This is a genomic window from Cohnella silvisoli (assembly GCF_021190915.1).
Classification (GTDB): domain Bacteria; phylum Bacillota; class Bacilli; order Paenibacillales; family Paenibacillaceae; genus Cohnella; species Cohnella silvisoli.
Map to the genome: position 1 here is coordinate 115,344 of NZ_JAIOAP010000006.1, position 115,343 is coordinate 230,686.

Sequence of the window (115,343 nt, forward strand, 5' to 3'; positions counted from 1 at the left end):
CGAAGCTGACGCTCGGGTATTTCATGGTCATTTGATCGTACACGTCTTTGGGAGACAAGTACCCGTCGGTGCTCGCGAAAATCTGAGCCAGCGTTCTGCGTTGATCGGTAATTCTCCAGCCGTTCCTAGTCATTGTTGCCAACATTTCCTGACCCAGATTATGATCTGACACCGTTATCCCAATCCTTTCCTAGTCGTCGTTCTTAACTTCATTTATTGGAATTTGATTTTGAAATCGAACAGGCCCGCTTTGCGCATAGCCATGAACACGATGACGACGATCGGCCCCAAGAACACTCCGATAACGCCGACCAACTCGTAGCCGACATATAAGCTGATCAATGCCGACAGCGCGCCGATTCCGACCGCGTCGCCAAGTATTTTCGGTTCGACGATCCGACGAACGACCGTAATGACGAGAAACAGAAGGAACAGGCCTACGCCTGTATAGAGATCGCCAATCGCCATCTGGTACACCGCCCACGGTACAAGGGCTGAACCAACTCCTAGAACCGGCAAGATGTCTACGACGACAATGACCAGCGCGATGGCAAGCGGATACCCTGTTCCGATAACGAGCAATCCGATAAAGGATAAAACATACGTAATGACGCTGAGCAGCAGCTGCGCGCGAAGAAATCCGAATACCGATTTGCGCAAGCTGGTTAATACTTCCTCTACCTGCAACCGAGATTTATCTTCGAACAAAGACAGGAACGAGCTTTTCATCATTGGCAAGCTTAAAGTGAACAAGTATACGGCAACTAAAAACACGATGAAAAAAATGAAGAAGTCGGGAATGCCTGACGCGTAACCAAACAGAACAGTAGATATCTTTGTTGACATGTTTTTCAGAGCTTCTGTCAAGCTGGACATCCAACTTTCCAATTGATCCGGCACCGGAGCTGCTCCGTTACTGGAATATTTCTGGGCTTGCTCAATCAAATCCCGTAAGTACGTGTTCGCACTCGTAAGAAAATCCGGCAATTTCTCGAAAAAACTGCCAAGCTCGCTTACAAGCTTCATCCCTATTAATCCGAGCAATCCTAGCAAAATGACCGTAAATAACGTACTTGAGATCGTGGACGCAGCCAATCGGTTCATTCGCGTCTTCTTCATCATCAGAACCGTTAAAGGTTCCAGGAAAATAGCCGCGACGAGCGCCAATAGGAAAGGAGCCCCTACCGTGAATAATAAATATAAAAAGGCTAACGAAACCACCATCAATAGCAACGTACGCATCGGCATGGCCTTTCCCCTCTCTGGTCACGAATCCCCCGTTATTTCTATTGATCCTTCAATTGTGAATCCAGCAAGGTTTTGTCCGTTGCAGCCTCTTTATTTTTATAAATATGCACGCGTTGAACGCGTAAACGTTCCGTCTGCGCGATCTCGAACACATAAGCCCCGTGAATGACCTTTTGGCTCTTGGAGATATTGCCTTCAAGATGGTTGAACATCCAACCGCCGATCGAATCCACTTCTTCGTCTTCAATCTCCAGCCCGAACAAATCGTTGACGTCTTCAATAAGCATACGCCCGTCCACCGAGGTTAATTCCCCTTTTACGACAACGGTTGGAAGCTCATCATCGAACTCATCGTGAATTTCTCCAACGATTTCCTCCAAGATCGTTTCGGCCGTTAGCATCCCCGCCGTTCCGCCGTACTCGTCGATAACGATTGCGACCTGGGATTTCTTGCGCTGCATGAGCTTCAAGATTTTGCTTACTTCCATGGATTCAGGAACGCTTAGAATCGGACGCAAAAACTCTTTCAGGTCATGCTCTTCATCCGGATCGGACGTCAATAAGTCCGTAATATGTATAAAGCCGATAATTTGATCCTTATCCTCTAATCCTACTGGATAACGCGTATGTTTGGTCGCATAAACCTGCTTCATGTTATCGGCATAGGTCAAGTTCGTGAACAAACAATCCATGTCCGTTCTGGGAAGCATAACCTCGCGGGCAACCCGATCGGCAAACTCGAACACGTTGTCGAACAGCGTCATTTCGTCTTTGTCGATGATGCCGCTTTTGGCGCTCTGACTCATGAGAATGCGAATTTCTTCCTCCGTATGTGCCGCTTCATGTTCGCCGGCCGGTTCAACGCCTACAAGCTTAAGCAGACGGTTAGCCGTTCCGTTCAAAAACCAGATGACGGGAAGAAATATCCGATAGAACATCAACAAAGGCCAAGAAAGCCAGAGCGATACGCCTACCGAACGCTGAATCGCGAGCGATTTAGGTGCCAGCTCCCCTAGAACGATATGCAGGAAAGTAATGACGCAGAAAGCAACGGCGAACGCGATAGTGTGAATAACCGTTGTATCCGTCATGCCGAAACCGTGCAGCACCGGTTGAATGATCAAATCGGCTATGGCAGGCTCACCTACCCAGCCTAAGCCGAGTGACGCTAATGTAATGCCCAGTTGCGTCGCAGAGAGATAAGAATCCAGTCTCTTATTAACCTTAAGCGCATACTTGGCCCTAACATTGCCTTCGTTATGTAATTGCGTCAGCCTCGTTTGGCGTACTTTCACCAATGCAAATTCCGAAGCGACGAAAAAACCGTTTAAAAAGACCAGAAACAACACGAGAATAATATTCCAGATAATCGAACCCCAATGTAGTTCCAAGATAAATCGTGCTCCTCCTTGTCTACCCCGTTCCGACAACCTGATTAACCGTTGTCTTAGGGGATTGCGCGCCTGCTTGTAAAGTCTATATCGCGATAAAACATGTCGGACACGAGTAAATTCGGGCCGCAGCAGCTGGCTGTCGGGCAATGGCAATTAACGGCCTGCTGCATCGGATGATTGCGCCATTTGGCAAATATTTGATCGAGATTCTCTTCATATACATTACCAAAAGAAGGAACCGCGGCAAAATCCGTGACGTAGACGTCTCCGGTAAACATATTTACATTTACCCGATTTCTACCATCCGGATCATTGCGGACCGTAACGTTATTTTCCGCTCTCAGCCTTCCGACTAACCGTCGCTCCTCCTCATTATCGCTGCAAGCAAAAAACGGCAAAGTACCGAACAGCATCCAAACGTCGGGATTTCGATTGTCGAGGAGCGCTTCCACCGCGTTAAACATTTGATCGCGCGTAACGGGCGGCAATCCGGAAGCGAAAGAGCTGGGATACATTGGATGCACTTCGTGACGCAGACAGCCCATTTCGACAATTAACCGATGAATATCCGTTATTTTGTTATACGTGCGAAAGTTGATCATGGATTCAGCGGATACGAATAATCCGCCCTTCGAGAGCCTTAGCGTATTATCGATCATCCGCTCGTACAACTTGGAGGTCGTTTCGATTTGTACGTTACGCCCTGTTCGGGCGAACCCGACTTGATGGAAATCCTCGGCTTTCGTATAGTTAAAAGATATGTGCATGACATCCAAAAAAGGCGCGATCAGCTCATATCTTTCGTAATCCATGGTCACATTCGAGTTTAATTGGGTCCGGATGCCGCGAGCTCTCGCATATTTCAATAATGGAAGCAAAATTTCTTGCACCGTCACCATGCTGAACGTCGGTTCTCCCCCGGTAAAGCTGAGCGTTTCAAGATGCTCCACTTCATCTAACCTGCGGAAAATCAAATCGAGCGGAATGTGAGGCGCATCCTTCATCGTTAGACTGTCGCCGACCGCGCAGTGCTCGCACCGCATATTGCACAGATGAGTCACCGTCAGTTCGACGCTGGTCAGCTCGTGACGACCGAACTGTTGCAATGAACGAATCGGATCCCACGGGTCGTTGGCGGGCGTTAATGCACTCCAGCCTGAAGGCGGTGCGAATGGAGCCGCCGCTGCCGGATGGGAAATTGCTTGCATAATCAATACTCCTGTCGTTTCTACATTACTTTTATTGTACTGGTCGGACGGAATAAAAACAAACATTAGCGGCCTAATAAATAAAACAGGCTGTCCCGAGGGGCAGCCATTCATGGAATTAGGCAGGCAAAGGATTGATTTCTTGCGCGCCCAATTCGATTTTGGATATAAGGATATTGTGATGCGTGGACAAATCCATGTCGAAGGGCGCTTTCAATTCAACGCCTTCTTCATCTGTAAGCACCCGAATGATCGGACGATGCGCGCACGTTGAATTAATGTCGCTCACTATGGCGCTTTGCCCCGTATTCAGTTTAACCGTTAAGCCGATCGGATAGATGGCCACCTTGTCGCGAAACAATTGCAACTTCGTTGTATCATACAGAATATCGCTGCCGGAATACAAAGCTTCTACCGCTTGGTGGGGAAGCATGGCGTCCTTGTACACTCTTTGGCTAGTCATCGCGTCGTACGAATCCACGATTCCGATCCATTTGGCGAACTCGTGTATTTCATTGCCTTTAATTCCTCGAGGATACCCTGAACCATTAATTCTCTCATGGTGCTGGTAGGCGCAGTGGGCTGCCAATAACGGGATATTAGGCTCGTCCTTCAGAAGATAATATCCGCGTTCCGTATGCCTCTTCATCTCGTCGAATTCGTATGCCGACAGCACCCCGGGCTTCAATAATACTTGCATGGAAATTTGGGTTTTGCCTATGTCATGCAGCATAGCCCCAAGTCCGAGCGTGACAAGCTGTTCATGATCATACCCGTTAGCCATGCCGAGCAAAGTGGAATAGACGCATACGTTCAGCGAATGCATGTACAAGTAGTGATCTACCGTATGCAAATTCATCAGCATGATCATCGCGTCACGGTTATTGCCCAGATCGTCCATAATCATTTGCATGACTTGACGCATATTGCGTCCCACATAAGGATAGTTGCCTGTTTTGCTTTTGTGGGGACGGTCGATAAACTCTTGGAACGCCGAGCGTATCGCTTGAATCGAACGACGCTGCGTTTCTTCGCTAAGCAGCTCCGGAACGATCAGGTCCTCCGTTCTAGCATCCTGAATATAGAGAAAACTAATTCCGCAATCTCCCAATCGGCGGATAAGGGATGAAGTCAATTCGACGCCTTCCGCCAGAAGCACGATGCCATCGTCGGAATAAATTTTCTTGGCCAGTTTCATGCCCGGCCGACTAAGAGAAATCGGCATCATGCGCATTTCGTAATAATCCCTCCCTCTATATCTCTATTTAGGGGCTAGAAGGCAAAATTTCCCTTATACTTAACATCGGATATCTCTTAATTAAATTTAAGGGATTTAAACAGGAATGCAAGTAATTTTCGCAAATTACGACATTTTTCGTCATTTACGGATCATTAGCTCATGACGAACAGATAGAATAAAGCGGCCAATGCGAAGCGATACCACGCGAAATACTTAAGTTTGATTTTCTTCAATATTCTCAAGAAAGCCACGACGACAATCCATGCGACGAAAAAGGAAATGATAAAGCCGGTCAGCAAAAACCCGATATCGATATTGCCGGAACGGAACTGATCCAGATTACTGACCAACTCATAACACGTGGCAGCCGTCATAATCGGTATAGCTATGAAAAAGGAGAAGTCCGCTGAAGCCCGATAACTGACTCCCCCAAGCATACCTGCGGCAATAGTTGAGCCTGATCGCGAGAACCCCGGCCAAATAGCGGATACGCATTGCAATACTCCGATAAGGAGTGCTTGTCTGTACGTGATGTCATCCATCGTCTCGGCAGTGCGCTTGATTTTCCCGGAATCGTACAAGATCTCGGTAATCCACATATAGATCCCGCCTACTACAAGCGCCCATAAAACAGGAGCGGTATGAAACCCGATTTCTTTAATGTAATGACGGAAAAGAAACGCAACGGCCATCGGCGGAACGATCCCTAGCATAACGTGGATGAGATTGAGTCTGCGTTTAGGGAACGATTCCACAGAGAGCCCTTTGACCGATTCCTTTTTCCCGAGGCCGAGCACTTGAAAGATCTTGTGGCGGTACACGATCGCAATAGCGAGTATCGCCGCGAATTGGATCACGATTTCGAACGTCTTGAGCTGTTCGGGCGCTTCCTCGTAACCTAAAAGCTTGTTCGTCAGAATCATGTGGCCTGTCGAGGATACGGGGAGAAATTCGGTCAAACCTTCAATAATGCCTAGAATAACAGAATCAAACCAATGCAGCATAGTCGTCATTCACTCCTAATTCTTTATAGTGGGGGTAAAGTGCCTTGGTGCTATTCTGGAGCCTGCAACAACCAACGCGGCCTGCTGCAATCGGCGATCCATTCCTTCTCGTTAAGCGCGTCGGATAACAAATCCCGGATGAATTCCGGCAAGATATAACGGATATCGCGCCCCTCTTTAAGGCCGACATATCCAACGCCGAACGTAAACATATCCAATGTTCCCACTGAATATTCCCGATTCTCGTCCAGATCAACTCCATTGACCTTAACGCTCTTAATGCGATGATATGGAGCTTGGGCATCATCGACCGTAACTTCCAAACCATCAAAGCACAGAATCCCGAGCACGCGTCCCCGAAAACCGAAACCGCGAATCTCAAGCTCTTGGAACTCATGCAGCAAGCTTTCTTCCAAAGCCCTGACGATGAGATTGCCCATTAGTGTAATCTCGCAGGCGTTAATAGGGGAAGGGCAAATCGCGTGAATCGTCTCTTCCGTTACTTCCCCTGCCGGCAATCCTTGCAGCAGTTGGCCTGCGTTCACAAGCCCGATTTCCGCGCCTGTCGCATGCCTAACCGCGCAAGCAAGCAACGTGGGCAGCGGGGATTCTACATCATGGAGCCATTCCAGAGGCTCGGACAAATACGCGATCGGCTTGTTCATTGTTTGCCTCGCCTGAACGCGATAAGCTTCCACAAGGCTATCCAACTCCGGTTGCTGTGGTAAATGTTCCGTAGGTTGGCACCCTCCGGTAACTTTCATAAGCTTGTAGTCTGCTCCGAACTCTAGCTCTAGATGACCGATATAACTCCCGAACTTCCCCGCCGCGCATATATGGGTTTGCCCTATGACGAGCGGAACCTCGAGCAGATGATGAGTATGTCCTCCTAGAATGAGATCGATACCTTCCACGGCTGCAGCAAGCCGTTCGTCATGCCGCAAGCCTAAATGGGATAATACGATAATGACGTCCGCTTCAGGGCGCAGCCGGTCCATTTCGGTTTTCAAAATATCGAGCGGGTCCGCCGCATTCCAGCCAAGCAGATGATAATAATCGGTAAATGGCGCGGTTAAGCCGATCAACCCGATGCGGACGCCCGACTTCACCATTGTCATAGCAGGGATCATCCAAGAAGGACAATGTCCGGTTGCGCTTAGCGTCATGTTCGCGCAAATGATCGGAATGGGCATATCCTTAAACAACTCGTCGAGCTGTTCAAGCGTGTAGCTAAGCCCTTCATTATTTCCGAGCATTACGGCATCATAACCGATAAACTCCATAACCGCACGATTCGCGGCGCCTTGCGTACCTTCCGTCTCGATCCTGACACGATCCAGAAAATCGCCGCAATCGACCAAGATCAGTTGTTCCGGGGACAGCCCCATTCTCACGCGCTCTATATAACCGGCTATCCGTGAGGTTTCTTCGAAATGGCTATGCAGGTCATTCGTATGCAAAAGGGTAAGCGTTACGTTAGGTTCGGTCATCGGGATTTCAACCCTTTAGCAAGTTGGTTAGGCGAAATTTCATTCACGAATCCGTATTCCGCTTCTTCTCCAAGCGCAGCGTCGCTAACGAAACGCAAATAAACAACGCTTTTGACATTAAGGCAAGCGCTAGTTCCATCCGGAACATAGAGACGAATAGGCCGACCTTTAACGAGCGGCAGTCCGTTAACGGCGAATTGCAGCAGAGCGTTATTTAGTTGTCCCCAAGGGATTGTCGCCTGAAACTCGTCGGAAGCCCGAACGACCAGATGGGTCGGTTCAGCGTAAGTTTCGTTCAAAGATTGAATAAACAGCGAAAACCAGGAGCGCAAGTCAAAACCTTCTCCTTCCGCTCCGGGCACACGATTAGCTACAGGGAAGACGTCATTCGAAAGAGAGGCCATGTCTAGCGGCGTGGTCACGAATGGATCCTGATTCGGCAATATAACGGTTACGGACAATACTCTTCTCTCCTAACCGCCGATTTGCGACATACGCCGCACCGTCGGCACGTGGCTTTGTTTATCTCCCGCCAGCAAAGCGGCCATCTCATGGTTTTCCGGCTTGATGTCCATCGCCTTGAAGAACAATTGCTCCATGGCGGCCGGCGATCCCAGCGCGGGTCTTACGTTTAACTCGTCAACCCAGTATAGGCAAGGTTTAATGTGGCCGTCGGCAGTCAGCCTAAGCCTGTTGCAGTTTTTACAGAAATGCTCGCTAATGGGATGGATAAGGCCGAACGTTCCCGCTCCGCCTTTAATCCGCCAATTTTCCGACGGTCCGCTCCCTCTAGGGCCTTCATCCTGCATAAGCTCATAGCCGAGCCTAGCCGCTTCCTCCAGCACTCTGTTGAGCGGAAGGTAGTGATCCCGCCAGCCCGCGTCGTCATGACCGATCGGCATATATTCAATGAATCGGATGTGCAGAGGCTGCTCTATGGACAGCTTGAGGAATCGTCCGATTTCGTCTTCGTTTACCCCTTTTAACAATACGCAATTCAGCTTGATCGGAGTTAATCCTGCCTCGGCGGCAGCTTCTACGCCTTCCCAAACTTTATTCAAATCGCCGCGACGAGCAATGAACTTAAATCTCGTTGCATCCATCGTATCCAGGCTAATGTTAACGCGCCTGAGCCCCGCTTGCTTCAATTTCGCCGCTTGGGACGCAAGCAACAAGCCGTTGGTCGTAAGCGATATGTCTTCCACGCCCGGAAGCGCCGATAAACCGGCGACCAATTCCTCAAGTCCAGGCCTGACGAGCGGTTCTCCGCCCGTAATTCTAAATTTACGTATGCCTAGATTCGCGGCCGATGCCGCAACTTCGAGAATATCGGAATAGGAAAGCAGCTTATCCTGCTCCATGAAAACCATGCCTTCTTCCGGCATGCAATACAGGCATCGCAAATTACAGCGGTCGGTAACAGATATGCGTAAATAGGTATGCTTTCTCCCGAATCGGTCGTTCAATTCCGGCATCTTCACCCACTCCTCTGGCACCGAATTAGTGTCTCTCTAGCATAACATTTTCACAGACGATATGGTATGCTTGCTGGAGGGAATGTTTGCTTTTCACGGGAGGAAGCTGAACACGAAGATGACAAATACTTGGACCATTTCTTTATTCGCCGGCCTTGCCGAGCGCTTAAATACGCGAACGCTGTTCCTCGAATGGGAACAAACGGAGTTAAAAGCCGGACAAGTCAAGCAGCGTTTGGCCAACCTATTTCCGGAGCATGCCGATCTATTATCCGTTTGTTTCATGGCGCAAAATCAAGTCTATGCCCACGACGAAGCTATCGTTAAATTTAGCGACGAGTTGGCTTTGCTTCCGCCTGTGTCCGGAGGCACTGATGAAGCGCAGGATGATACCAAGGAATTGCATGAAGGGAAACGTTATATGATTTCCGACGACCCGATTGATGTAAATAGCGTGCTCTCAAGGGTATACCACCCCGACCACGGAGCCGCCATTGCTTTCGTAGGGACGACACGGGAGTGGACGGCCGGCAAAAGAACGGTCACGTTGGAATATGAAGCGTACGTTCCGATGGCCGAATCCGCCCTCGCGCAAATCGGAGAGGAAATTTCCGCGCGTTGGCCTGGAACCTTATGCGCCATTACCCATAGGATAGGCACCGTTGGAATAGGAGAAATAAGCGTCGTCATCGCCATCTCTTCCTCCCATCGGTCGGAAGCTTACGAGGCAAGCCGTTATGCGATAGAACGATTGAAACAGACAGTGCCGATTTGGAAAAAAGAAATATACGAGGATGGCACGGAGTGGAAAGGACATCAGCTCGGACCATGGGATCCTATCGCTTCGCTTGACGGTTCTGGAGGGGAAAAGCGATGACTTCACTTAGCGAGGATAGCCGTTATGCCAGACAGGTTCGTTACTCGGCAATTGGCGAGACAGGACAAGCGCGGCTCCTGCAATCTCATGCCGTAGTCGTCGGAGTTGGGGCGCTCGGCTGCGTAAGCGCCAATCATCTGGCCCGTGCGGGTGTCGGAAAGCTGACGTTGATCGATCGGGACATCGTGGACCGGAGCAACCTGCAGCGTCAGTTGCTCTATGACGAAGCGGATGCCGCGAACGGAACTCCGAAAGCCATCGCAGCCGCCTCCCGTTTAAAGGGAATCAATAGCGGCATTACCATAGTACCCCATGTAGCCGACTTGACTTCCTTTAACGCGGAGAAGCTTCTGACCGATTCGAATATCATTATCGACGGAACCGATAATTTCAGCGTGAGATACTTAATCAACGAAGTGAGCATTAAACACGGAATTCCTTGGATTTACGGCGGAGCGGTCGGCGCGTCGGGCATGACTTTGACGATTGTACCCGGGGCGACGCCTTGCTTAAGCTGCCTGTTTCCCGAACCTCCGCCGGGAGGTTCGTTGGATACGTGCGAGACAGCCGGCGTCCTCTCCCCTATCGTGGATACGATCGCCTCCATGCAAGTGATGGAAGCCATCAAATTGATGACAGGTCAACCGGAAGCGCTTCGTGGATCGCTGCTTCAAATTGACCTGTGGCAGCATCAATGGCAATCGTTGTCGGTTAAAGGAGCTAGAAGAACGGCTTGTCCGGTATGCGGGCAGCGCTGGTTCGAAGCTCTTGACGGGGATAACGGGCACGAGACCATGACGGCTTCACTCTGCGGTAGAAATACGGTACAAGTGTCGCCCGCCCGTCCTTTATCGCTTGATCTCCAATCGCTGGACCAACGTTTTAATAAAGCCGGACGTACCGAGATTAACCCCTACTCCCTGAGGTTGCATTTGCAGGACGGCCTCACGTTCCTTCTATTTACGGATGGACGCGCGCTTGTGATGGGCACTGACGATCCTCTGCGAGCTCGCCGAACTTATGCTGAGCTAATGGGAGAATAAACAGTGGAACTTCTCCTAGCGATGCCATTCCTCAACTTGTACATCTCGCAATATCCGTTCATGATCGGATAAGCGCACATCGCCTGCCACCTGAGATAAAGCATTCGCGCATCCGGCCGCCGCCGCATAACTCAAACATCGCGGCGCCGGCCAACCTCTTATGAAGCCATAGGCGTATCCCGCCACGAAAGCATCGCCGGAGCCGACCGTATTCACGGGTCTAAGCTTCGGTATTCGTACGCGGTATAGCTTACCTTCTGCGCCTGCAACCGCTCCTTCGCCTCCTAAGGTAACGACCACGTTTGGAATTCCCTTCTCCATAAGCGAAATAACCCCGCCATAGAGATCTTGTCCCCCCGATTTCTCCGTCTCGGCAAGCAGAGGAAGGATTTCATCCTCGTTCGGCTTTATGAATGACGGCTTGGCTGCCAAACCCTGCACTAGCGGCTCGCCGCTCGCGTCTAGGAAAACTTCCGCTCCCGCTTGCCGCGCAATTTCGATAAGCTCCGCATACAGCCCGGAAGAGAGCCCCTTCGGAATGCTTCCAGAGAAAATAACAAGCCCCGACTCCTCGCTCAGTCGCTGAAGCTTGCTCTTGAAGTTAACCAAATGCTCCTCGCGGATTTCCGGGCCCGGCTCCAACACCTCCGTAGAGGATCCGTCAGTGCGATCGATGAAATTCAGGCAAAGCCTAGACTCGCCGGACGCACCGACGAATTCTGATTCAATGCCGATCTTCCTCACCTGATCGATGATGAACTGGCCGTTGTAACCGCTGGCGAAACCGGTTGCCGCCACGTTCGAGTGCCCTAACTGGCGGAGCACCCGGGCAACGTTAACGCCTTTGCCGCCTGCCATCGACAGGATTTTTTCGGCTCTGATCACTTTTCCTTTGGCAAGGACCGGTACGTAATACGTTTTATCGATTGCCGCGTTTAAGGTTACGGTCGTTATTTTTGTTTTCATCAAAGATGGCCGTCCTTCTCGCCTATGCTTTGCCGATAGAGCCGCAAAGGCGCATTTTTTCGATCGCCGCCGCTTTCAAAGCTTGTTTGGCAGGAACCATGTATTTACGCGGATCGTTTTCTTCCGGATTGCCGGCGAACACTTTCTTAATCGCATCGGAGAAGACTATGCGCAATTCGGTAGCGACGTTCATCTTGGACATCCCAAGGGAGACGGCCCTCTTTACTTGGTCTTCGGGAATTCCGGAGCCGCCGTGAAGCACGAGAGGAACGGAAACTTTGGAGGCGATGCGGCCAATCCGGTCGAAATCGATATTCGGATCTCCTTTATAGATGCCGTGCGCCGTTCCGATCGCCGGGGCCAGAGTGTGAACGCCGGTCAGCTCCACGAAACGCGCGCATTCGTCCGGATCCGCAAGCAGAGCATCCCTCTCGTCGACCACGATGTCATCCTCAACGCCGCCGACCCGGCCAAGCTCCGCCTCGACATTGATGCCGACCGCGGATGCCGCTTCAACGACTTTGCGCGTTGCCGCTACATTTAAGTCAAAAGGATCATGGGAGGCGTCGATCATGACGGATGTATATCCCGCTCTAATACATTGCATGATGATGCTGAAATCCGAACAATGGTCCAAGTGCAACGCGATCGGTACGGAGCTTCTATTGGCTGCGACCGTTGCCGCGGCAGCAATATAATCGGCTCCCAAGTGTTTCACCGTTCCGACAGTAGACTGAATAATTAAAGGAGAACGCGTTTCCTCCGCCGCCTCAACGACGGCTTGCAGCATTTCCAGCGTATGAACGTTAAAAGCCCCGATGCAATAACCTCCGTCGCGTGCCGTTTGAAGAAGCGGAGTCGATGATACCAATGCCATGATGGATTCCTCCTGAGTTTTGATTTCTTTATAATTGATGTCTAGCGTACAATGCGCTTCCTATAATACCTGCATCGTCGTTGTGCTCAGCCGTGACTACCTTCAAACCTTCGCGATATTCAGGCAAGATCAAGTCAAGTAATTGTTCGCGCAGCGGCGCCATTATTCTTTCACCGGCCAATGCGCCGCCTCCGCCGACAATAATAACCTCCGGGCTTAATACCATCGTGGCTGCCGCTAATGCCCGACCGTTCAAAGCACCGGCACGAGTCAATATTTCCGTCGCCAATTGATCCCCGTCATCCATTGCCTTGGAAATATCCGCTGCCGTCAGGTTTTCAAGCGTATCGCCCGGGAACGCTTTATTGAGCAGGCTTTCACGCCCTTCCCGAATGGCTTTCTTCGCTTGTCTCACCATACCCGATGCGGACGCGACGGTTTCCAGACAACCGCTTAACCCGCACGCGCATTGTTCGTCAACGCCTTCCATTCGAACATGTCCGATTTCTCCGGCCAACGCTTTATAGCCATAGAAAATTTGGCCTTCAAGAACAATCGCTGCGGCAATGCCGGTACCGATCGTAATGCCGAGCACATGACCGGAACCGCGTCCCGCCCCCGCTATCGCTTCTCCGTAAACGTACATTCTAACGTCGTTGTCGATAAAGGCAGGGAGGCCGATAAGGGCTTCCAGCTCGGACGCTACCGGGATGTTACGCCAATTCAAATTGCTCGAATTTAGGGAAATTCCCGCCTTCGGATCTACAAGCCCAGGAATGCCTAAACCGACTCCGATGACCTCGTGCTCGCTTCCGAGCGTTTCGCGTATTTCCCCCACCATATCCGCAATGCGTCTAAGCACCTCGGAATGTCCAAGATGGGCTTCCGTCTTGCGCTTCAGCTTCCGAAGCACTCGTCCGTCTGCGTCCACCGCTCCGCAAACGATATTCGTTCCTCCGACATCCACCCCAATAGATAGACTCATCGAACTACCTACCTTTCCGCATCTAATGTCGCTTTATTCGCCGTATACACCTTTACATCCCCTAGATTCAAGGCGCTTAAAATAGACTCGCTAGGACGTTCGTCGGTAATGCAAGCGTGCAGCTCCGATAACGACGCCACGTGAAAGAGCGACGCACGGCCGACTTTCGTACGGTCGAACACGGCAATCGTTTTGCCGGATCTTTGCATCAGCAAGGCAGCGATGTTGGCTTCGAGCTCAGAGTAGGTACTTACCCCCTGCTCGTTAATGCCATCGATGCCCAAGAACATCTTATGGATGTTCAGTGCTTTGACCGTTTGTTCCGCAAGTGGACCGCACAGCTCAAAGCTTCTGTTGCGAAGAACGCCGCCCGTCAACACCACTTGAAGCTCATCGCTGTCCGCAAGCTCCATCGCGATATTTACCGCGTTCGTAACGACTGTAATATTGCGCCTTTTCTTCAGCGCCTTCGCGATAAAGAAAGTCGTCGTGCCTCCGGTTAAGCCGATGACGTCGCCTTCCTGCACGAGCGATGCCGCTCTTTCCGCGATAGCTTCTTTTTCCCGAAACAATTCGCTTTGCTTCTCATGAAACGGAACTTCGCGGATGATGCCCAAGCTTTCATACTTAGCTCCGCCGCCCATCGTCCGGATGACTCGGCCGGATTTCTCCAATTCCTCGAGATCCCGCCTTGCCGTCGCTTCCGAGCAATCGAATTTTTCCGTCATTTCCGGCAAAGAGATATTTCCGTACCGTTCCAGATAAGCCAGCACCTGCTCTTGCCGGTCCGATTTGTTGCGCGTCATCGCCATGCGCTCCCTTATACGATTAGATGGTAACGACCTGCGTCAAATTTCTCGGATGATCGGGATCTACGCCCTTTTTCATAGCCGTATAGAAGCCGAGATACTGAAGCAAAGGAAGGTATAATACCGCGCGGGCTTCATCGGAAAGCGAACCTCCGCCGATTTCGAACACTGCGTCCGCGAAGCTTGTGTCAGCGCCGCCGGCGGTTGTCACGAGCAACACGAACGCCCCGTAAGCTTTCATCTCTTCGGCGACTTTCAGCTCATACGCGCGAGCCTGTTCGGAAACGAGCAGGCAGACGAGCGTACCGGGTTCAATGACCGACTTCGGTCCATGACGGAATTCCAGCGTGCCGTAGCTTTCCGTCCAAACATAGGACATTTCCTTGAGCTTCAGGCATACTTCCTGCCCCAATCCGTAATAAGCTCCCATTCCTAAATAAATATATTTGTTGAACGCGTTCTCTTCGACCAAGCTCTCGGCAAAGCCTTTTCCGTGAACGACGACGTCCCCTTGAAGAGCAAGAACACTTTCCATCTCAGAAAAGTGAGCGGAGCCGGCTGCTGACGCTATGGCCGCCTGCATCATATACGTCATGCTGCTGAACGACTTTGTCATTACGGTGCTCTTCTCTTTGCCTAACGGGGAAACAAGGCATTCGGCCATGACGCCCAGACGACTGGTTTCATAACAGGTAATACCGCAGGTTGTCCAGTTGGCCAGCTCTTTTACCGAATCCAATGCCAATATGACTTCCGAAGATTCGCCGGAGCGGGAAACTCCAACAAGCAGCACTTTGCGTCCGCGAGCGACCGATTGATCCCGGAATAGAAAAATATCCGAGGACGGCAATGCGCTCGCGCTTCGGCCAAGCCAAACACGGAACGTTGTCGCCATCACCTGCGCTTGATAATAGGAGGAACCGGATCCAATGAAGACGACCTCATCGTACTCCGCGTTGCCGATATATTTGTTCACCCAACTTTGTTGCTGCTTTAATTGCTCCCAAGCAGCGGATAGCGCTTCGGCCTGCCCGCCGATTTCGGGAAGGGTTAAAATTCCTCTTGTCAAAGAAACCACTCCAATCTCGTTTTTTCGTTCATATTGCAATTATATTTCATAAACACTGAAATTTTCAATCATTATTTTGATTAATAATTTCATAAAATGCAAAAAACGCGTTGCGAAAAACAATCCGAAGCCATGTCACGGACGTTAAAATTTCAGCGAGCTTGAAAACTATTTTATTGCAAGAAAACGCTTTAGTTGGTAGCATATACAATAGAATTAATTGGAGAAATTTCTCAAACATTCGAATATCCTGTCGAGGTGCGGCATGAGAGTCCATATTACCGATGTACGACCAGGAGATCGATTAGCGGAGGATATATTCAACTCCTTCGGGCTGCATGTCCTTTCCAAAGGCGCAACGCTTAACGAAAAAGAGCTAACAAGGATGTACCAGCACCAAATTGATTATATCGAGATTGAATGGCGCCCAAGCGCGAGCTCCCCCCAACCGGAGGAACCTGCGCAAACCCCTGCGTTCAATCCGCTGCTCCGTCCGCTCTACAACGATGCGATTGCCGGAGCCGAGCAACTGTTCGAACGCGCGCTTAAGGATGGTCGTATTTACGAAGAGGACATACAGGAAAGTTTTCAGCCTCTCGTCGAGAACTTCCGGGCTGAACGTGACGTCGTCTCCTTGCTGCTTATGCTTAATAGCCAAGACGACTACACCTACCAGCATTCCGTGCAGGTTGGCATGCTCAGCTATTATATCGCCAGGTGGCTCGGCTGGAGTGAGGAAGAGACCGTACGGGCAGGCAAGGCGGGATTTCTGCACGACATCGGCAAATGCAAAATAGACGATGTCATATTGAGCAAACCGAATAAGCTTACCGATGAAGAATTCCAGGAAATCAAAAACCATCCCAAGTTCGGTTACGATATATTAAAAAATTCATTTGACGATCCGGCCGTCGCGTTAGCCGCATTGCAGCACCATGAGCGGATGAACGGCACAGGGTATCCTCTTGGATTAACAAGCGAAAATATACACCCGATGGCCAGAGTCGTTGCGGTCGCAGACGTATACAGCGCCATGATCTCCTCCCGCGTATACAGCGACAAGAGAGATCTGCTGCACGTTCTGAGAGAAATGTACGAGCTCAGCTTTCAGGAATTGGATCCTGTAATCACCCATACCTTCATCCGTCATATGGTTCCGAATTTCATTGGGAAAAAGGTTGAGCTGACGAATGGGCAGACGGGCACCATCGTGATGACGCATCCGACCGATTTCTTTCGCCCTCTCGTTCAAGTAGACGAGCAATTCATTGATTTATCCGTTCAGCGTAAGCTGGAAATCAGCCAAGTCTTTATGTAATAAAGGCAGTTCCCCGTTATCAAGGGAACTGCCTTTCCAGTTTATGACGGAAGGAAGCGTTTGGCGTATAGAAAAGTTTCTTTCCAGTAATCCTTGTTAATCGGCGTGATCTGAACGCCATCTTCCGGCTTCGGACTGGAATGGATCATATTGCCTTCCCCCATGTAGATGCCTACGTGCCCGACGGTTTCATTGCTTTTGAACCGGCCCGGCACATAGAAGAACAGCAAATCTCCCGCCTGCAGCATGTCCCGGGCGACGAAAGTTCCTCCTTCTGCCTGTTGACCGGCAACTCGGGGGAGTTTAACGCCAAACTTATCAAACACGTATTGAGTAAACGATGAACAATCGAATTTTCCCGTTTCGCTATATGACCCCGTCCCGAATTCATATTTAATGCCTAAATATTTCTTGGCGAATGCAATGATGTTTGCATGATCGTCCGCGCCAATGGCAACCGTCATGGCAGGCTTAACGGCTTTCGCCGATTGCGCGGATTTGGCGGATTTCGCCGGTTTGCTATCCGCGAAATCCAAATGCCGGCCGGATGCCCCCGTTTCGTGCGGAGTGGGCTTAGGGAAAAACGCCACATCATCCGTTTCTACCGCGAACACCGTCACGTGACCGAACAGCTTATGCAGCGCGGATACGGGAATGTATAGCTGATTGCCTTCCTTAATCGCCGAGGCAGGCATTCGCATTTTTTTACCTGTGATAGCTACCGTGCTTTGACCCGTCCGAAAAATCCAAGCCGCGTCATTGTCGCCTACTCCATAAGAACCGTCCCGCAGCCAAGCTCCATGATAACCCGTTGCTTGAGTTAAATCGGCTAAAGATACGTAAGCCGTGTTCTGGAGTGTGCGAATCGGTACGATATGGCGCCCTTCCGTCAACTCCGCCGGAGATTTCCCGCCAGTACGTACTTTCACGGGGCCGGAGTGCTGCTTTAAGTTCATCGTATCGCCCGGATTCCTCACGCAACCGGATAGTAAAACAAGGACGATTGCCAACGGTAATAATCTCATGAGTTTCATCGAGGTTGAGCCGCCTTCCAAAGGGATGTTTAACTCCCTCTAGGATGGCGCTCGCTTGTTCCATTTATGCCAATTCCAATAATAAAGGCAGTTTCCGAGTTAACGGGAACTGCCTTTAGCTTTATTTTGGTTTCGGCATAAGCCAAGCGTGGTCGGGATCGTTATGAAACTTCCACAACCTCTTCGGCCCGGCCATTACGTTCAAGTAATATACCTCGTAGCCCGGAGGGGCCGACACTGGGTGGTAGCCCCGCGGTACCAGCACCGCTTCGCCGTTCCTCACGGCGAGCGTCTCGTCGAGCGATCTGTCATCGGTATATACCCGTTGGATGGCAAAGCCTTGCTCGGGCTGCACCCGGAAATAATAGGTTTCCTCAAGCAATGATTCATCCGGCAGCGCATCCCGATCGTGCTTATGCGGAGGATAGCTGGACCAATGTCCTTCCGGCGTGAACACTTCAACTACAAGCAAGGAATCCGCAGGCTCCCCTTCGGGTAAAATGTTATGAATTTGCCGTTCCACGTTGCCTTGTCCTCTCGTCTCGACACCGACTTGCTCCGGAGAAATCAAGCGGGCCTCATGCGATCCGTTACCCGGAGCGGAGCATACTGCCAGCTCCAGATCCGTCAAAGCTTGCACCTCGAAGCGATCCCCGTTCGGGACATAGACCGAATAAGGCGGCGTCTTCTCGAACACGCTCATTCGTTTGCCGATGTTCGTCCATTCGTTGCGAGAAGTCCGAACATCGGCTCTACCGCTTAGCAGTACCAGGCATACTTCTTGAGTTCCCGTATTTCGCTGCAGCGTTTCGCCTGCCTTGAGGTGTACCGCTTCGAATCCGACATAAGTCCATCCGGCGGATTCCGGCGTAATCGACAGGACGGAACCGTCGTCTTTCGGCTGCTTCAGGGGTTTTACGATTAAATCAGACATTTAGACTTCTCCTCCCGCTCTGCCCGAGCTGCCGAACAGACGCATCTTCGCGCTTACGGACGTTTGTATGGCGTTCCGCGCCGGAATCAAGTAATGGCGCGGATCGTAAGCTTCGGGATGCTCCTGCAAATAAGACCGAATGGCGGTCGTGCAGGCGATTTGATTGTCCGTATTTACGTTGATCTTGGCGGTTCCAAGCGATATCGCCCGGCGGATTTCCTCATCCGGCAAGCCGCTGCCGCCGTGAAGAACAAGGGGAAGGCCGGTCAACCGCCGAATTTCCCCCATCCGATCGAAACCCAACTTCGGTTGTCCCCGGTATGGACCGTGAACCGAGCCAAGTGCCGGTGCCAAACAATCGACGCCCGTTTCCCTCACAAGGCGAACGCAATCTTCCGTTACGGCGTACATCGCCTCGGCCTCATCAACTACGAGATCGTCCTCCCGCCCGGTGATTCGGCCGAGTTCGGCTTCCACGGTCGCACCTAGTACATGAGCCGCTTCCGTCACGCGCTGGGTGATATCGATATTTCGCTCAAGCTCATGGTGGGAAGCGTCGATCATAACCGACGTGAAACCGGATTGAAGCGCGCGAATGCACACCTCATAGGTAGAACCATGATCCAAGTGAAGCGCTACGGGCACGGTAATCCCATAATTCTCGATCAATGCTTTAACCATACCCGTAATGAAGGGCAATCCGCCCATATAAGGGATATAAGCCTCGCTTACGCCAAGGATGACAGGCGAACGTTCCTCATTTGCCGCGAGCAATATGGCCTGCGTGAACTCCAGGTTGTTGAGATTGAACTGACCGACCGCATATTGGCCGGCTAATGCTTCTTCAAGCATCGCTTTCATCGATACGAGAGCCAAGGGATTCATTCCTTCCGTTTCCGGTACAGTCGACCGCTTACCAGCGAGCCGTTACCATCTTTTTGCGCGTATAGAATTCCACGCCATCGGTGCCATTCGCATGGAGATCGCCGTAGAACGATTTCTTCCAGCCCGAGAACGGGAAGAACGCCATCGGAGCGGGCACGCCCAGGTTAACGCCGAGCATTCCCGCCTCGATGTTCTCGCGGAATTTCCGTACGTTGCTGCCGTCTTGAGTGAAGATGCAGGCGCCGTTAGCAAAGTCGGAACGGTTGGAGAGCTCGATAGCCTCATCCAACGTATCCACCCGCGCTATCGACAATACCGGCGCGAATATTTCGTCTTTCCATATTTTCATTTCGCTTGTGACTTTATCGAAGATAGTTGGTCCGACGAAATAACCATTGCCGCTCGCGGCCGTATCCAAACGTCCGTCGCGAAGTAAATGAGCGCCTTCGCTTTCGCCCGTTTCGATATAACCGTGCGTGCGCTCCTTATGCGGGCCGCGGATAACGGGGCCGAGGAACACGTCTTTGTCCATTCCGTTGCCGATCGTCAGCCCATTGGCTGCCGCAACCAGCTTCTCGATGAGCGGATCGGCAACTTCGCCGACGGCTACGACAACGGCGCAAGCCATACATCGCTCGCCTGCGGAACCGAAAGCCGCATTAACGATCTGCTGCACCGTACCATCCAAGTCCGCGTCAGGCATAACGATGCTGTGGTTTTTGGCACCAGCCAGCGCTTGCACTCTTTTGCCATGCGAAGTACCGGTTTTGTACACATATTCCGCCACCGGCTGGGAGCCGACGAACGAAATCGCTTTGACATCCGGATGCTCAAGCAGCCCGTTCACGACATCGTGTGCGCCGTGCACCACGTTCAGCACGCCGTCAGGCAAACCGGCTTCCTTGAACAGCTCAGCCAAGCGATTCGCCAGCATTGGCGTACGCTCCGAAGGCTTGAGCACGAACGTATTGCCGCAAGCGATCGCGAGCGGGAACATCCAGCAAGGCACCATCATCGGGAAATTAAACGGCGTAATGCCGCCTATGACGCCGATCGGGTACCGGTACATCCCGGATTCTACATTCGTTGCGATGTCCGGAAGCTGCTTGCCCATCATCAGGGTAGGCGCGCCAGCCGCGAATTCCACGCATTCGATGCCGCGTTGGACTTCCCCGTAAGCTTCTGAGTAGTTTTTGCCGTTCTCCAATGTGATAATCCGAGCCAGCTCTTCCCAATTGTCCACGAGAAGCTGCTGGTATTTGAACAAGACGCGGGCCCGGCGCGGAACTGCCGTGCGACTCCAGGCTACGAATGCATCTTTAGAGTTTTGGACGGCTGCATCAACGTCTTCTCTCGAAGACAAAGGAACAAGGGCGATCGTTTCTCCGGTAGCCGGGTTATAAACATCGTCCGTCTTGCCTGAAGCGGAAGCAACCCATTGGCCGCCGATGAAGTTTTTAATCGCTGTGGGTGCAATTGTTTGAGTCATATCGGGTATTCTCCTCTCGAATTAAGCTTGTTTAGCTGCACTCATAAAATCTTCTACTTGATTAACGGTCGGCATCGCATCGGAGCAACTGTGACTGGAGATGACGATGGAAGCGCACGCGCTGCCGAACTCCATGCTGCGGCTGACGCTCCAACCTTGCATAAGGCCGTAAATGAAACCGGCCGCATAAGAATCGCCCGCTCCGAATGTTTTGATGACTTTCGCCGGGAATATCGAGCCCCGATGCGAGCTGCCGTCTTTGCCGTAAGCGATCGAGCCGTCCTTGCCGTGTTTGATGACGACGATTTCTGCGTGATGGCCGAACCACTGCGCGGCGGTCACTTCGTCGCTGCGTTCCGTGTTGCCGTCGAACTGCTCCAGCATGTCGAACTCCTCGCGAGTTCCGATGATGATGTCGCTTTTCTCAGCCGCCGCATGATAGTAGATCGCCGTTTCCTGCGTATTGGTCCACGTATAAGGCCGATAGTCGATATCGAATACAACCTTCGTTCCGTGCTTGCGGGCATAACGGAGGGCGAGCAACACAGCCTCGCGAGAAGGGCTCTTCGCCAGCGCGGTGCCGGACACGAGCAGCACTTTGCTTCTCGCGATGAGCGCTTCGTCAACTTCTCCCGGCGCGAGCTTAAGATCCGCGACATTATCCCGGTACATGAGAATGCTGCAGTCTTCGGGGCTTTTGATTTCCGTAAAGGCAAGGCCCGTAACCGCACCGGTGCGGTCCGTCGTAACGCCTGACGTCTCAATGCCGTTGTCGCGCAAGTATTGGACGATAAATCTTCCCATCTGGTCGTCGGCCACTTTGCCGATAAATGCCGTTGTCATGTCCAAGCGAGACATGCCGATAGCGATATTGGCGGGGGAACCGCCGACGTATTTGGTAAATGTCATCGTCTCTTCCATCGGACGATTGATTTCGTTGGCGTTCAAATCGATGCATAGCCGGCCGATCGCTACAAAATCGAGCGATTTGTCGGTTGCGAATGAAATAGGCTCCATCGAATTCCCTTCTTTCTTGTCCGTTAGTAAGGCCGAGCCGCTTGAATCCTCTGCTTCATCTCGGCATGCGCCTTCAATACCTTCTCATCCGTGGACACTTCCGGCACCCCTACGTTCCACCAAGATTCATAGCCGTCGGTGTTCGTGCCCGGCAACACTTTGATCTCGACGAGAACGGGGCCTTGCTCCGCTTTCGCCCGATGAAGCGCCTGCTCCAATTGCTCCGCGTTGCCGGCAGTATAGGATGCGGCGCCCAAGCTGCGGGCATGCGCCGCGAAATCGATCGGCATGTAATTGCCGCTAAGCCGTCCGGTTTCCTTGGAGCGGAAGCGGAATTCATTGCCGAAGCCGTCGCTGCCGTGTCCCCGCTGCAGGTTATGAATGCATTGGAAGCCGTGGTTGTCGAACAATAGTATGGTCAACTTAACGCCTTCCTGAATAGCGGTCACGAGTTCCGAATGCAGCATCAGGTAACTTCCGTCCCCTAAGACCGCATAAACTTCGCGCTCCGGCTCCGCGAGCGCCACGCCGAAAGCGCCGCTGACTTCGTATCCCATGCAGGAGAAGCCATATTCCATATGATAAGTTTTCGGTTCGGTCGTCCTCCATACTCGGTGCAGGTCGCCCGGCAAGCTGCCGGCAGCCGCGACGACGACGTCCTTCGATCCGATAAATCCGTTGATGACGCCAAGCGCGCGCGTTTGCGTGAAGCCTTCCGCGCTCTCCAACGAGTAAAGACGATCGACTTCCTTGTCCCACTCCGCCTTTAGTCCCTTCACGTAACTTTCCGCGTAACCGGAACGATAACCTCGCTGCGACAGTTGTTCTTGAAGGGCGACAAGAGCCTCCTTCGCATCCGCGGTGACGAACTCCGCTTCCATCTTAACCGAATCGAACGCGCTGACGTTCAAGTTCAAGAAAGCGACATCCGGGCTGCGAAAAGCCGATTTGGAAGCAGTCGTGAAGTCGGAGTACCGCGTGCCCACGCCGATGATCAAATCCGCTTCCGCGGCAATCCGATTCGCCGCAAGCGTCCCGGTCGTGCCGACGCCGCCAAGGCTGAGCGGATGATTCCACGGCATCGCGCTTTTGCCGGCTTGCGTCTCCGCCACCGGAATATCAAAGGCTTCAGCGAACGCGAGCAATTCCTTTGTTGCTGCCGAATAATGAACGCCGCCGCCAACGATAATAAGCGGCTTCTTCTTCCGAGCAACCAAATCTGCGGCACGCCGGATCGCTTCTGGCGCGGCCGGGCGGCGGTCTAGGCGATAAACACGCTTGTCGAAGAAACTTTCCGGATAATCGTAAGCCTCCGCTTGCACGTCCTGCGGCAATGCCAGCGTTACAGCCCCGGTATCCGCAGGATCGGTTAGCACGCGCATCGCGTGAAGGAGCGATGACATCAGTTGCTCCGGACGGACGATCCGGTCCCAGAACTTGCTGACCGTCTTAAACGGATCGGTCGCCGATATCGAGTAATCGCTCGGAATTTCCAGCTGTTGGAGCACGGGATCCGGCTGGCGGGAGGCGAAATTGTCGCCTGGCAATAGCAAAACCGGTATGCGGTTAACCGTTGCGGTTGCCGCCCCGGTAATCATATTGAGCGCCCCTGGACCAATCGAGGTGGTGCATGCGAAAATTTGCCTGCGGTTTTTCTGCTTGGCGAAAGCGGTAGCCGCATGAACCATGCCTTGCTCGTTCTTGCCCTGAAGAAATATCAGCTCGCCCGATGCCCGTTCGAGAGCTTCGCCAATGCCGGTCACGTTGCCATGTCCGAAAATACCCATGACCCCCCGAACGAATTTGGTTTCTTCCCCGTCCACGGATACATACTGTTGATCCAGAAACTTCAGCAAAGCCTGTGCCATTGTCAGTCGAATGGTTTTCATTAGCAAAACCTCGGTTTACGTTAGATTTTAGATGAAACGTCATACCCCAATAAGAAGGAGGAAGCCCGCAATTCCGGACGGAGCTTGCGGGCTTCAGGTTCGTACTTTGGTTTCCTTGCCTGAAGAGACTAGACTTGGAGATGGATAATAAACGTTTTAATTTCGTAAGGCTTCAGCTCGAACGTTAAGGAAGTCGCTGCTTCTCCGATCGGTCGTTCCATGAGATTGCATTCCTGCATGGAAACAATATGCAAATCGCTGCTAAGCTCAACTGTCGAGCGAACGCCGGCGAATTCATGGACACGCAGCACAAGGCGATCTCCATCCTCCGCTTTTTTCACGGCATCCACCATCACGTTAGAGGCTGACAAGCGGAACATGGAAAACGCGCCCCGAGCGGGAGCTCCTTCGTAAGCGGTCAATGGATTGTTAAGCGACCACGCTTCCTGCACGGTGCCGCCCGCGTACCAATCCCCTTCATGCGGTAGAAGAGCGTAAACAAATGTGTGGTCTCCGATATCGGCTTCCGGATCAGGATTGATCGCGGATTTCAGCAACGACAGGCGGAGAACGTTATCCTTGATGTCATAACCGTATTTGCAATCGTTCAGCAAGCTAACGCCATATCCCCGCTCGGACAAATCGGCCCATTGGTGCCCGACCGTTTCGAAGCGCGCCCAATCCCAACTCGTATTCCAATGCGTCGGACGTTTAACGTTGCCGAACTGGATATCGTAAGTGGCTTCCGTTGAACGAACGTCTACCGGGAACGCAACTTTCAACAGCTGCTGATGCTCCTGCCAATCGATATGCGTACGGAATTCAATCCTTCTTTTCCCTGCGTAGACGACCATCTTCTGAGTGATCACGGACTTCGCGTAACGCCACTTAAATTCCACGACCGCAGCCAGAGGCCCCGCTTCTACAAGCTCCACGGAAACCAAATCGGAAATTTCCCGCATTTTTTCCTGGTAGAAAATATCGACGTCCCAAGCTTCGAAGTTAAGCGGTTTGTCCTCGAATACTTGCAGTATGTTGCCTCGGGACTGTTGCGCGAGCACGTTGCGGCGATTGTCCAGATCGTATATTCGGATCAGTTGACCGGCTTCGTTCCACTCGATCTCGTAATGAGGCGTCTTAAGCAAGCGACCTTCCAAGCGGAAAGGAATGTCGGCCGTCACGGCGGTCGGTTTCGTGGAGTCTGTCCGATAATGAATGGCCGTCATCCCTAGAGATGGTACCTTGGACGCTTCCACGAACCAACGCCCGTCGGAGTATTGAGCCGCAAGGCTATGTCCGTTCGCATCCGTCCATACGCTTCCTGCCGGTACGTTGTCTCCCGCGATTTCGAGCAAATCGGTGCGCTCCCACGGCGAGCTGTTAAGAACAGTCAACGCGCCTTCTTCTTTCTTGCTGCCAATAACGGCTGCCGCCTCATTCCATGCATCCGTGGCAATCGCCATCGCTTCCGCGTATTCTTCACGGCTGTCTTCGTATACTTCCTTAATCGAAGAACCCGGAATAATATCATGGAATTGGTTGCGCAAAATAATCGTCCAGCCTTCGTTCAGCTGCTTTTGCCGGTATTGGCCCAAGTCGCCCTTCATCACGCCAGCCAAAGAGCTCAGCCATTCCGTCTCGCGGTATAGCAGCTCAAGCTTGCGATTCATCCGTTTGTTGTAGGCCTGGCTCGTATAGGTGCCACGGTGATATTCGAGGTACAACTCGCCGTCCCACGTATGCACATATCGATCCGTCTCTTTGAACGTTTGCTGCAGCCGCTGGAAGTATTCATCCGCGCGGCCCGTCTTCACGTTCGGCAATCCGGGCATCGTATCCAGTCGGCGTCGCATCTCGAGCATTTCCCGATTGACGCCTCCCCCTCCATCTCCGTACCCATAAGAAAGGAGCAGCTCTTGGTTCACTTCTTTTTCCTGATAACCTTCCCACGCGCCTTTAACCGTTTTGGCAGAGACCAAGCCGTTGTACGTATAGAAGAAGGAATTGGCTTCTTCCCAATCATCCGGCGTCGTGATGAAGTGGGTTAACACTTCCGAACCGTCGATTCCCCGCCACTTGAAGGTGTCATGCGGCATTCTATTGAATTGATTCCAGCTGATTTTGGTGGTCATAAACGTATCGAAACCGGATTTCTGCAAAATTTGCGGAAGCGCCCAGCTGTAACCGAATACGTCGGGCAGCCACAAATACGTGCTTTCCACGTCGAACTCCTCGCGCATGAATCGGGTTCCGAACAGAAATTGCCTTACGAGCGATTCCCCGGAAGTCAGGTTGCAATCGGCTTCGAGCCACATGCCTCCGCCGATTTCCCAACGTCCTTCGCGGATGCGTTCGCGAATTTGCTCGTAAATCTCCGGGTAATCCTGCTTAATGTACGCGTACAGCTGCGGCTGCGTCTGCAAAAACACGTAGTCCGGAAAACGTTCCATCAAACGCAGGACAGTGGAGAACGAACGGGCGCTTTTCTCCCGCGTATGCTTCAGCCTCCACAGCCAAGCCACGTCGATATGGGTATGACCGATCGTTGTGACCGTAACCGTGTGATGCTTGTCGAAGTGCTTTAATTGCTCCAGCAGCAGTTCGCGGGCTTCATAAACGGAGTCGCAATAAGCTGCGGAGCCCGGCTGAGACCAATCCACCTTAAGCAGCGCGCGGTCGAGCGCTTTGACGAGACCTACGCGGTCGGGATGCCCCGCATCCAGCGCCTGAATCGTTTCCAGCACAGCACGGCCCGTGTAATAAAAATCGTCGATCCTCTCGTCCAGCCAGCACAGTTCGGCCCGGTTCACCGTATGCTTCATCTCGCGCGGCTTGCCTCCGCCGTCCAAACCGGACCATAGGCGGATGTCCATCCGCCCCGTCTCTCCGGCGGCTTCATCCGGCAGAAATACTTCCTGATGGTTGGAATCGACGCCTTGGTACGGCGAGCCATTCCAGTACAGCAACGATTCGAAGCCGTCGTTGTTGCCTCCGCCCGTCTCTCCGAAGTCGAAACGACCAAGCACGGTTTTGCCTGCCCATTCCTTCGGGATTTCGACGTTGCGGGATAACCATATATAACGGTCCCGGCCTTTCCATGTATCGCCGGTTTTTAATTCGAACGTTGGCAAAGCAGCCGGCGGCCGGGCTCCCGTAGCCCCGAGTTCGTCTTCAATGGCCGCGAAGCTTTCCAAAGGCACGGCGTCGCGATAACGAGTTTCGCTTAGCTCGTTTAGTCTTGCTTCCAGCTTCTTTTCGGTAAACAACATGAATATCCTCACCTTTTTCCCGGAGTATCAACTCAGAGCGTTTTTTCCAGCTTCAACAAATTTTCCAAACTGATCGCCAAGCTGTCCATCGGTTTGCCTGGGCAATAATCCTGTTCTACGGCAAACCATTCAACGCCGTTCTCCAATCCCCACTTTAAGATAGGGGCAAAATCGATGAGTCCGGTTCCGATTTCGGCGAAATATTGCTTGCCGTCTGCCGTCATGTCCTTCAGATGAAGAATAGGCATCCGGTTGGCGTAATTGCGGATGAAGGACAGCGGGTCATGCCCAGCCTTCAAAACCCAATAGGTGTCGATCTCCGCGTAGACAGCCGGATCTTCCAGCAAGTATTCGAGAGCGAATTTCCCATCGATCGTCGTATGGAATTCAAAGTCATGATTATGATAGCCTGCCCGGTATTCCGTACCTTTGACTTTAGCGGCAACATCGAGTAAATCTTTCCGTACGCTAGCGTACCCTTCAGGCGTCTGTAAACCATCCGGCAGCGAGTGGCAAATGAAATCTTTCGTACCGAACAGGTCGGCTTCCTCCAGCACCGCTTCCAGATCATGTTTCATTCGCTCCAAGCCAACGTGCATGCCTGCCGTTTGCATGCCGACTTCCTTCATGACCGAAGAGATCTCTCGTGCGGAATATCCGTGCAAACCATCGATTTGAACGGCTGCCCATCCCATCTTGCTAAGCTCCCTCAGCACCGCCGGGAAGTCTTTCTTGACTTCGTTTCTTAGGGTATATAGCTGAGCCGCCAATTTATGTTTAATCATTGCGCGATTCCCTCCCTTTTCAAATCCAGCCATTCGACTTCCGCGGGAGTCAGCTCCAGGTTCATCGATTGAATCGAGGAATTAAACTCCTCCGGATTGCGAGGTCCGATTATGGCGCAAGTCGGGAAAGACTGATAAAGAACGTAGGACAATGCGATTTGGATCGGCGTTACTTGCTTCTCTTCCGCCAGCTTCACGGCACGGCGGTATCTCTCCCAGTTATCATCGCTATAGTATACTCTGACCATTTCCTCGTCCGTCCGTTTGTCGGGAGCGAAGTTCCCGGAGAAAAATCCGCCCGCTTGGGCAGACCAAGCCAACAACGGCAATTGAGTCTTGGCGTGCCATTCGCAAGTTTCTTCGTCTGCCGAGATAGAACCTTCCCATCTGGCTTCAAGAGGTTTGGCCAAGCTCAGGTTCGGGCTGCTGAAGGAAAATCCCGTTAAGTTATGGGCGGCCGCGTATTCGTTCGCTTCCTGGATCCGTTTGTAGGACCAGTTAGAAGCTCCGATGGCCCGAATTTTTTTCGCTTGAAGATGTTCGTTCAGCTCTTCGATGATCGGTCCGACCGCAACAGTCGGATCGTCCCGGTGCAGCGCATAGAGATCGACATAATCGGTACCGAGCCTCTCCAGGCTCTCGGTCAAATCTTTGCGAATCGCCTGCGGATTCACGCGAGGTCCCGGACTCCCGTCATCATGGTGGGCTCCCTTCGTTAGGATAACCAATTGTTCCCGGAGCTTCGTCTCTGCCAGCCATTGGCCAAGCACGAGTTCTTTGCCCCGATATTGATGCGCGGTATCGAAGGCATTACCGCCGGCGTTAATGAAAGCATCGAGCATGATCCGCTGCGGCTCCTCTAATTTCCTGAGGTCTCCCGTACCCATGAACAACCGGGAAATCTTCTTGTCCACGCCTGGGATTTGAATATATTTCATTGTGAGTCCTCCTTGGAGTTTGCTTTATTCGTCCTCTTTAAACACCGGCATCAAGCGCAGCTCGAATTGGAATTCCTTGTCGTTAAGACGATAAGGTTCCGCAAGCTCCGGTCCGCAGGAATTCGATCCTACGCCGCTCATCCGGTAATCCAGATGGACGATCGTTTCTTTTCTTTTCACCTTTGCAAGCTCATAATTATGCGCGGCTTTCGTTAGATCTTCCGGCGCAAAGTGCGATGCATTAAAGGAGAACCCATCCGTTACGGAAAATCTAAGGCCCATTCCTAGCTCGTTGGATACGACAGCCCACTCCGTTCCGTATCTGGAGCCGTTTTCTTGCGGCATGATGTAGTTTTCGAACATTTCGTCGACCGTCGTTAAGTACCGGCCTCTTTTCACGCTTTGGCGTTTGTCGACATAGCTTTCATGAGGTCCGAAACCAAAATATTCGACCTCCTCCATTCCTTCCGGCATGGAAAGCCGTAGTCCGAAACGCGGAAGATAAGGCAGTTTCCGCCCCTCTGCGAACTTTGCGTTAACCCGCATAGTAATTTCTCCGCTGCCGTTCACGATCCAATTCGTCTCGCCGCTGAGAATATTAAACCGGCTGACCGCCCCGAGCGAAAAACGAGTTCGGATCTCGACTGAACCGTCCTCGGTCCGTTCCCACTCGCATTGGTACGTCTTCATGACCGTCCGGTCGTAACCTTCCTCCAGCCATTTTTCTTTCGCATGCATATCATTGTCCAAAGGCGCCCGCCAGATCGAGAATTTGGAAGGTGCTTCGAGCATGTCCACGCCGTGTCGCGATATCCGATGAACGGTGCCATCGCGCAAGTCGAACACGTGGCGGAAATCGAAGCCTTCTACCGTAAGCCACTGTCCCGATTGCTCGACTTCAATGGAAGATGAATGCTTATGTTTAAAGGAAGTTTCGGTTACCGTCCGTTGCTCTACACCCCATTCGAACTGTTCGAACGTAATTTCGTGTCCGGCTTCGGCCCAAACCGTCTCTTCCTTTAACCAACAGGATAAGGTAAGAACGAACCGGTCGGTTGACATCCCCGACAAATCGTAAGGAAGGGCCAAGATTTGCGAACTATGAGGCGCTGCGTCGATATTGTCCAGTTGGCCTTGACGAATGATATGTCCATCTTGTTCTAATTTCCAGAAAATCCCTACATGGGATAAATCGATAAAATCGTACAGGTTCGTCACCTTGATCGAGCCGGTTCTCAAATCTTGCTGCTCGATACGGATCGGCGCTATGACTTTCTTAAGCTCCAGTAACCCGGTATGAGGCTTGCGATCGGGTGAAATTAGTCCGTCGATGCAGAAATTCCCGTCATTGGGCTTATCCCCGAAATCGCCGCCGTAAGCATAATATGGCGTCCCGTCTTCGGTTTCCGTCTTGATCCCGTGATCGGACCATTCCCAGACGCATCCTCCCATAAGCTTCGGATAACGATAGATGACATCCCAGTAGTCCTTCAAATCACCGGGGCCGTTTCCCATCGCGTGGCTGTATTCGCACAAGAACAATGGCAATACGCGGTTTTCGTCGCGGGCGTAAGCTTCGATCTCTTTCACCGAGGTATACATCCGGCTTTCCAAATCCAAATATTCGACGTTCGGATTGCCTTCGTAATGCGGAGCGGCGCCCTCGTAATGAACGGGGATGGAGGGATCCCGCTGCTTGATCCATTCTGCCATCGCGATATGATTGAAATCGTAACCGGACTCATTTCCCAACGACCACATCACGACGCACGGATGATTTTTGTCCCGTTCCACCATTCGAGCCGCCCGTTCCACGAACGCGGCTTTCCATGATGGATCGCGAGACAGCCCATGAGCATCGCCATCCTCGGATGCGGTTCCCATGCCATGACATTCTAAATCCGCTTCATCCACGACATAGAAACCGTATTCGTTGCAGAGCTCCATGAATCGCGAGTCGTTAGGATAATGGGAAGTACGAATCGTATTGATATTATGCCTCTTCATAAGAACTAAATCTTTAACCATATGATGGATGGGGATCGTCTGTCCGAGCTCCGGATGGGAATCGTGCCGGTTGACGCCCTTCAGCTTAACCGCCTGACCGTTGATTCGGAATTCCCCTTCCGTGATTTCGACCTTCCTGAATCCGACCGGAAACTGAAGCACTTCTCCTTCCGCGCTGCGGACGTAAAGCCGGTAAAGATACGGCTTCTCTGCATTCCACATAATCGGATTCGTCAATTCAAACCGGAGAGTGCTTTTTCCGTCCACGACGACGGTTGGGGCGGAACCAACAACATTTCCTTGAGCGTCCTTCAATTCGGCGCTGATTTCGAGTTTCCCTGTCGTTTCAATCTCCGTCTCGAGCACGGCCTTGCGGAAACCATTTTCAAAAGACTGCTTATTGAACACGTCCCGGATATGCGCGGCATCGCGAGCAAGCACATAAACGTCCCGGAAAATGCCGGAATACCGCCATAGATCCTGATCTTCAAGATAGGATCCGTCACACCATTTCAGCACCATGACCGCGATACGATTTTTCCCCGACCGAAGCAGGGCAGACACATTGAATTCCGCCGGAATGCGGCTGCCTTGGCTGTAGCCTGCGAACGCTCCGTTTACCCATAAGTAGAAACAGGAGTTAACTCCTTCGAAAACGATGTACTTGTCCTTGTCCGACCATTCGTTCGCGACATTGAATTCCCGCACGTAAAGTCCAGCCGGATTGTCGTCTGGAACGAAAGGCGGGTCGCATGGAAAAGGATAGTTAATATTCGTATATTGAAGCTGATCGTAACCTTTCACCTGCCAGCACGACGGAACGATTAAATCGTCCCACCCGCTTATGTCTGCCGCTTCCTCGTAAAAGAGTTGTTCGACGTTGTTTACACCGCTATGATATTGAAATTTCCATTTTCCGTTTAGGGTTTGATAAAAAGGGGAATGTCCTCGTTTGCCGGATTTCGCCGATCGTTCATCCGCGTAGGGAATGTAATAGGCTCGGGGAGCTTGCCTGTTCACCTGAAGCACGTTTGGGTCTTCCCAATATTTTTGGATAGAAATCATGGACATCACCTTCCGAATTAAGGAATATAGTCAGTCGAAGTACCCTCTTCTCATCAAGCGATGGATTAATTCACCGAATAAGCTATTTGCCCAAGCGAACCATGGGCGCGTATATTCAGCGGGGTTATCCGGGTTGAACCCTTCGTGCATATATCCCGTATCCGCGTCGGTTTCCATCAGCATTTTCAGAACTTCATGTACTTCGGCCTCATCCTTAGAAGTGAGCGCCTGCATCGCCAAGCTAATCGGCCATATATAGCCAGCGGGCGTATGCGGACTTCCGATTCCTCTAGCATAATTACCCTCGTAGTAATAGGGATTATCGCTGCTTAATACAAAGTTGCGCGTATTGCGGTAAATCGGATCTTCAAAGGACGAGTAACCTAGGTAAGGAATGGACAGCAAACTCGGTACGTTGGCGTCATCCATCAGATTGTAATTGCCGAATCCGTCCGTTTCGTATGCATAGATTTTCCCGTATTTCGGATGAAGATAGGTTCCGTAAGCTTGGATGCCGAAATCGATCTCCTCGCGAAGCTCGGCCGCAAGCCGGACGACTTCCTCGTCGTTCCACACCGCGCTCGCTATCTCTTCGATATAACGAAGCGCCACGACAGCGAACATATTGGCGGGAATCAAGTAACCGAACGTGCAGGCATCGTCGCTAGGCCGAAATCCGGACCACGTCATTCCGGTATAATTAACGGGCATGCCCATGCGGTTATTGCGCAGCGTATCGCTCGGCGGGCAATCGATGCGGGCGAACCGGTATGGGGATTGTTCCGCATGCCTTTGTTCCGTCTTCCAAAGGGCAATAATCGTATGGACGGCGGAACGGAAAGATTCATCGAACACATGCGTCAGCCCGGTTGCCTTCCAATACAAGTAGGCCAATTGTATCGGATAACAAAGCGAATCGATCTCGTATTTCCGTTCCCACACCCACGGGTCCAGTTCGGTTAAATCTTGATCGTACCGGTTATCGTTCGCTTCCTCGTTAAACGCGTTCGCATAGGGATCGAGTTGAATATAATTCATTTGCCTGCGAATCAAGCCCGCTAACAAAACCTGCAATTGTTTATCTTCGGCCGCGAGCGGCAAGTAATGTCTAACCTGCGCGCTGGAATCCCTCAGCCACATAGCAGGAATGTCTCCGGTAATTACGAATACCGTTTCATCGGCGAGCCATTTCGTTGTCGTCTCAAGCGTATTCGGATAACAATTCTTGAACATGCGAAGCAGTTTCGGATACGCCGCAAGCTTGGTCTCCGACTGCTCCAGATAAGCAACTACGGAATCAGGCAATGCCATCTCGTCTAACCTTCCTTCTCTTAAGTGATTGCTGGCTCTTCCTCGCGTTTATGGATAAAGTCCTTCAGTCCCTCAAGATCTGGGGTGCCCGTGCTTCCGCCATAGGCGCTGACCGAAAGAGCTCCGCAAGCATTTCCGTACCGCAAGCTGGTATCCGCATCCTTGCCGGACAAAAAGCCGAATAAATATCCGGCATTAAAGGAATCGCCTGCACCAGTCGTATCAACGGCTTCAACCAGATAACCAGCACGACGGGAAAGCACGCCGTCCTTCATCGCAATGGCTCCTTTCGACCCTAGCTTTACCACGACATGGCTGCAATACTCCGCCATGTGCCGAAGGCTGTCTTCTATGCTCTCGAGACCGGTATAATGAAGAGCCTCGGTCTCATTCATAAGGAAGACGTCGAAATACCGCATCAATTCGAATACGCCATTGTCCCACTCCCCGGAATCATCCCAGCCTACGTCGCAGGATAAGGTTACACCCTTCTCTTTCAAGGCTTTGGCCAATGCCATATACTGGTCATGATTTCGCCTTCCTTTGTACCCGGTCACGTGGACGTGCCTGCCTTGAGCGATTTGGTTCAAATCCAGCTTTTCCACTTGAAGCTCCGCATTCGATCCCGCATAAGTAATAAAGGACCGGTCGGTATCGGGATTAAATGCAATCGAAATTCCCGTATTATGAATTCGACTCGTTTGTATCATCCTGGTATCGATACCATATTGAGCAAAGCTTTCCCGTATATAGCGGGCATAACCGTCATCCCCAAGAACTCCGTTAAAAGCGACATGAAGGCCAAGCTTGGCAAGCGAGACCGAAAATAATGCCGCTCCCCCGCCTACGTGCATCATCATATTATCCACAAATACTTCCTGTCCGGGCTGAGGAATTTCATTGCATCCCACCACTACAAGATCGATATTGACGTCTCCGATGACCACCGCATCAAACATTTTCAACTTCTTCTCCCTCTTCCAGTCGCTTTATGATTAAGCTTCTGTGCTGCTATTCACATAACTCTTGCAGCTGTCGCGAATGACCAACTTATGCTTTAGAATAACGTCTTTCTTAGGTGCGCCTTCGTTCCCCGAAATCAAAGCGAGCAGCGCGTCGACCGTTACGATTCCCATTTCAAGAATAGGCTGTTCCATGGAGGACAAGCGCGGACGAACCTGTTCCGTCAGTTGGCTTCCGTCGAATCCGATTACGGATAGATCGTCGGGAACTCGAAGTCCATCGTCATGGATACAATTCATGGCCCCTACCGCCATGTCATCGCTGACCGCGAAAACCGCAGTAGGAACAACATCGCCAGCCAACATTTCTTTCATGATTTCGTAACCGCTTTGCGTTTTATAATCACCGAACCGGATGTAATCTCCAATGGCTTCGATGGCGCAATCTGCAAGCGCCTGTTTATAACCGGCAAACCTGTTTTGCCCCGAAGTTACGTCCCTCATATCTCCGCCGATAAATCCGATTCGCGAATGTCCGAGCCCGATCAAATAACGCGTGGCATCGTAAGCTGCCGCATAATCGTCTATGATGACGGAAACGAATTTCTGTTCCACGGGTTTAACGCTTGAGAAGATGATCGGGATATCCAGCTTATGGATCAATTCGCGAATTTCGGTATTTAATTTCTCGTGCATAATAATAATGCCGTCTACGCGCATCTGTTTGAATATTTGCAAATATTTAAGCTCTTTATCGTTGTCCTCGATAATGTTGCAGACCATAAGATTATACTCGTTGATGCTTGCGGTTTTTTCGATCGTACTTAGGATGGTGGAATAGAAACTTGAAGTGACGTCGGGCACGATTACGCCGATCAAATTCGTTTTTTTCCGTACAAGGCTTCTCGCGATATGACTGGGTGAATAGCCAAGCTCGTCTATCGCCCGTTGAACCCTCGCTTTCAGATCGTCCTTTACGTATTTCTCGCCATTCAGCACCCTTGATACCGTCGTTACGGAAACGCCGGCTTTCTTGGCGACATCCTTAATTTTCGGCGCCATGCCGTCACCCTGCCCTCCGCAAAACTAAACGCCATCCGCATGTCGATCTCTTAGCTTTTAACCGCGCCTTCCATGATACCGGCAATAAACTGCCGACTCACTACGAGGAAAAACACAATCAATGGCAGGGTTGCCATCAGCGTTCCTGTCATAACCATGGAATAATCGGCGGTATGAACCGATTTTAATTGCTGCAACGCCAGCATTAACGTGAATTTAGACGTATCCGTCAAGACGATTAACGGCCACAAGTAATCTTCCCATACGCCCATGAAAGTCGTGATGGCAAGAAAAGCAAGCGCTGGCCTTAAAATCGGTAAAGCGATGCGCCAATACAATCCGAATTTATTGCAGCCGTCTATACGTGCGGCTTCGAGCAAATCATCATGAATGGCCAGCGCATATTGCCTGATCCAGAAAATTCCGAACGCGCTTGCCATACTCGGTACGATTAGAGCCTTATAACTTCCGAGCCATCCGAATTCCTTGATAATGATGAATTGCGGAACGAGCAGCATTTGCGCGGGAATCATCATCGTAGCGATCATTAAATAGAAAAGCACCTTGGATCCGGGAAATTTAAATTTAGAAAAAGTAAATCCCGTCAACGAGTTGAAAAACAACTGAAGAAAGGTGCTAAGCACGGCAATAAACAAGGTGTTGGTTAGCGCGCGAATAAAGTTGATATTATCCATTACATGATTGTAGTTCGTCACTAAATAATTACCGAACGTAAGCTTCGGCGGAAAAGCAAAGATCGCGCTCGTTTCGTTCGTGGACATAACCACAAGCCAATAAAACGGGAATATCGACAATATAACACCGATTAACAAAAAAGTATGCACGAATATCTTTTTTGCAGTCATCTTTTATGCTCCTTTAATATCAATCGTCCGACTTGTTGAACAATTTCCAATTCAGTAAGGATATGATTCCGATGATGACAAACAACACCCACGATACCGCGGCCGCATAACCGTAATTCTGGTAAATGAATCCTTCTCTATACATGTAGAGAACGATCGTATCGGATCCGGGATATGGCGATTGGTTTCCGGCCAGCACTTGCGGTTCCGTGAAGATTTGGAATCCTCCGATCGTCGACATCATTACGGAGAACAAGATGATCGGCCTCAGCATCGGTATCGTTATTTTGGTGAATGTTTGAAGCATCGTTGCGCCATCCAGATCCGCCGCTTCATACAAGTCTTTAGGGATTCTCTGTAAACCGGACAAATAAATGATGGCATTGTATCCCAAATATCTCCATGCGATCATGGCCGCGATTACGACCCTGACTCCGGTGCTTGAATTAAACCAAGCGATTTTATCCAACCCGATCTTTTCGAGAAAAAAGTTAATCAGCCCGTACTCGTTGCCGAACATGGACTGAAATATAATGACAACGGCAACCATGGCCGTAATATTCGGAAGAAAGTAAGTAATTCTGAAAAAACCTTTGAATTTGACGATCGACATATTGATGACAAACGCGACGATCAATGCCATTACAAGCATCGGACCATTGCTTAATAACCAAATGGCTACATTGTTGACTATTACTTGCCAAAAGCTCGGATCTTTGAACATATACTTAAAGTTGTTGAATCCTACGGACGTCATTTCCCCGATCCCATCCCATTTATGCACGGAAAGATAGATCGAGAAGAAAATCGGAAACACGGAAAAGATCAGGAACAAAATATAAAATGGAGAAATAAACAGATAAAGCGTCCTGCTTTTATAAATTTCTTTTAAAAGGCCTCCCATATTACTCCTCCGCTAATTGGATAAGGCGGGGCTCGTCTTGCCTCCCCACCCTATCCATTATTTAACTTCTAGACTTTGGTAACTTAGCGCGAAAGCTGGCGTTTGATTTTTTCTTGCGCGTCCGCCCATGCTTTCTCAGGATCTTTCTTCTGCGTATCGACCGTACCGAGCGCTTCGACGAGAACCGTTAGCACCATGTCGTCTCTCGAATCCGTGTGAGCGACTTTAACGTCTTTCGCCGCATCCGCGAATACCGGGCTCAGGTCTTGGTTACCGAAAAATTCGTTTTTATTGACCATTTCAGGACTAGAGTAAATTTCCGGAGTGGATGGGTAGTTTCCGAATTCTTTGTAATCGATGACCAGGTTCTCTGGACTCACGAGGAATTTGATGACCTCATAAGCTTCTTTCGGAGCTTTCGTTGATTTCAAGACGCCGAAGAAGGAGCCTCCTTGGTTGCCGACGCCGCCCGGCGGATAAGCGATATGCCATTTGCCTTTCGTACTTGGAGCTGCGCCGATGACGTCTCCGACAGCCCAAGATGCTCCTGTAAAGGACGATACTTTGCCGTTGTTGATCGCAGCGTTTTTCTCGGCATCATTGGAGAACGGGAACGTTACACCTGCTTTATAAGCTTTTACGGATGCATCCCAAGCTTTTTTGACATGTTCTTTGTCGCCGATGTAGTTGCCGTTCAGATCAAAATTGCCTTCGCTGTTCTGTCCGATTAGGCTCCGGAAAAAATCCACGATCGTTCCGGATTGCGACCCCGTCTTGTCCTTCACTTGCTTCAGAAGATTGAGGTAATCGTCCCAAGTTTTGACTTTGTTTTTGATGTCTTCGGGCGTGCTTGGCACCCCTGCTTTTTCGAACAAGTCCGTACGGTAATACAGCACGACCGGCGCGACATCGATCGGCAAGCCGATCAAATCCTTATCGTCCGGAGTCGCGGCCATCTTCCACTTCCAATCCAAGTACTTCGGCTGGATATCACGCGCTCCTTGGTCGTACAAGTTGACGAATTTCTCTTTGTAAGTGAGCATCGAGGATACCCAGCTATCCATGGCTACGATGTCGGGCCCTTTGCCGCCGCCCGCGATTGTCGTTTTCAATTTAGTCAAATAATCATTACCCGAAGGCAACTTCTCTGCTTGCAAATCAACGTTCGGGAACTTCGCTTTGGCGGCTTCGATCGTTGAATCGGAAACCGCGCCGTTCCAGTACCATAGCTTTAAGGTTACTTTACCGGTCGCAGCGCTTTCACTGGCACCGGCATTGTTTGTTTTACTGGAGCCGCAAGCTGACACGACAAGAATTAAGCATAAGACTAGAAGCGCACCGGATAAGGCTTTGAATTTCATTTGTTGTACCCCCGATTGTTTAAATTGTGTGAGTAAAAGTTTCCTTCGACAAATCGTGCTTTTTTAAGCATTCCCAATTCAACCAAGTCCTCTTCTTCCAAATAAAAACGGCTTCAGACACCATCCCTTCTGTCGGACTTTTAGCTTGGAAATATTTCTGGTACCGATACCATATTGTGGCGCAACGTAATTTCGGAATCGACTTTAGACCGGATAATTCATTCTGGTATCGATACCATATGACCTGAATTCAGTATAATATGATCATTCCCGATTTACAATAGCTTTTCCTTATTTCGGGTTAAACCGCTTACAGGCAATATTTTCTTGGAATCGGGATAGTAGAATTTTGAAATAAAAAAAGCACCGTTTCTGGTGCTAAAATTACACTACTTATGCCACCACGACTCCACGATTTGATGAGCAACGGTTGGGTTGTATCCTTTCCCTATCAAGTAAGAGACAGCCGCCGCCTCCCTCAAAGCATGTTCAACCGATATCGTTTGAGCTTCTTTTAATCCATTCTGAACCCAAGGTTCAACTACTTGCAAAGTTTCGTTTTTTAAATGGTACATATTTGGATATGCGCAGGCAGGGTATTGCTGATAATAAGAATTCAACAATTTATTATCTCCTCTCGAATTACAATACACCATCGTATGCCTAATGCGACTGTTTTGACTTAATTTTAAAATTGATAAAAGGCGAATTTATATGTATTGTCCCAAGCTCTGCCGCATACTCGGTGAAAAAATAAAAAACGTATCCGAGCGACTTCAGCACGCAAGCGTGAAAGTCACAGCGGACACGTAATCTGGAACGAAGAAGAAATCCCTTGCTGCTAAGGTTAACCGATCGAGCCTTCCATCTCCATCTTGATAAGACGGTTCATCTCGACGGCGTATTCCATCGGCAATTCTTTGGTGAACGGTTCAATGAAACCCATAACGATCATTTGCGTCGCTTCAGCATCCGACAATCCGCGGCTCATCAGGTAGAATAATTGATCCTCTGATACCTTGGAAACCGTCGCTTCATGCTCCAGCGTAATGTTGTCGTTCATAATTTCATTATACGGAATCGTATCGCTTGTCGATTGATCATCCATGATTAGCGTATCGCACTTAATGTTGGCTTTAGCGCCTTCGGCATTTCGACCGAATGAAGCAAGACCGCGATAAGTGACTTTACCGCCGTGCTTGGAGATCGATTTGGATACGATCGTCGAGCTTGTATCCGGAGCCAAGTGAATCATCTTGGCGCCTGCGTCTTGATGCTGGCCTTTGCCGGCGACGGCGATGGAAAGCACCATGCCTTTAGCGCCGCGGCCCTTCAGGACGACCGCAGGATATTTCATCGTCAGCTTGGAACCGATGTTGCCATCGACCCATTCCATCGTTGCATTTTCTTCAGCTACCGCCCGTTTGGTTACGAGGTTGTAAATATTCGGTGCCCAGTTCTGAATCGTCGTGTAACGGACGCGGGCGTCCTTCTTAACGATGATTTCAACAACGGCGCTATGAAGAGAGTTCGTGCTATATACAGGCGCTGTACAGCCCTCTACATAGTGCACGGAGCTGCCTTCGTCGGCAATGATCAACGTACGCTCGAATTGACCCATGTTCTCGGAGTTAATCCGGAAGTAGGCTTGCAGCGGAACCGTACATTGAACGCCTTTAGGAACGTATATGAAGCTGCCTCCGGACCATACCGCGCTATTCAGTGCCGCGAATTTGTTGTCTGCGGGTGGGATAACGGTACCGAAATATTCTTTGAAAATTTCCGGGTACTCGCGAATAGCCGAATCCGTATCCGAGAAAATAACGCCTTGTTTCGTCAATTCTTCTTGCATGCTGTGATACACGACTTCGGATTCGTACTGCGCGGACACGCCGGCGAGGAACTTCTGTTCCGCTTCCGGAATTCCTAGCTTATCGAAAGTCGCCTTGATCTCTTCGGGTACTTCTTCCCAAGTTTTCCCTTGTTTCTCCGACGGTTTAACATAGTACTGGATCTCTTCGAAATCCAGATCATCCATGTTCCCGCCCCATTTAGGCATTTCCATCTTACGGAATTGCTCCAGGGATTTCAGGCGGAACTTAAGCATCCATTCCGGTTCGCCCTTCATCTCCGAAATCGTACGGACGATTTCTTCGGTTAGACCTTTACCGGATTGGAAAATCGCCTTATGCTCGTCGCGAAACCCGTATTTGTACTCTTCCAAGTCGGGCATTTGCTTAGCCATAATCGTCAACCTCCTTGTTTACTGTTCAATGCCTTCGTGCTTGCCTTTACCGTGCTCTACGCCTTTGCGAAGCGCATTCCAAGCCAGCGTCGCGCATTTGATCCGTGCCGGAAATTTATTCACGCCCGATAACGCCTCAACGTCTTCATAACCTTCAAATTCGACGGTTTCGCCCTTCATCATCGCAGAAAATTTGTCCGCCATCTCCAGCGCCTCCTCGGCGGGTTTGCCCATAATCGCTTCCGTCATCATCGAAGCAGACGACATGCTGATCGAGCAGCCTTCCCCCGTAAACTTGACGTTGCGGACGATGCCTTCCTCCAACTGGAGCTGCAAGGAAATCCGATCGCCGCAAGTCGGGTTGTTCAGGTTGACGGTAACAGATTCATTGTCTAGCTCGCCGCGGTTTCTCGGCGTTTTATAATGATCCATAATGACGCGGCGGTACAAATCATCTAATTGACTCATAACCGAAAAACTCCTTTGTCTTAACCAGCGATTCAGCCAGCCGATCGACATCTTGCTCCGTGTTGTATAAATAGAAGCTGGCTCTTGCCGTCGCGCTCACTTGAAGCCATCTCATGAGCGGTTGGCAGCAGTGATGACCTGCCCTGACGGCAATCCCTTCCGTATCGAGCACGGTTGCGACATCGTGCGGATGGACATCTCCAAGGTTGAAGGTGACGAGTCCCGCACGTTCTTCACGCGGTCCGTAAATCGTCAAACCCTCAATATCGGATAGTCTCTCCATAGCATACCGGGTTAGCTTCTTCTCATGCTGATCGATATTGTGAAGTCCGATTTGCTCCAGAAAATCAATGGCGGCCCCTAGTCCCACCGCACCGGCGATCATCGGAGTTCCGCCCTCGAATTTCCACGGCAACTCTTTCCAAGTCGAATCATACAGCTCTACGAAATCGATCATTTCACCGCCGAATTCGACCGGCTCCATACGTTCAAGCAATTGGGCTTTCCCGTATAATGCCCCGATTCCCGTCGGACCGCACATTTTGTGACCGGACAAAGCGTAGAAATCGATGTCGAGCGCTTGCACGTCCACTTTCAGATGAGGGGTGCTCTGAGCTCCGTCAACGACGATGATCGCGCCTTTGCGATGAGCAATTTCCGCAATCTTGGCAATCGGATTGATCGTGCCAAGTACGTTGGACACGTAAGTGATGGCGACGATTTTCGTCCGCTCCGTCACCGTTGCTTCAACGTCCTCGAGCGTGATCGTTCCGTCAGGCTGCAGCGGAATGTATTTCAACGTCGCTCCCGTCGCCTTAGCGGCTTGCTGCCATGGAATCAGGTTGCTGTGATGCTCCATAGGAGTAATAACGATTTCGTCGCCCTCACGGAGCGTCTGACGCGCATAACCGGATGCTACGATATTCAATGCCGTCGTCGTTCCGCGGGTGAAAATAATTTGGCGGGATGCCGGCGCGTTCAGAAAACGGGCGACTTTCTCGCGCGCGCCTTCATAGGCGTCCGTTGCCCGCGAACCGAGCGTATGAACGCCGCGGTGTACGTTGGCATTGTCCCACTCGTAGTAGCGCTTGACCGCTTCGATAACCGAACGCGGCTTCTGCGTAGTTGCCGCGTTATCTAGATAAACCAGAGGGTGACCGTTAATATCCTGATGAAGAATCGGAAACTCCGCTTTCAGTGCAATGGGATCCATAATTAGCCCAGCTTTCTTTCCAGGATGCGGTGCAATTGCTCGCGCAACCCTTTCAGCGGGATTTCCGAAACAACCGGATCTAGAAACCCGTGAATGATAAGGCGTTCCGCTTCTTTACGGGAAATGCCCCGAGACATGAGGTAGTATACTTGATCGGCGTTCACTTGTCCGACGCTTGCGGCATGACCCGCTTTAACGTCGTCCTCGTCGATCAGAAGGATCGGGTTAGCGTCTCCGCGCGCTTTTGGACTTAGCATGAGAACCTTCTCCGTCTGCTGTCCATTAGCTTTGGTTGCGCCCTTCTCGATCTTCGTAACGCCGTTGATAATCGCTGTTGCTTCTTCTTTCATAACGGCGCGCGTGATCATATTGCTCTCCGTAGAACGGCCGAAATGAACGGCTTGCGTCGTCAAGCTCATGCGCTGATTACCCGTTCCAACGGAAATAATCTTGGAATCGGAAGTGGACCCGTTGCCCTTGAGCACCGATTTGGTATCCGTAATGGAATTGCCGTTATGCAAGTCTCCGACGATCCACTCAATGCGAGCATCGCTGTCCAGAATCGCGCGACGGTAGGCAATGTCGATCGCGCTGGCATCCATTTGATGGACGGCCGCGTAACGAACGATTGCTCCCGACTTAGCAAATACTTCAACAGCGCTGTTGTGCAGGAGCGTGGAGGTTGCCGCATCTAATGAAGAAGCGACTTGTTCCACAAAGGCTACGCGACTGTTGCTTTCCGCAATCACAAGAATATGCGGCATGAAAGTCGCTTCCGCATCGTCAGCGAACAGGAGCGCCTGAATCGGAGTTTCGATCGTAACGTTACGGGGCACATAAAGGAATACTCCGCCGTTCCATAGCGCCGCATGTACGGCCGCAAGCTTGTGCTCATCTCTTGCGTATGCGGTCATGAAGTGTTTGCGAAGCAGCTCTTCATGGTTCCGTGTTGCATCTTCCAAGCTCGTTAGAATAACGCCTTGCGCCTTCAGCTCATCGGACAACTGCGTATAAATAACTGAAGAATTGTGCTGCACGATCAAAGTGCCGCTATCTTCCTCAGGCAACAATGCGGAAATAGCGGCAGGCAAATCAGCTTTCGATGCAACTGCCCGGCCTGGACGGTACGCACCATATTGATCCAAGGTCCAGCGCGTAAGCGGTAATTTCTCGGGTTTAGGCAAATCTAGCTGCGTTGCCAGTTCCCCTGCTTCTTCGCGCCAAGCGACGAGCCAATCCGGCTCGTTCTTGCTGCGGGCGATCGCGGCTGCCGCGTCTCGGCCGAAAGAGGTGGTTGGTGTACTCATGAATGCTTTGCCCCCTCCTTAAGCTTGGCCGACGGTCTCGTCGACGATGCCCAGTTCTTCTTTAACCCAATCGTAGCCTTCAGCTTCCAGACGCTGTGCCAGCTCCGGTCCGCCGGATTTCACGATACGGCCTTGCATCATAACGTGGACATGATCAGGCGTAATATAGTTCAGCAAACGCTGATAGTGAGTGATGATAAGGAATCCGCGATCTTCGGCACGCATCGCGTTCACGCCTTCGGCTACGATACGAAGAGCATCGATGTCCAAACCGGAGTCGATTTCATCCAAAATAACGAGCTTAGGCTCCAGCAGCATCATTTGCAAAATTTCGTTCCGTTTCTTCTCTCCGCCGGAGAAACCTTCGTTCAAATAACGATGCATGAACTCGGGGTTCATCTCGAGTTCCTTCATTTTCTTCTCCATTTGGCGGATGAATTTAATGAGGGAAATCTCATTGCCTTCTTCGCGACGCGCATTGATTGCGCTGCGAAGGAAGTCCGCATTCGTTACGCCGGTAATTTCGCTTGGGTATTGCATAGCCAAGAACAGGCCTGCCCGGGCACGCTCGTCCACTGCCATTTCTAGCACGTCTTCACCGTTAAGCGTAACCGTGCCGTCTGTTACTTCATATTTCGGATGGCCCATGAGCGCGGATGCAAGAGTACTTTTACCCGTACCGTTCGGTCCCATGATGGCATGAACTTCGCCGCCCTTTATATTCAGATCAATGCCCTTCAATATTTCTTTACCCTCAATAGACGATTTCAGCCCGCGTATTTCAAATTCAGTAGCCATTTTCCTAATACCTCCAAATTTCTGTGAGGATATACTACGCAATCGGGAAATCCCGACAATAATAAATCCTTATTTATAATCATTTTAATTTGATTCTCAATGATTCTCAATACAATTTTATGAAAGAAACGTGAAAAAAGCAAACCGGGCCTTTTCCCGCTTGGGAAATTGAGGTCCGGTTCGATCTAAGTGACTCGGATTTTGATTTGGTTTCTAACGGCATTGGCTTGATGTTCGAATTTGTCATCATCCAGAACGGGTGACATGGACGATGGAACCGCATCCTCCAACCATAACCACGACTTGCATCCACCGTAACTTTCCCGCATCGGAATCTCGATTGGCTTCTCCAGCTTATAAACCCTGAGGATCAATACGTGGAGCGGTTTCGTTCTTTTCCACTTCAGACGTTCTTCCGCGTAATCTTCCGTCCATATATGCAATTCATCCAGCTGCTGGAGCGTTTCGACGTCCGTTACTTCGATATCTTCGACGACTTTCGCATATGAGGACAGACGCACACGGTCCGACAACTCCGCTGCTTCCGCTTGCGTTAAACTTACCATTTCGCTTGCTTCAGGCTTAACCAAATCGGGCCTCTGGTGCTCGAACGAAGGAAATAGGTAAAACTCCGGACTTTCCAGCTTGAACTCCTTCGTTTCCTCCGATATTCCGCCTTTGCGCAGCACGATCACTTGGCTGCCTTGCTCCAGCGCTTTAACGGCTACCGCCCATTCCCTTAACGCGATCGGTCGCTCCATCTCTCTTCGCAACCCCTCTCCACGTGCTCTGTGTCTTCATTATAACACAGTTGTTATTAGGTGAGGTTATTGGGGGGATCGACTGTTTTATTAATAGATGCCACTAGAACAATTATAGTGTATAATGAACCTATTAATTAGAAGGCCATGTTGCCCGGTCGATGACTAAGGCACAACCTCGGAGCACTTATTCCCGGGTTGTGCCTTTTTTGTGTGTTCCAGGGAACAGTAGCCTAATCTATTTCCGCCAAAGGAGCTTACCTATGCTAAGAGAAGCTATATACCACCGCCCCAAAAACAATTGGTCCTATGCCTACGATCGCGAAACGGTACATCTGCGCCTTCGCACCAAACGCGGAGACGTCTCCCAAGTTTCATTAGTTTACGGCGACAAATACAATTGGCATATCGTAGGATGCCAAACGGCGGAGATGAAGGTGTTCGCGCAGGACTCTCTGTTCGACTATTGGCAGATTGCGGTCAAACCGACTTACCGGAGGTTAAAATACGGCTTTAAATTGCAGGAAGGCGACGAGACGCTTTGGATGAACGAACAGGGCTTTCACGAATCGGAACCTGCGAATATATATCTTTACTACGAGTTTCCTTTTCTGAATCCAGCGGATGTTTTCGCGCCTCCGGCTTGGGTTAAAGACGCCGTCTTTTATCAAATTTTCCCCGAACGTTTCGCCAACGGCGATTCATCGAATGATCCGGACAATGTGGAATCTTGGGGCGAAGAGCCGACACCGAGCAATTTTTTCGGCGGGGACCTGCAAGGGGTTATCGATCATCTGGACCATCTGGAGAAACTCGGAATAAACGCGATTTACTTCAATCCGCTGTTCGAAGCGCCGACCAATCACAAATACGATACGATCGATTATAGGAAAATAGATCCAACGAGAAAATGAAGGAATTGGTGGAAGCCTGCCATTCCCGCGGCATAAAGGTTTTGTTGGATGCGGTGTTCAACCACAGCGGCAGTCAGTTCCCTCCATTCCTAGACGTCAAGGAAAATGGGGCAAGTTCCCGTTATGCGGACTGGTTCCACGTTAGGGAATTCCCATTGGAAGTTCGGGACGGCATTCCGACTTTCGACGCTTTCGCTTTTGGTGCCGATATGCCGAAGTTGAACACGGAGAACGCCGAAGTGCAGGAGCACTTGCTGGACGTCGCTCGCTACTGGATCGAAGAGATCGGCGTAGATGGCTGGAGACTGGATGTTGCCAACGAGGTTGACCACCGGTTCTGGCGCAAATTCCGCGACGTCGTGAAGCAAGCGAATCCGGAAGCCTATATTCTCGGGGAAATCTGGCATGACTCCCAGCCTTGGCTGGGCGGTGACCAGTTTGATGCCGTTATGAACTACCCTCTTACGGAAGCGGTTCTGGATTACGCCGTTCGTGGTACCCGGGATGGGCGCCAATTCGCGGACCTAGTCGGCTATTTGCTCGCCGCTTATCCTCAGCAAGCCACCGAAGCCGCGTTTAACTTGCTTGGCAGCCATGATACTCCTCGTTTGCTGACCCTTAGCAAAGGGGATAAACGGCGGTTGAAACTGGCAACGGTCATTCAGTTTACCTTCGCGGGGACCCCATGCATTTACTACGGCGACGAAGTCGGGCTGGATGGAGGGCAGGATCCGGGCTGCCGAAAATGCATGGAATGGGACGAGGCGAAGCAGGACGGAGATTTGTTCGCTTTTTTCACGGCGGTGGTGAAGCTTCGGAACAGCCATAGAGCCCTTCGCGACGGTTCATTCGAGATGCTTCATGCGGAGCCGGGGAGTCATGCGGTCGCATACGCTCGCCATGCGGATGGAGAGAAGTTCGTTATCGCCTTGAATGCGGGCAAGCGAAAAAAGGCGGTGGCGTTGCCGGTAGAGCAAGGCTCGAACTGCGAAGTCGTCTTCGGCGAGGGAACGGCTGTCGTGAAAGGACGGAAATTGCAGGTGTCGCTTCCACCGCTCGGTTACGCGATTGTTCGGGTGGGGTAAGATGGAGCCTTTCGCGTCATATCAAGAACATCGCGACTACCGTCGTTACCGTGAAGCCGATCAACACCGGCTTCAGGTTCCGCCGTGCCCCACCAAAGCCCACTCCCCAGTCGTTCATGTAAGTGATTTATTGTATGTGCGGGAGTGGATAGGCGTTCAATAAACCGATATGCCAAATACACCATATGCTAAAAACCCCGTTGCCTGAAGGGGGAATGGGGTTTTTGCTGTTTGAGGCTTCTATATTTGCTCTCCTTGCCTTTGGCGGAATCTACAAACCACGGGTGCTCCACGCTGGAATAATCAAACTGTTTGAAATCTCCCAGCGTGCCGTAATCGGGATTAATCCCCTAGTAATCCGTCAATTAAAACAAGACGAGATGGTCTTCCTCATCCTTTGGACGCGCCTGCCGTCAATCCGTCAACAAGGAAACGTTGTGTGTACATAAACAAAAGCGTAATCGGAATCGCAACGAGCACGCAACCCGCCGCAAACAATGTAAATTCCGTGCTGTTGTAGGAATCAACTAGATTCCACAATCCTACGGCAAGCGTCCAATGCTCCGGCGTTCTAAGAATGGCTCTGGCGAAAATAAAGTCCACCCAAGCTCCGGCAAAGGTTGTGAGCGAGATGTACGTAATGATCGGTCTAGACAACGGAAGGATAATGCTGACGAATATTTTCATATGTCCGGCTCCGTCGATTCTAGCCGCTTCTTCCAAGCTGCGCGGAATCGTATCGAAAAATCCTTTGGCCACGAACATCCCGAGAGCAGCCCCGGAAGCATACACGAGCACAAGCGCCCAAATGGAATCAAGCAAATCGAGCGTGTTCAAAATGATGAACGTCGCCATGATGCTCAGAAATCCCGGGAACATGCCAAGGATCAGCACAAGCATAAGCATCGGCTTCCGGCCTTTGAAGCGGAATCTTGAGAAGGCATACGCCGTTAGCAACTGGATAAGCGTTCCCAGAATCATGCTGGCCGTCGCTACTTTTAACGTGTTCAGGTACCAGGTGGTATAAGGAATCGCTCTATCCGCCCTCACTCTGAACAGGTCGCGATAATGATTCAGTGTCCATTGAGTGGGAATAAAATGATCGCTGAACAGGGAGTTCCCCACTCTAAAGGAGGACAAGAGCGTCCACAAAGCCGGGTAAAGGGCAGCAATCCCGATTAAGACCAGCAGCAAGTAACTGAATAATAACCTTGGTTTCATTGGATCATATCCTCCTCCTTGAACGATCTTGTTCTCCTAAACAAAATGATGGCGAATACGGCAATGAACAGGAAGATAAGAATCGACACTGCGGCAGCGATGTTGTATTGGTTGAAATCCAACGTCAGCTTATACAGCCAAGTCACGAGAAGATCCGTCTCCCCTGCATTGTTATACTTCATTGTCGCGGGATTTCCGCCGGTTAGAAGGAAGATCACGTTAAAGTTATTGATGTTGCCCACGAACTGCGTAATAAGGATCGGCGCCGTTGCGAACAGGACGTAAGGCAACGTTATGTTGCGGAATTGCATCCAACCGGACGCTCCATCCACTTCAGCCGCTTCGTACAAATCTCGCGGGATCGTCGTCAGAATACCCATGACAAGCACCATCGTGACCGGAATCCCGATCCACATATTAACGACGATAACCGATACCTTTGCCCAGAACGGATCATTCAACCACGGCAGTCCCTCCAATCCGAAGGCTCTGAAGTACTGGTTGATCGGACCGAATTTCTCGTTGAGGATGTTCTTCATAATAAGCAAGGATACGAATTGAGGAATGGCGTACGGGACAATAAAAAGCATTCTCCAGAAACCTTTCAACCGGATACCCTTCTGGTTAATGAGAAGAGCGACCAGAATGCCTCCGAAATAGCAGGTTACCGTGGCCATGATCGCCCAAATAATCGTCCAACTCAGAACTCCGAAGAACGTATTGCTCCAGACATTCATGTTAAACAGCTTGTTAAAGGTCGCGAATCCGACCCAATCCACCAAATTTTTCGGCGGTATATGATTCGGCGAGGCGTAGTTGGTAAATGCGATCAAAGACGTAAACAGGATCGGCATGATCGTGAAGAACAATACGCCTAGAAATGGAATCGCCAAGAGCGTCCACGGGAAAACATTGCTGTTCAGGCTCCGCAATTCAGCGCCCTGTTCCCGTCTGCGGCCCACAACGACGGCATCGCGAATATTCAGAATGTAGATGAAAACAAAAAGCAATACAACAAGGGCAGCCAAAACTCCGTAAATCATCATGAAGACGGAGTGATCGCCCGGAACGTTCTTAAATATTTTCCCGACTTTTTCTAAATGCTGGCCTTTATCCCCCAAACTCATGAGCCCTTTCAGATGGGGGAGCAATGGGTTAGTAATAAAATAAATTCCGGCAGCATGGATGAGAACGAATAGTAGTCCTTTGGCGTATTGCCGGTTATACCACTGTCCTAATCCCGCGCACAAAACCGAAAGCCAACACGCAGCTGCTGCATTTCGCTTCAAGCTGAGCCATCTCCTTCTTTAAGCCATTACACCCGCCGATGGCCGGCGGGTGAATGGAATATATTTCTGTGAAGCGATTGATTATTTCGAAGATGCGATAGCGTCTTTTACTTTAGCAGCCCAGTCGTCCATCGTTTTTTGCGCATCCGCTTTATCGTTCCAGAGGGAAGACAGCGCCGCTTCATGGGTCGACCAGAAAGCGTTCATTTCCGAAATTTTCGGCATTGGCGTGGAATTGTCGAATTGTTTCAAGAACACGCTTGCGAACGGATCGCCGCTTACTGTTTCGCTAGCCGCTACGTTCTTGTTGGACGGCAGGCTGCCGAACAATTCGAAGTTTTTAGTTTGGTATTCCTCGGAAGAAACCAACTGCGCGAACAATTTCGCCGCGATCGGATATTTCGTATTCGCATTGACCAGGAAGCCTTTAACGCCGGAAAATGGCATCATCGGTTTACCGTTCGGCAAAGTCGGATACTCCATAACGCCTAGATTTTTCACGCCGGTTTTGAATTCTTGCGTCTGCCAAGGACCGCTTACGTTCATCGCCAGCTTACCGGACGTAAAGAGGCTGGTCTTGATGTCGGCTTTAATGTCAGCCGCTTTGATCGGAAGGATTTGATCTTTCAGGCTTCCGAAAAATTTAGCCGCTTCCACGGCGCCAGCGCTGTTCAAGCCGATATCGGCAGCGTCCGTGCCGTCTTTGCCGAATACGTATCCACCGTAGCCGCCGAAGAAGCCCCAGCTCCAGTATCCGTTGCCGACTTCCCACATGTAAGCATACTTTTGCGCTTTGGCGTCATTAAAGGTTTTAGCGAAGCTGATCACTTCATCCCAAGTTTTCGGTGCTTCCGGGATCAGGTCTTTGTTGTAAAATACGGCCGTCGTCTCAACGGACATCGGGTAGCCGTACAGTTGGCCGTCGATGGACCAAGCGTTTACCGCTTTCTCGGAGTTGATTGCCGCGGACTCTTCGGAATGGATATCGTTCGGAAGAACGACGCCAGCTTGAACAGCGGAACCGAGTCTGTCATGAACAGCTAGAAATACGTCGGCGCCTACTCCGGCAGGTCCGTCCGTGATCATTTTCTCGATCGATTTATCCGGACCAACGTCTTGATATTCAACTTCAACGCCGTATTTTTCTTTGAATGCTTTCGCTGCTTCGTCAATCAGAGCACGTTCGCTAGCGGAATACCATACAACCAATTTAGCGCCTTCTTCAGGAACGAACTCCTCTGCGGCTGGTGCGGAAGCGGAAGGTGCCGCGCTATCCGTGGCTGCAGGAGCGCTTGCGCTAGGAGAAGACGTGTTGTTATCGTTTTTGCTGCCGCATGCCGCTAAGACGAACACCATTGCCAATACTAAGGACATGAGCAATAACTTGGGTTTGTTCATAAAACTTGAATACCCCTCTCTACAATCAATGATTTTGTCGCGCTTGCCTTCTTCCTAAGGCCAGAGCCATGATGCATCAGCTTTTTGCGCTTGTGCAAACGTTTGTACAAATCAGCGCAAGAAACACTTAATCCGTTGATATCATGGCTTTTTCGGCATTTATGAAACAATGTAAGCGCTTTTGAAGATACCTTTATGATACTCTTTTCCGTTAACAAGTAAATCGTTTGCACAGATTATAATCAGTCGTTTTTTAACCATAATCCTGCTAATACTCTCGTTTTCTCATCATTTCATAAAAAATCAATTCTTGTGCAATCATGCCATGTGTGGCACAATGTTTTTAACTTATATTCACCATGTTAAAGCCTTTCATTTACTTCTACTTCAGGTTTGGATACGATAAAAATGTCAAATGAAGTGTAAAGGACGATCCCCACAATGTCGGTAACCATTAAAGATGTGGCCAAAAAAGCCGGAGTATCTCCCTCGACCGTCTCCAGGGTCATTGCGGAGCACCCTAGAATAAGCGTAGCAACGAGCAAGAGAGTCAAAGCGGTCATGGATCAGCTGGGTTACCATCCTAACTTGATGGCCAAGAGCCTAGTGTCCAGAACTACGCGGACGATCGCGGTTATTCTGCCTAAGCCGGCGGAAGAATTGCTGCTAAACTTCTTCTTCTATGAATTAATAAGAGGGGTTCTAGCCCAATTAACCCGTGCGGGATACGACCTGCTGATGGCGGGGGGAAGCAATGAGCAAGAGGAGCTGGATACGGTTGTCCGTCTTGTTCGAGGAGGACGAATCGACGGATTGTTGCTGCTCTATTCGCGTTCTTCCGACCCGATCATTCATTTCCTTAGAAAAGAGAACGTCCCCTTCGCCCTAATAGGCAGAAGCTTGGATTACGAGGACGTCCCTTCCGTCGATAACGATAACGTGCAGGCTGCCTATGACGCTACCAATCATCTGATCGCACAAGGCCAGAAGCGCATCGGATTCGTCAGCGGCCCTGCTAAACTGGCCATGACTCAGGACCGTATGACCGGATATACGAAGGCGCTTGCCGAGGCGAAGCTTCCCTTCAAGGAAGGCTGGGTCGTCGAAGGAGAGTTTCTGCTCGAAAGCGGCTACAGGGCGATGGCTTCCATTATGTCTCAGCCAGAACCACCTACCGCATTAGTCGTGATCGATGACGTCGTCGCGTTCGGTGTGCTTAAGGGCCTTGCCGAGCTAGGCTACCGGATTCCGCAAGACGTGGCTATCGTAAGCTTTAACAATATCGCATTGTCCGAGTTGACGATGCCGCCGATTACAAGCATAGATGTCGGAACTTACCAACTTGGATATACCGCATCGCAGATGGTGCTGCGCATGATCCAACAGGTCGAAATTACGGCCCGCCAGATCATCCCGCATCGGCTCGTCGTGCGCGAATCGTCGCTTAGAACGGTTACGTATAACTAAGAATGCTTACTTTTATATTCCTCTTTGGGAGGATGACCTGACGCGTGTCTTGCGCTTTGGGTCATCCTGTTTTATTTGGTCTAAATGCTTACTAAGACTGCACTTTAAACCATAGGTAAAGTGCTTTATACTTACATCTAGATCATTCTATGAATAATACGACTGCACCTATCGGAAAACCCTGTGGAGGCGAACTTTGTGAGCAAATACCATCCGTTAACCGAAAAAGAAGCGATTCAAATCGCTCGTACGATACCTGACTTCTTCGCAGCCGAAGGCGAGCTGGCAAGCCGCGAGATCGGCGACGGAAACCTGAATCTCGTATTCCATGTCAGTCAGCCCTCTTCCGGCCGCAGCTTGATCGTTAAGCAAGCTCTGCCGTACGCCAAAGTCGTCGGCGAATCATGGCCGCTAACGCTTGATCGCGCCCGGATCGAAAGCGAAGCCTTATTGATCCAAGATCGGCTTGCCCACGGGCTTGTTCCGAAAATTTATCACACGGACAATGAGCTGGCCCTTACGATCATGGAGGATTTAAGCAGCCATGTCATCATGCGTCAAGGCTTAATGGAAGGCGGCGTTTATCCGAAATTTGCCGATGATATTTCCGACTTCCTCGCCAAGACTTTGTTTTTTACTTCCGACCTCGGAATGAACCAACAGGAGAAAAAGCTGCTCGTCCGTTCTTTCGCCAATCCCGAGCTTTGCAAAATCACCGAGGATTTAATCTTTGACCATCCTTACACGAATGCGGATACGAACAGCTTTGACCCTCATCTGCAAGAAGATGTCGACCAACTGTGGTCCGACACCGCGCTGCATCTTGAAGTCGCGATTCTTAGGGAGAAATTTCTGACCCACGCGCAGGCGCTGCTGCACGGCGATCTTCACACGGGCAGTATTTTCATAACGCCGGAATCGACGAAAGTCATCGATCCCGAGTTCGCGTATTTCGGCCCTATGGGCTTTGATATCGGTGCTGTGCTGGCTAATCTGCTTCTTCACTTCGCGGCTCAAGAGCATTGGTCCGCCGATGAAGCAACCCGTCAGACTCGCAGGCAATATCTTATTCAAACGATCCGGGACATATGGGAATCCTTCGAACGAAAATTCCGTACATTGTGGAATGAACAAGGAGTCGATCGGGTCGCAAACGCTCCAGGTTACCAGGAAGATTATGTGCAGAGGCTGCTTCGGGATACGATTGGATTTACGGGGGCCAAAATGGTTCGGCGTATCGTAGGTCTTGCGCATGTCGCCGACATCGATCGAATTCCCGATCCGGCCGTTCGCGCCAAGGCGCAAAGAATCGTGCTCGCGATCGGCACGAAGTTAATAAAGAGCAATCGCAATGCTACATCTATCGAACAATTGATAGATATCGCCGAAGCGGCTTCTACATTATAGAAATTCAGGATTGAGAGGAGAACGCACGATGAGCAAGGAACAACAGCTAGAGAAATCAGAAGTATTACAATCGCTGCGTTGGGAAGACGACGCTTTATCCTTACTGGATCAGCGACTGCTTCCAGAAGAGTCGATTTATTTGCGGCTGACAACCCCGGAGCAAGTATGGGAAGCGATTCGGGAACTCAAAGTCAGGGGAGCGCCGGCGATTGGTATCGCGGCCGCTTACGGGGTAGTGCTTGGAGTTGACGATTTTGCCGGTTCTGCGCAGGATTTAGTGGCAGAAGTCGAACGGCATGCGGAATATTTGGCAACATCACGACCTACCGCCGTTAATTTGTTCTGGGCGCTTGATCGGATGAAAGCACGTGCGCGAGACTTGCTGCAGTTGGGTTCAACTACGACCGAAATGGTTAAAGCTTTGTTAGAAGAAGCTCAACTCATCCAAGCGGAAGATGAAGCAACGAACCGCCTTATTGGAGAGCATGCCCTCACCTTGTTCAAGGACGGTATGGGCGTGCTTACCCACTGCAACGCCGGAGGGCTGGCGACTGCCAAATACGGTACGGCGCTTGCTCCTTTTTACTTGGCGCTTGAACAAGGGATACATCTGAAAGTATTCGCGGACGAAACGCGTCCGGTGCTGCAAGGCGCGCGTCTGACCGCCTTCGAGCTTCAGCAGGCGGGAGTCGATGTTACGTTAATATGCGACAACATGGCCGGCCACGTCATGTCCAAAGGCTGGATCCAAGCCGTCATCGTAGGAACGGACCGGGTAGCCGCAAATGGAGATGTCGCGAACAAAATCGGTACGTACAGCGTGGCTGTTCTGGCCAAAGCCCATAACATTCCTTTTTATGTAGCTTGTCCGCTTTCCACTATCGACTTATCGACGCCGACAGGCGCCGATATTCCAATCGAAGAACGCCATCCAGACGAAGTGTCATTCGGGTTTGGCAAACGTACCGCTCCTCAAGGCGTCGCGGTTTACAACCCGGCTTTCGATATTACTCCGAACCATCTGGTAACCGCCATTATTACGGAGAAAGGCATTGTTACGGCGCCTTACGATCAGAAACTAAAGCAGCTTTTCAACAACTAATTTTTACCGACTGCGGTCAAGAAGCAGCCATCGCCATTAAACGGATTGCTTCCTGACCGCTCATTCCAACCTTAATTCCTAACGCCGCCGCGGCATCTGTAATGGATTCGAGCGGTGCGTCCAGCAACTGCTGTATCGTTCGAACACCGACTGCCCGACCCGCAATGATTTCCCGATCTTTAAGCCTTTCGTTAAGCAGTTGCACATCCAGTGCTCCGCACATGATATAACCATCGCCTGCCGTAACCGCCAGAAGCGTTGTTTTCGGCAAAAGCACCTCTACTCCGACTGCCGCCCATTCATCCACTTTAAGCGGAATAACTCTTACCATGCATACCACCTCCCTGCCGTTTGTTCGGCATAGGTTCATGCAATATAGAATATGCGCCATAAGTATCATTTTTCAGGGCATTTCACCCCATAGGACTATATTGGGCAACATAATCATGATATCATTAGGAAACAAGGCATGGTTTTAATGAACTACGCAATGGAGGCCTCTGCATGAACCGATCGAATAAAACTTCCGATGGCTCCTACTTATTCCAAGTGGACATTAACATTTCTGCCCCCAATAAGGGTGCAGCTTTAGAACAATTGCTTCGCGTATTGAACAGCGCGGATTTCGTCGATTACCGCATTGGATCAGGCATTCAACCAGGTAACCTTGTCGAAGAGCCCGAACCGGTTACTCCTCCGAAGAAAACAGCCGCCAAAACGCCTGCTCAACCTAATCCGTTAGAGCTTCGCATTCGCGAATATATCGGGAACAACAAACTCATTCGCTTGAATATTAACAAAGGCCGGGGTGTGAAGATGAGCATTCCTTGCCGGGTCATTAACTTCGATGCAAGCAACCAGTTGCTTACCGTTTATCACGTGGACGAAAAACAGGTATACAGCTTTGGCTTAAACGAAATCGACGATTTCGTAGATTAACCCCTAAGAGCCTGCCGTTGCTGTCCTATACATATTGATGGGGAGTGCGGGCCGATTAAGCTTTTCCCGAAGCAGCTGCAGAACGCCAGAACCCGGCAACGGCGGACTGCCGAAGTAACCTTGCATCTCGTCGCAGCGATGGGAACGCAGGAAGTGAACTTGATCCTCCGTCTCAACTCCTTCGGCGATGACTTGCAGCTGAAGGTTATGCGCCATCGCGATAATCGCCGCGACGATTGCCGCATCATTCGGATCTTGTTGAATGTCTCTGACGAATGAACGGTCTATCTTCAGCCTCGCGATCGGAAGGTTCTTCAAGTAGTGAAAGGAACTGTAGCCGGTTCCGAAGTCGTCGATGCTAATATTCACTCCCAAGCACGTTAATTCCTTCAAGCAATGGGAAGCGCGTTCGACGTCCATCGTCATGCTCTCGGTGATCTCGATTTCCAGATAACGGGCATCCAAGCCTATTTTCTCTAAAATATCGGCTACTTTATCGGTTAAATTACGCTCGGAAAACTGCCGGAAAGACAAGTTAACGGATACCGGGATGCTTGGCATACCTTCGTCTTGCCAAGCCTTGTTCTGCCTGCAGGCTTCCTCGATGACCCAATTGCCAAGCGGCACGATAATCCCGCTTTCTTCGGCCGCCGGAATAAATTCTGCGGGAGGAATGAGACCGCGTTCCGGGTGCAGCCAACGGATCAATGCCTCCATGCCGACGATCTGACCGGAGGCCAAATCGTACTGCGGCTGATAATAAAGCATAAATTCTTTATTCGAGAGCGCTCGCCGCATTTCATGCTGCAGGGTCAATTTCTTCAAGGCTACATGATCCATATCGCTGGAGTGAAGCAGATAGTGGTTCTTGCCGGTTACTTTAACCCGATGCAAAGACGTATCCGCTCTCTTTAATAGGTTCCCCGCGTCTTCGACTCCATCTTCGCGCACGGCAACGCCGATGCTTACCGTGATATGAACCGGAACTCCGTTCATTTCGAACGGCTCTTCCAATACGGACATCATCTTATCTAAACGCCCTGTCACATCTTCGTCATCTTCTATGTTGTCCAAGCAGGCGGCGAATTCATCGCCCTCCATTCGCGCCAAGTCGCCAGGTTCCGGCAAACATCGGGTAAGCCTTTCCGCGATTTGAAGCAGCAGCATGTCTCCGAAATCCCTGCCGAACGAAGCATTGACCAATTTGAAGTGATCCACGTCCAAATAACATACGGCGAGCCGCGCTCCGGATTCACGCGAAGCTTTCAGCTTTTGTTCCAGCCGATTCATGAAAAAACGACGGTTCGGCAAGCCGGTCATATCATCGTAATAAGCCATATGCCGAATTCGATCCAATGAACGTTTACGGTCGCTAATATCTTGTATGAAAACCAATATCCCGATGATTTTGTTTCTCCTGATCAGCGGCGATGTATAAATATTCAAGTCGATCGAATGACCTTGCTTATGTAAGACTTTGATTTCCTGCGAGCATTTCTCGCCCTTAAGCGTCCGATGGAACAATTGAAAGGTTAGGTCATGCGAGCTATGATCCACCATCGCGGTGAACGGCTGCCCCGTCATCTCTTCCTTGCTAAATCCGACCATATCCGACGGATCGCGGTTAATATCAAGAAATCGACCTTGCCGGTCAATGACCGCGAAAACGATCGGGCTGTTATTGTATAAAGAGTCGAGCAATTCCATTTGATAAGATGGAGCAGAAGATGTAATCTGTTTACGTCTGCGAGCGAATAACCGGCCCAACAAATTCACAAGGCGACGTCCTTCCCCCATACTTGGAAATAGTTTTCATCTTATGCTTATTTTTATTATAGAACAATCTCCGAAGATGTATAGTATTTTCCATTTTTTTCACATTTTCTTGGCGTTGCGCGCGGAAAGTGCCATACAGATCCAGCCTGCGATAAATGCGACCCCGCCGATTGGGGTTATCGCCCCTAACACCTTTTCTCCGCTAAGTGCCAAAGCATAGAGACTGCCCGAAAACAGCACAATACCAATTAACATCAACCTAGCCGCCCACGTCGCCAGTTTCCGAGACGGCAACCGATCGATCAATAGGGCAATCAACAAAATGCCGACTGCATGGAACATTTGATATTGAACGCCAGTCTGATAAACGTCCAGCTCGTCAGCGGTCAAGCGGCTCTCCAAAATATGCGCTCCGAATGCGCCAAAAACAACCGACAACATAGCGGTAAGGGCTCCAATTTTTGTATACTTATTCATGCAGGGTAAAACCTCCTTGTGTAAGTGTCATTCGAAACTTTAACTATCATAACGTTAATGGGGTGGATTGTCATGAACGAACACGGTAATAATAATGAACATTTTGAAAACCATAATGCCTTTTCCTCGGTTCCGGATGACGTTCCATTAAAGCATAGCGGTCTCGGAATCGCATCTTTTATTTTGTCCCTAGTTAGCTTGGTTTCTTTCGTTGTTCTCACGATTGTCATCGGAATACTGATCTCCAAAGCCATAGATTTCTCGGCGATCGTAGATCAAAACGGGAACCGGACGATTACCGATCAAGAGATCATAAATAAAGTCCAGCCGTTAATCGGCTACCTCGTCTTGTACCCCCTCATTCTCGTCATGGAGGTCATCGGACTCATATTGGGTATCGTCGCCCTTGCGCGGAGAGGCTATAAGAAGGTGTTTGCGGTAATCGGTACCGTGCTGAACGGCTTAGCTCTCCTGAGCGTATTTCTTCTCATGGTTATCGGGTTTCTCGCCGCCTAGCTGGAAATACAAAAAACAGCGGCTCCGCGCAACGCGGTAGCCGCTAAAGGTATGCGAATGGATACTCTACACCTATTTCCAGAAAAATAATCCGATTCGGACTACCGCTTCATCGTCGACGATAATGACCTTGTACATCGGTGTCCCTCCTATTTCGGTTTATTTTACGATTATCGTCGTGCGGCTATGGCCTTCTTTGGTTTTACTGACTTCCAATATGGCGGGAAATGCTTGTTTAAGCTCCTGTACGTGCGAAATGACGCCTATCATTCGACCGGTGCGCTGTAAATCGATCAATGTCGTGATCGCTTTATTGAGCGAATCTTCATCGAGCGACCCGAAGCCTTCGTCGATAAACATCATCTCAATGGAGACGCCTCCCTGATAAGCTTGGATGACATCCGTCATGCCTAACGCGAGGCAGAGCGATGCGTTGAACTTCTCTCCCCCGGACATAGACTTTACGTCCCGGTTCTGGCCGGTGTACGCATCGTAGACGTCTAGCCCAAGACCGCTCTGCTTGCCCCGCGTTTCCAGACGGTCGCTGCGCTGCAGCATAAACTGTCCATTGGACATGTCGTTAAGTCTAGCATTCGCTGCTAGAAGAATCTGCTCTAGAAACTCGATGAGAATATAACGCTCGAATGAAATCTTAAGCGCATTATCGCCTTTAAGCATCTGAAAAATATCGGACACCTGCTGTTGTTTGAGCTCCAGTTCGCGGAACTGCTCGGACACTTTCGCAATGGCGTCAAGAAGCCGCTGCGCTTCTTGTTTGTACCTTAGTAACGTTAGAAGCTCTGCAGTGATTTGCTCCAGTTGGCCTTTTAACTCCGCCATTGCTTCTTGAAGCAATCCGATCTCCGGCCTTGATTGGCCGATCAATTCGCCCTCCAGCCCGGAAATCTGAAGGTGGATTGAGGCGAGCAACGATTTAAACTCGTCGATAAGCAGATTAAGGTTGATTCTTTCGGCTTCAAGCAGCTTGGATGTTTGATAAGCTTCCGGAGTCGCAAATCCGGATCGCGCCAACTCTTCGTCGAACCGTTCACGGATTTGCTTGCAGTGCTGCTCCGCCTCTTCCAACTGGTTGGCGATTTGCGTCGCGTTCGTCTTCTCTTCGATTAAGCGAGCTTGCAACTGCTGCAGCTGTCGCTGCGCCTCTATCCAATCGTCATTAAGCTTCTTGGAGAAGGCAGCCTGCTCGTCGATTCGCGCGATTAGCTGATTAGGTGACCTTAGCTTCTCAGGAATCCTGCTCAGCTCATTGTCCAGCAACGACTGCTTGGTGCTTCTATCAATGGACAAACGGTGCTGGAGCACAAGCAACTGCTCTCTGTCCGCTTGAAGCTTCTCCAATTGGACATCTAGCCGATCTGCTTCTACCCTTAGCGGTTCCAGATTATCCTTCTGTAGTTGCAGTCGATCCTTCTCCGCGCGAATCGACTTGCCGTCCGCTTCTGCCTGGATGAGCTGTTCCGCATACGACTCGGAAGTGATTCCGAGATCGGACATCGTCGCCGTCCGTTCATTTTTGCTCATCCCCGCAGCCGCCGCTTGCGCTCTTGCTTCACTGAGTTCCTGCTCGGCTGTGCGAAGCCGTTCTTTAGTCGCCTGAAGCACTTCGCGAGAAGGGACTTCAAGGCTCACTGCCGCTTTGGCCGGATGCTGCTCGCTTCCGCATACCGGACAAGGCTTGCCGTCATGAAGATGGTTCGCAAGCAAACCGGCTTGCCCTTCAAGCCATAGCGATTCTTGTTCATCGTGCTTCGCTTTTATAATGCTAAAGTTGAGTGCATGGCTTTTCTCGAGTTCAACCATTTCGCCAAGCCGAAGCTCTAGATTAATCATTTCCTTTAACCATTTATATTTTTCTTGCAGTCTCTTATATTGATCCTGTACGTCCGGAAGCTTCGCTGCTTCCGTCTCGGCAAGCTTAAGCTGCTCGGCTTTGTTTCGTTTCTCTTCGCGAAGCGAAACGAGCATGCTCTCGGCGGACTCGCGCTTAGTCGAACACGATAGCTCTTCCGCCAGAAGCCGTTCTACTTCTACCCTTCGCTCCTCGAGCGTCATGACGGTCGGCTTAAGTTCCGTCAGTCGCGCCAGCTCCCGATCAGCTTCCTTACGCTCCGATTCGCGGGATTCCTCGGCACGGAACCGCTGCTCGGCCGCCGTATGTCCGAGCTCCGCTTCCGCCACTTCCAACAACTTCCGTTCCCGCTGGCTTCGCTTCAACTCTAATTGGCGCGCCGCCGCGGTCGCTTGCTCCTCGTATGGCTCGATTCTGGCAGCCTGCTCCGCTAGCCGGACAATGCGTTCGCTTTCAGCCACCTCGGCTTTGCGAGATTCCAATTGCTCTAGTTGAGCGCGTTTTTCCTCAAGCTGCGCGAATTTTGTGTCAAGCGCCAAAGCTTCGCGAAGAGCCGACTCTTTCCCGCTTAAGCGCTCCGCAAGCCCCGATTTTCTTCGCTCAGTCTCGTCAGCCTGTTCCTCATAGTACGCGATTTCCTGAACCAAACCTTCCGTTACTTGAGCCATGCTGCTATATTCTTGCTGAAAAGTAACCGAAAGCTTGCTTCCCTCTCGCAGCGGCAACGTCTCCTGCGCTTGCTTCACATAAACGTCCTGCGTCGCCTTTGCCTGCTTAAGCGCATCCTGAAGCTCCCGGTTTCGTTGCTGAAACCGATCCTCGATCTTCTGATACAATCCCGTTCGGAAAATCCGCCGCAAAATCTCTTCTTTATTTTCCGTATCGGAAGTAAGCAGCTTGCGGAATTCCCCTTGGGGCAGCATCACGATCTGGCTGAACTGCTCCTTCGTCAGGCCGATAACCGATTCCATCTTCAAATTAACGTCAGACACGGTAAACCGGTCGACACAAGGAACCTCCGTGCCCGAAGTCGTCTCGTAAAGCTCGGCTTTGCCGCCCGTCTCGCTTTTGTTGGAACCCTTGCGATGCGCCATCTGACGGAATACTCGGTATGTACGCTTCCCTACGGAAAAATGATAATCGACCGCCGTATAAACTTCGTCGTCCGCGAAGTGGCTCCGCAGCATTCTCGGCTCCGCGCGATCTTCCCCGCTGGCGCTGCCATACAACGCGAAACATATCGCATCGAATATCGTCGTCTTCCCCGCACCGGTATTGCCGGAGATGACGAATAGCCGCCGATCCTCCAGCAAACCGAAATCGATCGTCTCCGCGTCGCGATAAGGTCCGAATGCAGTCAAACTCAATCGAATCGGCTTCATACCGCTCCCCCCTCTTCGCGCAGCACGTCCGAATAGGCTTCGGCGAATAGCTTATGTTTGTCATCGGATAGAGGTATTCCTTTTACTTCTTGATAAAAGGCAGCGAATAACCCGACCGGGTCGGCTTCCCGCCGCGTCGTGTTCTCACCGGTTCCTTCCGCAGCCTCGCCGACCGAAACCGTCACTTTACGTTCAACATGAAGAGCATTCGGGTATACGGCACGAACCTTTTCCATAGGAAAAAGAACCGGGTTGTCATTCAGCAGCGTCACGAACACATAATCCTCGCATACGGCGTGCTGTTCGATTTCCTCGATGGGAGCAATGACGCGGCGCATGTCGCGAAGGGGGATCAACTCTCTTTTGTCCACGTTGACCGTTCCCGCTCCATCGATCTCTACGACCAGAAACCCTTTACGATGAGTTTCCTCGGATATCGAATACTTAAGCGGCGAGCCGGAATACCGGATCGTCTCATCCGACACATGGTGCGCCTGATGCAAATGACCGAGCGCCGTATAATGGAATGCTTTGAAATACTCGGAATGGACGTACTCCGCCCCGCCTATGGAAAGCGGTCGTTCGGACTGGCTCGTATTGTCCTCGGGCCTCGCGCCCGGGGTTACGAAAGCATGTCCGACGAATACGTGCCGTGCTGCCGGGTCCTTGGACTGTTGGATTGTGGTTACGATTGCTTTCATTGCATCGTCATGGGAACGGATTTCCTCGTCTCCGAACGTATAGCGAACTTGCGCTGGATCCGCATAAGGTACGAGGTGGAAATGAACTTCTCCATGCTCGTCCCGGAGCACGACAGGCTTAAACGTCGGCTTCAACTGACCGACCAGATGCAGCCCTCTGGCTTCCATAATTCCCGTTGCAAAGTCGAGCCGATCCGGACTATCGTGGTTACCCGAGATCGCTAGCAGCGGCGTATTGAGTTCGATGACTATTTTCTCGAACAGCTCGTCCAATAGATCGACTGCATCCGTCGGCGGTATCGCCCGATCATACAGATCCCCGGCGATGACAACGGCGTCCGGCCGCTCCCTCTCAACCGTCTCTACCAATTGTCGCAGCACGTATCGCTGGTCTTCCGTCATATATACGCCCTGAACGAGCTTACCTAGATGCCAATCGGCTGTATGTATAAATTTCATGAGGCCTTTATTCCTCCCAAACAATCATAAATTTGCAATTAATATACTTCTATTCTAATCTATCATTTTACGAATTGCAGTTCCATTTTGTCCCTCAATTAATATAGAATATTAGTAATTGATTTCTAAATACGAAAGGTTGATCCCCTCTTATGTTAAACCCTCAACTAGTGAAACCTTATATTCTGCACGAAGATCTCCAGGTTGTCAATTTCGCAATCAAGTATTTTTCGGAATCCTATCTTTATGATGAAGAGCTACTCCCGCTAGTCTTGAAAAGATTAAGAAAAGTGAAATCAGGCGAAACGTTCTACATTCACCATGCTTACGACTTCCCCCATACCCCAAATACGTTATCGGATATTATGGATCTTATGAATTCTAACCTAGTCGATGCGCAAACCCAGATTCATTTATCTCAAATTCTGCTAAACGCTGATACTCGCTTGTTGGAATCCATTCTTCTTGACCTTTCCGCATACTCGGACAAGCTGGCGCAAGCAGCCAAAGAGAAAATTGAGCTTGCCAAATGTCCAGATGAGCAATTGGTGGAATTGTTCGGTACCTTTATCGAGCAAGCAACAGATAAATATTACAATGAAATCGACGTTCGCTACGGGGAATCGCTAGTTAAGCACATAGCTCGAAGGGGCTCAATATCTGAGAATTATGTATTGGATACGTTAGCTTCCTTTCATCCTGATAACAGCTATGGCTATAAAGCTATTTTTTATTCCAAATTAGCCGGTGAGATGCGCTTAGCTTCTGCCATTCCCTTTCTTAATAACTTTATGTCTTGGGATGAAGACGTCTTGCCTGATGTTGCTTCAAAAGCGTTGATTAAGATTGGATCGGAAGATGTCATTCATCAAGTCGCAGATCTATTTGCTTCTCAGTCCGACGGATATTATCGCTTGTTTGCCTCCGATATTTTCGGCCATATTAAATCGACTTCATCCGAAGACGCGTTGTGCAAGCTTCTCGAGCAAGAAGAAGATGTGTCTATCGCAACAATGCTGGCCGATGGATTATGCCAATTAGGTTCGAGATCGGCAATTCCGATCGTATTGAAACAAATTCAAGATGGATATGACTCACAAGTCCTTGACCTCAGGGAGTCATTATACGTAAATTGCATTCTGAATGAGGTTGATTTACCTGAGTTCGGAGATTGGAAGAGGGCATTCCAAAAGGAAGATCAGGAATGGAAAAGAAGGTCTGCAGGATTCTTTGGTACGCAGATTACAAATAAAGAAACAAAGATCGGGCGTAACGATCCCTGCACATGCGGGAGCGGTAAGAAGTATAAGAAATGCTGCGGGGCAAATTAGAACACCAATTAAAACGGCTTTACATTCCTTGGGACTGTGAAGCCGTTTGTAACGATACACTTATTCTGTCGACTTGATTCCTATTGTTAGCTTTTCATTACTCTTTGTTAGAGCGCGTTTCGCGCTCTTCTCACGGCGCTCTTCATAAATCTCGTGGAGCCATTGTTTAACGGGGGCTTTCCATAGCTGGTTTTTGGCTGGTATATTTTTAATGAGACTTAACGGGTTAAGACCCATCTCCTTAGCAATACGAATATCTTCCTCATTCAGCCGACACTTCAGTTTCGCTTCTTTCCACTGTTCTGCTTTCTTTTCCTTATTTGCCATGTATCCATACTCCTCTTTCCCTTTGTCCTCAAAAATCACCATGAGCTTTATTTCAATGAACACGACTTTTGAATTTTATCATAGATCCCATGATTAGTCCTACGAATTCAATCTCGTCCGCTATTTATGCACACATCGTTTGGCTGCGCTTGAATATATTGATTAGTACACATCCTTCAAATAATATAGCGACAGGGGGTTGCCCATGCACAGTCATCATCCCTCGTTTATTTTATCCCGTGAAGATTGGTCCTTGCACCGCAAAGGTTATCAGGATCAAGCGCGCCATCAGCAGAAAGTACGCGACGCGATCAAACAAAATTTGCCCGATCTTATTTCCGAAGAAAACATCGTCATGTCCGATGGGCGACAGATTATCAAGATCCCCATTCGCAGCTTGGATGAATACCACTTTGTGTACAATACGAATAAGAAGAAACACGTCGGCCAAGGCGACGGGGACAGCCAAGTCGGTGACGTCATCGGAGTCGATCCGACCCCAGCCGGCGGCAAAGGCGAAGGTGCGGGGACCGACCCAGGAGATGACGTGGTCGAGGCCGAGATTTCGATCGCCGAGTTGGAGACGATGCTGTTCGAGGAGCTTGAGCTTCCTTACTTGAAGCGCAAGGACAAGGAGCAGATCGAAGTGAAGGACGTTCGGTTTACCGACGTGCGGCGCAAAGGCATCATGTCCAACATCGACAAGAAACGGACGATTCTCGAAAACCTGCGGCGCAATTCAAGGGACGGCAAATCCGAGATTGGCGGAATTAGCCCGGACGACCTTCGGTTCAAGACTTGGGAAGAAATCGTTAAGCCGCAAAATAACGCGGTTATTTTGGCGATGATGGATACTTCGGGGTCGATGGGAAGCTTCGAGAAATACTGTGCTCGCTCGTTCTTCTTCTGGATGAGTCGGTTTTTAAGGCGACAATATGAAAAAGTGGACATCGTCTTTATCGCACACCATACGGAAGCAAAGGAAGTCACGGAGGAAGAGTTCTTTACCCGTGGCGAAAGCGGGGGAACGATCTGCTCGTCCGCTTACGTTAAAGCTTTGGAGATTATCGACAGCCGCTATCCTCCATCTATGTACAACATCTATCCGTTTCATTTCTCTGACGGGGACAACCTGACGAGCGACAACGAGCGTTGCGTCCGACTTATTAAAGAGCTGCTCGAGCGCTCGAACATTTTCGGTTATGGGGAAGTGAACCAATACAATCGGAGCAGCACGCTGATGTCCGCCTACAAACATCTGGAGCATCAGCAGTTTCTGTATTACGTGATTAAGGAGAAGGGCGAGATTTATAATGCGCTCAAGACGTTCTTCCGGAAACGGCAGAGTACTGCATAATAAAAAATCCCGCTGTGAATGCACAAAGTGTGCATCCGGCGGGATTTATTTTTCACCTGGAAACATGATAGCAATAATTGTTATTCGTTCATTGGTATTCAAAAAATATACTCTAAATTTCTTTATAAGCACCCGTGTCTATATTGAACAAGTTTTTGCCTCACCCGAGGGAGCCAGTTAACTTCACGATCTTCACGATCAACCATTATCTAAAATCCTCTGGGGAGAGGGATGTCAACAAATCGGATGTAGACATTCCGAGTCTCGCTTTGTATTCCTTCATACTTTCCTCGATCATTTTTCCCAACTCCGGATTAGTTTCAACATCTGCAAGAACTGAACGCTGTTCTTCCTCTTGCAGAACTAAAGTGAACTTCCCTTTGCCCGGAACGTAAAACTGACAAACGGAATTGTCGTGATCCATGTTAGAGATGAAGCCCATTAACTCTTCTGATGAATGAACTTTTTCCATGTTCCTCGTCACTCCAATCACTTTCCTTCTATGCTTTAATAATACCACAAGAAGCACTTAACATGTCTAATGGGTACTTATAGTCAATTATGGCACACCCAACTCGATGGGTTCCTTCGAATACTGCACGAGCTCGTTCTTCTTCTGGATGTCCCGCTTCTTGCGGCGGCAATACGAGAGAGTCGACATCGTCTTCATCGCGCACCATACGGAAGCAAAGGAAGTCACCGAGGAAGAGTTCTTTACCCAAGGCGAAAGCGGGGGAACTATCCGCTCGTCCGCTTACATTATAACTTTGGTGATCATCGACAGCCGATACCCGCCGTCCATGTACAACTTCTATCCGTTTTATTTCTCCAACAACCTGATGAGCGACTACGAGCGTTGTGTGCGCATATTAAAGAATTTCTTTTGGAAACGGGAGGTGATCGGGTAAAAAAAGCGATCTTCCCGGTCGCGGGAGGATCGCTTTTTATCAAGGGAATCTTTCTTGCCTACTTCGTTGTTTTTCAATCAAGTAACGGTCACCAATGGCCGACACCCCGTTTTCTTCACGCCAAAAATCCAAGCTAATTAGCGACTGCAGCGCTGTCTGCTTCCGTGACTTCGTGTTTAAACTCCCTTGTTGTATCATGCTTAAATTCAGACAACTCATTTTTTATATCTGTAGTATCAGCCTCTACGCTGGCTATCTTTCCAATTAAATCGGTTAGTAAAGTTTCAATTCGGTCTAACTGATTACTCATCGAATCGCCCCCATTTAGATTATTGTACATGAAGGGCACTTTTACTTAAACAAACATCGAACGACTCCTTATCCACTATTTCCCACACAACAAAACGCCGCATCCTCTCGTCAAACAAGTATGGCACATTGACGAAAGGATGACATACAACATGATTGCTAAAATAGGTTCAATCGCATCGCTGCTCCTGCTCCTTAATCCTATCCATCCTGTCCAAGCGGCAACGAATGCTCCTCCCGGTATCTACTTGGACGGGAAGAAACTTTCATTGACGACCGATCCTGTCGTCATCAACGGCAACACTCTCGTTCCAATGCGCTCCTTATTCGAAGCGCAGAGCGCTAAAATTTCGTGGGACAATGACACACAGACGGTTACGGCAAACAAAGGCAGCATTACTTTTACATACCGGATTGGAGAAACAGCGGCTTACAAAAATCAGGAGAGAATTCTCCTTACCCAGCCGGGCAAGGTTATCAATGGTTTCACGATGGTCCCTCTTCGTTTCATTAGCGAAACGTTAGGCGATCTGGTCAAATGGCACCCGTATTCCGGAGATATTGCCATTTCTTCCTCCACCGACTATGAGACCACGATTACCTATGGGGTTAACCTGCGTGCTTCACCAGACTCCTTAACCAAAACTCCGGTTTACCGAATGATGCCCAAAGGAGAAAAAATACACGTTCTTAGAGAAATCGACGCAGATTGGTTAGAGGTGCGGACACAGGACGGTATAATCGGGTTTACCTCGGCAAAGCCGCTCTATACGGACTACGCCAGCCAATCGATAGCCGAGCTTCAAGCGGACAAGTTGATTGCCTATGGCGAGCAATATCTGGGCACCCCTTACGAGTTCGGGGCGTCCCTCGACCAAACCTCAACCTTCGATTGCTCCTCATTCGTGCATCATGTCTTTAAAGAGGTATTGTCGATCGATCTTCCCCGTGTCTCTTATAACCAAGCCGAAAAAGGCAAAGAGGTCGGATTGGGCGATCTGCGCAAAGGTGATTTGCTTTTCTTCACAGCCCGCGGACTCGATATCGGACATGTCGGCATCTACGTTGGAGATAATCGGATTCTGCATACTTATTCGAAAGAAAAGGGCGTTCATTTCGAGGAATTTAACGACAAATGGAAGAAGCGGTTTGTAACGGCCAGGAGGATTATTTGAAAGTAATCCCCTGCCCTTGGACAGCATCGTAAGTGATGACTTTGGCCATCTCACCCGGTCCTACATGTTGTTTTTACATTTGGGTACATCTCTTTACAATAAAAAATCAGGATGCCGTATTGAAGGCACCCTGATCTTCGTATGTGCATACTTAATATCTGGCAACGACCATCTTTTTGCGGGTGTAAAACTCCACGCCGTCTTTACCGTTGGCGTGAAGATCGCCATAGAACGATTTTTTGTAGCCCGAGAACGGAAAGAAAGCCATCGGCGCCGGTACGCCTACGTTTACCCCGAGCATCCCGGCATCGATATTGTCGCGGAATCCCCGAATCGCGCTTGCGCTGTCCGTATAAATACAGCCGCCGTTCGCAAACTCGGATTGGTTCGCCACCTCGATTGCTTCGCTTAGCGAATCCACCCGGATAATCTGAAGAACAGGGGCAAAGATTTCGTCCTTCCAGATCGTCATTCCCGGTTTAGCATGATCGAATATCGTCGGGCCTAGGAAATAACCATCGCCTTGGGCCGCCTCATGGCTCCTGCCGTCCAAGACGAGTTTTGCTCCCTCTTCCTCGCCTTTTCCGATATATTGGATCGTTCGATTTTTATGGGAGTCCCTGATGACCGGTCCCAAGAACACATTCTCTTGGAGTCCGTTCCCAATGCTCAAGCCTTTCGCCATTTCCGTCAAACGTTGTACGAGAGTGTCTGCGACTTCGCCAACAGCGACTACGACGGAGCAAGCCATGCAGCGTTCGCCTGCAGATCCGAATGCCGCATTAGTAATTTCCTTAACCGTAAGCTCTAAATTGGCATCCGGCATCACGATCGAATGATTTTTGGCTCCGCCCAGCGCCTGAACCCGTTTGCCGTAAGCGGCAGCCGTTTTGTAAACATATTCCGCAACCGGTTGGGAGCCTACAAACGAAATCGCATTGACGCCGGGATGCTCGAGCAAACCGTTCACGACGTCATGAGCGCCGTGCACGATGTTGAACACGCCAGCAGGCAATCCCGCTTCAGATAGCAGCTCCGCGAGCCTGTTCGCAAGCAGCGGCGTTCTTTCCGAAGGCTTTAATACAAACGTATTGCCGCAGGCAATCGCAAGCGGGAACATCCAGCAAGGCACCATCATCGGGAAGTTGAATGGCGTAATTCCGCCCACGACTCCAATCGGATACCGATACATGCCCGATTCCAAACCCGTTGCAATATCCGGCAGCACGCTGCCCATCATCAAAGTCGGCGCCCCGGCCGCGAACTCCACGCATTCAATGCCGCGAAGAACTTCCCCGTATGCTTCCCCGTAGCTTTTGCCGTTCTCCAAAGTAACAAGCTCGGCCAGCTCTTTCCAGTTGTCGACAAGCAATTGCTGATATTTAAACAGAATGCGCGCCCGCTTAGGAACCGCTACGTTCTTCCAATCCTTAAAGGCTTCCGCCGCAACCGTTACCGCACGGTCCAAATCTTCCTTAGAGGACAATGGAACTTTGGCGATCCATTGACCCGTAGCCGGATTGGGAACGTTGTCCGTCTTGCCGGATGTTGCCTCGATCCACTGTCCGCCGATATAGTTTTTCACTAATTGTATCGTCATACCCGATTCCCCCTTAATTCTCGTTCCGATCGATAACCGCTTGGATTTGTTCAACCGTCGGCATAGCATCCGAACAACTGTGGCTGGCTACGACGATCGATGCCGCAGCGCTGCCGAATTTCTGACAGCGGTCAACGCTCCAGCCTTGGAATAAGCCATATATGAATGCTCCGGCAAAAGAATCCCCCGCCCCGAACGTTTTGACGACTTGGGTTGGATAAGTACCGGAGCGGAACGTCTTGCCGTCGTTCGTAAAAGAGATAGAGCCATTCGAGCCGTGCTTCACCATAACAAGTTTTGCTTTGCAGCGCAGCCATGTTTCAGCCGTGTACCAATCGTCATGCTTAAGCTCACCGAACGGCGCTTCCATCAGATCGAACTCTTCCCTGCCGGCGATGATGACATCGCTTTTCTCCGCCACCATGCGGCAATAGATGCCCGTTTCCTCCGGAGAATTCCAAGAATAAGGACGATAATCCACATCGAAAAAAACAAGGACATCATGCTTGATCGCATATTCCAAAGCCATGAACACAGCTTCTCGGGACGGACTCTTGGAAAGCGCCGTTCCGGAAATCAAAATGGCTTTCGACTGCCGGATATACTCTTCCTTGACGTCTTTCGGCTCCAGCTTCAAATCGGCAACATTGTCGCGGTACATAAGGATGCTGCAATCTTCAGGCGACTTGATTTCGGTAAAAGAGAGACCGGTTACGGCGCCGGTTCGATCGACGACGATGTTCCCGGTATCGATTCCTTCTTTGACTAAATAACCCGTAATATAATTGCCGAGCTGATCATGGGCTACTTTGCCGATAAACCCCGTTCTTAAACCGAGCCTGGCAGCGGCCACAGCTATATTCGCAGGCGATCCGCCCAAGTATTTAGTAAACGTCAGCGTTTCCTCCATAGGACGGTTGATCTCATTAGCGTTCATATCGATGCACAAGCGTCCGATGGCAATAAGATCAAGAGGACGGTCTTGCGGGAATGGGATCGTGTTCATTCATGAAACTCCTCTCTGACAGGCGGTTTAATCAACCAATCGTGCGCAGGATCATTGCGGAATTTCCAAACCCGTTCCGGTCCGGCCATTACATTCAAATAGTAGAGATCATAACCCGGGACCGCCGACACGGGATGATAACCTTTCGGAACCAGCACGGCATCGCCATTAACGACTGACATCGTTTCATCCAACGATCTATCGTCCGTATACACTCTTTGAATGGCAAATCCGTGATCCGGATTCACCCGGTGATAATAGATTTCTTCCAGATAGGATTCATAAGGTAAATTGTCTTGATCGTGCTTGTGCGGAGGAAAGCTGGACCAATGCCCGTTCGGGGTGAACACTTCCACGACTAGCAAACTTCCAGCCTCTTGCTGTTCCGGTAAAATAGAATGAACCCGCCGAGTCATATTGCCATATCCGCGAATTTCTACCTGAACTTCTTCGGGCCTGATTAATCTCGCAGGATAAGTAACGGATTGATTACCGATAGCGCTGGAAACCGCTATTTCAAGATCAGTCAAAGCATGGATCTCAAAATAATCGTTCATTGGAACATATACGGAGTATGGAGGCATTTCCTCGAATAGGCTCATCCGCCGCCCGATATTGGCGTATCGAAGTTCGTTAGTCCTAACATCGGCCCGACCTTGGAGCAATGTAACGCACAACTCCATATTGCCCGCGTTCTTGCGGATCGATTGCCCGGCCTTTAAACGATAGACATCCAAGCCGATGTATTTCCATGCTGCCGACTCTGGAGTAATGGAAAGTACTTTTCCTTCCGTGTCCGGTTGTTGACTAGGCACGATTAATTTCGACATCTCTGCATCCCTGCCCCTTTCCGGAACTCACTTCACTGCTTCAAGCTTATGTTGAAAATTCCTGTACGCTTCGTTAACCTTCGCGCTCTCGGAAACCTCCGCAACATCGACTCTCCACCACGACTCGTACCCGGACGAATTGGTTCCCGGCACAACCTTAACGTGAATGAGCGTCGTCGTAACTTCGTTCCTCGCAGCTTCCAAAGCTTGCTTCAGTTGTTCGATCGTTTGCGCCGTATAAGCTTTCGCCCCTAGACTCCGGGCATTGGCGGCAAAATCGAAATCCATGTAGCTGCCGGATAATCCGCCTTGTTCGGGCGAGAAATACCGGAATTCATTACCGAATCCGTCGCTGCCATTTTCCCTTTGCAGGTTGTGGATGCATTGAAAGCCATGATTGTCGAGGAGCAGAACCGTGATCTTCCGTCCTTCCTGCAGGCTGGTCACCAATTCAGAATGCAACATCAGATAGCTGCCGTCACCGACCATGGCGTAAACTTCGCGATGAGGATCGGCCAGCTTGACGCCGAACGCCCCGGCAACCTCGTAACCCATGCAAGAAAAACCGTATTCCATATGATAGGTATTCGGACGCGTCGTTCGCCAAAGCCGGTGAAGATCCCCAGGCATACTGCCTGCCGCACCGATAATGACATCTTCGGGCTGCAAAAATGCGTTGATTTCCCCGAGTACCCGAGTTTGCGCCAAACCGTCTTCTCGCTCCATCGAATAGAGTCGATCGGCTTCTCTTACCCAGTCCGATTTTGCATGGGCTAGCTGATCGGAATCATAGCCCGAAGCATACCCCATCGATTGCAAATCGATGGTCAATTGGCGTAAAGCCAATTTAGCGTCGGCTTGAACGGATACCTGACTCATCTTGGCAGCATCCAGCCCATTCATGTTTAACTGAAGAAATTCCACCTCGGGATGCTGAAACAGGCTCTTGGATGCGGTAGTAAAATCGCTCATCCGCGTCCCGACGCAAATGACAAGGTCTGCGTCCTTGGCTAAACGGTTTGCCGCCAACGTTCCAGTCGTACCTATAGCTCCCATGTTGAGCGGGTGATCCCACGCCAGCGCGCTTTTTCCGGCCTGCGTTTCACCGACGGGAATGCGGAAAGCCTCCGCAAACTCACGCAGTTGTTCTATCGCCAACGAGTAATGCACGCCGCCGCCGGCAATAATGATCGGGTTCTTCTTTCTTGCGATCAACTCCACGGAACGTTTGCGGGATGACTCCGCCATCGGTCTTCTGTCCATATAATGAACCCGTTTATCGAAGAACGAAACCGGATAATCATAAGCTTCGCATTGAACATCCTGAGGCAGGGAAAGCGTTACGGCTCCAGTGTCCGCTGGGTCCGTTAGCACTCTCATCGCGTGAAGCAAAGAGGTCATGAGCTGCTCCGGCCTCGCAATGCGATCCCAAAATCTGCTCACCGGCTTGAAGGCATCGTTGGCCGAAATCGTATAATCGGACGGGTTCTCCACCTGTTGAAGAACGGGATCCGGTTGTCTTGTAGAGAATATATCGCCTGGAAGGAACAGAACCGGTATTCTGTTCACGGTTGCCGTGGCGGCAGCCGTCACCATATTCAATGCGCCTGGACCGATGGAAGAAGTGCAGGCGAATATGCCGAGCCTATTGTTCTGCTTGGCGAAAGCCATGGCCGCGTGCGCCATTCCTTGCTCGTTTTTCCCTTGGATGAATTTCAAGTTCCCCGGCGCGCGTTCCAGCGCTTCGCCGATTCCCGTTACATTGCCATGTCCGAAAATACCCATGACGCCGTGAATGAACTTCATTTCCCGATTATCGATTTCAATATATTGTTGGTCCAGAAAGCGAATCAAAGCCTGTGCCATCGTTAAACGTATCGTCGTCGTCATTTCCCATCCCCCGTTCGCTTTCAAATTACAACCCCAGCTTTTCCGCCATCTTCACCAGATTCGTCAAGCTGATATCCAAACTGTCAAAAGGGCTACCCGCACATTCATCCTGTTCGACGGCATACCATTCGACTCCGTTATTCTCGCCCCACTGCAGAATTGGTTCGAAATCGATCAAACCCGTCCCGATTTCGGCGTAAAATTTTCTCCCGTCGGCCGTCATGTCCTTCAAATGCAGGATCGGAATTCGGCCCGGAAATTTCTGAATATATTCCAAAGGATCTCGCCCTGCATATTTCACCCAATAGGTATCCACTTCCGGATAAAGAAACTGATTTCCCACAGGTGTCATCAAATAATCAAGCGCGATCTTATCTTCAACCATCGTGTGAAACTCGAAGTCATGGTTGTGGTAACCGACTCTGTAGCCAAAAGGATTAACTTTGGCAGCCGTAGCAAGAAGCTCCTTCTTCGCTTGAATATAGCCATCGACATGCTGCATATCGTCTTCAAGGTAATGACAGAAGAAATCCTTCGTTCCGAATGCCCTGCCTTCTTCCAATACGGCTTCCAGTTCGTTGTTCATGCGGTCCAAGCCTACATGCATGCCCGCTGCTCGAAGTCCCGTTTCTTTGAGTACTGCGCTAATTTCGTTTGGACGAAGACCAAACAAACCATCGATCTGAACGGCTTCCCACCCCATCCTCTTCAACCTTCGCAGCGTGCCCGGAAAATCCTTCGTCAATTCATCGCGAAGCGTATAGAGTTGAGCGGCAAATTTATGTCTCAAGATTATTCATCCCCTATCGTATTTAAGTGATTTGATTCCCGAGCAGCGAAGCTGCCCTCTCATCCAGAAACAATTCGACTTGGCCATGCCGCTGGAGCAGACTCGAAGGTACTTGGTCATTCGATTCTCCCAATACGGTTGCCTTCACGATTTCGGCTTTCTTGTCGCCGTCGGCCAGAAGCAGCACGTCTATCGTCTCCATAATGTGTTTCATGCCTAAAGTAATCCCGTGGTTCAAATTCTTTTGCTCGGAGAAGTACTTTACCGAAACCGCCCGGGTAACCTCATCCAGCTCTACGACATGGGAATAGGCATCCATCCGGCTGCCGGGCTCGTTAAATCCAAGATGTCCGTTCAAACCCACGCCAAGAGCGATCAGATCGATAGGACCGTGCTCTTTAATGAAAAAATCCATTTTATCGCACTCACCCATCAAGTCTTGGCTCAGGCCATCATAGAAATGAATCTGATTTTCGCTAATGTTCAGAGGTTCGAAGAAGTGCAAATCCAACGTCATTCTGCAGCTGCCTTCATCTTCGCCGCCTAAACCGACCCATTCGTCCAAACTAATGAACCGGCACTGCGCGAATGAGACCCGGTTCTGCTTGGAGGCTTCAATTAAATAACGGAATGTCCCTAGCGGAGTCGATCCTCCTGGAAGCGATATGAGCGCATTCGGCTTCCGGTTTACGGTGTTGATAATATGTTCCGCAGCCATCCTGGACATATCCTCGTAGTTACGTGCAATGTTTATTTTCATGAATTAAATCTTCCTTTCCTATTAATTAATGACATCCTGAACGTTCTCGAAGGAATACGCGATGATTCCCAGAACACCGGAATTTTCTCCGACTTGGGTCGGCTCGATCAGCGTTCTAATCGGAGTTATTCGCTCCACTATTTGGCGCACCTCAGGCAATAAACCTTCCATGTACGATCCTAATTGTCCGCCAATGATGACCTTTTCGGGGTTAAGCAGGCTTACCATATTGGCTATTCCCAGAGACAGATGGTTAACGAAGCGCTGAACCACTCTTACCGCTTGAATTTCGCCTCTTTTGTATTGATCGAACAAATCCTCAACGGACGACGCGTAATGTGACAGGGCATCGACCGATACCTTCTTATCGAAAGTTCCGAAGCTGCCTAAAGTATTCACGTTCTGGTACAGAAGGTCCTCTTCAAACGCAAAATATCCGAGCTCTCCTGCCATAAAATCTTTCCCTTGAACCAATTTGCCGTTGGCTATAATCGCGCTCCCGATACCGGCCCTTATCGAGATATAAATAAAATCGTCGATATTCTGTCCTGCGCCAAGCCAGCGCTCCCCGAGGGCGGCGCAGTTGACATCGTTATTCACATAAATCGGCTTATCCAGAAGCTTGCGGAATTGCCCGGCCAAATGAACGTTTTTCCACTCCAATTCCGGAGCATCCACGACTATGCCATCCACGCTGTTCGTCAATCCCGGCACGCAAAACCCGACCGTAATGACTTTATCCAGCGAAATATTCGCTTTTTGAACCGTCTCCAGGAGGTGATCGCGGATCCTTTCCAATGTCGGTTTCTCTTTGTACTTGACTTGGGTAACGATTGTCCCGTCCAGATCGGAAACGCAAATAAGATATCCTTTATCCGCCAATTCAATTCCTATGCCATAAGCGGAACTCGGGTTGAAGCGCAATTGAATCGCCCTTCTGCCGCCTTCCTTGGTTGAGGAACCCAAGCCTGTTTCCGATACGAATTTCTTAGCGATCAGTTCGTCGACGATCAAAGAAACCGTTGACCTGCTCATTCCGATTTTCTGAGCGATCGAAGCTCTGCTGATAGGCTGATCCGTGCGGATCGTATCTAGTACCAAGTCACGGTTGATTTTTTTTATTAAGTCAAGATTTGCTGATTTCATAGTCATTCATGCCCCTTCAACGAACTGAAATAGATAATGTTAGTTTGTTATGAATCCGAACAAAATTATCTATTTTCAGTATTACACAAATAAATATTCCGTCAATCGTCCTTTTCAGGCTTGCCTATTTAACCGCTCCCGCCGTCAAACCTTCTATAAGGTAGCGCTGGAAGAAAAGGATAATCAGAATCGGAGGGATAATTCCAATAAATCCGGCGGCGGCAAGCAATCCGTAATCGACCGTAAATCTACCTAAAAATTCATTGATGGCCACCGGCATCGTCTTTGCATGCTGGCTCGATGTCAGGACAAGAGGCGTGAGGAAATCATTCCACGAGTTCATGAACGCGAATACACCCGTAGCGAACAGTCCCGGAGTGCTGATCGGCATAATAATTCGGAACAAAGCCCCGAACCGTCCCAAACCGTCAATGAACGCCGCCTCCTCCAAATCCTTCGGAATGGAGTAAAAGAAACTTCGCATGATCCATATGATAAAAGGCAGGTTAAACGCCATTTGCGCCAGCATAATGGAGGTCTTCGTGTCCAGAAAACCCATTTGGCGAAAAATCACGTAGATAGGTATGAGAATGGCGATACCGGGAATCATCTGGGTTATTAACACTAGCAGCATGAAGCTGTCCCGAAAACGGAAATTCAGCCTTGCGAATGCATAAGCGCCTAACGCGCCGAACAACAAACAGAAAAAGGTAGTCACAGCCGCCACGGTCAAGCTGTTGAACATGGATGACACGAAGCCGGACAAAGCAGATTGTCCCATAATCGCTTTTTCAAAATTTGCAAAGGTAATGTGCCTAGGAAAAAAACGGTTCGCGCCGCTAATAATGTCTTGATTGGTAGAGAAGCTTGTCGTCAGAGTGGAGAGAAAGGGAGCTAAAGTAAAAGCCATAAGTATGGCTAATCCAATATACATCAACAGCTTTTTCAAAAGATTCGTCCCCTTTCTCTTAGGATATGTTATGAACCTTCATTAATTTGATGTAAATGAACACAAGCACGAGAATAAGCAAAGTCACGATGTAGCTTCCTGCAGCGCTGCCGCCGAAATTAGCGAACGTAAAACCTTGTTTATATAAATACAGGCCGACAATTTCCGTTTTGTTTGCCGGACCTCCTTTTGTCATAGCGAAAATAAGATCGAAAGACCGGAACGCATCGATTGTCCGCAAAATAAGCAGAACAAGCGTCGTCGCTTGCAAATAAGGCATTGTGATATGCCAAAATGCTTTGCGTTTCGTTGCCCCGTCGACGGATGCCGCCTCGAACAAATCCTGCGGAATGGTTTGCAGAGCCGCGAGATACAACAAGGCTACGAAAGGAAACGATCTCCAGATTTCAGAAATGAACAGCATGACCAGCGACCAATTTGCGTCGGATAACCATACGATATTATGTTGAATGATTCCGGCTTTCATTAACAACGCATTAAGCGAACCGTAATTGGGATGAAGAATAAGCTTCCAAATCATGCCGACGATGACAAGAGGGATCGCCCATGGAATGAGGAGCAAAGTACGAAACAACCCGCGCGCGCGAATTTTGTTGTTCAACAATAACGCCGCGAATAACCCGACAAGCAAACTGCCAATTACCGTAACGAAGGCAAAATTAAAAGTTATCTTTAAGCTGTTCCAAAACACGGGATCGCTCAGATTGTCCATGAAGTTTCTGAATCCGACGAATTTAGTACCTATGGCGGGATTCGTGATATTCAAGTCTACAAAGCTTAAATAGATGGAATAGAGAAGCGGATAAAGCAAAAGCCCCACGATAAGAAGCAAAGTCGGCGCCAATAAAATAAGAGCAAACCGGCCTTCCGACATGATCTTCGTGTTATGGTTCACTGTAGTTCCCCCCAATCAAAAACCTATCTCCAACGCTTCTTTTCGTCGGACGATAAGGGCGGGCTGCGAGCGAGACGTCGTCTTGACATCCCGCCCGTAGCTCCCTCCATTCCGGTTCAAAGACGGCTTCAGGTTTTCACGAATTATTTGTTGTATTTCTCGATGATTTTCTGTGTCTCTTGATCGGCTTCCTGAAGGGCTTCTTTCGGTGTTTTGGATTTAAGCAGAACCATTTGGATTCGATCTTGCATCATAGCGGACCATTCTTGGTACCACGGCAATTGCGGTCTTGCCAGAGCCGTATCCGCTTGCTTCATGGCTATCTCAAAACCAGGCAGGTTTTTTTGAATTTCCGGATCTTCGGAAACGCTTTTCCATGCGGTGAATTTATCTGTACCGCCAGTTTTCAATATCATGTCTTTTTGACCTTCAGGCCCATTGAGGAATTGAATGAAGTCCCATGCCGCTTCCGGATTTTTGGAGCCTTTGGAAATCGCTTGAACGAACGAGCCTATGGTCGACGCCGAGCTGGCTTTGCTCGGGAACAGCGACAAATCCGTCATGTTGGCCACTTGGGAATTTTCCGGTTTATTCAGATCCACCAACGGAATTCCCCATTGGAATTGGAAAGCCGTTTGCCCTGCCGCAAATGCGGAATTCACTTCGCTCTCCGCAAATTGGATAGATGCCGGATCGACGATTTTGTATTTGTAAATCATGTCATACATAAGCTGTAAAGCTTCCAAGCCCTTCTCGGTATTGAAGTTCGGCTTTCCGTTCTCGAAAGGCTCAGCCCCCATGGTTCCCATGATAGCGACAAAATCGCATATGACGGCCTCCATTCTGCCCCAACTCCAAGCGGAAGCGTATTGCACACTGCCTTCCTGCTGCAATTTCTGGCTGTCCTGAATGAACTCGTCCCACGTTTGAGGCGGATGATCCACGCCGATTTTTTTCAACAAATCCTTATTGTATCCGAACGTTTTCCAAGCTGTGTACCATGGTAGACCATACGTTTTTCCTTTGTATTGAATGAACCGATTGGCGTAATCCATCAAATCGCCTTTGAGTTGTTCAGTCATATATTGATCAACCGGTACGATCCATTCCGCGTCCGCGAATTTAGCCAAATAAATATCGTCGATGCCGATGATGTCGTAGGTATGGGCTCCCGACACGGCATCATTCGTTAATTTGGTGATGATATCATTCCATGCAACGACTTCGATATTTACTTTTACGCCGGTTTTTTCTTCGAATGCTTTAGATCTTGCGTTATAGTAGTCTTCCATGCCCGGAGGCGTAATCGCGGTGAGGGTAATTCCTTTATTAGGCTTTGCAGGATCCTTTTCGCCGCTGCCGTTGGAGTTTCCGTTGGAGCCGCAAGCTGCGAGAAACAAAACCATGCACATCAGCACGACAAGACTTTTCGTTTTCTTGTTCATTTGTACGTTTCCCCTTTTCATTCAGATTGTTAAATTAATCATTCAATAACTAACAGAAACCAATTACCGACTCGAAAGGATGATCACCTCCCTTTATTGATAGGTTAAGAAGCGGACTTGGCTCATTTCCAAAAAAACGTGCTTTCCAAGTTAACTACTCTGCCTGTCCGTGCGGATTCGTGTGCCGCATTCATGATTTCGAGAACGTGAACCGCTTGTTCCCCCGTCATCTCCGGTTCTTTGCCCATTGCCAGACATTCCGCTACATAGGATGCGCCCGAGAACCAGTCATACCCCTTCTGATCCCGGCAAACGGTTTTCCATTGTCCGGTCATGCCTTCGCATACCCGAACTCCCTTGGGATCCCAGTCGTATCCTTCCATCGCTACGGCACCGTTGGTACCGATAATTTGGATCGTAACATCCTCCAATTGTTTTCCGTAGACGTAACCTGTCTGAATGACGGACAGAACGCTATTGCCATGATCCATAACGACAACTGCGTTGTCATCCGATTCCACTTCGATATTCCCAATGTCGATCGTTCTTTCGGGAAGCGCCGTCCCTATGAACGCCGTAACGCGTTGAACCGGACCCAGTATGGCCGCAAGCGTGGTGATGTTGTATACGCCAAGATCGTATAAAGCTCCGCCGCCTTTCTTATAAAACCATGGACTCCAGGAAGGTCCTTCCGACCCATAAATCCCGTGAGCGGCGAACACTTTGCCAATGCTTCCGGATGCAACGATTTCTTTCATCGTCTTGAATGCCGGAGAAGTCGGGGAATTCGGCGCTGCCCACATGCCTAAACCCTTTTGCTTGGCCAAAGAAATGAGCTCATAGGCTTCTTTCAAATCGGTGGCCATCGGTTTTTCGCACCATACGTGTTTCCCCGCCTCCAATGCCATACGGTTGATCGGTGCATGAAACTTCATCGAGGTAAGGTTAACCAGCAAATCGAATTGCCCGTCGGCCATCAGTTGACTAATGTCGGAGTATGTTCTATCGATGCCGAACGTTTCCGCCTGCCGCTTTACTTGTTCTTTGCTTGCATCGCATAAGGATGTTACTTCCACGAAAGGATTCGCCAATAAGTCCGGCAAATATTTATCCGATACCGATCCGCAGCCTACGACCGCGACTCTCGTTTTACTCATTTCGCATCACGCTCCCAACTCTTGAAACGCTTCCTGACATGTCGAATACCGGCACCACGTTCGTTTGCTTTTAGTCCAAACAATCTATTTACTCCTTATCGAAGATAGAATCATTTGTCTTCAAATCCAGCCACGCAAGCTCAGTTGGACTCAAGGCGATTTCTGCCCCCGCAAAACTCGATTTCATTTCCTCGACCTTCTCCGGGCCGATGAGAGCAAAGGTCGGAAACCTCTGATGGAGCACATATGCCAAAGCGATTTGAATCGGAGTCACATCTTTCTTACCCGCTAATTGTCTAGCCCGTTTCAGCCGCTCCCAGTTCTCGTCGCTATAGTAAACACGCACCATATCCTCGTTGTCCCGATTATCCGGAGAGAACCTACCCGAGAAAAAACCGCCTGCCTGGGATGACCACGCCAACAACGGAATCTGATTGTTCTCATGCCACCGGCAAAAGCTTTCATCCGCCGAAACGCATCCGGGCCAATGAGGCTCCAACGGCTTAGCCAAGCTGAAGTTCGGACTTGTAAAAGCAAACCCTTTAAGGTTGTTGTCCGCGGCGTATTGATTAGCTTCCATTACACGACTTAGCGTCCAATTGGATGCGCCGATCGTTCTGACATGTCCATCGCGAAGTGCTTGATTCAGGGTTTCTATGACTTCCCCGACCGGAACGGTCACATCATCTCTATGAAGCGCATACATATCCACGTATTTAATGCGAAGCCTATCAAGGCTATCCATGAGATCCTCTTTAATGTACTTAGCGCTTACCCTCGGTCCGGGATTCCCATCGTCAGGATGAGCGCCCTTCGTCAAGATAACGACCCGGTCCCGAATATTCCGCTTTTCCAGCCAGCGGCCAAGCGCTTCCTCACTGCCTTCATATTGATGAGCGGAATCGAACGTATTACCACCCAACTCGAAATAAGCATCGGATAATCGGGTTACATGATCCATGTGATCTGGATGGTAAGCGTCTCCGCCCGTACCCATAACCAATTGCGTCGATGCCAGCTGCACGCCTGGAATCTGAATTCTCTTCATAAAACTCCTCCGTCCTCTTGATGTTCCTATTACGCGTTAAGCTTGTTTATTAGAAATGCGGCAGCGCCATAAGCACCGGCATTTTCACCTAAGGTAGAACATTCGATGCACACGGGTACGGGAGACATCTTCTCGACCTGGTCCCGCAAATGATCGAGCACATCGGACAGCGATTCCGCAACCCCTCCACCGAGAATGACCTTCTGCGGATTTAATAAGCTCGAGAGATTGGCGATTGTTATCGATAAAGTCTTGAGATATTTAGCGAAGATGTCGAAGCCTTCTCCTTTGTTCTCTTTATATTGCTCGAATATCGCTTCCGGTTGAATACGATGGCCTGACAGCGCTCTTCCTGATATTTTCTCTTCGAGAGCCCCGAAATTTTTGAACGTTACCTTCATATTGTCCTGCCAATCTTCTTCGGACAGCAAATATCCGATTTCTCCAGCCATGAACCGGTTGCCGCGTAGAAGCTTCCCCCCGGTTACGATAGCCGCGCCAACGCCCGTTCCAATGGCTATAAATACGAAATCGTCAACGGATTTGGCAGTTCCAAGCCACCTTTCTCCAAGCGCCGCGCAATTCACGTCATTCTCAACCGTAACCGGTTTCTTCAATAAAGCTTGCATTTGTTCCACGAAGTTCAGATTATGCCATTGTAAAGCCGGAGCTTCTATGACAATCCCTTGCTCAATATCCGTTACGGCAGGAACACCGAACCCGTATCCCGCGATTTTTTCTTTATTTATTTTGGAATCGGCAACGCATTGATTGACGATCTGGGCAATACTATTCAAATCGCTTGAAGTTCTTGTTTTGTGCCTAGAGACAACAAGTCCATTGCGGTCGACAATTTGGACAATCACTTTGGTTCCGCCTATGTCGACGCCAACATAAAGGACATCGGAATCGTTATGGTTTAGATCGGTCAATGATGTACCTCCATACTCTTTCTGTTAGTTTGTTCTGAGAATGAACTAACTAAATTGTATGATAAATCATTTTGGTTCCGTCGTCAAGATAAGCGATAACGCATACGACGTGTGAATATTAAGGAAATGTTCTGCCCTTCATGATGATAATTGAATAAAGTTAAGTTATAATTTAATGAAAATTCAATTCATCATCTTAGGAGTTAACATGAAGCTTTTGGGGAAAATCGTTACCGTTGCGGGCTGCTTGTTTTTCATCGTCGCCTTGGTTAGCTCATTTACTAATTCCTTGACCCTATTCGATTCGGCGCTGACGACAGTTACGACAGCGTTGGTAACACTGGGAATCCTACTGCTTGTTTCTTACATAGCGGACCGCTATTTATCTAAGAGATTGTTTATCCTATCGTTAATTTCACTTGCTTTCCTTATAAGGATAGTTTGGATCCTCTGGATTCAAACGCCTCCGGCCTCGGATTTTCTCTATATGCATACGGCCGCCAAGAGCGCTGCATTAGGCGACTTCTCCTTTGCAGATACCGAGTATTTCACCAGTTGGGTGTATCAGCTCGGTTTCACCCTATACGAAGCATTAATCATTAAGCTGTTCGGAAGTTCGTTATTCATTCTTAAATTTATGAACGTTGTATTCAGCGTAGGGACAACCGTTATCGTTTATTTTACCGCCGCTCGAATGTTTAATGAGTTTTGCGGAAGGATAGCCTCGCTTGCCTATGCGCTATATATTCCCAATATCATTATGTGTTCGGTGTTGACCAACCAGCATCTGTCTACTTTGTTGTTCATGCTCGGATGTCTCTTCCTCATTAAAGGATGGGATTCGAAATATCGATGGATCTATATCGGCTTGTCGTTCGGCATCGCGAATATAATCAGACCGTTAGGCAGTGTCTTTATAATTGGGCTGATACTATTCTTCTTGATTCATCAATTGCGGACGTATTCCAAACCTCAAGCGTGGAAAATAATCGCCAAAGTCGCGGGTGTCGTCGCTATTTTCTATTTGGTACAGTCTCTCGTGAGCTACGCGATCCTATCCGCGGATATAACGAAATATCCGCTTTCGAACCGGGAGCCTTATTGGAAGTTCATGGTCGGATTAAACGCGAAAACGGACGGCGCCTGGTCGATGGAAGATGCGAGATACGTGCTGCAGTTTGAATTGGGCGAGGAAAGGAATCGCGCTGAATTAGAAGTCATCAAAGAACGACTTGCGGATAAACCTGAACTTGCGGCGCTTATGACACGAAAACTAGTCAGTCTATGGGGATCGGGCGATGCCTCAACTTCATGGAGTTTGCAGGAGATGAACAAGCCGGATTTGAGCGTGACTCTGAATAAAATAGAAAGAATGATGTATATCGTCATGAGCGCTTTCGGTGTTCTTTCTTTGTTGGCTCTATATAGAATGAAGCAGACGCATGAGTCTCACTTATATGTCATCTTGTTGCTAGCCTATGCGACCGTACATCTGGTCATCGAAATTCAAACCCGTTACCGATTGGACTTGATGCCAGCATTTATCCAATTGCAAAGTTACGGCGTCTACAAAATGTATTCGATGATTCAGTCCTTCAATATAGCTGGGCAAAAGAATAAGAGCGCTGAAATGTAATGAAGAGGCAGTCCCATAAGGAACGGAACCTTATGGGCAGCTTCTTTCCTGTTTCTATCGATTATGGTTTTTGCGGAGGTGATCTCCTTCCGGTTGCTGTCGGAATCGTGAAATCTGAATTGGTAAACTCGTAACAAGGAGATTTCACGATTCCGAAGGCAAACGCTGTCGCTCCTACAGGAGATACACCCCCTCTTTTTTTTCATCGATTAAAGCGAAATACGCAAAAAGAAACCCTTCTTGGTACCAGAAAATGCAGCCGTGAATCGGCTGAGCGACTTCATTTTCTCCTGCCTATCTTGGTGAAAGCCGAATGCTCAAGAAAGCAGCAAAAGACGAAAAAGTGTTGGTACAGGTATAAACCTCCTGCACCAACACTTTTTCATTTTGAGCATGATTTTCGATAAAAGTGAGCTATTCGATAAGTGAATTTAGCTACTCTTTATAGTCCCCGCTTTGGCAATACTCGAACATATTCGTCGGATAGGCGCATCTGTTCCATAATATAGTCGTAATCATCGCGATAGGAACTTATATCGGTTACTGGTTTTAACGTTTTTAACGAAATGCCCGTGCCGTCGTCAAACCCTTTGCCGGGAACGAACAAAATATCGTTATTAAAGAAAGAACCGGTCGGCAAATAGTAACGCATACCGAATGTGTTACGAGTAATATTTAGCAGATCGTGCCCGAATGAAACAAATTGTTCTTTTTGCAAGTTTATCCCAAGAAGGTTGGCGACAGTCGGCATGATATCGAGTTGCCCCCCTGTCTGATCGACCGCTTTCCCTTTCTTCTCCCCCGGCAGATGAATAATCAGCGGTATGTTAAAGCGCGATACCCGCGGCTCATAGGGGATGCCGAGCTGCGACTGGACCCATGCCGGATCGTTATCTTGCGGCTGAAGTCCGAAATGGTCGCCATATACGACCAGGACGGTATCATCCCAAAGTCCTTCTTGCTTTAACCGTTCAATGAATGTGCCCAGAGCGTAATCCGTGTAATTGACGGCGGTAAGATAATTTCCTAACTGGGTACCCTGCAAAGAATCGGGCAAGCTTATCCGCTTGCGATCCTCCGGCATTGTAAACGGGAAATGGCTGGATACGGTAATGAACTGGGTATAGAACGGTTTGTGCTCTTTCGAGAGCCCCAATATTTTCTCCATGCCAACCCGGTACATTTCTTCGTCGGAAGCGCCGAAATCGTTAAAATGATCGTTCCGATAAAACGGTTTATCGTAGTAGTGGTCAAAATGAAGCGCCGGATACAGTTGAATTCGGTCCCAAAACTTGACATCGTTAACATGGAAAGTATCTGCCACATAACCATATTTCTGCAGCAGTCTCGGCAAGCTTGGCAGTTCCCGGTCCCCGTAGCCCATCGACATGGCAATCGTACCCGTTGGATAAATCGATGTATTTGACATAAACTCCGCATCGGAAGTATTTCCTTGTCCGATTTGTTGAAATACATACGGAAAGTATAGACCTTCTTTAGTAAGCCCGTTTAATACCGGCGTAAGCTCTTGCCCGTTAAGCGATAAGCGGATAGGGAAGTTCTGAAAGGATTCCAACTGCACGACGATCAGATTTTTGCCTTTTGCCGCTCCAAAATAAGCAGGCGATTTCGCCTTGGCCGAAGGGCTTTGATAGGCAAAAGACGATTGAAGCCGGTTAATTTTATGGATCGTATCCTGCAGATTTTCATTCTTCGCGGCAGTTTCTGCTCGGTTTAATTTGATAGCGGCAGCCACTTGATAATCTAGAAAACCAAGGCTTTCCGCTTGTACAAGCTCATTGGAAATCGAATCACCAAGACGAATGTACCTGCCGGAAAGCAGTATGCATACGATCACAATCAGAAATACGCTCGCCTTCCAAGTGACGTTATCGCGGGGAATTGTCCTCCCTCTTTTACGGGTCAAGCTCCAGACGAGGATCAGTACAATCAAATCGACGAAATATAAATAATGGCTTACCTGAACGGTTGACTCGATGCTAGATCTAATCTGCATCACCTGCTTAAGCGCAAGTAAAGCAGTGTAGGTCGGTACGGAGCCGAAATGAGTATAATAAACGGTTGAGGAGAACAACGTCACGGAAACGATCAAGTTAACGACCGCGAAAGACACGCTTTTCCATTTAGCGGACGTGATCAGTTCCACCGTACAGAGGATGGCAAGCAGAGCAAGGATATCCGCTGGCATCCTTACCCAATCGATTTGTTGAAATAATAACAGGCGTAGAAGCATGAGTTTGAACAGCACTAGCAGGAACGTATAAGAAAATGGTTTTAGTAAAATTGAAGTTAGAGATTCTTTTTTCAAACAATCCTCTCCTGCGATGTAATTGCTTTATTATAATGGATTCGTTGTTCTATGACAAAAAGACCTAAGAATATACCCGATGGTATAACAGCCTTTGCATTATTATCTATGTAAAATGGATACCGGAACAAAACATATGATTAAAAGGAGTTTGTTGTCCACACATGATCAAGAACGGTATCTGTGAACAAGCAACGTTAAACGTGGATTTTGCTTTGCTGGTAAAGGCCAAAAGAAAAACGCATGCTTTGGAGATGGCTGATTTCCAATTGAACGACAAAAATATCAACTTGGATCGGGTCCGACTGGTAAACGAACAGGGCATAATTGCTACACTGGAAGTGGAACGCGTTGAATCTATCGATTGGATCGATGTGGAATTGTCCGACTATAGCAACTTATTCAAGGTAATCGGAAATATCCGCGTAGTGCTCCGAATCGATAGGGATGCAGAGCAACATAAGGAAAACCTCTGGAGAACCGCATTCCAAATTCCCCGGTCCGCCCTTCAAGATAAAACGACTTGGGTAATTCCGACATCGAATGAACCGGTATTCACGCAGGTGATGAGCCAATCGCTGGAGTTAAGCGTGGAATCGGGAGAATCAATGGCTTTGATAAAAGCTGGTTGAATCGCTAGACTAATCGGTAAATTCAGGACTCCGCCGTTTAAATACGGCGGCGTTCTTTTTTGTCGCAACTAATTACAGCGACTCTCGTCTACTAAATGGGGAGTTAATCGAACGGGCAGGGAGGATAACGGATGCATTCCGAATTCCAAAATCGAAGCTTCATAGGGACGGGGGATAGCGACTGGCAGGATCCTGGTTTTCATAGTCATGAAACGTTGGAGATCAGCGTTCTGATGGAGGGTCGCGGTCTATTCGAATGGAACGATGGGAAACAGATGTTGGAGGCTGGCCATATTATCATCGTTCCCGCAAATATGTCACATCGATTCGAAGGATTTGGCAAAAGCCGATATGCCGTTATTCATCTGGCAGCAATTCCTCCCCGAATTAAAGATTTGCTGCGAAAGCTTGTAAACGAGGATAAACCCGTCGTTTTCACTTTATCCCGCTTGGATAAAGATCGGTTTGGGCGACTATTCCGCGAATGGTTGCGGATTCGTTCGTCCCATTTGAAAGAAAAGCAGTGGAATTATATCGCTTGGACAGAAGTTATTGTTCTGTTCCTTTTGGAACATTCACGGAAGGATCAACAAGCGCTTACCATTACGAGCGCTGCGGATTACATTCGCGAGAACTTGCAGCAAGGTGTACAAATTTCCGCAATGGCGGAGCTTGCCGGGTTGTCGGAAGCCGGATTTCGCCGACTGTTCGAGCAAATCTATCATATGAGCCCCAAACACTACCAACAGCAATGCCGAATGGCAGAGGCCAAATGGCTCCTAAGCTCCGCGGACAAAGACATCAAAGAAATCGCCGGTCAAATCGGATTTGCCAGACTGCATTCTTTTTCCCAATGGTTCAAGCAAACGGAAGGCATCTCGCCGTCCGAATGGCGGAAACAGCAGCAACGCGGCTGATCTCTCTTCCTATCGATCCGTAGCGTTTCGCGTAAATTATAATCTGATTTCAATAACTACAATGTCTTCCGAATGTATTATTCTTCTATTGTAGTTGGAATAGAAACTAATAAAATCGCGATTCGGGAGATGAGTTCAAGGATGGCAGTTAGAATTGGTTTTATTGGCGTTGGCGGCATGGCAGAGCATCATATCCAAACGTTACGGAGAATAGAGCACGCTCAGGTCACCGCAATTTACGATATTAATCAAAAGAGGTCCCAAGAAGTCGCAGAAACCTATGGCGCGAAGAAGTCGTTTGAAAGCATCGATCAACTGATTAACTCGGGGGAGATTGATGCTTTGTTTATTTGTACGCCCCCTTTTGCCCGTTCAGGGATCGAAGAGGCGGCGGCTCGTCAAGGGATTCATTTGTTGGCGGAGAAACCACTTGGGTTACATATTGACGAGGTTCGGATTAAAGAGCGCGTCATTCGCGAATCAGGCATTATTCACTCTTCTGGATACTGTTTGCGTTATTTAGATATCGTTGCAAAAGCGAAAGCCTATCTGGCCGAGAAACAAGTTGATTTGGTTCTTGCGTATCGTTTGGGAGATATGCCCGGCATGAGATGGTGGACGATCATGGAACAATCGGGCGGTCAGTTGGTCGAACAATCCACGCATCAGCTTGATTTGATCCGCTATTTGGCAGGAGAATTTAAGGAAGTTAGCGCCATCCATGAAAAAAGATATATTCATAACATCGATCCCGATGCCACTGCTTATGATGTCGGAACCGTTTCGTTCGTCCTGGAGTCGGGAGCTATCGGAAACATTACGAGCAGTTGTCTGGCGAAATATGTCGGACGCAGCGGAGTAGAATTTTATGGGCATGACTTCTACCTTTCAATCGATGGCGGGACGCTTCGCATCAAGGATGATCATCAAGATGTGACGGAAACCTCGGAAGTCGATTTTTATTATGAGCAGGACAAGGCATTCGTGGAAGCCATCAGAACCAACCAACCCGGCCTCATCTTATGTGATTACTCCGATGCTGCCGACACTTTAGCTGTAACCTTGGCCGCTAACGATTCAGCAGCCTCAGGAAAGCCGATTATACCCGGAAGGGGCGTTCCCTTTGTTAAAAGCAATTAATCAATGGTGCTTCAAAGCGGATACTCCGCTAGAGCAAGTGATGGCCGTAAGCAGCGAGGCCGGTTACGCTGCGGTAGAGCTTAATTTGTATGCATCCGGCGGGCTAGGTTTAACGATGGATACAACAGCGGCCGAGGCCGAAAAAGTTGGTCAGCTGGCGCGTCGTTACGGATTGCAGCTGCGCAGCCTATCAACCGGGCTGCTGTGGCAGCATTCTCTGTCCTCGCCGGATGCATCGGTTCGCGCACAGGGCCGCCAAGTTGTTACCAAGCAGTTGGAGTTAGCCGAGCTTCTTGGCATTGATACCGTATTGGTCGTACCGGGGACGGTGAATCCCGAGACTTCGTATGATCAGTGTTATGAACGTAGCCAACAGGAGCTGCGGGTGCTCTCGTCAGAAGCTGAGAAACGAAAAACCCGTATCGGCGTCGAGAATGTGTGGAACAAGTTCTTGTTGTCACCTTTGGAAATGGCTAGATACGTGGATGAGATCGGCTCTCCGAATGTCGGCGTCTACTTCGATGTGGGCAACGTCCTGCTGTATGGATATCCTGAACAATGGATTCGAATATTGGGACCGCGCATTTTCAAAATCCATGTCAAAGATTTTCTGACTAGCGTTGGCAATGGTCACGGCTTTGTGTCCTTACTTGCCGGAGACGTGAATTGGAGCGCTGTTCGCCAAGCGTTACAACATATCCACTATATGGATACGCTGACGGCCGAGCTCGGTATTTACGCTGCGGATCCGCTCCAACTGGTCTATGATACATCCCGCCATCTTGATATTATTTTAGGCGGCAAAGCACAATAGTTCCGGCCGCAAAAATCAAAGACCCTTATCCTTAAATAGGATTAGGGTCTTTCATTTGAACTTCAAAACTGTATTTGCCCGACCCGACTTGATCCCAAAAAGCTTACTAAGGTCATCATCCTCGCCAGCGCCCCCCTGCCTCCCAGGAATTAGACGGTTTTTCCGCTTATCTCCCCGCCTGCACACCTGCCTCGCATGAATTAGGCGGTTTTTCCGCCTAACTCCTCGCCTGCGCACCTTGCCTCGCATGAATTAGACGGTTTTTCCGCCTATCTCCCCGCCTGCACACCTTGTCTCGCTTGAATTAGGCGGTTTTTCCGCCTATCTCCCCGCCAGTGCACCCCTCCACGCATGAATTAGACGGTTTTTCCGCCTATCTCCCCGCCTGCACACCCAAATCACCTATTAATCCAACAGCCTGGACAACTGTCCGGCGATGCTTATTAATTCATGCTGGTTGCGCAAGAAGTCCAGAAGCGCGCGAATAAGCACCCTTCTTGGCTCCTCTTTGACCGTTTCCTCCTGAAGCAGAAGAGCAGCTTCAAGCAGTTCTTTCCTACGGGCGTTAGGCACGGCGAGCTCATGTATGGTGGTTAAGAGGACTTCCAACAAATTGGCTATCTGCTTATCCGTCGTTACCGATTGTCCCTGCTTCCCGAACTTCACGAATTCGTTCATGACCGAAGGCAGCAGAACCGGTTGAGGTTTCGAACCGAGAATGCCCGCTGCCATCTCGTCCATACGATCGACAATAAATAGCGAAGCATGTTCAAGATTAAGAGAACTGTTTAAGAACATAGGGAAGATCGAATATTGCTTCAAGATGCCAACATATACGGCAACCAAATCCCAAATATACGGCTCCATTTCCTGTCCATAAGCCCGGAGCAAACAGTCCGTGTAATAATGAAGCATATTGGCTCTTAACCGTTGAAGAAAAGGAGCAAACTTCCCTTCATCGTGCAGAGGAAGTCCTTGAAATTCCTGCATGCTAAACTTAAAATCCGTAAAAAATATAAACTGATGCAAAGTTTCGCGGATCAATTTTTCTTTAGAAGAAAGATTTGGATCCGCCTTGATGATCTCTGCTTGATCGTACATGTCCTGTATTCGGGCATCGTAGACTTCAATCAGCAAATCCTCTTTGGATGCGAAAAACTTATACAACGAGCCTTTAGCGATGCCGCAATCATTTGCGATGTCTTGGATAGAGGTCGATGAGTAACCTTTCTCCGAGAAAAATCGCATGGCGGAATCCATAATCCTTTGTCTTAGCAGACTCAATTGATTTCCCCTTCTCAAAAAGGATTGACATTTAACCGACAACAAGTAAAATGATTATAGCTAATGACCGATTGGTTTTCAACAAAAACCATGGGTCATGCATATAGAAACCACCCGATGCCTCACAATTTACATTGTAAAGCATTCGAGGAAAAAAATCATGGAGAGAAGGTTTTAACTAAATGTCTGCCCAAACAGCAACAAAGGGGGCTTCCGAACAGCCCTTTTCGATGAAAGCCATCATAGCGCCGCTAATGGCCGTCATTGTCGGCATGATCATGGTTATACTCGACAGCACCGTCGTGAATGTCGCTTTATCCGGATTTCAAGAGAACTTTCACGCTTCCTTAAATACGGTACAATGGACATTTACCGGTTATACTTTGGCGTTGTCTGCCGTTATTCCGCTTGCCGGGTGGATGACGGACAAATTCGGCTCCAAACGGATATTTCTAATTACGATAACTTTATTCACGATCGGATCCGCTCTTTGCGCGGCAGCACAAACGATCGAGCAGCTCATCATATACCGTATCATTCAAGGGATTGGCGGGGGAATGGTAATGCCAATAGGCATGGCCATGATTTTCCGTCTTGCTCCTGCCGAAAAGAGAGGCGCCGTTATGGGAATGCTGGGAATTCCGATGCTGATGGCTCCGGCTCTTGGTCCCGTCTTGTCCGGCTGGCTAATCGAATCCGTTACATGGCATTGGATTTTCCTGATTAACGTGCCGATCGGTATCGTCGGGGTGTTAATCGGACTCAAGTATTTGCCGATTTTCGAACAAAACAAAGCGCCCGCGCTCGATATACTGGGCATGATTCTCGCCCCTATCGCGTTCTCCAGCCTTGCTTACGGCGTAAGCGAAGGCGGCCGCACCAGTTGGACGACAGACAACACATTAACCGGCCTAATCGTTGGAGGCGTGGCGCTGCTCCTATTTATTATTGTAGAGCTTCGGCATAAGCAACCGTTGCTCGAGCTGCGCGTGTTCCGTTCCTCCGATTTTACGCGCGGTATTTTACTGACTTGGATCGTACAAATCGCTTTGTTCGGCGCGATGATCCTGATGCCTGTCTTTTTGCAGCAGATTAAAGGATATTCACCCCTTGATACGGGACTCATTATGATTCCCCAAGCTTTAGGCTCAATGATCTTTATGCCGATCGGCGGACGGCTGTTCGACAAAATCGGCGCCAGACCGCTTGCTTTGGTCGGCCTGACTGTTGTTGCATGTGCCTTGCTCCTCCTGTCTCAGACCGATTTGGATACTCCGCTAGGAATGATTCTTCTGCCATTGTTTATGATCTGATCGGGTATGGGACTTTCCATGATGTCGCTTAATACTCACGTGCTTAACGCGGCTCCCCGCAGACTCGTTAGCCGCGTCACTCCGCTGACGACCGCTGCGCAGCAAGTCGTAACATCGTTCGCGGTAGCCGGGCTGACGGGTTACCTCACTTCAAGAACGGCCGATCATATCGCGAAAATAGGTCCGGAAGGCAATCCGCTGCAAGCGGCCGTATCCGCCTACTCCGATACGTTCCTCTTGTCGACCGGCCTAGCTATTATCGGGATCTTGCTTAGCTTTATCCTTCGCAAACCGAAGCCGCAGCCAGAGGATAAATCGGATATAGGATCGGAAAAAGCAGATCCTGCCATGATGATGGGTCATTAACGACCGCTGCTAGGGTTTAAAACGCACTTAGCCTGTGATCTGCATGTTCTCTAATGGAACTTCAGGTCACAGGCCAAGTTTATTTTCGTTAACCCGCTTTCAACAATGAACTCAACGGTTTGAAAATCGCTTCCAATCCCTTGGATGGATTGGGCAAGCGGACATGAAGCGCAACCAAGATGCCCAAAATCAGCGCCGTAATCATGAACAGAGAGTACACAACCAGATCTTTTTTCCGGTTCTTTTTCAACAAACTTGGAACATCCCAGCCAGCCAGCAAGATAAAACCGATCGTAATCATCATAATCTTCATTATTTGATAAACTCCTTGTCCTCCAACGTGATTGATTTGTTCGTAAGACCTGTGCGAACCACCCTCACATGAGCGGCAATTTTCACTTCTAACTCAGGAAATTCCTGGTCCCAACGGTCCTTGAACTTTTTCTTCCACGCTTTGGGGTATGTTCGATATACTGCCGTACCAAACCCGAATACGTCCGATTTGAATTGTTTTTGCGTCTTGTCGAGTACGATTTGAATTCTTTTTTCAATATCCTCTTCCAGCTTCTTTTGGACATATTTAATGGCATCGGGTTTGTTAAGATCCAGTTTAGAACTATTCTCGTACAAATCATCTTGTGCACGAATTTCCACTTTCATTATCAGCTTGTTATTTTTCAATATCGGTTTAAATTTCGACTCTCCCTTTAATAACTTGGCGCTTACCTTTCCGTTGCCCATTTCTTCCGGAATAGTTACCGTGATAACCGCTTGTTTCAACTCATTGCGAAGCCATAGCGCACCTCTTGCTTCCTTGCCATTCATCCAACCGATCAATTTATCTTTACGAAACACGGCTGCCCCTGCAATGACAACGCTCTTCTCCGACTCGGGTGGCGATTGTCCGCTTTCGGAATCGCTCTTTTTCTTGACCTCCGTGGATTTCGGTTCCACTAAAGCGGCAATCGGTTCCACGCCGTCGGTAAGCAGCATATCCAGAAAGTCGACTAAATAAATCGACACACCGATATGCGACTTCTCTTCTTCCCTGATTTCCTCGGACGAGATTTTTTCCCATTTCGGCGGGATGTTCAGAATGTCTGACGCCTCCCCCTTCGTAAACAAAATATAGCTATGAAGCCGGGCTTCCCGATATCTCGAGAAAAAGTCAAGAACAGGAGAAACTCCATCCCGTGCCAATTGTTCTCCTATGATAATAATTCGGCTATGAGAAAAAAATAATTTGCGAGGCAATTTCTCCTGAAGTCTGCGGAAAGCGTCCAATACGGTTTCACCGTTCTCGGAAACGGTGACGGTTGATTTTTTTTCGCCTCCGCTGCCCCGGCCGCCCCCGCCTCCGCCTCCGCTTCCGACCTGTCCAAGCATCCTCGGAACGGCGATTTGCAGCGTCAATCGGATTTTGCCGCCTTCAATCTTATCTAGAGCCGTCGCCGTCACGATCGAGAGATCATTCACCTCTACCCGACTCCAGCAACCCGTTAAGATTTGCGTCATGACGATGATCAGCAGCACAATTCCTTTCTTTCTCATCAATATCATCCTTCTCATCGACAACCTACTCGCCGCGGCTTGGCGGATCGGGACGGAACCGGTTTTTCATGCGCTGAGGATTTTTCTTTCCCGTTTGTTCCGGACGCTCGACCATACCCCACCAAGGCATCCGTATTAGAACATCTTTCAGATCACTGAATTGCAATGGAGCCGCGGGTGACATGTAGGGGACACCGAACGAGCGAAGCCGCGTCATATGGATCAGAATGATTAATGTTCCCATCAGTACTCCATATATTCCCAATGTACCCGCAGCAACCATCATGGGGAAACGAAGCAGGCGGATGGCTATGGACTGGGAGAAACTCGGCATAGTAAAAGAGGCAATGCCCGTTATCGACACGACGATGACCATCGGCGCGGAAACAAGTCCTGCTTGGACCGCGGCCTGGCCGATTACGAGCGCCCCGACAATGCTTACCGCCTGTCCGACCGGTCGCGGTAGACGAACGCCCGCTTCCCGCAACCCTTCGAAAGAAACTTCCATTAGCATCGCTTCGACAATAGCCGGAAACGGAACCGTTTCCCTGGAAGCGGCTACGCTGAGCAGCAGGTTAGTCGGAAGCATTTCTTGATGAAACGTTAATAAGGCAATATAAAGGGATGGCAGCAGCAGCGCGGTCACCACGAACATGTAACGGAGCCAGCGGATTGCGGTAGACACGAAATAACGTTGATAGTAATCTTCGCTGGCTTGCATCATATCGAAAAAGGTAACCGGTACAATAAGCGCAAAAGGAGTATTATCAATGATAATACCGACTTTGCCTTCCAATAAATGCCCGACCACTTTATCGGGACGCTCCGTATTCTGGACTTGGGGAAATACGGAATAGGGATTATCCTCGATCCATTCTTCAATATATCCGCTTTCCAGAATCGCATCGATATCGATTCGACCGATCCTTTCCCGAACTTCCGTCACGATTGCCTCATCTACGATGCCGTCCAAGTAAGTAATGACGATTTCGGTTTTCGACAACCGTCCCACCGTCAATCCTTCCATTTTCAATTGCGGGGTTTTCAGCCTTCTGCGAATCAAACTCGTATTGGTCCGAAGATTTTCGGTAAAACCTTCTCTTGGACCGCGAATAACGGCTTCCGTTGCCGGTTCCTCCACCGACCGCTTTTCCCATTCCTTGGTGCTGAAGAAAAAAGCTTTACTCGCTCCTTCAATCAATAGAGCCGTATCGCCGGAAAGGACATAGTCGACGATTTCTTGAAAACTCTCTCCCCGGTTGACCTGCGCTACAGAAATAATTTGATCCTGCAGCAGCTTCTCCATATCCTTTAATCGAAGGTTTGATGGTTGAGGCATGCTTTTTCCATATTCCAATAACGGTTTCAGAATGTCTTCATCAATCATTTTCAAGTTGACAAGCCCCTCCAGAAAGATGAGTACCCCTTTCTGCATACGGCCGATGTTAAATTCACGGTACACGATATCGGAAGATCGATCGAAAATCGACTTCAAATGCTCTATGTCCAATGCAAAAGCCCCGCTAAGAGGCTCGCTCTTCCGCGGGTCACGCTTTTGGATTGATGACTTCTTGTAACGACGGCTGGCAGTTAACAGACGTATAACCCAACCCAGCTTCATTTCCCCCTACCCCTTCCGTCCAACTTCCTTATGATGGAAACCAGCAGCATGAACAGTGGGATCAACACCTCGAAGGGCATGGCATAGAAGGGCCAGATCGTGGCTGCGAACGTAGATTGTTCGATATTATTCTCATACACGGTCATCGAGAAGATCAGCATCAGAATCCCGACGGGGGTCACCATTTGCCGATAATCGGAAAGCCTAAACCATTGGGCAATCCCAACCGCAGTACAATAATAGCAGACGGCAATCTTAACAAAATTAGACGATATCCACAGCAGCATTCCAAATGAATCCACATTTGTCACAAAGTCGGCGATATCGATGACTTTAATAATAGATTGAACCGGGAAGTTCAATCGCGAAGTGATGGAAGGACCTAACACAAGTAGAGTTGATATTACGCTTAAAGTTAGAAAGATTCCCCCTAATACAATGGCAAACATGTAGGCTTTTTTTAATTTCCGGATATTGCTGATGTTAGGCAAAAGCATGGTGAACAAAACCGTTTCGCCTAGCGGAAATGAAGTAACGGGGAAAGAACCTTTCAGAACGGGCAACACTCCATCACCCAGTAACGGCGCAAGTTTTCCCAATTTCATGTCCTTAAGCAGAAGAACGACAATCAACAGCACGATAGGCTCGCGAAAAGGAAGTATTATTTCGTTGACTCGTCCAAGCGTTTCAATTCCTCCCCGAATCCCATAGGCGATTACCGCCAAAAATAATCCGCTTATCACGATCATCGGCGTATCCGGCAACGCGGTCGACGCTACATAATCGCTAGAGTTTCGAATAACAAGAGTCCCGAGATGAAAAGGAAACCATATGTATAGAAGTCCTACGATTTTCCCGATCCATTTCCCTAAAATCATTTCGCTGTATTGTATGATGCTTTGCTTCGGAAACCGGAGTCCCAACGTGGTATAGATAAGGACGATTCCCAATCCGAATACTGTGGCTATAAGGACCGATAGCCAGCCGTCCTGTTTTGCTAAGGAAGTTACAGTAGATGGGATCATCAGAATCGCACTTCCCATTAGGAAAGAAAACATCAAAAAACCAGCCTGGCGAGAATTAATCTTTCCGTTATCCAGCATGGCGGTCCTCCAAAATAATCTTATCTATAGAATCCTTTCCTATTGGGGTTTTATTTAAACAAAAGGTTCCGGAGATTGTCGGGAAGCGTTTATCTTCTTATGCCATTGGCTCATGCAAGAAACACCTGGCGAGCGAACTCGATCCAGCCTTTGGCCGCATGGGAAATGTAGCCGCCCTTTTTCCGGATAATCGCTAAATCCCAATGAATGCCGGGCTCGACATGCGTAATGACGCGAACCTTGCCCGGATCGAGCCTCGCGCATATCGTTTCCGGAAGCAAGGATATCCCTTGATTGGCGCAGATCAATTCGTAGATGAAATCCCATTGCGTGCTTTCGTACGCTACACGGGGCTCAAACCCTTCGCGAATGCAGGCTTCCTTCACGCGGTCGTGCAGATTGAATTCCTGGCGGAAAAGGATGAACGGCTCGTCCTTCAAGTCCGTGAGCCGAACTTTCTGTCTTTGTGACAGCGAATGCGTAAGCGGCAAAACGAGATTCAGATGCCGCTCCACAATCGGAACAACCTCGAATTTTCGTTCATCAACCGGCAGCACGACAACCCCGAGATTAATTTTCCCCTCAAGGAGAAGCTGCTCGATCCGTTTGCCCCCCTCCTCCACGATACGAATCGTGATGTCTGGATACAACTGATGGAAATCCGCTATAACCTTCGGGAAGAAGCTTGCTCCGATTACCGGAGGCAGCCCCAAAGTAAATTGCCCCTTCTTCATCTCCGTTAAATCCGCTACCGCGGCCAGCAGATGCTGCGAAGCATTGATGACCGTTTGCGCATGCGCTTGAACTACTTTGCCTGCTTCCGTCAACACCACTCTGCGCGTGGAACGGTCTAGCAGCACAACACCCAGCTCATCTTCCAGGTTTTTTACCATTTTGCTTAGCGTTGGCTGCGAGAGATGAATAGCTTGGCTTGCCTTAGAGAAACTTGCGTGCTGCGCGACCTCTAGAAAGTAGCTTAATTGCCGCATATCCATCGTGTTTTTCCACACCTTTATATATAGATATTTGGAATAAATAATATTCTATATATGTATTTTACTCATAAAAAAGTCGCATGTACAATGAGATTAAATATTCGACTAGGGGGGCTAATCTTGATTAAAGACATTACCGTTCTGGGAGCGGGAACAATGGGGTTAGGAATCGCCAAATTGTTTGCGAGTCATGGCTTTGACGTGTCTTTGTATGATCCGAATATCCAATCTCTTTCCGAGAGCTCGCTTCAAGCGGCCAAAGCGCTTTCCATTGTCGTCTACAGCGATTTTGAGAAAGCGGTTGCAACAGCGGATCTGATTGTAGAAGCCGTCCCCGAACAATTGAATCTCAAGCATGACGTATTTAGAAAACTAGAAGTACTTATTAAACCGACGGCGATCGTCGCCTCCAACACTTCTACCTTCTCTCTGCAAGAGCTTGTCACAGGACTAACTATCGCGGACCGCATGATTATCGCACATTTCGTCAATCCGGCGGATGTCGTCCCGGTGGTCGAAATCGTCGGATTGCCGTCCACTCCTCCTCGCATTTTGAACGAGACCGTTTCCCTATTGCAACATTGCGGTAAAGCGCCGGTTGTTTTGAACAAGGACATTCCCGGATTTATCCTAAACCGCCTGCAAGCCGCACTCATGCGGGAAGCTTGTTATTTGCTGGAAAGCGGCGTAGCCGATGCCGGTCAGATCGATACGGTCGTAAGAGAAGGGCTTGGCCTGCGCTGGGCATTCAAAGGTCCTTTCGAAATCGCCGATCTTGGCGGATTGGACATCTGGGGCAAGGTAACGGGCCATCTCTTTCCGGAGTTGGATAATCGTTCCCAAGCGCCTCAGGCCATCGTGCAAAGAACGGACAAAGGCGAGCTCGGCGTCAAAAGCGGCAAAGGATTTTACGAGTACGAGGATCCAAGAGGCACCGCAGAGCAAATGGGAGACTTGCTACAGCAATTGGTTGCGTTAAAAAAGAAAATCGATTAGGAGTGATGATTGAATTGACGAATCGCAACGGAGCAACGACGAACAACGTGGTCATAGCCAGTGCGGTGCGGACACCCATTGGCAGTTTTAACGGGATATTTAAGGACTTGTCCGCCATTCGTCTTGGTTCTATCTCCATCGCCGAAGCGGTCCGACGCGCGGGCATCGACACCGATCAAGTAGACGAGGTCATCATGGGCAACGTTCTGCAAGCTGGACTTGGCCAGAACCCGGCTCGACAAGCTGCATTAAACGCAGGGCTTTCCGTTAACGCCCCCGCCATGACAATTAACCATGTATGCGGCTCGGGAATGAAAGCCGTCAGCATGGCATACAACGCCATCGTTTGCGGGGATAGCGAAATTATCGTAGCCGGCGGCATGGAAAATATGTCGCTTGCCCCTTATCTACTGCCGGGTGCCCGTTCCGGTTATCGGATGGGGAATCAATCTGTCGTGGACACGATGATCCAAGACGGGCTATGGTGCGCAATGAACGACTACCACATGGGAATTACTGCCGAGAACATTGGCGAACGTTACGGCTTTACGCGTCAACAACTCGACCAATTTGCTTGGGAGAGTCAGCAAAAAACGAAGGCAGCCGTAGATGCCGGACGGTTCAACGACGAGATCGTCTCCGTGAGCATCCCGCAGAAGAAGGGCGAGGCGCTCTCCATCAGCAAGGATGAGTATCCGCGTCGCGATACGACATTGGAGGCACTCGCAAAGCTTCGCCCCGCATTTAAGCAAGACGGCATGGTGACCGCCGGCAACGCTTCCGGCATTAATGACGGTGCAGCCGCTCTCGTCATCATGTCTGAACGGCGAGCAATCGCGCTGGGTATTAAACCGCTAGCCATCATTCGTTCCCATGCTTCGGCAGGCGTTGAACCCTCGATGATGGGGATCGGTCCGATACCCGCAACTGAACGGGCACTAGCGAAAGCCGGTCTGACCATGAAAGAGATACAGTTGCTGGAAGTGAACGAAGCCTTCGCTGCTCAAGCGCTTGCTTATGGCCAGCATTTCGATTACGACCCCGGGATATTTAACGTGAACGGCGGGGCCATTGCGCTCGGCCATCCGATTGGCGCCAGCGGTGCCCGCGTGCTTGTCACGCTGTTGTATGAAATGCAGCGCAGAAACTCTCGTTTGGGGCTTGCTTCCTTATGCATCGGCGGCGGCCAAGGCATCGCAACTATAGTAGAAGGCGTTTAGTTTTCTATCCGTACAATATTCCACTAGAAAGGAGTCCTTTCGTATGAAGGAAATACTGAATTCATTTTCCGAAGCGGTAAAAGGTATCCCGGATGGCGCGACGATAATGGTCGGCGGTTTCGGCCTCGTCGGCATTCCGGAGCAACTGATCAAGGCATTGGCCGACAGCGGAGTAGGCAATCTGACCATCATCTCCAACAACTGCGGGGTCGACGATTGGGGACTTGGCCTGCTTCTCAGGAACAAACAAATCACGAAAATTATCGCATCCTATGTCGGTGAAAATAAAGAGTTTGAGCGTCAGGTACTCAGCAAGGAAATCGAGGCGCATTTGGTGCCGCAAGGGACGCTTGCCGAGCGGATCAGAGCCGGTGGAGCCGGAATACCAGCGTTCTATACGCCTGCGGGAGTCGGAACTCCTCTTGCCGACGGACGCGAAACCCGCATTTTTAACAACAAAGAATACATTCTTGAACACGCCCTGACCGCAGACTTCAGCTTGATTCGCGCAGCCAAGGGCGATCGGATGGGCAATCTGGTGTATAACAAAACCGCTCGTAATTTCAACCCGATGATGGCCAGCGCAGGTAAAGTGACGATTGCCGAGATCGAGGAGCTAGTGGAAATCGGCGATTTGAATCCCGAATCCATAGACACTCCTGGTATCTATGTACAACAATTGATCGTAGGTGCGCAGGAGAAACGAATCGAGCGGCTAACGACGCAATAATCATTCCAAGGAGAGGAGATGCATACAATGAGCGGTCAAATGTCGATTCGGGAACGTATCGCGCGGCGCGCGGAGAAGGAATTACAGGACGGCTATTATGTTAATCTAGGCATTGGCATTCCAACCCTCGTAGCCAATTATATTTCGCCGGCTAAGCAGGTCGTGCTGCAATCGGAGAACGGCCTGCTTGGCATTGGACCTTATCCGGCGCCCGATCAGGTCGATCCGGACTTGATTAATGCCGGCAAGGAAACCGTAACGGCTATTACAGGCGCCTCGTATTTCAGCAGCGCGGATTCTTTCGCCATGATACGCGGCGGACATATTGATCTGGCTATCCTCGGCGGCATGGAAGTATCCGAAGCCGGAGACTTGGCCAATTGGACGATTCCCGGCAAGATGGTCAAAGGTATGGGCGGCGCGATGGATTTGGTACATGGGGCGAAGAAGATCGTGGTCATCATGGACCATGTCAACAAAGCCGGCCAATCGAAAATATTAAACGAATGCAGCTTGCCTCTGACAGGCAAAAAAGTCGTAAACCGAATCATTACCGATCGGGCCGTCATCGACGTTACGGCTGAAGGTCTGCTTCTCGTAGAGGTTGCGGAAGGTTATTCGGTCGAGGATATCCGGACGGCGACGGAGCCGCCGCTAATCGTATCGGAGCAAGTTCGGATGGGTGCATACTAATGGCCATGGACAAATCGTTCGCGGGTCGCGTCGTCATCGTGACGGGTTCAGCCCAAGGTATTGGATTCAATATCGCCGAAAGCTTTGCTCAGCACGGCGCTTCTGTTGTTTTATCGGATCGCAATGGTCCGATATTGGAGGCAGTCGTTCAACAGCTCGTCCACTCAGGCTATAACGCGGTTGCCATCCGAGCTGACGTTACTTTGGAAGAGGATATCTCTGGACTCATTTCCCGGACCGTTGAACGATTCGGGCGTTTAGACGTCCTGATCAATAACGCAGGGATTCAGCACGTTGCTCCGATAGAGGACTTCCCTACAGAGAAATTTGAGCTGATGCTCAAGGTCATGCTCACGGCCCCATTCATCTCCATCAAGCACGCGCTTCCTTATATGAAGCAACAAGGCTATGGCCGAATCCTTAATCTCGCCTCCATTAACGGACTCGTCGGCTTTGCGGGCAAAGCGGCTTATAATAGCGCTAAACACGGCGTCATCGGCTTAACTAAGGTCGCTGCATTGGAAGCAGCCCCCTTCGGCATTACCGTTAATGCGCTTTGTCCGGGTTATGTGGATACCCCTTTAGTTCGGGGGCAGCTGCAAGATCTGGCCCATACACGCCAAGTGGCATTGGAGAAAGTATTGGAAGAAGTGATCTTCCCGCTTGTCCCCCAACGCCGCTTGCTTGGCACGAACGAAGTCGCAGATTACGCCCTGTTCCTGGCAAGCGAGCAAGCCAAAGGGGTCACGGGCCAGGCCGTCGTTCTGGACGGAGGCTATACCGCGCAATAAAAGGGAGCTCCCCCGCTCCCTTTTAACACGCCCTGACCGGGCTATATCTTAAGACCTTGCCCTTCTTCATTAATTAGCTATTCAATACGTCATGCCATTCCGGATGACGTCTAAATTGGCTATTGGCGAAGGGGCACGTCGGGATAATCTTGAGCCCTTTCTCGCGAGCTAGATCCACAACTCTCTTCACCAAAGCTTGTCCTACCCCTTCGCCGCGCAGACGATCGGAAACAAAAGTGTGATCTAAGATAATCTTGTCGCTTCCGTTCCGAACATAATGAATTTCCGCATCTCTTTGTTGCGGTTCTCCTACAAAGAAACCATTCGCGTCCTCTTTGATTTCGATCATTTCGACTCCTCCGATGTCTTTAGAATATATTGCAGCGCACCGCTTGGACATGTTTCGATTAGCGCTGCGATTTTTTCTGCCCGTTCCCCATCGGCATTTACCCATGGCTTCTTTTTTACGTTAAACACATTCGGTAATCCTCTAACGCACGTTCCTGAATGAATGCACTTCTCTGAGTCAAATAGTACATCGATGTTGCTCCCAATATATCGCTTCATTTCATCACTCACTCCCTCATCTTTATCGGTTCATCGACTGCCATTTCCATAAAATCAATCCAAAACCGGTATATGATCGATCCAATGGACGAAATGCTGTAAATATCGTTGCAAATAGGTCCGGGTTTTCTCATCCGTCAGAACTCCCCGGTCCGCATCGATTTTCTCGCGCACTTGTGAGATGAGAACCTTCTGAAACGGCAGCACGTGCGCTTGAATGGCGTCTAATGTTTGCCTTATTTGCTGTTGAGAAAAAGCGGTTCCTTTCCCGCCCGGCGTCGCCCCTACGACACCGACGGGTTTTCTGAGCAGCGCCGCCGTCTTCGGGGGTGTCGAGGCCCAATCCAACGCATTCTTTAGTACGCCCGGAATTCCCGAATTATACTCGGGACTTACGATCAGTACGCCGTCAACCTGCCGGATGGCCGATCTATAAACCCGTACCGGCTCGGGACCGCCGTCATCGGTATCCAGATCGTCGTTAAACAAAGGAAGCTCCCGTATTTCGATCCAGCGAAACTGCAAGGAACTATCCATCTCCGTGAAAGCTTGAGCGACGATCCGGTTGTAGGAGTCTTTCCTTAAACTGCCGCATATCAGTCCGATTGTCTTGGTCAATCCTCATTCCTCCTAATTGTAAAAATTATATCGGTCCATCGGGAGCCTTAGATCTGGAAGCTTTCCCTTTTCCTTTCCCTAGAAACCTATTGGTTAACCAAGGAGCCGTCTGAAATAATACGATGCCGAGCACAACCGATAATAAAATGAACAAACTGGCAAGCAATTTGGCGGAACCTGCCGCAAGACTGGCAATTACAACGGAAAACTCTCCCCGAGTAGTAATGGAAAGCCCTGCTCGCATCGAAGCCTTTTTGGACAAACCGTACCACTTCCCCCCGAAATATCCGGTGATCACTTTGGCGGCAGTCGACCATAAGACAAGAACGATGAGCAAACCCACATAAGGAACATGATCACCCAAAATAACCGTTGTACCGAAATAAACGAAAAACAAGGGCAGAAGCAAATCGCGTACGGGAAGCACTTTATTTTCAATATCCTCTGTCTTCCTGGCTTCGGATAACATCATTCCGGCCAGAAGCGCTCCCAACACCTCGGAGAGACCTAAGTACACCGCCAGCCCCCCGTAAGTCAAGGCCAAACCGACAGTAAGCACAATGTAATAATCCTCTGAAAATATTCGTTCGAAAAAGTCATGGAGCTTGGAGAAAACAAACTTTCCGATTCCTATCGCTCCAGCGGCCAATATCGCTACTTTACCCATTACCAACAGCAAAGAAGCCGGCGTTAATGCCTGTCCCTCGACTAGACCAATCAAGAGCGCAACAAATAGGGGAGCGGCCAAATCCTCGAAAATCAGCAAGCCCAGCATAAATTCGGACTCGGCATTCGCCATCCGCTTCGTGCTTTGCATCAGCTTTGCCGTAACCGTCGAACTGGTCGCAAACACAACCCCGCCGATCACTAAGGAAGAAACCCCGTCCAAACCGAAGGCCATACAAATTCCAGCGGTGACGATTAAATTAAGAACAAGATCAAGCGTGCCGGCCGGCCATACTTTGCGAGCAATGGTCTTAAAACGATCGTAGGAAAACTCAAGGCCCAGCAAAAAAAACAACAGAACGATCCCTATTTCTCCCGCTGTGTGAAGCAAGTGCGAGTCATGGAGCCATGAGCCGGTCAACGTCCCGAGCAAGATGTAGAGGATGATGCCTGGAACCCGAAACCACGCTCCGAACACGGCCGCGAGGTACAAGGAGAGAAGCAATATACCTGCCCCTAACAGCAAGGGAAGATTTTCCATCACTCTAGTAACCCTCCTCCCCTTTGCACACAAACGATAACTTCTCGATCTGATCGCTTCTTCCGAGCAGCATCAACGTATCTCCGACATTTAATACGAGGTCGACTTCGGGAACGGCGATGACATCCGGCCCGCGAACGATCCCAATAATGGATGCACCTGTTTTCGTGCGGATTTTGGACTCACGGATGGTTTTGCCGGCTAATCGGGATTCGGCCTTTACTTCCACCCACTCGATCATGATTTTGTTTTTGAACATCTTCATTTGATCCAAATCCATCGGTTGATAAGTAGCTCCCAGAAGTTGGGCCCCGAGTTCCCTCGTTTCATCCGCAGACAATGAGAAACCTACCTTGCATTCCTCCTCATCTTCATCGTCCATAAAATAAAGCTCTCTCAACCCGGTATGGTGCACAATCAGGACAATCTGATTTTGATTCGCGGTTGTCATCGAAATTCTTTTCCCGACGCCGGGCAAATCGCTCGTTCTGATCTTCATGTTTTCAACCTCCATAGGTTACTCTCATTTTAGACATTTTACCATAGGACGAAAGCAAAAAGAGGCGTCTTGGATCACAAGATTGCCTCTTTTATGCTTGTCGAAAAATACTGTCCCTATGCCCATTGCTCTCGCTAAATAGCGACAGTCTTTTCTTGATACATATTGTATCATTACCTTATTAGGATATGTATCAAGAAAATATGTCCCTGCGAGGTGCACGAATGACGCTTATAAACAGCCTGCCTTTTAAAGTCGACTATAAGGACCCTGCCGCCTCCGCACGGCTTACCAACCGACTAGCCGGTTATGTGAGAGAACTTCCTTCCGATAGGCGGATCGTCGTCGTATGCTTGGGAACCGACCGTTGCACGGGAGATTCCTTGGGTCCTCTCTTAGGCTCGGCTCTCGGCAAATACCGTTCATCCAAGTTCGACTTTTACGGTACGCTGGAGAATCCCGTCCATGCCATGAATCTAGACGATACGCTTGAACAACTCTACCGCACCTTCCATGATCCCTTCGTCATCGGTGTCGATGCTTGTCTCGGCAGTTCTTCCAGTATCGGTTCCATCCAAGTCGGCGAAGGACCGATTCGTCCCGGTGCCGGAGTGAACAAGAAGCTAACCCCCATAGGCGACATCCATATTTCCGGCGTGGTTAACATCGGCGGCATCCTGCAATACCAGGTGTTGCAGAACACGCGGCTTCACCTTGTCATGAGCATGGCGAATCTGATCGCCCGCAGCCTATTCGTCGCGATTTCGATTTCGTCTAGCGGAGATCAAGGGTTTGCGGAGCCTTCGCCCGATTCACGATCACGATCCCGCTGACGACTAACGCCAGCGCGGCCCATACGATCAGATGCAGCTCCTCTCTAAGCAAAGCGGCCGACAAAAATACGCCGAAAACCGGGATGAGGAACAAGTACATCGAGATGCTTCCGACTTTGTTGTACTTCATCACCGTGTTCCACAGCACGAATCCTAGAGCGGACAATACGGCAAGATAGAGGAACATCCACGCCGCTTTCCAAGTAAACTCGAATGGCATGATTCCTGCCCCAGTCGCTCCGACCGCCACCAAGACGAGTCCCCCAAGCAACATCTGATAGGAGGTCATATACAGAATATCGAGGTGCTCGGATTCTTTTTTCGATAACACGTTACCGAGGGCTCCGAAGAACATCGCCAGCAGCAAACAAATTTCCGCTATTCCGAAATTAAAGGAAACGGAGCCCTTCGTGATGCCTACGAGTATGACTCCGGCGAAACCTACTAGAAGTCCCGCGACTTTCCGAACCGTAATCTTGTCGCTCGTATACATGAAATGCGCTAACAGGATTTGGAAAAAGGATGTCGTTCCCGCGATAATCGAGCCTTGAACGCCTGTTGAACCGCTTAGTCCATAGTAGAAAAACACGTATTGCAGCAGCGTCTGAAAAAGACCGATCCGGCCTACCTTGAGCAGTGACCCGCGCTGGTAGCCTATGCTTTTGCCTATCAATTTTATGATTAACATAATCAGAAGCGATGCAAGAACAAATCGGTACCCCGCAAACAAGATTTGCTTGAACAATTCATTCTTGCCAATGCCAAGCTCCGTATAGCTAAGCTTTACGAATGGAAATGCGCTTCCCCATAAGAAAGTCGCCCCCGTCGCAGCTGCCATAATGCCTAGCGGATGCGTGAATATTTTCTCGGTTGTCGGTTTCATTGCGAATCTCCCATAGTTCTCAGATGCTGAGTTGTCCGATGAGTTTAATCTGTTTCCGTTTACGAGCGGCTTATCCCATCATGGCCCCTTCGTCCGCGGCTACTTGTCGCGTTCCGGCGCTTTCCGCTTTCAGCTTCTTGAGGGTCGCTCCCAGAATGAGGCCGGCCACCGCAATCCCTACCAGAATGAGATACGTATCCTGGAAAGCCCGATTCATCCCGTCAGGCATAGGCTTCAAGCCTTCGGCGACGTGATGGCTGGTGCGATTAGCGAGGATCGTCGTAAGACCCGCAATGGCAAAGGAGGTGATGACCTGCTGGGCGGCACTCGTTAGCGAGGTGACCCGGCTAACCAAATCTCGAGGCGCGGATTGAATTAAGTAAGTATTCAGAGGTAGAAACGACAGCCCCATTCCCATGCCGAGCATAATACGCGGGAATAAGAACGACCATGCGCTGTCGCTGTAATCGATTTGCGAGACGAGGAAAGCGCCTACGCTTACGATGGACAGCCCGACGATGACAAGCGGCCTAGCGCCGATTCGATCGTACAATCGTCCTCCGATCGGCATGAACACACCGGCTGCGAGCGCTTGAGGCAGAACCCATATGCCCGCATGGAATGCGCTCATCCCCATAAGCCGCTGCATGAAGTATGGAATCATGAAAATAAGTCCGAACATCACGAACTGAAGCACCCATTGAACGATAATTCCCCGCGTGAACAAGGAAGAGCGAAACACCCTAAGCTCCAGCAACGGCTGGCTTTTGCGGGACAACTCGACGATTACGAATAACAAGAGCAATAGGGCGCCCCCGAATAAACCGATTAGCGTCTGGGCGGATGTCCAGCTGATTCCTCCCTCGCTAAGGCCATACGACAAACCGGCAAACGCCAGCGGACCGAGCATGATGCCCCAGAAATCCAGCGAGACGGACGCTTGCTTCGGGATCTTCGGAAGCAAAAAGAAACAAAGGATGAAGCCAATGATGCCGATCGGCACGTTAATCAAAAATATCCACTGCCAATTGACGTAATCCACCAAATATCCGGCGATCATCGGACCGAGTGCCGGCGCCAGCAAAATCGGGATACCCATCATTCCCATGATGCTGCCCGCCTTCTCCGGCGGACTCAGTCTATACGTCATAGCGAAGGCGATCGGCATAACCATCCCGCCTCCCAAACCTTGCAGCACTCGGTAGAGGATGAGCTGCTCGGCCGTCGTTGCCAAAGCGCACAGCACAGATCCGAGCGTGAACAAAGTCAACGACACGATAAAGATTCGCTTGGCGCCATAACGGTCGGACATCCAGCCGGCGAGCGGAATAACCGCCGCTTGAGCGAGCGCATAACCGGTAATCGTCCATTGGACGACCGAGAGCGATCGGTGGAAATCGTCGACAAGAACGGGCAGCGCGACATTCACGGCTGTCGTATCAAGGATAACCATGAATATCCCGACAATAATCGCGATTAAAGGTCCCACAAGCTGTCGAGTGGATTGGAACGGGGTAAATTGTTCGTTTTGCCGCATGGACATCGGGGCTTAGCCTCCTTCAGATCAATCGGACATGTTTGTTTGAACGTTCATTCAGTGAGATTGTAACAAAACGGAAAAGGTTTAGCAATGCACCTCACCATAGCGGCACTTAACTGGAAAAAAATCCTTATAGTTTCAGCGATCCCGCCACTCCTTTCTAAAAAAAAGAACACCCTCTTCCCGCCAATAAGGCAAGGTTGAGGGCGTTCTGATTTACAGAGGCCTAAGTTTATGATTTAGTTACGGACTGGAACCACTCGTTAACTTCCTTCGTAACCTGCTCTCCGCCATTCGCTTTCCAATTGGCAACGAATTGGTCAAAAGCATCGACCGGAAGTTTGCCGTAAATGATTTTGTTGAACGTTTCCAGCTCGGACTGGCGCAGAAGACTCCATTTCGTAATCATCGTCGGCGTTGCTGCGCCTGTGAAATAGTTTTGCTTGCGGATATCCAATTGTGACATGACCACTTTCGCGGCATACCAGTTTTCCGGTTTACGGAACTCCGCGAGTTGCTTCTCGTAAGGGGTTTCCGGCGTTTTGCCGTCCGCGAGTTTAACCAGCGATTTCATATAAAGATCTGGAATCCGCGCCGGTCCCGTTATGAACGGGAAGTCATTGAAGAAGTCTTTGATTTTATCCTTGTTGCTGGTCGGTTTTCCGTCCACGATGTCCCAATCGTACCCTTGGGCAAAGCCGTTTTCGAATTTGCTGCCGGTAGCCGGGTTAGCCAGGTTATCCAACAAGTAGTTGTAATACAAAATAATCGCTTCCGGATGTTTGGCATCCTTATTAATCATGAAGCTGCTATTAACGCCCGAGTTTTGCCATTTCGTGCCCATCAGTCCATCCGGGCCGGCAGGAACCGGATAAGCTTTAAATTTCGAGCCTTTTACGTTTTTCAACAAATCCGGAGCCGGCCAATCAGGGACCCAGTTTGCTCCAGGCAAAACACCCGCATTCCCTTTTGTCCACATCTCAGCCGATTTCCCTTCATCCCACAATGCCGAGTCAGGATGAATATAGCCTTTGTCCATCCATTCTTGCAGCTTAGCTAACGCTTGCTTAACCCCGGGATTGACGGAGCCGTATTCCAGATTGCCGTTCGCGTCTTTGTTCCATTGCTCCTCAACCGAGCCATAGGCCCCGAACAGCCAATCGAGACCGCCCATCCACGTGTTCGTATTGTTTTTCAAGGAAATCGCGAGTGGGTAGACGTCCTTCGGAGCTAATCCGTCCGGATTCTCGTTCTTGAATTTGTCCATCACGTTCTCTAGATCCGCGATCGTCTTAGGAGCCTGAAGCTTCAGCTTTTCCATCCAATCTTCCCGGAGCCATAACAACGTATCGTCATTGTCCGTGTATTCAAGGATCGGCAGGTTGTATTTCTTCCCATCCCTCGTGAAGGGATACCACAATTCCGGATGTTGTGCAGCGTGGTCCTTCCAAATCTTGTTAGCGTACTTATCGAACAACTCGTCGATCGCGATAAACTGTCCGGAATCGATCAGTTGGTTGGTGAGTACAGCATCGGTTGGTACCTGTACGAAATCAGGCAGCTTCTCGCCGGAAGAAATCCCGAGCTGAAGCTTCTGTTTATACTGATCGCTGCCGGCTGGATACCAAGTATCTTTATGCTTGATACCGAATTGCTCCAACATCCAACGATCATGCACATTGTTATCTTGGGTTTCGCCTTTCGTATACTTCTTTGGCATAATAACGGTGCTGATCTCAATCGGCGGATCGTATTTACCGTTCTTGAACGCTAAATCCGAAGCGGATTCGGATTCGGATGCGGAAGCAGGTGCAGATGAGTTGGCTTCACTAGAAGCGGTATTAACCGCATTCCCGTTTCCGGCGTTCTTCCCATTGCATCCCGTCAATACGACGAGTGCCGCGACCACGAGCAGCAGCCATGATTTTCTGAGTTTACCCATTTTTGTTTCCCCCTACGGTCTAAGATCTTTACAAGTGTTACTTTACCAACTGGTCGGGGAGGGCATCTATATGAATTTGTTAGTTTCCATAGGACTCTGTCATGCAGTTAATTTCCGTCCCTATATTCTTGCGGAGTTACCCCGAACTGGCGTTTAAACACTTTGATAAAATAGGCCGAATCCAAATAACCGACTTCCATGCTGATTTCATACACCTTCTTGTCGGTTGTCTTCAGCGAGTGGCAAGCACGCTCCATTCGAAGCGCGGACACGTAATCGCTTATTCCTTCACCGGTTTCGATCTTATAGATTTTGGATAAATGCGTCGGATGCAAGTTCACGTGGTCGGCCAGCGCACGCAGAGAAACATCTCGATGCAAGTTTTTCTCCGCGAACTCTTGGATTTTCTTCACATACAGGGAGCGTATATCTTTGACTTCGTTGGAAGTCCCCTCTTTCAGCTTGCCAAGTACGCCCAATGACCATTTTCGAAGCTTGCTGATCGAGGAGAAAGCGTCCCCGTTCTGCACCGGTTCAATATCCGGTCCAATTAACTTGGCCAAAGTATGGCCGTTCCGGTGTGCGAGATTCGTGAAAGAAGAAACGATTAAAAATCCGGCCTCCATGCAGTGTTCCCAAGATTCGGACCATCTTTCATCCAATTCCGCACATACGTCAGTCAGCTTATTTTCCGCTGCCTCCCAACGCCCGGCTTCAAGGAGATTAATCAATGAAGGAGGCATGTAAAGAGCGTTCAGGGGTTCCTGCGAAATGTCCGGCTCCAAGTCGCCGACCCGCATGACGAATTCCCGTTCGTCCCCGACAATTTGCCGGAAATAAGCTGAACCCTGCCGATAACGGTCCGGAAGCTGCTCCGGAAACCGGAACCATTCCGTCATAACGATGGACAGCGACCCTTTCAGAAACTGTTTCACTTTATACTGAAGCTGTATAGCAAGCTTCTCCAATAGGGTTTCTTTACCGATGTCGGGACCTTTTCCCTTCAGCTGAAGCAAAAATGCAAGATACCCATGCTCCTCCTTAACGCCCCAAACCTCCGTAAATTCACCGAAAATCTCTTCCGCCATGTTGATGATCGCATATTCCATCAGTTGCTGCCCATTGTTCTTGTATTGTCCGAATTCTTCCTCCATTCGGACAAGCAGCAGGGCGCAATCTCCATCGTTGAAAGGCAATCCGTAATTTTCGAGTTTCCGGTTCCATTCGTCGGTCGGCATCCGCTGTCCCCGCAAGGCGTCAAGGAGCAACTGACCGCGCAGGAACGGCAAATTCTCCCGAAGGGTATATTGGGTGCGTTCAAGCGAGCTTATGCTTTCCCATTCCGCATTCAATTGCTCGATCGCAGCTTTAACCGCGGCGAACAACTCGTTGTCCGTCGGCGGTTTGAGCAGGTAATCCACCGCCTGATGCTGGACGGCTTTTTTGGCAAATTCAAAATCGGAATGACCGGATAGTATAATGCATTTGATTTTTTTGTCCCGGATGCGAATTCGCTCTATCAACTCAATTCCCGTCATTTCGGGCATTAAAATATCCGATATCACAATATCGATAGGGTGTGTTTCAATAATTTGCAGTGCTTCATGCGCGGAATAAGCTTTATGAACTTGTTCAATGCCGAGCGTGTGCCAAGGTTTGTGCATGGACAGGTTATCTACCCAGTGAGCTTCATCGTCTACTATGATCATCTGCATGTTAGGTGTCTCCTTCTAGGTCAGGCTGTAGGTCAGGCTGATGGCGATGTTCTTCACCGGAGGTTATCTCCCAAACGATCTCTGTCCGAAATCCGCCTAAAGGCGATTTTGTGAAACAAAGATATGAGTTTTCTCCGAATAGGTGAATGATCCGCTGATTGGTATTCCAAAGGCCGTAGCCCATTTCATCCTGCAGGGGCTCCCTCATTTTACGATTTAACGCCTCTAGCAGTTCGGGATCCATTCCGGGTCCGTCGTCATCGATATAAACCTTGCAGCAGCCGTTTGACATCTCGCCTGTGATCCGAATTTCACCCGAGGAATAAGATTTCCCTACCCCATGAATGACGGCATTTTCCACGATTGGCTGGAGCATTAAGCGAGGGACATGTTGGTTCAGCATCTCTTCGGGAATATCGATAAGGTAGTGAATTCGGCCGTTGCGCAGCTTCTGAATATCCAGATAGTTAACGATCAGTCGAATCTCTTCGTCCAAGGTTGCCAATGGCCGCTCCATTCGGGTGATGTAACGGTAGTATGCGCTTAGATTATACCCCATCGATACGACCGCCTCTTCATCCTTCATCTGGGCCATGTTAATCATATAGCCGAGGCAGTTGTAGAGAAAATGCGGATTAATTTGAGCTTGCAACTGTTTCAGAGTCGCTTCCCGGGCCCGAAGTTTTTCATTGAGTACGTTTTCAATCAAACCTTGAATTTGCCGCGACATGTCATTGAACCGATAGAACAGAAACGAAAACTCACTATTCACGTTGGAGTTAAGCTGTACCGAGAATTCCCCCCGCTGCACGCTTTGCAATCCCCGAATCAGCTTTCTGATCGGACGTTGAACGTTTCTGTAGAGCAGCACGGATGCGGAAATACCGACCACGAAAAGCAAAGCCATCGATAAATAAAATAGATTCCGGCTGAACGATATCGGTCCCATGATCTGGCCTAGCGGAACAATGTCAACCAGATACCATTTCAATTGGGGAGACTTTACGGCACTTACCAAATATTTTTTATCGTCCAATTTCACGACTTTCTGCATCGTGTCTTCCAGAGACTGTCCGTCCAAATACTGGATCAGTTCGTTCGCCAGCGGCTTGGACGCACTGCGATTCAAGATCGGAATATCTCCCTTGTGGTAAAAAAACGGATCCCCTTGCCCGCCTGCCTTATACGTATCCAGCATGTTTTGAATATTTTCATGACCGAAGCTCGCTTTGACCACCAGATTACTCCCTTTAAGCGTCCCCTGCTGGCCTAAGGAATCGGTATAGAACCAATAAAAAGCTTTAGATTGGCCAGGAAGCACGGTTTCGCCATCACCGTACGTCCATTTTCCAGTCATATTTCTCTTGAGGTAATTTTCATCGTACTTTACCGAGTTATTGCTGTAATTAGATATGGCTTCTTTATTTTGCTGGGAATACACCGTGTATTGGACAGGCCATATATTCATGACGCCGGACTGCAGCATCATCTTTTCCTGGACTACGTATCTCGTCTGCATTCGGTCATAACGATCATCCCAGATGTTTAGTCCGTTGAATTTCTGAACATTCGGATCTCTCGAGAACGTAATAACGAAATCCATTGTTTGATTGATCCTCGAGTCGATCTGGCTGGATAGGAAGGAGAGCTGTTTGGTGTTAGATACCTGAAGCTCCTTGCTTATTACATTGAATGTGATGCCGTTGGAATAGGTAAACAAGATAATGATCGGGATGAACAAAATCATGATCAATCCGTTCATTTTGGCGAACAGGCTAAACCTGGAACTCATCCTTCTTCTGACAAACTCAAAACCTCTACTTAGCTCCATAATCGGCCCCTCCAGACGATGTCCCCTAACAAAACCCTATCGATCCTAACAATGTCATATAGTTCTATGCTGCACCTTGTTGATACTATTAATAGCAGGGTTTCTCATGATACACAAATGAGATT

At 49.6% G+C, this 115,343-nt stretch carries 102 protein-coding genes and 2 pseudogenes (1 of these 104 only partly in view); 26 read left to right on the forward strand and 78 right to left on the reverse strand.

The window, feature by feature from the left end; genetic code table 11:
* From K7P76_RS13320 to moaA, 9 genes are all read right to left on the reverse strand, one after another.
* Nucleotides 1–145, reverse strand: partial view of a Fur family transcriptional regulator gene (locus K7P76_RS13320; RefSeq protein WP_232185965.1) — the 5' end (the start) only. 263 nt of this gene lie to the left of the window's left edge; 145 of the gene's 408 nt are visible here — the first part of the coding sequence; the start codon lies at nucleotides 143–145; the stop codon falls past the left edge of the window.
* A gap of 68 nt (nucleotides 146–213) precedes the next feature.
* Nucleotides 214–1,248 (reverse strand): sporulation integral membrane protein YtvI, encoded by a 1,035-nt coding sequence (gene ytvI, locus K7P76_RS13325; RefSeq protein ID WP_232185792.1) that lies wholly within the window; start codon nucleotides 1,246–1,248, stop codon nucleotides 214–216.
* Between the two features lie 38 nt (nucleotides 1,249–1,286).
* On the reverse strand, nucleotides 1,287–2,642 hold the full coding sequence (locus tag K7P76_RS13330; RefSeq protein ID WP_373692395.1) for a hemolysin family protein: 1,356 nt from the start codon (nucleotides 2,640–2,642) through the stop codon (nucleotides 1,287–1,289).
* Between the two features lie 53 nt (nucleotides 2,643–2,695).
* Nucleotides 2,696–3,850: a radical SAM/CxCxxxxC motif protein YfkAB gene (gene yfkAB / locus K7P76_RS13335; RefSeq protein ID WP_232185794.1), complete on the reverse strand. Its 1,155-nt coding sequence runs from the start codon at nucleotides 3,848–3,850 to the stop codon at nucleotides 2,696–2,698.
* A 118-nt stretch (nucleotides 3,851–3,968) separates the two neighbouring features.
* Entirely contained in the window at nucleotides 3,969–5,084 is a 1,116-nt protein-coding gene (locus K7P76_RS13340; protein ID WP_232185795.1) for an HD-GYP domain-containing protein, read from the reverse strand.
* Nucleotides 5,085–5,242: 158 nt separating this feature from the next.
* On the reverse strand, nucleotides 5,243–6,094 hold the full coding sequence (locus tag K7P76_RS13345; protein ID WP_232185796.1) for an undecaprenyl-diphosphate phosphatase: 852 nt from the start codon (nucleotides 6,092–6,094) through the stop codon (nucleotides 5,243–5,245).
* A 50-nt stretch (nucleotides 6,095–6,144) separates the two neighbouring features.
* A complete protein-coding gene (locus tag K7P76_RS13350) occupies nucleotides 6,145–7,584 on the reverse strand; it encodes a bifunctional metallophosphatase/5'-nucleotidase (protein WP_232185797.1) in 1,440 nt (479 codons plus the stop codon).
* Nucleotides 7,581–8,045, reverse strand: a complete 465-nt coding sequence (locus K7P76_RS13355; protein WP_232185798.1) for a hypothetical protein — start codon at nucleotides 8,043–8,045, stop codon at nucleotides 7,581–7,583. The genes K7P76_RS13350 and K7P76_RS13355 overlap by 4 nt, the downstream gene beginning before the upstream one ends.
* A 12-nt stretch (nucleotides 8,046–8,057) precedes the next feature.
* Nucleotides 8,058–9,059, reverse strand: a complete 1,002-nt coding sequence (gene moaA, locus K7P76_RS13360; RefSeq protein ID WP_232185799.1) for a GTP 3',8-cyclase MoaA — start codon at nucleotides 9,057–9,059, stop codon at nucleotides 8,058–8,060.
* 118 nt (nucleotides 9,060–9,177) lie between these two features.
* Between moaA and K7P76_RS13365 the strand changes: the two genes are divergently transcribed.
* Entirely contained in the window at nucleotides 9,178–9,936 is a 759-nt protein-coding gene (locus tag K7P76_RS13365; RefSeq protein WP_232185800.1) for a molybdenum cofactor biosynthesis protein MoaE, read from the forward strand.
* Nucleotides 9,933–10,979, forward strand: a complete 1,047-nt coding sequence (locus tag K7P76_RS13370) for a ThiF family adenylyltransferase (protein WP_232185801.1) — start codon at nucleotides 9,933–9,935, stop codon at nucleotides 10,977–10,979. Before K7P76_RS13365 ends, K7P76_RS13370 begins: the two co-directional genes overlap by 4 nt.
* 15 nt (nucleotides 10,980–10,994) lie before the next feature.
* On the opposite strand, the gene K7P76_RS13375 is transcribed toward K7P76_RS13370, so the two are convergent.
* Genes K7P76_RS13375 through K7P76_RS13395 form a run of 5 tightly spaced genes read right to left on the reverse strand, consistent with a single transcriptional unit; the run spans nucleotide 10,995 to nucleotide 15,685 of the window.
* Nucleotides 10,995–11,945: a 1-phosphofructokinase family hexose kinase gene (locus K7P76_RS13375; protein ID WP_232185802.1), complete on the reverse strand. Its 951-nt coding sequence runs from the start codon at nucleotides 11,943–11,945 to the stop codon at nucleotides 10,995–10,997.
* Nucleotides 11,946–11,967: 22 nt separating this feature from the next.
* On the reverse strand, nucleotides 11,968–12,822 hold the full coding sequence (gene fba / locus K7P76_RS13380) for a class II fructose-1,6-bisphosphate aldolase (RefSeq protein WP_232185803.1): 855 nt from the start codon (nucleotides 12,820–12,822) through the stop codon (nucleotides 11,968–11,970).
* Between the two features lie 28 nt (nucleotides 12,823–12,850).
* Entirely contained in the window at nucleotides 12,851–13,807 is a 957-nt protein-coding gene (locus K7P76_RS13385; RefSeq protein ID WP_232185804.1) for an ROK family protein, read from the reverse strand.
* 8 nt (nucleotides 13,808–13,815) lie between these two features.
* Complete coding sequence (locus tag K7P76_RS13390; RefSeq protein ID WP_232185805.1) at nucleotides 13,816–14,613, reverse strand: DeoR/GlpR family DNA-binding transcription regulator; 798 nt, start codon at nucleotides 14,611–14,613, stop codon at nucleotides 13,816–13,818.
* A gap of 22 nt (nucleotides 14,614–14,635) precedes the next feature.
* Nucleotides 14,636–15,685 (reverse strand): SIS domain-containing protein, encoded by a 1,050-nt coding sequence (locus K7P76_RS13395; protein ID WP_232185806.1) that lies wholly within the window; start codon nucleotides 15,683–15,685, stop codon nucleotides 14,636–14,638.
* 265 nt (nucleotides 15,686–15,950) lie between these two features.
* On the opposite strand from K7P76_RS13395, the gene K7P76_RS13400 reads away from it, so the two are divergent.
* The gene (locus K7P76_RS13400; protein ID WP_232185807.1) at nucleotides 15,951–17,003 is read left to right on the forward strand and encodes an HD-GYP domain-containing protein; all 1,053 of its coding nucleotides are present in this window, start codon (nucleotides 15,951–15,953) and stop codon (nucleotides 17,001–17,003) included.
* A 41-nt stretch (nucleotides 17,004–17,044) separates the two neighbouring features.
* On the opposite strand, the gene K7P76_RS13405 is transcribed toward K7P76_RS13400, so the two are convergent.
* The 23 genes from K7P76_RS13405 to K7P76_RS13515 all read right to left on the reverse strand — a co-directional run bounded on the left by K7P76_RS13405 (nucleotide 17,045) and on the right by K7P76_RS13515 (nucleotide 45,573).
* Nucleotides 17,045–18,037 (reverse strand): C40 family peptidase, encoded by a 993-nt coding sequence (locus K7P76_RS13405; RefSeq protein ID WP_232185808.1) that lies wholly within the window; start codon nucleotides 18,035–18,037, stop codon nucleotides 17,045–17,047.
* Between the two features lie 121 nt (nucleotides 18,038–18,158).
* Nucleotides 18,159–18,971, reverse strand: coding sequence for a 5-deoxy-glucuronate isomerase (gene iolB, locus K7P76_RS13410; RefSeq protein WP_232185809.1), 813 nt, complete (start codon nucleotides 18,969–18,971; stop codon nucleotides 18,159–18,161).
* The gene (fba, locus tag K7P76_RS13415; RefSeq protein WP_232185966.1) at nucleotides 18,972–19,847 is read right to left on the reverse strand and encodes a class II fructose-1,6-bisphosphate aldolase; all 876 of its coding nucleotides are present in this window, start codon (nucleotides 19,845–19,847) and stop codon (nucleotides 18,972–18,974) included.
* Nucleotides 19,848–19,884: 37 nt separating this feature from the next.
* Complete coding sequence (locus K7P76_RS13420) at nucleotides 19,885–21,345, reverse strand: CoA-acylating methylmalonate-semialdehyde dehydrogenase (RefSeq protein ID WP_232185810.1); 1,461 nt, start codon at nucleotides 21,343–21,345, stop codon at nucleotides 19,885–19,887.
* 21 nt (nucleotides 21,346–21,366) lie between these two features.
* A complete protein-coding gene (gene iolC, locus K7P76_RS13425; protein ID WP_232185811.1) occupies nucleotides 21,367–22,362 on the reverse strand; it encodes a 5-dehydro-2-deoxygluconokinase in 996 nt (331 codons plus the stop codon).
* Between the two features lie 23 nt (nucleotides 22,363–22,385).
* Entirely contained in the window at nucleotides 22,386–24,251 is a 1,866-nt protein-coding gene (gene iolD, locus K7P76_RS13430; RefSeq protein ID WP_232185812.1) for a 3D-(3,5/4)-trihydroxycyclohexane-1,2-dione acylhydrolase (decyclizing), read from the reverse strand.
* A gap of 128 nt (nucleotides 24,252–24,379) precedes the next feature.
* A complete protein-coding gene (locus tag K7P76_RS13435) occupies nucleotides 24,380–27,520 on the reverse strand; it encodes an alpha-mannosidase (protein ID WP_232185813.1) in 3,141 nt (1,046 codons plus the stop codon).
* Nucleotides 27,521–27,552: 32 nt separating this feature from the next.
* On the reverse strand, nucleotides 27,553–28,305 hold the full coding sequence (locus K7P76_RS13440; RefSeq protein ID WP_232185814.1) for a sugar phosphate isomerase/epimerase family protein: 753 nt from the start codon (nucleotides 28,303–28,305) through the stop codon (nucleotides 27,553–27,555).
* A complete protein-coding gene (locus tag K7P76_RS13445; RefSeq protein WP_232185815.1) occupies nucleotides 28,302–29,243 on the reverse strand; it encodes an aldo/keto reductase in 942 nt (313 codons plus the stop codon). Before K7P76_RS13445 ends, K7P76_RS13440 begins: the two co-directional genes overlap by 4 nt.
* 24 nt (nucleotides 29,244–29,267) lie before the next feature.
* Nucleotides 29,268–32,315, reverse strand: coding sequence for a glycoside hydrolase family 2 TIM barrel-domain containing protein (locus tag K7P76_RS13450; RefSeq protein ID WP_232185816.1), 3,048 nt, complete (start codon nucleotides 32,313–32,315; stop codon nucleotides 29,268–29,270).
* A 30-nt stretch (nucleotides 32,316–32,345) separates the two neighbouring features.
* Entirely contained in the window at nucleotides 32,346–33,626 is a 1,281-nt protein-coding gene (locus tag K7P76_RS13455; RefSeq protein ID WP_232185817.1) for a glycoside hydrolase family 125 protein, read from the reverse strand.
* Between the two features lie 20 nt (nucleotides 33,627–33,646).
* Nucleotides 33,647–34,585 (reverse strand): carbohydrate kinase family protein, encoded by a 939-nt coding sequence (locus K7P76_RS13460; protein ID WP_232185967.1) that lies wholly within the window; start codon nucleotides 34,583–34,585, stop codon nucleotides 33,647–33,649.
* A 36-nt stretch (nucleotides 34,586–34,621) separates the two neighbouring features.
* Nucleotides 34,622–35,650, reverse strand: coding sequence for a LacI family DNA-binding transcriptional regulator (locus K7P76_RS13465; RefSeq protein WP_232185818.1), 1,029 nt, complete (start codon nucleotides 35,648–35,650; stop codon nucleotides 34,622–34,624).
* A 50-nt stretch (nucleotides 35,651–35,700) separates the two neighbouring features.
* Nucleotides 35,701–36,516: a carbohydrate ABC transporter permease gene (locus K7P76_RS13470; protein ID WP_232185819.1), complete on the reverse strand. Its 816-nt coding sequence runs from the start codon at nucleotides 36,514–36,516 to the stop codon at nucleotides 35,701–35,703.
* 19 nt (nucleotides 36,517–36,535) lie between these two features.
* Entirely contained in the window at nucleotides 36,536–37,420 is an 885-nt protein-coding gene (locus K7P76_RS13475) for a carbohydrate ABC transporter permease (RefSeq protein WP_232185820.1), read from the reverse strand.
* 83 nt (nucleotides 37,421–37,503) lie between these two features.
* Nucleotides 37,504–38,781, reverse strand: coding sequence for an ABC transporter substrate-binding protein (locus tag K7P76_RS13480; protein WP_232185821.1), 1,278 nt, complete (start codon nucleotides 38,779–38,781; stop codon nucleotides 37,504–37,506).
* 389 nt (nucleotides 38,782–39,170) lie between these two features.
* Nucleotides 39,171–39,404, reverse strand: a complete 234-nt coding sequence (locus K7P76_RS13485) for a hypothetical protein (protein ID WP_232185822.1) — start codon at nucleotides 39,402–39,404, stop codon at nucleotides 39,171–39,173.
* A 224-nt stretch (nucleotides 39,405–39,628) separates the two neighbouring features.
* A complete protein-coding gene (gene sufB / locus K7P76_RS13490; RefSeq protein WP_232185823.1) occupies nucleotides 39,629–41,026 on the reverse strand; it encodes a Fe-S cluster assembly protein SufB in 1,398 nt (465 codons plus the stop codon).
* Between the two features lie 18 nt (nucleotides 41,027–41,044).
* On the reverse strand, nucleotides 41,045–41,494 hold the full coding sequence (gene sufU / locus K7P76_RS13495; protein WP_232185824.1) for a Fe-S cluster assembly sulfur transfer protein SufU: 450 nt from the start codon (nucleotides 41,492–41,494) through the stop codon (nucleotides 41,045–41,047).
* Nucleotides 41,478–42,707: a cysteine desulfurase gene (locus K7P76_RS13500; RefSeq protein WP_232185825.1), complete on the reverse strand. Its 1,230-nt coding sequence runs from the start codon at nucleotides 42,705–42,707 to the stop codon at nucleotides 41,478–41,480. Before K7P76_RS13500 ends, sufU begins: the two co-directional genes overlap by 17 nt.
* A 2-nt stretch (nucleotides 42,708–42,709) precedes the next feature.
* On the reverse strand, nucleotides 42,710–44,014 hold the full coding sequence (gene sufD / locus K7P76_RS13505; RefSeq protein ID WP_232185826.1) for a Fe-S cluster assembly protein SufD: 1,305 nt from the start codon (nucleotides 44,012–44,014) through the stop codon (nucleotides 42,710–42,712).
* Between the two features lie 18 nt (nucleotides 44,015–44,032).
* On the reverse strand, nucleotides 44,033–44,812 hold the full coding sequence (gene sufC / locus K7P76_RS13510) for a Fe-S cluster assembly ATPase SufC (RefSeq protein WP_232185827.1): 780 nt from the start codon (nucleotides 44,810–44,812) through the stop codon (nucleotides 44,033–44,035).
* A 185-nt stretch (nucleotides 44,813–44,997) separates the two neighbouring features.
* Nucleotides 44,998–45,573, reverse strand: a complete 576-nt coding sequence (locus K7P76_RS13515; protein ID WP_232185828.1) for a DUF1802 family protein — start codon at nucleotides 45,571–45,573, stop codon at nucleotides 44,998–45,000.
* A gap of 263 nt (nucleotides 45,574–45,836) precedes the next feature.
* Here K7P76_RS13515 and K7P76_RS13520 point away from each other — a divergent pair.
* Nucleotides 45,837–47,572: pseudogene (locus tag K7P76_RS13520) on the forward strand (alpha-glycosidase).
* Between the two features lie 390 nt (nucleotides 47,573–47,962).
* Here K7P76_RS13520 and K7P76_RS13525 read toward each other — a convergent pair.
* From K7P76_RS13525 to K7P76_RS13535, 3 genes are all read right to left on the reverse strand, one after another.
* Nucleotides 47,963–48,793, reverse strand: a complete 831-nt coding sequence (locus K7P76_RS13525; RefSeq protein ID WP_232185829.1) for a sugar ABC transporter permease — start codon at nucleotides 48,791–48,793, stop codon at nucleotides 47,963–47,965.
* Complete coding sequence (locus tag K7P76_RS13530; protein WP_232185830.1) at nucleotides 48,790–50,082, reverse strand: carbohydrate ABC transporter permease; 1,293 nt, start codon at nucleotides 50,080–50,082, stop codon at nucleotides 48,790–48,792. Before K7P76_RS13530 ends, K7P76_RS13525 begins: the two co-directional genes overlap by 4 nt.
* Before the next feature lie 81 nt (nucleotides 50,083–50,163).
* Complete coding sequence (locus tag K7P76_RS13535; protein WP_232185831.1) at nucleotides 50,164–51,480, reverse strand: sugar ABC transporter substrate-binding protein; 1,317 nt, start codon at nucleotides 51,478–51,480, stop codon at nucleotides 50,164–50,166.
* A gap of 441 nt (nucleotides 51,481–51,921) precedes the next feature.
* Here K7P76_RS13535 and K7P76_RS13540 point away from each other — a divergent pair, with 441 nt between their 5' ends.
* The 3 genes from K7P76_RS13540 (at nucleotide 51,922) to mtnA (ending at nucleotide 55,456) form a co-directional block, all read left to right on the forward strand.
* The gene (locus tag K7P76_RS13540) at nucleotides 51,922–52,947 is read left to right on the forward strand and encodes a LacI family DNA-binding transcriptional regulator (RefSeq protein WP_232185832.1); all 1,026 of its coding nucleotides are present in this window, start codon (nucleotides 51,922–51,924) and stop codon (nucleotides 52,945–52,947) included.
* Between the two features lie 198 nt (nucleotides 52,948–53,145).
* Nucleotides 53,146–54,354 (forward strand): S-methyl-5-thioribose kinase, encoded by a 1,209-nt coding sequence (gene mtnK / locus K7P76_RS13545; RefSeq protein WP_232185833.1) that lies wholly within the window; start codon nucleotides 53,146–53,148, stop codon nucleotides 54,352–54,354.
* Between the two features lie 28 nt (nucleotides 54,355–54,382).
* The gene (gene mtnA / locus K7P76_RS13550; protein ID WP_232185834.1) at nucleotides 54,383–55,456 is read left to right on the forward strand and encodes an S-methyl-5-thioribose-1-phosphate isomerase; all 1,074 of its coding nucleotides are present in this window, start codon (nucleotides 54,383–54,385) and stop codon (nucleotides 55,454–55,456) included.
* A 16-nt stretch (nucleotides 55,457–55,472) separates the two neighbouring features.
* On the opposite strand, the gene K7P76_RS13555 is transcribed toward mtnA, so the two are convergent.
* On the reverse strand, nucleotides 55,473–55,787 hold the full coding sequence (locus tag K7P76_RS13555; protein ID WP_232185835.1) for a YunC family protein: 315 nt from the start codon (nucleotides 55,785–55,787) through the stop codon (nucleotides 55,473–55,475).
* 173 nt (nucleotides 55,788–55,960) lie between these two features.
* Between K7P76_RS13555 and K7P76_RS13560 the strand changes: the two genes are divergently transcribed.
* The gene (locus K7P76_RS13560; RefSeq protein ID WP_232185836.1) at nucleotides 55,961–56,395 is read left to right on the forward strand and encodes a hypothetical protein; all 435 of its coding nucleotides are present in this window, start codon (nucleotides 55,961–55,963) and stop codon (nucleotides 56,393–56,395) included.
* Between the two features lie 3 nt (nucleotides 56,396–56,398).
* Here K7P76_RS13560 and K7P76_RS13565 read toward each other — a convergent pair whose 3' ends face one another.
* Both K7P76_RS13565 and K7P76_RS13570 read right to left on the reverse strand, forming a co-directional pair.
* Complete coding sequence (locus K7P76_RS13565) at nucleotides 56,399–58,171, reverse strand: putative bifunctional diguanylate cyclase/phosphodiesterase (RefSeq protein WP_232185837.1); 1,773 nt, start codon at nucleotides 58,169–58,171, stop codon at nucleotides 56,399–56,401.
* A 99-nt stretch (nucleotides 58,172–58,270) separates the two neighbouring features.
* The gene (locus K7P76_RS13570) at nucleotides 58,271–58,648 is read right to left on the reverse strand and encodes a DUF423 domain-containing protein (protein ID WP_232185838.1); all 378 of its coding nucleotides are present in this window, start codon (nucleotides 58,646–58,648) and stop codon (nucleotides 58,271–58,273) included.
* A gap of 72 nt (nucleotides 58,649–58,720) precedes the next feature.
* Here K7P76_RS13570 and K7P76_RS13575 point away from each other — a divergent pair, with 72 nt between their 5' ends.
* Entirely contained in the window at nucleotides 58,721–59,164 is a 444-nt protein-coding gene (locus K7P76_RS13575; protein ID WP_232185839.1) for a hypothetical protein, read from the forward strand.
* A gap of 159 nt (nucleotides 59,165–59,323) precedes the next feature.
* Here the strand turns inward: K7P76_RS13575 and K7P76_RS13580 are convergent, their stop codons facing one another.
* Both K7P76_RS13580 and K7P76_RS13585 read right to left on the reverse strand, forming a co-directional pair.
* Nucleotides 59,324–62,416 (reverse strand): AAA family ATPase, encoded by a 3,093-nt coding sequence (locus K7P76_RS13580; RefSeq protein ID WP_232185840.1) that lies wholly within the window; start codon nucleotides 62,414–62,416, stop codon nucleotides 59,324–59,326.
* A complete protein-coding gene (locus K7P76_RS13585) occupies nucleotides 62,413–63,576 on the reverse strand; it encodes an exonuclease SbcCD subunit D (protein WP_232185841.1) in 1,164 nt (387 codons plus the stop codon). The genes K7P76_RS13580 and K7P76_RS13585 overlap by 4 nt, the downstream gene beginning before the upstream one ends.
* Before the next feature lie 152 nt (nucleotides 63,577–63,728).
* Between K7P76_RS13585 and K7P76_RS13590 the strand changes: the two genes are divergently transcribed.
* On the forward strand, nucleotides 63,729–64,907 hold the full coding sequence (locus K7P76_RS13590) for an SEC-C metal-binding domain-containing protein (RefSeq protein ID WP_232185842.1): 1,179 nt from the start codon (nucleotides 63,729–63,731) through the stop codon (nucleotides 64,905–64,907).
* Nucleotides 64,908–64,967: 60 nt separating this feature from the next.
* Here the strand turns inward: K7P76_RS13590 and K7P76_RS13595 are convergent, their stop codons facing one another.
* Nucleotides 64,968–65,234, reverse strand: a complete 267-nt coding sequence (locus K7P76_RS13595; RefSeq protein WP_232185843.1) for a hypothetical protein — start codon at nucleotides 65,232–65,234, stop codon at nucleotides 64,968–64,970.
* A gap of 205 nt (nucleotides 65,235–65,439) precedes the next feature.
* On the opposite strand from K7P76_RS13595, the gene yhbH reads away from it, so the two are divergent.
* Nucleotides 65,440–66,591: a sporulation protein YhbH gene (gene yhbH / locus K7P76_RS13600; protein ID WP_232185844.1), complete on the forward strand. Its 1,152-nt coding sequence runs from the start codon at nucleotides 65,440–65,442 to the stop codon at nucleotides 66,589–66,591.
* Nucleotides 66,592–66,796: 205 nt separating this feature from the next.
* Here the strand turns inward: yhbH and K7P76_RS13605 are convergent, their stop codons facing one another.
* Nucleotides 66,797–67,063 (reverse strand): hypothetical protein, encoded by a 267-nt coding sequence (locus K7P76_RS13605; protein WP_232185845.1) that lies wholly within the window; start codon nucleotides 67,061–67,063, stop codon nucleotides 66,797–66,799.
* A 73-nt stretch (nucleotides 67,064–67,136) separates the two neighbouring features.
* Here K7P76_RS13605 and K7P76_RS13610 point away from each other — a divergent pair.
* Nucleotides 67,137–67,496, forward strand: a pseudogene (locus K7P76_RS13610) (DUF444 family protein); the annotation flags it as partial.
* A gap of 136 nt (nucleotides 67,497–67,632) precedes the next feature.
* Here K7P76_RS13610 and K7P76_RS13615 read toward each other — a convergent pair.
* Nucleotides 67,633–67,809: a hypothetical protein gene (locus K7P76_RS13615; protein WP_232185846.1), complete on the reverse strand. Its 177-nt coding sequence runs from the start codon at nucleotides 67,807–67,809 to the stop codon at nucleotides 67,633–67,635.
* Between the two features lie 151 nt (nucleotides 67,810–67,960).
* Between K7P76_RS13615 and K7P76_RS13620 the strand changes: the two genes are divergently transcribed.
* Nucleotides 67,961–68,983: a stalk domain-containing protein gene (locus K7P76_RS13620; protein WP_232185847.1), complete on the forward strand. Its 1,023-nt coding sequence runs from the start codon at nucleotides 67,961–67,963 to the stop codon at nucleotides 68,981–68,983.
* Nucleotides 68,984–69,134: 151 nt separating this feature from the next.
* On the opposite strand, the gene K7P76_RS13625 is transcribed toward K7P76_RS13620, so the two are convergent.
* The 13 genes from K7P76_RS13625 to K7P76_RS13685 all read right to left on the reverse strand — a co-directional run bounded on the left by K7P76_RS13625 (nucleotide 69,135) and on the right by K7P76_RS13685 (nucleotide 83,452).
* Nucleotides 69,135–70,583, reverse strand: coding sequence for a CoA-acylating methylmalonate-semialdehyde dehydrogenase (locus K7P76_RS13625; protein ID WP_232185848.1), 1,449 nt, complete (start codon nucleotides 70,581–70,583; stop codon nucleotides 69,135–69,137).
* Between the two features lie 13 nt (nucleotides 70,584–70,596).
* The gene (iolC, locus tag K7P76_RS13630) at nucleotides 70,597–71,589 is read right to left on the reverse strand and encodes a 5-dehydro-2-deoxygluconokinase (protein ID WP_232185849.1); all 993 of its coding nucleotides are present in this window, start codon (nucleotides 71,587–71,589) and stop codon (nucleotides 70,597–70,599) included.
* A complete protein-coding gene (gene iolB, locus K7P76_RS13635; protein ID WP_232185850.1) occupies nucleotides 71,586–72,419 on the reverse strand; it encodes a 5-deoxy-glucuronate isomerase in 834 nt (277 codons plus the stop codon). Before iolB (K7P76_RS13635) ends, iolC (K7P76_RS13630) begins: the two co-directional genes overlap by 4 nt.
* Nucleotides 72,420–72,446: 27 nt before the next feature.
* On the reverse strand, nucleotides 72,447–74,309 hold the full coding sequence (gene iolD, locus K7P76_RS13640; RefSeq protein WP_232185851.1) for a 3D-(3,5/4)-trihydroxycyclohexane-1,2-dione acylhydrolase (decyclizing): 1,863 nt from the start codon (nucleotides 74,307–74,309) through the stop codon (nucleotides 72,447–72,449).
* Nucleotides 74,310–74,334: 25 nt separating this feature from the next.
* Nucleotides 74,335–75,099 (reverse strand): sugar phosphate isomerase/epimerase family protein, encoded by a 765-nt coding sequence (locus K7P76_RS13645; protein ID WP_232185852.1) that lies wholly within the window; start codon nucleotides 75,097–75,099, stop codon nucleotides 74,335–74,337.
* Nucleotides 75,100–75,121: 22 nt separating this feature from the next.
* Nucleotides 75,122–75,859 carry a glucosamine-6-phosphate deaminase gene (locus tag K7P76_RS13650; protein ID WP_232185853.1) on the reverse strand — a complete coding sequence of 246 codons (738 nt, stop codon included), beginning with the start codon at nucleotides 75,857–75,859 and terminating at the stop codon, nucleotides 75,122–75,124.
* A 21-nt stretch (nucleotides 75,860–75,880) separates the two neighbouring features.
* Complete coding sequence (locus K7P76_RS13655) at nucleotides 75,881–77,005, reverse strand: ROK family transcriptional regulator (RefSeq protein WP_232185854.1); 1,125 nt, start codon at nucleotides 77,003–77,005, stop codon at nucleotides 75,881–75,883.
* A gap of 124 nt (nucleotides 77,006–77,129) precedes the next feature.
* Entirely contained in the window at nucleotides 77,130–77,954 is an 825-nt protein-coding gene (locus K7P76_RS13660; RefSeq protein WP_232185855.1) for a carbohydrate ABC transporter permease, read from the reverse strand.
* 19 nt (nucleotides 77,955–77,973) lie between these two features.
* Complete coding sequence (locus K7P76_RS13665; RefSeq protein WP_232185856.1) at nucleotides 77,974–78,870, reverse strand: carbohydrate ABC transporter permease; 897 nt, start codon at nucleotides 78,868–78,870, stop codon at nucleotides 77,974–77,976.
* A 143-nt stretch (nucleotides 78,871–79,013) separates the two neighbouring features.
* Complete coding sequence (locus K7P76_RS13670; RefSeq protein ID WP_232185857.1) at nucleotides 79,014–80,315, reverse strand: extracellular solute-binding protein; 1,302 nt, start codon at nucleotides 80,313–80,315, stop codon at nucleotides 79,014–79,016.
* 122 nt (nucleotides 80,316–80,437) lie between these two features.
* The gene (locus K7P76_RS13675) at nucleotides 80,438–81,472 is read right to left on the reverse strand and encodes a Gfo/Idh/MocA family protein (protein WP_232185858.1); all 1,035 of its coding nucleotides are present in this window, start codon (nucleotides 81,470–81,472) and stop codon (nucleotides 80,438–80,440) included.
* Between the two features lie 88 nt (nucleotides 81,473–81,560).
* Complete coding sequence (locus tag K7P76_RS13680; protein ID WP_232185859.1) at nucleotides 81,561–82,520, reverse strand: aldo/keto reductase; 960 nt, start codon at nucleotides 82,518–82,520, stop codon at nucleotides 81,561–81,563.
* Between the two features lie 29 nt (nucleotides 82,521–82,549).
* Complete coding sequence (locus tag K7P76_RS13685) at nucleotides 82,550–83,452, reverse strand: ROK family protein (RefSeq protein ID WP_232185860.1); 903 nt, start codon at nucleotides 83,450–83,452, stop codon at nucleotides 82,550–82,552.
* A 208-nt stretch (nucleotides 83,453–83,660) separates the two neighbouring features.
* Between K7P76_RS13685 and K7P76_RS13690 the strand changes: the two genes are divergently transcribed.
* Nucleotides 83,661–85,088, forward strand: coding sequence for an ArnT family glycosyltransferase (locus tag K7P76_RS13690; protein ID WP_232185861.1), 1,428 nt, complete (start codon nucleotides 83,661–83,663; stop codon nucleotides 85,086–85,088).
* Between the two features lie 442 nt (nucleotides 85,089–85,530).
* On the opposite strand, the gene K7P76_RS13695 is transcribed toward K7P76_RS13690, so the two are convergent.
* Nucleotides 85,531–87,417 (reverse strand): LTA synthase family protein, encoded by a 1,887-nt coding sequence (locus K7P76_RS13695; protein WP_309244762.1) that lies wholly within the window; start codon nucleotides 87,415–87,417, stop codon nucleotides 85,531–85,533.
* A 164-nt stretch (nucleotides 87,418–87,581) separates the two neighbouring features.
* Between K7P76_RS13695 and K7P76_RS13700 the strand changes: the two genes are divergently transcribed.
* From K7P76_RS13700 to K7P76_RS13715, 4 genes are all read left to right on the forward strand, one after another.
* Entirely contained in the window at nucleotides 87,582–88,049 is a 468-nt protein-coding gene (locus K7P76_RS13700; protein WP_232185862.1) for a hypothetical protein, read from the forward strand.
* 131 nt (nucleotides 88,050–88,180) lie between these two features.
* Nucleotides 88,181–88,966 (forward strand): helix-turn-helix domain-containing protein, encoded by a 786-nt coding sequence (locus K7P76_RS13705; RefSeq protein WP_232185863.1) that lies wholly within the window; start codon nucleotides 88,181–88,183, stop codon nucleotides 88,964–88,966.
* A gap of 141 nt (nucleotides 88,967–89,107) precedes the next feature.
* Nucleotides 89,108–90,106 carry a Gfo/Idh/MocA family protein gene (locus K7P76_RS13710; RefSeq protein ID WP_232185864.1) on the forward strand — a complete coding sequence of 333 codons (999 nt, stop codon included), beginning with the start codon at nucleotides 89,108–89,110 and terminating at the stop codon, nucleotides 90,104–90,106.
* Entirely contained in the window at nucleotides 90,090–90,920 is an 831-nt protein-coding gene (locus K7P76_RS13715) for a sugar phosphate isomerase/epimerase family protein (RefSeq protein ID WP_232185865.1), read from the forward strand. The genes K7P76_RS13710 and K7P76_RS13715 overlap by 17 nt, the downstream gene beginning before the upstream one ends.
* A gap of 405 nt (nucleotides 90,921–91,325) precedes the next feature.
* Here the strand turns inward: K7P76_RS13715 and K7P76_RS13720 are convergent, their stop codons facing one another.
* Nucleotides 91,326–92,204, reverse strand: a complete 879-nt coding sequence (locus tag K7P76_RS13720) for a TetR/AcrR family transcriptional regulator (protein WP_232185866.1) — start codon at nucleotides 92,202–92,204, stop codon at nucleotides 91,326–91,328.
* Nucleotides 92,205–92,386: 182 nt separating this feature from the next.
* Here K7P76_RS13720 and K7P76_RS13725 point away from each other — a divergent pair, with 182 nt between their 5' ends.
* Together K7P76_RS13725 and K7P76_RS33450 are read left to right on the forward strand one after the other, a co-directional pair.
* Nucleotides 92,387–93,517 carry a DHA2 family efflux MFS transporter permease subunit gene (locus K7P76_RS13725; RefSeq protein WP_309244763.1) on the forward strand — a complete coding sequence of 377 codons (1,131 nt, stop codon included), beginning with the start codon at nucleotides 92,387–92,389 and terminating at the stop codon, nucleotides 93,515–93,517.
* Nucleotides 93,518–93,535: 18 nt separating this feature from the next.
* On the forward strand, nucleotides 93,536–93,883 hold the full coding sequence (locus K7P76_RS33450; protein ID WP_309244764.1) for an MFS transporter: 348 nt from the start codon (nucleotides 93,536–93,538) through the stop codon (nucleotides 93,881–93,883).
* Between the two features lie 88 nt (nucleotides 93,884–93,971).
* On the opposite strand, the gene K7P76_RS13730 is transcribed toward K7P76_RS33450, so the two are convergent.
* From K7P76_RS13730 to K7P76_RS13750, 5 genes are all read right to left on the reverse strand, one after another.
* Nucleotides 93,972–94,196: a hypothetical protein gene (locus K7P76_RS13730; protein ID WP_232185867.1), complete on the reverse strand. Its 225-nt coding sequence runs from the start codon at nucleotides 94,194–94,196 to the stop codon at nucleotides 93,972–93,974.
* Nucleotides 94,196–95,434: a Ger(x)C family spore germination protein gene (locus K7P76_RS13735; RefSeq protein ID WP_232185868.1), complete on the reverse strand. Its 1,239-nt coding sequence runs from the start codon at nucleotides 95,432–95,434 to the stop codon at nucleotides 94,196–94,198. The genes K7P76_RS13730 and K7P76_RS13735 overlap by 1 nt, the downstream gene beginning before the upstream one ends.
* A gap of 25 nt (nucleotides 95,435–95,459) precedes the next feature.
* The gene (locus K7P76_RS13740) at nucleotides 95,460–97,055 is read right to left on the reverse strand and encodes a spore germination protein (protein ID WP_232185869.1); all 1,596 of its coding nucleotides are present in this window, start codon (nucleotides 97,053–97,055) and stop codon (nucleotides 95,460–95,462) included.
* Nucleotides 97,052–98,158 (reverse strand): GerAB/ArcD/ProY family transporter, encoded by a 1,107-nt coding sequence (locus K7P76_RS13745; RefSeq protein WP_232185870.1) that lies wholly within the window; start codon nucleotides 98,156–98,158, stop codon nucleotides 97,052–97,054. The genes K7P76_RS13740 and K7P76_RS13745 overlap by 4 nt, the downstream gene beginning before the upstream one ends.
* 110 nt (nucleotides 98,159–98,268) lie before the next feature.
* The gene (locus K7P76_RS13750; protein ID WP_232185871.1) at nucleotides 98,269–99,153 is read right to left on the reverse strand and encodes a LysR family transcriptional regulator; all 885 of its coding nucleotides are present in this window, start codon (nucleotides 99,151–99,153) and stop codon (nucleotides 98,269–98,271) included.
* 120 nt (nucleotides 99,154–99,273) lie between these two features.
* Between K7P76_RS13750 and K7P76_RS13755 the strand changes: the two genes are divergently transcribed.
* Genes K7P76_RS13755 through K7P76_RS13775 form a run of 5 tightly spaced genes read left to right on the forward strand, consistent with a single transcriptional unit; the run spans nucleotide 99,274 to nucleotide 103,583 of the window.
* Nucleotides 99,274–100,149 carry a 3-hydroxyacyl-CoA dehydrogenase family protein gene (locus tag K7P76_RS13755; protein WP_232185872.1) on the forward strand — a complete coding sequence of 292 codons (876 nt, stop codon included), beginning with the start codon at nucleotides 99,274–99,276 and terminating at the stop codon, nucleotides 100,147–100,149.
* A 14-nt stretch (nucleotides 100,150–100,163) separates the two neighbouring features.
* Entirely contained in the window at nucleotides 100,164–101,369 is a 1,206-nt protein-coding gene (locus K7P76_RS13760) for an acetyl-CoA C-acetyltransferase (RefSeq protein ID WP_232185873.1), read from the forward strand.
* Between the two features lie 43 nt (nucleotides 101,370–101,412).
* On the forward strand, nucleotides 101,413–102,099 hold the full coding sequence (locus K7P76_RS13765) for a CoA transferase subunit A (RefSeq protein ID WP_232185874.1): 687 nt from the start codon (nucleotides 101,413–101,415) through the stop codon (nucleotides 102,097–102,099).
* A gap of 27 nt (nucleotides 102,100–102,126) precedes the next feature.
* Complete coding sequence (locus tag K7P76_RS13770) at nucleotides 102,127–102,792, forward strand: CoA transferase subunit B (protein WP_373692390.1); 666 nt, start codon at nucleotides 102,127–102,129, stop codon at nucleotides 102,790–102,792.
* A 5-nt stretch (nucleotides 102,793–102,797) separates the two neighbouring features.
* The gene (locus tag K7P76_RS13775; RefSeq protein WP_232185970.1) at nucleotides 102,798–103,583 is read left to right on the forward strand and encodes a 3-hydroxybutyrate dehydrogenase; all 786 of its coding nucleotides are present in this window, start codon (nucleotides 102,798–102,800) and stop codon (nucleotides 103,581–103,583) included.
* A 73-nt stretch (nucleotides 103,584–103,656) separates the two neighbouring features.
* On the opposite strand, the gene K7P76_RS13780 is transcribed toward K7P76_RS13775, so the two are convergent.
* From K7P76_RS13780 to K7P76_RS13800, 5 genes are read right to left on the reverse strand one after another with little or no spacing between them, the layout of a single operon-like run.
* Entirely contained in the window at nucleotides 103,657–103,932 is a 276-nt protein-coding gene (locus K7P76_RS13780; protein WP_232185875.1) for a GNAT family N-acetyltransferase, read from the reverse strand.
* The gene (locus tag K7P76_RS13785; protein ID WP_232185876.1) at nucleotides 103,929–104,150 is read right to left on the reverse strand and encodes a (4Fe-4S)-binding protein; all 222 of its coding nucleotides are present in this window, start codon (nucleotides 104,148–104,150) and stop codon (nucleotides 103,929–103,931) included. The genes K7P76_RS13780 and K7P76_RS13785 overlap by 4 nt, the downstream gene beginning before the upstream one ends.
* A 54-nt stretch (nucleotides 104,151–104,204) precedes the next feature.
* Nucleotides 104,205–104,768, reverse strand: coding sequence for an NADPH-dependent FMN reductase (locus K7P76_RS13790; RefSeq protein WP_232185877.1), 564 nt, complete (start codon nucleotides 104,766–104,768; stop codon nucleotides 104,205–104,207).
* A gap of 25 nt (nucleotides 104,769–104,793) precedes the next feature.
* On the reverse strand, nucleotides 104,794–105,975 hold the full coding sequence (locus K7P76_RS13795) for a cation:proton antiporter (RefSeq protein WP_232185971.1): 1,182 nt from the start codon (nucleotides 105,973–105,975) through the stop codon (nucleotides 104,794–104,796).
* A gap of 4 nt (nucleotides 105,976–105,979) precedes the next feature.
* Complete coding sequence (locus tag K7P76_RS13800) at nucleotides 105,980–106,474, reverse strand: cation:proton antiporter regulatory subunit (RefSeq protein WP_232185878.1); 495 nt, start codon at nucleotides 106,472–106,474, stop codon at nucleotides 105,980–105,982.
* Between the two features lie 224 nt (nucleotides 106,475–106,698).
* On the opposite strand from K7P76_RS13800, the gene yyaC reads away from it, so the two are divergent.
* The gene (yyaC, locus tag K7P76_RS13805) at nucleotides 106,699–107,307 is read left to right on the forward strand and encodes a spore protease YyaC (protein WP_232185879.1); all 609 of its coding nucleotides are present in this window, start codon (nucleotides 106,699–106,701) and stop codon (nucleotides 107,305–107,307) included.
* Here the strand turns inward: yyaC and K7P76_RS13810 are convergent.
* From K7P76_RS13810 to K7P76_RS13830, 5 genes are all read right to left on the reverse strand, one after another.
* Nucleotides 107,249–108,190, reverse strand: a complete 942-nt coding sequence (locus K7P76_RS13810; RefSeq protein WP_232185880.1) for a DMT family transporter — start codon at nucleotides 108,188–108,190, stop codon at nucleotides 107,249–107,251. The two genes, yyaC and K7P76_RS13810, sit on opposite strands and share 59 nt — an antisense overlap.
* A gap of 70 nt (nucleotides 108,191–108,260) precedes the next feature.
* A complete protein-coding gene (locus K7P76_RS13815) occupies nucleotides 108,261–109,733 on the reverse strand; it encodes a DHA2 family efflux MFS transporter permease subunit (protein WP_232185881.1) in 1,473 nt (490 codons plus the stop codon).
* Nucleotides 109,734–109,962: 229 nt separating this feature from the next.
* Nucleotides 109,963–111,672: a type 2 periplasmic-binding domain-containing protein gene (locus K7P76_RS13820; RefSeq protein ID WP_232185882.1), complete on the reverse strand. Its 1,710-nt coding sequence runs from the start codon at nucleotides 111,670–111,672 to the stop codon at nucleotides 109,963–109,965.
* A 107-nt stretch (nucleotides 111,673–111,779) separates the two neighbouring features.
* Nucleotides 111,780–113,387, reverse strand: coding sequence for a response regulator transcription factor (locus K7P76_RS13825; RefSeq protein WP_232185883.1), 1,608 nt, complete (start codon nucleotides 113,385–113,387; stop codon nucleotides 111,780–111,782).
* A 1-nt stretch (nucleotide 113,388) separates the two neighbouring features.
* Nucleotides 113,389–115,218, reverse strand: coding sequence for a sensor histidine kinase (locus K7P76_RS13830; RefSeq protein ID WP_232185884.1), 1,830 nt, complete (start codon nucleotides 115,216–115,218; stop codon nucleotides 113,389–113,391).
* Between the last annotated feature and the right edge of the window lie 125 nt (nucleotides 115,219–115,343).

What these genes read in the sequence shown, in the direction of transcription:
- ytvI (WP_232185792.1), bottom strand. Translation starts at nt 1,248, where the DNA reads ATGCCGATGCGTACGTTGCTATTGATGGTGGTTTCGTTAGCCTTTTTA.
- yfkAB (WP_232185794.1), bottom strand. Translation starts at nt 3,850, where the DNA reads ATGCAAGCAATTTCCCATCCGGCAGCGGCGGCTCCATTCGCACCGCCT.
- K7P76_RS13340 (WP_232185795.1), bottom strand. Translation starts at nt 5,084, where the DNA reads ATGCGCATGATGCCGATTTCTCTTAGTCGGCCGGGCATGAAACTGGCC.
- K7P76_RS13345 (WP_232185796.1), bottom strand. Translation starts at nt 6,094, where the DNA reads ATGCTGCATTGGTTTGATTCTGTTATTCTAGGCATTATTGAAGGTTTG.
- K7P76_RS13350 (WP_232185797.1), bottom strand. Translation starts at nt 7,584, where the DNA reads ATGACCGAACCTAACGTAACGCTTACCCTTTTGCATACGAATGACCTG.
- moaA (WP_232185799.1), bottom strand. Translation starts at nt 9,059, where the DNA reads ATGCCGGAATTGAACGACCGATTCGGGAGAAAGCATACCTATTTACGC.
- K7P76_RS13365 (WP_232185800.1), top strand. Translation starts at nt 9,178, where the DNA reads ATGACAAATACTTGGACCATTTCTTTATTCGCCGGCCTTGCCGAGCGC.
- K7P76_RS13370 (WP_232185801.1), top strand. Translation starts at nt 9,933, where the DNA reads ATGACTTCACTTAGCGAGGATAGCCGTTATGCCAGACAGGTTCGTTAC.
- K7P76_RS13375 (WP_232185802.1), bottom strand. Translation starts at nt 11,945, where the DNA reads ATGAAAACAAAAATAACGACCGTAACCTTAAACGCGGCAATCGATAAA.
- fba (WP_232185803.1), bottom strand. Translation starts at nt 12,822, where the DNA reads ATGGCATTGGTATCATCGACTCCGCTTCTTCAAACGGCACGCGACGGA.
- K7P76_RS13385 (WP_232185804.1), bottom strand. Translation starts at nt 13,807, where the DNA reads ATGAGTCTATCTATTGGGGTGGATGTCGGAGGAACGAATATCGTTTGC.
- K7P76_RS13390 (WP_232185805.1), bottom strand. Translation starts at nt 14,613, where the DNA reads ATGACGCGCAACAAATCGGACCGGCAAGAGCAGGTGCTGGCTTATCTG.
- K7P76_RS13400 (WP_232185807.1), top strand. Translation starts at nt 15,951, where the DNA reads ATGAGAGTCCATATTACCGATGTACGACCAGGAGATCGATTAGCGGAG.
- K7P76_RS13405 (WP_232185808.1), bottom strand. Translation starts at nt 18,037, where the DNA reads ATGAAACTCATGAGATTATTACCGTTGGCAATCGTCCTTGTTTTACTA.
- iolB (WP_232185809.1), bottom strand. Translation starts at nt 18,971, where the DNA reads ATGTCTGATTTAATCGTAAAACCCCTGAAGCAGCCGAAAGACGACGGT.
- K7P76_RS13420 (WP_232185810.1), bottom strand. Translation starts at nt 21,345, where the DNA reads ATGACTCAAACAATTGCACCCACAGCGATTAAAAACTTCATCGGCGGC.
- iolC (WP_232185811.1), bottom strand. Translation starts at nt 22,362, where the DNA reads ATGGAGCCTATTTCATTCGCAACCGACAAATCGCTCGATTTTGTAGCG.
- iolD (WP_232185812.1), bottom strand. Translation starts at nt 24,251, where the DNA reads ATGAAAACCATTCGACTGACAATGGCACAGGCTTTGCTGAAGTTTCTG.
- K7P76_RS13435 (WP_232185813.1), bottom strand. Translation starts at nt 27,520, where the DNA reads ATGTTGTTTACCGAAAAGAAGCTGGAAGCAAGACTAAACGAGCTAAGC.
- K7P76_RS13440 (WP_232185814.1), bottom strand. Translation starts at nt 28,305, where the DNA reads ATGATTAAACATAAATTGGCGGCTCAGCTATATACCCTAAGAAACGAA.
- K7P76_RS13445 (WP_232185815.1), bottom strand. Translation starts at nt 29,243, where the DNA reads ATGAAATATATTCAAATCCCAGGCGTGGACAAGAAGATTTCCCGGTTG.
- K7P76_RS13450 (WP_232185816.1), bottom strand. Translation starts at nt 32,315, where the DNA reads ATGATTTCTATCCAAAAATATTGGGAAGACCCAAACGTGCTTCAGGTG.
- K7P76_RS13455 (WP_232185817.1), bottom strand. Translation starts at nt 33,626, where the DNA reads ATGGCATTGCCTGATTCCGTAGTTGCTTATCTGGAGCAGTCGGAGACC.
- K7P76_RS13460 (WP_232185967.1), bottom strand. Translation starts at nt 34,585, where the DNA reads ATGTTTGATGCGGTGGTCATCGGAGACGTCAATATCGATCTTGTAGTG.
- K7P76_RS13465 (WP_232185818.1), bottom strand. Translation starts at nt 35,650, where the DNA reads ATGGCGCCGAAAATTAAGGATGTCGCCAAGAAAGCCGGCGTTTCCGTA.
- K7P76_RS13470 (WP_232185819.1), bottom strand. Translation starts at nt 36,516, where the DNA reads ATGACTGCAAAAAAGATATTCGTGCATACTTTTTTGTTAATCGGTGTT.
- K7P76_RS13475 (WP_232185820.1), bottom strand. Translation starts at nt 37,420, where the DNA reads ATGGGAGGCCTTTTAAAAGAAATTTATAAAAGCAGGACGCTTTATCTG.
- K7P76_RS13480 (WP_232185821.1), bottom strand. Translation starts at nt 38,781, where the DNA reads ATGAAATTCAAAGCCTTATCCGGTGCGCTTCTAGTCTTATGCTTAATT.
- sufB (WP_232185823.1), bottom strand. Translation starts at nt 41,026, where the DNA reads ATGGCTAAGCAAATGCCCGACTTGGAAGAGTACAAATACGGGTTTCGC.
- sufU (WP_232185824.1), bottom strand. Translation starts at nt 41,494, where the DNA reads ATGAGTCAATTAGATGATTTGTACCGCCGCGTCATTATGGATCATTAT.
- K7P76_RS13500 (WP_232185825.1), bottom strand. Translation starts at nt 42,707, where the DNA reads ATGGATCCCATTGCACTGAAAGCGGAGTTTCCGATTCTTCATCAGGAT.
- sufD (WP_232185826.1), bottom strand. Translation starts at nt 44,014, where the DNA reads ATGAGTACACCAACCACCTCTTTCGGCCGAGACGCGGCAGCCGCGATC.
- sufC (WP_232185827.1), bottom strand. Translation starts at nt 44,812, where the DNA reads ATGGCTACTGAATTTGAAATACGCGGGCTGAAATCGTCTATTGAGGGT.
- K7P76_RS13515 (WP_232185828.1), bottom strand. Translation starts at nt 45,573, where the DNA reads ATGGAGCGACCGATCGCGTTAAGGGAATGGGCGGTAGCCGTTAAAGCG.
- K7P76_RS13525 (WP_232185829.1), bottom strand. Translation starts at nt 48,793, where the DNA reads ATGAAACCAAGGTTATTATTCAGTTACTTGCTGCTGGTCTTAATCGGG.
- K7P76_RS13535 (WP_232185831.1), bottom strand. Translation starts at nt 51,480, where the DNA reads ATGAACAAACCCAAGTTATTGCTCATGTCCTTAGTATTGGCAATGGTG.
- K7P76_RS13540 (WP_232185832.1), top strand. Translation starts at nt 51,922, where the DNA reads ATGTCGGTAACCATTAAAGATGTGGCCAAAAAAGCCGGAGTATCTCCC.
- mtnA (WP_232185834.1), top strand. Translation starts at nt 54,383, where the DNA reads ATGAGCAAGGAACAACAGCTAGAGAAATCAGAAGTATTACAATCGCTG.
- K7P76_RS13555 (WP_232185835.1), bottom strand. Translation starts at nt 55,787, where the DNA reads ATGGTAAGAGTTATTCCGCTTAAAGTGGATGAATGGGCGGCAGTCGGA.
- K7P76_RS13560 (WP_232185836.1), top strand. Translation starts at nt 55,961, where the DNA reads ATGAACCGATCGAATAAAACTTCCGATGGCTCCTACTTATTCCAAGTG.
- K7P76_RS13570 (WP_232185838.1), bottom strand. Translation starts at nt 58,648, where the DNA reads ATGAATAAGTATACAAAAATTGGAGCCCTTACCGCTATGTTGTCGGTT.
- K7P76_RS13575 (WP_232185839.1), top strand. Translation starts at nt 58,721, where the DNA reads ATGAACGAACACGGTAATAATAATGAACATTTTGAAAACCATAATGCC.
- K7P76_RS13580 (WP_232185840.1), bottom strand. Translation starts at nt 62,416, where the DNA reads ATGAAGCCGATTCGATTGAGTTTGACTGCATTCGGACCTTATCGCGAC.
- K7P76_RS13585 (WP_232185841.1), bottom strand. Translation starts at nt 63,576, where the DNA reads ATGAAATTTATACATACAGCCGATTGGCATCTAGGTAAGCTCGTTCAG.
- K7P76_RS13590 (WP_232185842.1), top strand. Translation starts at nt 63,729, where the DNA reads ATGTTAAACCCTCAACTAGTGAAACCTTATATTCTGCACGAAGATCTC.
- K7P76_RS13595 (WP_232185843.1), bottom strand. Translation starts at nt 65,234, where the DNA reads ATGGCAAATAAGGAAAAGAAAGCAGAACAGTGGAAAGAAGCGAAACTG.
- yhbH (WP_232185844.1), top strand. Translation starts at nt 65,440, where the DNA reads ATGCACAGTCATCATCCCTCGTTTATTTTATCCCGTGAAGATTGGTCC.
- K7P76_RS13605 (WP_232185845.1), bottom strand. Translation starts at nt 67,063, where the DNA reads ATGGAAAAAGTTCATTCATCAGAAGAGTTAATGGGCTTCATCTCTAAC.
- K7P76_RS13615 (WP_232185846.1), bottom strand. Translation starts at nt 67,809, where the DNA reads ATGAGTAATCAGTTAGACCGAATTGAAACTTTACTAACCGATTTAATT.
- K7P76_RS13620 (WP_232185847.1), top strand. Translation starts at nt 67,961, where the DNA reads ATGATTGCTAAAATAGGTTCAATCGCATCGCTGCTCCTGCTCCTTAAT.
- K7P76_RS13625 (WP_232185848.1), bottom strand. Translation starts at nt 70,583, where the DNA reads ATGACGATACAATTAGTGAAAAACTATATCGGCGGACAGTGGATCGAG.
- iolC (WP_232185849.1), bottom strand. Translation starts at nt 71,589, where the DNA reads ATGAACACGATCCCATTCCCGCAAGACCGTCCTCTTGATCTTATTGCC.
- iolB (WP_232185850.1), bottom strand. Translation starts at nt 72,419, where the DNA reads ATGTCGAAATTAATCGTGCCTAGTCAACAACCGGACACGGAAGGAAAA.
- iolD (WP_232185851.1), bottom strand. Translation starts at nt 74,309, where the DNA reads ATGACGACGACGATACGTTTAACGATGGCACAGGCTTTGATTCGCTTT.
- K7P76_RS13650 (WP_232185853.1), bottom strand. Translation starts at nt 75,859, where the DNA reads ATGAAAATAAACATTGCACGTAACTACGAGGATATGTCCAGGATGGCT.
- K7P76_RS13655 (WP_232185854.1), bottom strand. Translation starts at nt 77,005, where the DNA reads ATGAAATCAGCAAATCTTGACTTAATAAAAAAAATCAACCGTGACTTG.
- K7P76_RS13670 (WP_232185857.1), bottom strand. Translation starts at nt 80,315, where the DNA reads ATGAACAAGAAAACGAAAAGTCTTGTCGTGCTGATGTGCATGGTTTTG.
- K7P76_RS13675 (WP_232185858.1), bottom strand. Translation starts at nt 81,472, where the DNA reads ATGAGTAAAACGAGAGTCGCGGTCGTAGGCTGCGGATCGGTATCGGAT.
- K7P76_RS13680 (WP_232185859.1), bottom strand. Translation starts at nt 82,520, where the DNA reads ATGAAGAGAATTCAGATTCCAGGCGTGCAGCTGGCATCGACGCAATTG.
- K7P76_RS13690 (WP_232185861.1), top strand. Translation starts at nt 83,661, where the DNA reads ATGAAGCTTTTGGGGAAAATCGTTACCGTTGCGGGCTGCTTGTTTTTC.
- K7P76_RS13700 (WP_232185862.1), top strand. Translation starts at nt 87,582, where the DNA reads ATGATCAAGAACGGTATCTGTGAACAAGCAACGTTAAACGTGGATTTT.
- K7P76_RS13705 (WP_232185863.1), top strand. Translation starts at nt 88,181, where the DNA reads ATGCATTCCGAATTCCAAAATCGAAGCTTCATAGGGACGGGGGATAGC.
- K7P76_RS13710 (WP_232185864.1), top strand. Translation starts at nt 89,108, where the DNA reads ATGGCAGTTAGAATTGGTTTTATTGGCGTTGGCGGCATGGCAGAGCAT.
- K7P76_RS13725 (WP_309244763.1), top strand. Translation starts at nt 92,387, where the DNA reads ATGTCTGCCCAAACAGCAACAAAGGGGGCTTCCGAACAGCCCTTTTCG.
- K7P76_RS33450 (WP_309244764.1), top strand. Translation starts at nt 93,536, where the DNA reads ATGATGTCGCTTAATACTCACGTGCTTAACGCGGCTCCCCGCAGACTC.
- K7P76_RS13730 (WP_232185867.1), bottom strand. Translation starts at nt 94,196, where the DNA reads ATGAAGATTATGATGATTACGATCGGTTTTATCTTGCTGGCTGGCTGG.
- K7P76_RS13735 (WP_232185868.1), bottom strand. Translation starts at nt 95,434, where the DNA reads ATGAGAAAGAAAGGAATTGTGCTGCTGATCATCGTCATGACGCAAATC.
- K7P76_RS13740 (WP_232185869.1), bottom strand. Translation starts at nt 97,055, where the DNA reads ATGAAGCTGGGTTGGGTTATACGTCTGTTAACTGCCAGCCGTCGTTAC.
- K7P76_RS13745 (WP_232185870.1), bottom strand. Translation starts at nt 98,158, where the DNA reads ATGCTGGATAACGGAAAGATTAATTCTCGCCAGGCTGGTTTTTTGATG.
- K7P76_RS13750 (WP_232185871.1), bottom strand. Translation starts at nt 99,153, where the DNA reads ATGGATATGCGGCAATTAAGCTACTTTCTAGAGGTCGCGCAGCACGCA.
- K7P76_RS13765 (WP_232185874.1), top strand. Translation starts at nt 101,413, where the DNA reads ATGAAGGAAATACTGAATTCATTTTCCGAAGCGGTAAAAGGTATCCCG.
- K7P76_RS13770 (WP_373692390.1), top strand. Translation starts at nt 102,127, where the DNA reads ATGAGCGGTCAAATGTCGATTCGGGAACGTATCGCGCGGCGCGCGGAG.
- K7P76_RS13775 (WP_232185970.1), top strand. Translation starts at nt 102,798, where the DNA reads ATGGACAAATCGTTCGCGGGTCGCGTCGTCATCGTGACGGGTTCAGCC.
- K7P76_RS13780 (WP_232185875.1), bottom strand. Translation starts at nt 103,932, where the DNA reads ATGATCGAAATCAAAGAGGACGCGAATGGTTTCTTTGTAGGAGAACCG.
- K7P76_RS13785 (WP_232185876.1), bottom strand. Translation starts at nt 104,150, where the DNA reads ATGAAGCGATATATTGGGAGCAACATCGATGTACTATTTGACTCAGAG.
- K7P76_RS13795 (WP_232185971.1), bottom strand. Translation starts at nt 105,975, where the DNA reads ATGGAAAATCTTCCCTTGCTGTTAGGGGCAGGTATATTGCTTCTCTCC.
- K7P76_RS13800 (WP_232185878.1), bottom strand. Translation starts at nt 106,474, where the DNA reads ATGAAGATCAGAACGAGCGATTTGCCCGGCGTCGGGAAAAGAATTTCG.
- yyaC (WP_232185879.1), top strand. Translation starts at nt 106,699, where the DNA reads ATGACGCTTATAAACAGCCTGCCTTTTAAAGTCGACTATAAGGACCCT.
- K7P76_RS13810 (WP_232185880.1), bottom strand. Translation starts at nt 108,190, where the DNA reads ATGAAACCGACAACCGAGAAAATATTCACGCATCCGCTAGGCATTATG.
- K7P76_RS13815 (WP_232185881.1), bottom strand. Translation starts at nt 109,733, where the DNA reads ATGTCCATGCGGCAAAACGAACAATTTACCCCGTTCCAATCCACTCGA.
- K7P76_RS13820 (WP_232185882.1), bottom strand. Translation starts at nt 111,672, where the DNA reads ATGGGTAAACTCAGAAAATCATGGCTGCTGCTCGTGGTCGCGGCACTC.
- K7P76_RS13825 (WP_232185883.1), bottom strand. Translation starts at nt 113,387, where the DNA reads ATGCAGATGATCATAGTAGACGATGAAGCTCACTGGGTAGATAACCTG.
- K7P76_RS13830 (WP_232185884.1), bottom strand. Translation starts at nt 115,218, where the DNA reads ATGGAGCTAAGTAGAGGTTTTGAGTTTGTCAGAAGAAGGATGAGTTCC.